98 protein-coding genes, 3 tRNA genes and 1 pseudogene (1 of these 102 running past the window's edge) are annotated in these 115,343 nt (G+C 63.0%); 63 read left to right on the top strand and 39 right to left on the bottom strand.

Features of this window, described 5'->3' with window-relative positions:
* Positions 1 to 727: the 3' portion of a glycoside hydrolase family 32 protein gene (locus AC6CH8_RS14515; protein WP_498191275.1), read on the top strand. Its footprint begins 692 nt before the window's first position; the window shows 727 of its 1,419 coding nt (coding positions 693-1,419); its start codon lies beyond the left edge, outside the window; it ends in the stop codon at positions 725 to 727.
* 254 nt (positions 728 to 981) lie between these two features.
* Here the strand turns inward: AC6CH8_RS14515 and AC6CH8_RS14510 are convergent, their stop codons facing one another.
* On the bottom strand, positions 982 to 2,031 hold the full coding sequence (locus AC6CH8_RS14510; RefSeq protein ID WP_498191274.1) for a LacI family DNA-binding transcriptional regulator: 1,050 nt from the start codon (positions 2,029 to 2,031) through the stop codon (positions 982 to 984).
* A 66-nt stretch (positions 2,032 to 2,097) separates the two neighbouring features.
* Positions 2,098 to 2,739 (bottom strand): DUF2510 domain-containing protein, encoded by a 642-nt coding sequence (locus tag AC6CH8_RS14505; protein WP_498191273.1) that lies wholly within the window; start codon positions 2,737 to 2,739, stop codon positions 2,098 to 2,100.
* Between the two features lie 103 nt (positions 2,740 to 2,842).
* Here AC6CH8_RS14505 and AC6CH8_RS14500 point away from each other — a divergent pair, with 103 nt between their 5' ends.
* The 5 genes from AC6CH8_RS14500 (at position 2,843) to AC6CH8_RS14480 (ending at position 9,907) form a co-directional block, all read left to right on the top strand.
* Positions 2,843 to 3,451, top strand: coding sequence for a hypothetical protein (locus AC6CH8_RS14500; RefSeq protein ID WP_420178710.1), 609 nt, complete (start codon positions 2,843 to 2,845; stop codon positions 3,449 to 3,451).
* Between the two features lie 61 nt (positions 3,452 to 3,512).
* Entirely contained in the window at positions 3,513 to 4,529 is a 1,017-nt protein-coding gene (locus AC6CH8_RS14495) for an o-succinylbenzoate synthase (RefSeq protein ID WP_498191272.1), read from the top strand.
* A gap of 78 nt (positions 4,530 to 4,607) precedes the next feature.
* Positions 4,608 to 6,695, top strand: a complete 2,088-nt coding sequence (locus tag AC6CH8_RS14490) for a PhoX family protein (RefSeq protein WP_498191271.1) — start codon at positions 4,608 to 4,610, stop codon at positions 6,693 to 6,695.
* Between the two features lie 295 nt (positions 6,696 to 6,990).
* Positions 6,991 to 8,700, top strand: a complete 1,710-nt coding sequence (menD, locus tag AC6CH8_RS14485; protein ID WP_091469268.1) for a 2-succinyl-5-enolpyruvyl-6-hydroxy-3-cyclohexene-1-carboxylic-acid synthase — start codon at positions 6,991 to 6,993, stop codon at positions 8,698 to 8,700.
* Positions 8,701 to 8,953: 253 nt separating this feature from the next.
* Positions 8,954 to 9,907: a hypothetical protein gene (locus AC6CH8_RS14480; RefSeq protein ID WP_498191270.1), complete on the top strand. Its 954-nt coding sequence runs from the start codon at positions 8,954 to 8,956 to the stop codon at positions 9,905 to 9,907.
* An 80-nt stretch (positions 9,908 to 9,987) separates the two neighbouring features.
* Here AC6CH8_RS14480 and AC6CH8_RS14475 read toward each other — a convergent pair whose 3' ends face one another.
* The 4 genes from AC6CH8_RS14475 to AC6CH8_RS14460 form a co-directional block, all read right to left on the bottom strand.
* Positions 9,988 to 10,782: an amino acid ABC transporter ATP-binding protein gene (locus tag AC6CH8_RS14475; RefSeq protein ID WP_179019556.1), complete on the bottom strand. Its 795-nt coding sequence runs from the start codon at positions 10,780 to 10,782 to the stop codon at positions 9,988 to 9,990.
* Between the two features lie 11 nt (positions 10,783 to 10,793).
* Positions 10,794 to 11,585 (bottom strand): amino acid ABC transporter permease, encoded by a 792-nt coding sequence (locus AC6CH8_RS14470; RefSeq protein WP_017197162.1) that lies wholly within the window; start codon positions 11,583 to 11,585, stop codon positions 10,794 to 10,796.
* A 101-nt stretch (positions 11,586 to 11,686) separates the two neighbouring features.
* Entirely contained in the window at positions 11,687 to 12,484 is a 798-nt protein-coding gene (locus AC6CH8_RS14465) for an ABC transporter substrate-binding protein (protein WP_017197161.1), read from the bottom strand.
* A gap of 158 nt (positions 12,485 to 12,642) precedes the next feature.
* On the bottom strand, positions 12,643 to 13,998 hold the full coding sequence (locus AC6CH8_RS14460) for an isochorismate synthase (RefSeq protein WP_498191269.1): 1,356 nt from the start codon (positions 13,996 to 13,998) through the stop codon (positions 12,643 to 12,645).
* Between the two features lie 91 nt (positions 13,999 to 14,089).
* Here AC6CH8_RS14460 and AC6CH8_RS14455 point away from each other — a divergent pair, with 91 nt between their 5' ends.
* The 4 genes from AC6CH8_RS14455 to AC6CH8_RS14440 all read left to right on the top strand — a co-directional run bounded on the left by AC6CH8_RS14455 (position 14,090) and on the right by AC6CH8_RS14440 (position 18,785).
* Entirely contained in the window at positions 14,090 to 14,851 is a 762-nt protein-coding gene (locus tag AC6CH8_RS14455) for a demethylmenaquinone methyltransferase (protein WP_498191268.1), read from the top strand.
* A 28-nt stretch (positions 14,852 to 14,879) separates the two neighbouring features.
* Entirely contained in the window at positions 14,880 to 16,223 is a 1,344-nt protein-coding gene (locus tag AC6CH8_RS14450) for a geranylgeranyl reductase family protein (RefSeq protein WP_091469258.1), read from the top strand.
* A gap of 9 nt (positions 16,224 to 16,232) precedes the next feature.
* Positions 16,233 to 17,336: a polyprenyl synthetase family protein gene (locus tag AC6CH8_RS14445; RefSeq protein WP_091469256.1), complete on the top strand. Its 1,104-nt coding sequence runs from the start codon at positions 16,233 to 16,235 to the stop codon at positions 17,334 to 17,336.
* Positions 17,337 to 17,915: 579 nt separating this feature from the next.
* Positions 17,916 to 18,785, top strand: a complete 870-nt coding sequence (locus AC6CH8_RS14440) for a type IV toxin-antitoxin system AbiEi family antitoxin domain-containing protein (RefSeq protein WP_498191267.1) — start codon at positions 17,916 to 17,918, stop codon at positions 18,783 to 18,785.
* 183 nt (positions 18,786 to 18,968) lie between these two features.
* Here AC6CH8_RS14440 and AC6CH8_RS14435 read toward each other — a convergent pair whose 3' ends face one another.
* Both AC6CH8_RS14435 and AC6CH8_RS14430 read right to left on the bottom strand, forming a co-directional pair.
* Positions 18,969 to 19,394, bottom strand: coding sequence for a hypothetical protein (locus AC6CH8_RS14435; RefSeq protein ID WP_178997390.1), 426 nt, complete (start codon positions 19,392 to 19,394; stop codon positions 18,969 to 18,971).
* Positions 19,395 to 19,407: 13 nt separating this feature from the next.
* Positions 19,408 to 20,079 (bottom strand): trimeric intracellular cation channel family protein, encoded by a 672-nt coding sequence (locus AC6CH8_RS14430; protein ID WP_498191266.1) that lies wholly within the window; start codon positions 20,077 to 20,079, stop codon positions 19,408 to 19,410.
* On the opposite strand from AC6CH8_RS14430, the gene AC6CH8_RS14425 reads away from it, so the two are divergent.
* From AC6CH8_RS14425 to AC6CH8_RS14380, 10 genes are all read left to right on the top strand, one after another.
* Positions 20,080 to 20,847, top strand: coding sequence for a sirohydrochlorin chelatase (locus AC6CH8_RS14425; RefSeq protein WP_498191265.1), 768 nt, complete (start codon positions 20,080 to 20,082; stop codon positions 20,845 to 20,847).
* A 153-nt stretch (positions 20,848 to 21,000) separates the two neighbouring features.
* The gene (locus AC6CH8_RS14420) at positions 21,001 to 22,743 is read left to right on the top strand and encodes a nitrite/sulfite reductase (RefSeq protein ID WP_091469240.1); all 1,743 of its coding nucleotides are present in this window, start codon (positions 21,001 to 21,003) and stop codon (positions 22,741 to 22,743) included.
* A complete protein-coding gene (locus AC6CH8_RS14415; RefSeq protein ID WP_498191264.1) occupies positions 22,740 to 23,492 on the top strand; it encodes a phosphoadenylyl-sulfate reductase in 753 nt (250 codons plus the stop codon). The genes AC6CH8_RS14420 and AC6CH8_RS14415 overlap by 4 nt, the downstream gene beginning before the upstream one ends.
* Positions 23,489 to 24,520, top strand: a complete 1,032-nt coding sequence (gene cysD, locus AC6CH8_RS14410; protein WP_498191263.1) for a sulfate adenylyltransferase subunit CysD — start codon at positions 23,489 to 23,491, stop codon at positions 24,518 to 24,520. Before AC6CH8_RS14415 ends, cysD begins: the two co-directional genes overlap by 4 nt.
* Complete coding sequence (locus AC6CH8_RS14405; protein WP_091469234.1) at positions 24,521 to 25,924, top strand: sulfate adenylyltransferase subunit 1; 1,404 nt, start codon at positions 24,521 to 24,523, stop codon at positions 25,922 to 25,924.
* Between the two features lie 99 nt (positions 25,925 to 26,023).
* On the top strand, positions 26,024 to 26,977 hold the full coding sequence (gene mmuM, locus AC6CH8_RS14400) for a homocysteine S-methyltransferase (protein ID WP_498191262.1): 954 nt from the start codon (positions 26,024 to 26,026) through the stop codon (positions 26,975 to 26,977).
* A 154-nt stretch (positions 26,978 to 27,131) separates the two neighbouring features.
* Complete coding sequence (locus tag AC6CH8_RS14395) at positions 27,132 to 28,277, top strand: ABC transporter substrate-binding protein (protein WP_498191261.1); 1,146 nt, start codon at positions 27,132 to 27,134, stop codon at positions 28,275 to 28,277.
* A gap of 96 nt (positions 28,278 to 28,373) precedes the next feature.
* On the top strand, positions 28,374 to 29,105 hold the full coding sequence (locus AC6CH8_RS14390) for an ABC transporter ATP-binding protein (protein WP_089595922.1): 732 nt from the start codon (positions 28,374 to 28,376) through the stop codon (positions 29,103 to 29,105).
* Positions 29,095 to 30,039 carry an ABC transporter permease gene (locus AC6CH8_RS14385; RefSeq protein WP_017197146.1) on the top strand — a complete coding sequence of 315 codons (945 nt, stop codon included), beginning with the start codon at positions 29,095 to 29,097 and terminating at the stop codon, positions 30,037 to 30,039. The genes AC6CH8_RS14390 and AC6CH8_RS14385 overlap by 11 nt, the downstream gene beginning before the upstream one ends.
* Before the next feature lie 246 nt (positions 30,040 to 30,285).
* Complete coding sequence (locus AC6CH8_RS14380) at positions 30,286 to 30,825, top strand: hypothetical protein (RefSeq protein WP_498191260.1); 540 nt, start codon at positions 30,286 to 30,288, stop codon at positions 30,823 to 30,825.
* A gap of 92 nt (positions 30,826 to 30,917) precedes the next feature.
* Here the strand turns inward: AC6CH8_RS14380 and AC6CH8_RS14375 are convergent, their stop codons facing one another.
* On the bottom strand, positions 30,918 to 31,526 hold the full coding sequence (locus AC6CH8_RS14375; RefSeq protein ID WP_498191259.1) for a DUF305 domain-containing protein: 609 nt from the start codon (positions 31,524 to 31,526) through the stop codon (positions 30,918 to 30,920).
* Positions 31,527 to 32,210: 684 nt separating this feature from the next.
* Here AC6CH8_RS14375 and AC6CH8_RS14370 point away from each other — a divergent pair.
* On the top strand, positions 32,211 to 32,768 hold the full coding sequence (locus AC6CH8_RS14370) for a dihydrofolate reductase family protein (RefSeq protein ID WP_498191258.1): 558 nt from the start codon (positions 32,211 to 32,213) through the stop codon (positions 32,766 to 32,768).
* Between the two features lie 35 nt (positions 32,769 to 32,803).
* Positions 32,804 to 33,841 (top strand): LLM class flavin-dependent oxidoreductase, encoded by a 1,038-nt coding sequence (locus AC6CH8_RS14365; protein ID WP_429330273.1) that lies wholly within the window; start codon positions 32,804 to 32,806, stop codon positions 33,839 to 33,841.
* Here AC6CH8_RS14365 and AC6CH8_RS14360 read toward each other — a convergent pair.
* Complete coding sequence (locus AC6CH8_RS14360) at positions 33,838 to 36,564, bottom strand: aminotransferase class I/II-fold pyridoxal phosphate-dependent enzyme (protein WP_498191257.1); 2,727 nt, start codon at positions 36,562 to 36,564, stop codon at positions 33,838 to 33,840. The two genes, AC6CH8_RS14365 and AC6CH8_RS14360, sit on opposite strands and share 4 nt — an antisense overlap.
* Positions 36,565 to 36,592: 28 nt before the next feature.
* Positions 36,593 to 38,071 (bottom strand): amino acid permease, encoded by a 1,479-nt coding sequence (locus tag AC6CH8_RS14355; protein ID WP_498191256.1) that lies wholly within the window; start codon positions 38,069 to 38,071, stop codon positions 36,593 to 36,595.
* Between the two features lie 342 nt (positions 38,072 to 38,413).
* Between AC6CH8_RS14355 and AC6CH8_RS14350 the strand changes: the two genes are divergently transcribed.
* From AC6CH8_RS14350 to AC6CH8_RS14325, 6 genes are all read left to right on the top strand, one after another.
* Entirely contained in the window at positions 38,414 to 40,060 is a 1,647-nt protein-coding gene (locus AC6CH8_RS14350; protein WP_498191255.1) for a PucR family transcriptional regulator, read from the top strand.
* Between the two features lie 4 nt (positions 40,061 to 40,064).
* A complete protein-coding gene (locus AC6CH8_RS14345; RefSeq protein WP_091469207.1) occupies positions 40,065 to 40,976 on the top strand; it encodes a glutaminase in 912 nt (303 codons plus the stop codon).
* Positions 40,977 to 40,991: 15 nt separating this feature from the next.
* Positions 40,992 to 41,771, top strand: coding sequence for a DNA alkylation repair protein (locus AC6CH8_RS14340; protein WP_429330271.1), 780 nt, complete (start codon positions 40,992 to 40,994; stop codon positions 41,769 to 41,771).
* A 90-nt stretch (positions 41,772 to 41,861) separates the two neighbouring features.
* Positions 41,862 to 43,133 (top strand): uroporphyrinogen-III C-methyltransferase, encoded by a 1,272-nt coding sequence (cobA, locus tag AC6CH8_RS14335; RefSeq protein ID WP_474658958.1) that lies wholly within the window; start codon positions 41,862 to 41,864, stop codon positions 43,131 to 43,133.
* A gap of 102 nt (positions 43,134 to 43,235) precedes the next feature.
* On the top strand, positions 43,236 to 44,702 hold the full coding sequence (locus tag AC6CH8_RS14330) for an FAD-dependent oxidoreductase (protein ID WP_498191254.1): 1,467 nt from the start codon (positions 43,236 to 43,238) through the stop codon (positions 44,700 to 44,702).
* 93 nt (positions 44,703 to 44,795) lie between these two features.
* Positions 44,796 to 46,178 (top strand): rhodanese-like domain-containing protein, encoded by a 1,383-nt coding sequence (locus AC6CH8_RS14325; protein ID WP_498191253.1) that lies wholly within the window; start codon positions 44,796 to 44,798, stop codon positions 46,176 to 46,178.
* Positions 46,179 to 46,188: 10 nt separating this feature from the next.
* Here AC6CH8_RS14325 and AC6CH8_RS14320 read toward each other — a convergent pair whose 3' ends face one another.
* The 3 genes from AC6CH8_RS14320 to AC6CH8_RS14310 all read right to left on the bottom strand — a co-directional run bounded on the left by AC6CH8_RS14320 (position 46,189) and on the right by AC6CH8_RS14310 (position 49,668).
* A complete protein-coding gene (locus AC6CH8_RS14320; protein ID WP_091469195.1) occupies positions 46,189 to 46,869 on the bottom strand; it encodes a FadR/GntR family transcriptional regulator in 681 nt (226 codons plus the stop codon).
* Positions 46,866 to 48,152, bottom strand: coding sequence for an MFS transporter (locus AC6CH8_RS14315; protein WP_091469192.1), 1,287 nt, complete (start codon positions 48,150 to 48,152; stop codon positions 46,866 to 46,868). Before AC6CH8_RS14315 ends, AC6CH8_RS14320 begins: the two co-directional genes overlap by 4 nt.
* Positions 48,153 to 48,225: 73 nt before the next feature.
* Positions 48,226 to 49,668 (bottom strand): PucR family transcriptional regulator, encoded by a 1,443-nt coding sequence (locus tag AC6CH8_RS14310; protein WP_026005258.1) that lies wholly within the window; start codon positions 49,666 to 49,668, stop codon positions 48,226 to 48,228.
* Between the two features lie 144 nt (positions 49,669 to 49,812).
* On the opposite strand from AC6CH8_RS14310, the gene AC6CH8_RS14305 reads away from it, so the two are divergent.
* The gene (locus AC6CH8_RS14305) at positions 49,813 to 51,243 is read left to right on the top strand and encodes a gamma-aminobutyraldehyde dehydrogenase (protein ID WP_091469655.1); all 1,431 of its coding nucleotides are present in this window, start codon (positions 49,813 to 49,815) and stop codon (positions 51,241 to 51,243) included.
* Positions 51,244 to 51,284: 41 nt separating this feature from the next.
* Complete coding sequence (gene gabT / locus AC6CH8_RS14300) at positions 51,285 to 52,640, top strand: 4-aminobutyrate--2-oxoglutarate transaminase (RefSeq protein WP_420178685.1); 1,356 nt, start codon at positions 51,285 to 51,287, stop codon at positions 52,638 to 52,640.
* A gap of 356 nt (positions 52,641 to 52,996) precedes the next feature.
* Here gabT and rarD read toward each other — a convergent pair whose 3' ends face one another.
* Complete coding sequence (rarD, locus tag AC6CH8_RS14295) at positions 52,997 to 54,082, bottom strand: EamA family transporter RarD (RefSeq protein ID WP_498191252.1); 1,086 nt, start codon at positions 54,080 to 54,082, stop codon at positions 52,997 to 52,999.
* Positions 54,083 to 54,198: 116 nt separating this feature from the next.
* On the opposite strand from rarD, the gene AC6CH8_RS14290 reads away from it, so the two are divergent.
* The 6 genes from AC6CH8_RS14290 (at position 54,199) to AC6CH8_RS14265 (ending at position 61,878) form a co-directional block, all read left to right on the top strand.
* Positions 54,199 to 55,632, top strand: coding sequence for an FAD-dependent oxidoreductase (locus AC6CH8_RS14290; RefSeq protein ID WP_178997350.1), 1,434 nt, complete (start codon positions 54,199 to 54,201; stop codon positions 55,630 to 55,632).
* A gap of 89 nt (positions 55,633 to 55,721) precedes the next feature.
* On the top strand, positions 55,722 to 57,065 hold the full coding sequence (locus tag AC6CH8_RS14285) for a GAF domain-containing protein (RefSeq protein WP_498191251.1): 1,344 nt from the start codon (positions 55,722 to 55,724) through the stop codon (positions 57,063 to 57,065).
* Positions 57,066 to 57,161: 96 nt separating this feature from the next.
* Entirely contained in the window at positions 57,162 to 58,685 is a 1,524-nt protein-coding gene (gene exaC / locus AC6CH8_RS14280; RefSeq protein WP_011775700.1) for an acetaldehyde dehydrogenase ExaC, read from the top strand.
* 33 nt (positions 58,686 to 58,718) lie between these two features.
* Positions 58,719 to 59,741 (top strand): alcohol dehydrogenase AdhP, encoded by a 1,023-nt coding sequence (gene adhP, locus AC6CH8_RS14275; protein WP_420178681.1) that lies wholly within the window; start codon positions 58,719 to 58,721, stop codon positions 59,739 to 59,741.
* Complete coding sequence (locus AC6CH8_RS14270; RefSeq protein ID WP_420178680.1) at positions 59,741 to 60,157, top strand: DUF779 domain-containing protein; 417 nt, start codon at positions 59,741 to 59,743, stop codon at positions 60,155 to 60,157. The genes adhP and AC6CH8_RS14270 overlap by 1 nt, the downstream gene beginning before the upstream one ends.
* A 167-nt stretch (positions 60,158 to 60,324) precedes the next feature.
* A complete protein-coding gene (locus tag AC6CH8_RS14265) occupies positions 60,325 to 61,878 on the top strand; it encodes an amino acid permease (protein ID WP_476114569.1) in 1,554 nt (517 codons plus the stop codon).
* A gap of 84 nt (positions 61,879 to 61,962) precedes the next feature.
* On the opposite strand, the gene AC6CH8_RS14260 is transcribed toward AC6CH8_RS14265, so the two are convergent.
* The 4 genes from AC6CH8_RS14260 to AC6CH8_RS14245 form a co-directional block, all read right to left on the bottom strand.
* Entirely contained in the window at positions 61,963 to 62,598 is a 636-nt protein-coding gene (locus AC6CH8_RS14260; RefSeq protein WP_498191250.1) for a DUF2461 domain-containing protein, read from the bottom strand.
* Between the two features lie 132 nt (positions 62,599 to 62,730).
* Positions 62,731 to 64,212 (bottom strand): catalase, encoded by a 1,482-nt coding sequence (locus AC6CH8_RS14255; protein ID WP_309074041.1) that lies wholly within the window; start codon positions 64,210 to 64,212, stop codon positions 62,731 to 62,733.
* A 15-nt stretch (positions 64,213 to 64,227) separates the two neighbouring features.
* Entirely contained in the window at positions 64,228 to 64,704 is a 477-nt protein-coding gene (locus tag AC6CH8_RS14250; RefSeq protein ID WP_420178679.1) for a Fur family transcriptional regulator, read from the bottom strand.
* Positions 64,705 to 64,734: 30 nt separating this feature from the next.
* Entirely contained in the window at positions 64,735 to 65,529 is a 795-nt protein-coding gene (locus tag AC6CH8_RS14245) for a hypothetical protein (RefSeq protein WP_498191249.1), read from the bottom strand.
* A gap of 92 nt (positions 65,530 to 65,621) precedes the next feature.
* Here AC6CH8_RS14245 and AC6CH8_RS14240 point away from each other — a divergent pair, with 92 nt between their 5' ends.
* The gene (locus tag AC6CH8_RS14240) at positions 65,622 to 66,893 is read left to right on the top strand and encodes an MFS transporter (protein WP_420178677.1); all 1,272 of its coding nucleotides are present in this window, start codon (positions 65,622 to 65,624) and stop codon (positions 66,891 to 66,893) included.
* A gap of 103 nt (positions 66,894 to 66,996) precedes the next feature.
* Entirely contained in the window at positions 66,997 to 67,866 is an 870-nt protein-coding gene (gene htpX / locus AC6CH8_RS14235) for a zinc metalloprotease HtpX (RefSeq protein ID WP_498191248.1), read from the top strand.
* Positions 67,867 to 67,947: 81 nt separating this feature from the next.
* Here htpX and AC6CH8_RS14230 read toward each other — a convergent pair whose 3' ends face one another.
* The gene (locus AC6CH8_RS14230) at positions 67,948 to 68,439 is read right to left on the bottom strand and encodes a YajQ family cyclic di-GMP-binding protein (protein WP_017200185.1); all 492 of its coding nucleotides are present in this window, start codon (positions 68,437 to 68,439) and stop codon (positions 67,948 to 67,950) included.
* 182 nt (positions 68,440 to 68,621) lie between these two features.
* Here AC6CH8_RS14230 and AC6CH8_RS14225 point away from each other — a divergent pair, with 182 nt between their 5' ends.
* Both AC6CH8_RS14225 and AC6CH8_RS14220 read left to right on the top strand, forming a co-directional pair.
* A complete protein-coding gene (locus AC6CH8_RS14225) occupies positions 68,622 to 68,888 on the top strand; it encodes a hypothetical protein (RefSeq protein WP_144648679.1) in 267 nt (88 codons plus the stop codon).
* A 128-nt stretch (positions 68,889 to 69,016) separates the two neighbouring features.
* A tRNA-Tyr gene (locus AC6CH8_RS14220) sits at positions 69,017 to 69,098 on the top strand.
* Between the two features lie 400 nt (positions 69,099 to 69,498).
* Here the strand turns inward: AC6CH8_RS14220 and AC6CH8_RS14215 are convergent.
* Together AC6CH8_RS14215 and AC6CH8_RS14210 are read right to left on the bottom strand one after the other, a co-directional pair.
* Positions 69,499 to 70,257 carry a potassium channel family protein gene (locus AC6CH8_RS14215; RefSeq protein ID WP_179019616.1) on the bottom strand — a complete coding sequence of 253 codons (759 nt, stop codon included), beginning with the start codon at positions 70,255 to 70,257 and terminating at the stop codon, positions 69,499 to 69,501.
* Between the two features lie 37 nt (positions 70,258 to 70,294).
* Positions 70,295 to 70,516 carry a hypothetical protein gene (locus AC6CH8_RS14210; RefSeq protein ID WP_054808616.1) on the bottom strand — a complete coding sequence of 74 codons (222 nt, stop codon included), beginning with the start codon at positions 70,514 to 70,516 and terminating at the stop codon, positions 70,295 to 70,297.
* Between the two features lie 175 nt (positions 70,517 to 70,691).
* On the opposite strand from AC6CH8_RS14210, the gene AC6CH8_RS14205 reads away from it, so the two are divergent.
* Entirely contained in the window at positions 70,692 to 71,237 is a 546-nt protein-coding gene (locus tag AC6CH8_RS14205; RefSeq protein WP_498191247.1) for an acyl-CoA thioesterase, read from the top strand.
* Here AC6CH8_RS14205 and AC6CH8_RS14200 read toward each other — a convergent pair.
* From AC6CH8_RS14200 to AC6CH8_RS14190, 3 genes are read right to left on the bottom strand one after another with little or no spacing between them, the layout of a single operon-like run.
* Positions 71,234 to 72,034, bottom strand: coding sequence for an ABC transporter permease subunit (locus tag AC6CH8_RS14200; RefSeq protein ID WP_091469159.1), 801 nt, complete (start codon positions 72,032 to 72,034; stop codon positions 71,234 to 71,236). The two genes, AC6CH8_RS14205 and AC6CH8_RS14200, sit on opposite strands and share 4 nt — an antisense overlap.
* The gene (locus AC6CH8_RS14195; protein ID WP_498191246.1) at positions 71,994 to 73,025 is read right to left on the bottom strand and encodes an ABC transporter ATP-binding protein; all 1,032 of its coding nucleotides are present in this window, start codon (positions 73,023 to 73,025) and stop codon (positions 71,994 to 71,996) included. The genes AC6CH8_RS14200 and AC6CH8_RS14195 overlap by 41 nt, the downstream gene beginning before the upstream one ends.
* Positions 73,022 to 73,699: a TetR/AcrR family transcriptional regulator gene (locus tag AC6CH8_RS14190; protein WP_498191245.1), complete on the bottom strand. Its 678-nt coding sequence runs from the start codon at positions 73,697 to 73,699 to the stop codon at positions 73,022 to 73,024. The genes AC6CH8_RS14195 and AC6CH8_RS14190 overlap by 4 nt, the downstream gene beginning before the upstream one ends.
* A gap of 142 nt (positions 73,700 to 73,841) precedes the next feature.
* Between AC6CH8_RS14190 and AC6CH8_RS14185 the strand changes: the two genes are divergently transcribed.
* Positions 73,842 to 74,219, top strand: coding sequence for a thioredoxin family protein (locus tag AC6CH8_RS14185; protein ID WP_091469153.1), 378 nt, complete (start codon positions 73,842 to 73,844; stop codon positions 74,217 to 74,219).
* A gap of 132 nt (positions 74,220 to 74,351) precedes the next feature.
* On the opposite strand, the gene AC6CH8_RS14180 is transcribed toward AC6CH8_RS14185, so the two are convergent.
* Entirely contained in the window at positions 74,352 to 74,630 is a 279-nt protein-coding gene (locus AC6CH8_RS14180; RefSeq protein ID WP_024817673.1) for a putative quinol monooxygenase, read from the bottom strand.
* 83 nt (positions 74,631 to 74,713) lie between these two features.
* Here AC6CH8_RS14180 and AC6CH8_RS14175 point away from each other — a divergent pair, with 83 nt between their 5' ends.
* Positions 74,714 to 76,390: an AMP-binding protein gene (locus AC6CH8_RS14175; protein ID WP_498191244.1), complete on the top strand. Its 1,677-nt coding sequence runs from the start codon at positions 74,714 to 74,716 to the stop codon at positions 76,388 to 76,390.
* A 13-nt stretch (positions 76,391 to 76,403) separates the two neighbouring features.
* On the opposite strand, the gene AC6CH8_RS14170 is transcribed toward AC6CH8_RS14175, so the two are convergent.
* The 3 genes from AC6CH8_RS14170 to AC6CH8_RS14160 form a co-directional block, all read right to left on the bottom strand.
* Positions 76,404 to 77,216 (bottom strand): ABC transporter permease, encoded by an 813-nt coding sequence (locus AC6CH8_RS14170; RefSeq protein WP_498191243.1) that lies wholly within the window; start codon positions 77,214 to 77,216, stop codon positions 76,404 to 76,406.
* Positions 77,216 to 78,184, bottom strand: coding sequence for an ATP-binding cassette domain-containing protein (locus AC6CH8_RS14165; protein WP_429330254.1), 969 nt, complete (start codon positions 78,182 to 78,184; stop codon positions 77,216 to 77,218). Before AC6CH8_RS14165 ends, AC6CH8_RS14170 begins: the two co-directional genes overlap by 1 nt.
* 103 nt (positions 78,185 to 78,287) lie before the next feature.
* Positions 78,288 to 79,259: a DNA-3-methyladenine glycosylase family protein gene (locus tag AC6CH8_RS14160; protein ID WP_498191242.1), complete on the bottom strand. Its 972-nt coding sequence runs from the start codon at positions 79,257 to 79,259 to the stop codon at positions 78,288 to 78,290.
* A 144-nt stretch (positions 79,260 to 79,403) separates the two neighbouring features.
* On the opposite strand from AC6CH8_RS14160, the gene AC6CH8_RS14155 reads away from it, so the two are divergent.
* From AC6CH8_RS14155 to AC6CH8_RS14145, 3 genes are read left to right on the top strand one after another with little or no spacing between them, the layout of a single operon-like run.
* Positions 79,404 to 79,796 (top strand): VOC family protein, encoded by a 393-nt coding sequence (locus AC6CH8_RS14155; RefSeq protein WP_498191241.1) that lies wholly within the window; start codon positions 79,404 to 79,406, stop codon positions 79,794 to 79,796.
* 50 nt (positions 79,797 to 79,846) lie between these two features.
* Positions 79,847 to 81,232, top strand: a complete 1,386-nt coding sequence (locus AC6CH8_RS14150; protein ID WP_364306838.1) for a cystathionine beta-synthase — start codon at positions 79,847 to 79,849, stop codon at positions 81,230 to 81,232.
* Between the two features lie 44 nt (positions 81,233 to 81,276).
* The gene (locus AC6CH8_RS14145) at positions 81,277 to 82,440 is read left to right on the top strand and encodes a cystathionine gamma-synthase (protein WP_498191240.1); all 1,164 of its coding nucleotides are present in this window, start codon (positions 81,277 to 81,279) and stop codon (positions 82,438 to 82,440) included.
* 89 nt (positions 82,441 to 82,529) lie between these two features.
* On the opposite strand, the gene AC6CH8_RS14140 is transcribed toward AC6CH8_RS14145, so the two are convergent.
* Positions 82,530 to 84,671 carry a phosphocholine-specific phospholipase C gene (locus AC6CH8_RS14140; protein ID WP_498191239.1) on the bottom strand — a complete coding sequence of 714 codons (2,142 nt, stop codon included), beginning with the start codon at positions 84,669 to 84,671 and terminating at the stop codon, positions 82,530 to 82,532.
* A gap of 165 nt (positions 84,672 to 84,836) precedes the next feature.
* On the opposite strand from AC6CH8_RS14140, the gene AC6CH8_RS14135 reads away from it, so the two are divergent.
* Together AC6CH8_RS14135 and AC6CH8_RS14130 are read left to right on the top strand one after the other, a co-directional pair.
* On the top strand, positions 84,837 to 85,358 hold the full coding sequence (locus AC6CH8_RS14135; protein ID WP_474659000.1) for a winged helix-turn-helix transcriptional regulator: 522 nt from the start codon (positions 84,837 to 84,839) through the stop codon (positions 85,356 to 85,358).
* Positions 85,355 to 86,797 carry an MFS transporter gene (locus AC6CH8_RS14130; RefSeq protein WP_498191238.1) on the top strand — a complete coding sequence of 481 codons (1,443 nt, stop codon included), beginning with the start codon at positions 85,355 to 85,357 and terminating at the stop codon, positions 86,795 to 86,797. Before AC6CH8_RS14135 ends, AC6CH8_RS14130 begins: the two co-directional genes overlap by 4 nt.
* A gap of 146 nt (positions 86,798 to 86,943) precedes the next feature.
* Here AC6CH8_RS14130 and AC6CH8_RS14125 read toward each other — a convergent pair whose 3' ends face one another.
* Genes AC6CH8_RS14125 through AC6CH8_RS14110 form a run of 4 tightly spaced genes read right to left on the bottom strand, consistent with a single transcriptional unit; the run spans position 86,944 to position 93,225 of the window.
* Positions 86,944 to 90,024 (bottom strand): glycoside hydrolase family 2 TIM barrel-domain containing protein, encoded by a 3,081-nt coding sequence (locus tag AC6CH8_RS14125; RefSeq protein ID WP_498191237.1) that lies wholly within the window; start codon positions 90,022 to 90,024, stop codon positions 86,944 to 86,946.
* Positions 90,024 to 90,938 carry a carbohydrate ABC transporter permease gene (locus AC6CH8_RS14120; RefSeq protein WP_498191236.1) on the bottom strand — a complete coding sequence of 305 codons (915 nt, stop codon included), beginning with the start codon at positions 90,936 to 90,938 and terminating at the stop codon, positions 90,024 to 90,026. The genes AC6CH8_RS14125 and AC6CH8_RS14120 overlap by 1 nt, the downstream gene beginning before the upstream one ends.
* Complete coding sequence (locus tag AC6CH8_RS14115) at positions 90,935 to 91,894, bottom strand: carbohydrate ABC transporter permease (protein WP_091469123.1); 960 nt, start codon at positions 91,892 to 91,894, stop codon at positions 90,935 to 90,937. The genes AC6CH8_RS14120 and AC6CH8_RS14115 overlap by 4 nt, the downstream gene beginning before the upstream one ends.
* Positions 91,891 to 93,225, bottom strand: a complete 1,335-nt coding sequence (locus AC6CH8_RS14110; RefSeq protein WP_498191235.1) for an ABC transporter substrate-binding protein — start codon at positions 93,223 to 93,225, stop codon at positions 91,891 to 91,893. Before AC6CH8_RS14110 ends, AC6CH8_RS14115 begins: the two co-directional genes overlap by 4 nt.
* A gap of 149 nt (positions 93,226 to 93,374) precedes the next feature.
* On the opposite strand from AC6CH8_RS14110, the gene AC6CH8_RS14105 reads away from it, so the two are divergent.
* A complete protein-coding gene (locus AC6CH8_RS14105) occupies positions 93,375 to 93,995 on the top strand; it encodes a TetR/AcrR family transcriptional regulator (protein ID WP_498191234.1) in 621 nt (206 codons plus the stop codon).
* 61 nt (positions 93,996 to 94,056) lie between these two features.
* Here the strand turns inward: AC6CH8_RS14105 and AC6CH8_RS14100 are convergent.
* The 4 genes and pseudogenes from AC6CH8_RS14100 to AC6CH8_RS14085 all read right to left on the bottom strand — a co-directional run bounded on the left by AC6CH8_RS14100 (position 94,057) and on the right by AC6CH8_RS14085 (position 98,744).
* Positions 94,057 to 95,233, bottom strand: a pseudogene (locus AC6CH8_RS14100) (acyl-CoA dehydrogenase family protein).
* Between the two features lie 42 nt (positions 95,234 to 95,275).
* Positions 95,276 to 96,802 carry an APC family permease gene (locus AC6CH8_RS14095; protein ID WP_091469113.1) on the bottom strand — a complete coding sequence of 509 codons (1,527 nt, stop codon included), beginning with the start codon at positions 96,800 to 96,802 and terminating at the stop codon, positions 95,276 to 95,278.
* A complete protein-coding gene (locus AC6CH8_RS14090) occupies positions 96,799 to 98,004 on the bottom strand; it encodes a glutathionylspermidine synthase family protein (protein WP_498191233.1) in 1,206 nt (401 codons plus the stop codon). The genes AC6CH8_RS14095 and AC6CH8_RS14090 overlap by 4 nt, the downstream gene beginning before the upstream one ends.
* Before the next feature lie 2 nt (positions 98,005 to 98,006).
* Positions 98,007 to 98,744 (bottom strand): Tat pathway signal protein, encoded by a 738-nt coding sequence (locus tag AC6CH8_RS14085; protein WP_498191232.1) that lies wholly within the window; start codon positions 98,742 to 98,744, stop codon positions 98,007 to 98,009.
* A 152-nt stretch (positions 98,745 to 98,896) separates the two neighbouring features.
* Between AC6CH8_RS14085 and AC6CH8_RS14080 the strand changes: the two genes are divergently transcribed.
* The 9 genes from AC6CH8_RS14080 to AC6CH8_RS14040 all read left to right on the top strand — a co-directional run bounded on the left by AC6CH8_RS14080 (position 98,897) and on the right by AC6CH8_RS14040 (position 107,836).
* Complete coding sequence (locus AC6CH8_RS14080; RefSeq protein WP_498191231.1) at positions 98,897 to 100,450, top strand: sensor histidine kinase; 1,554 nt, start codon at positions 98,897 to 98,899, stop codon at positions 100,448 to 100,450.
* Positions 100,447 to 101,121 (top strand): response regulator, encoded by a 675-nt coding sequence (locus AC6CH8_RS14075; RefSeq protein ID WP_091469103.1) that lies wholly within the window; start codon positions 100,447 to 100,449, stop codon positions 101,119 to 101,121. Before AC6CH8_RS14080 ends, AC6CH8_RS14075 begins: the two co-directional genes overlap by 4 nt.
* Before the next feature lie 32 nt (positions 101,122 to 101,153).
* Positions 101,154 to 101,810, top strand: coding sequence for an MOSC domain-containing protein (locus tag AC6CH8_RS14070; protein ID WP_179019652.1), 657 nt, complete (start codon positions 101,154 to 101,156; stop codon positions 101,808 to 101,810).
* A gap of 394 nt (positions 101,811 to 102,204) precedes the next feature.
* Positions 102,205 to 104,370, top strand: a complete 2,166-nt coding sequence (locus AC6CH8_RS14065) for a DEAD/DEAH box helicase (protein WP_420178652.1) — start codon at positions 102,205 to 102,207, stop codon at positions 104,368 to 104,370.
* 213 nt (positions 104,371 to 104,583) lie between these two features.
* Positions 104,584 to 105,090, top strand: coding sequence for a LysM peptidoglycan-binding domain-containing protein (locus AC6CH8_RS14060; RefSeq protein WP_498191229.1), 507 nt, complete (start codon positions 104,584 to 104,586; stop codon positions 105,088 to 105,090).
* A gap of 152 nt (positions 105,091 to 105,242) precedes the next feature.
* Positions 105,243 to 105,314 (top strand) — tRNA-Thr (locus tag AC6CH8_RS14055).
* A gap of 61 nt (positions 105,315 to 105,375) precedes the next feature.
* Positions 105,376 to 105,449 (top strand) — tRNA-Met (locus AC6CH8_RS14050).
* A gap of 65 nt (positions 105,450 to 105,514) precedes the next feature.
* On the top strand, positions 105,515 to 106,171 hold the full coding sequence (locus tag AC6CH8_RS14045; protein WP_498191227.1) for an SDR family oxidoreductase: 657 nt from the start codon (positions 105,515 to 105,517) through the stop codon (positions 106,169 to 106,171).
* A gap of 93 nt (positions 106,172 to 106,264) precedes the next feature.
* Entirely contained in the window at positions 106,265 to 107,836 is a 1,572-nt protein-coding gene (locus AC6CH8_RS14040; protein ID WP_420178649.1) for a Na+/H+ antiporter, read from the top strand.
* 11 nt (positions 107,837 to 107,847) lie between these two features.
* Here the strand turns inward: AC6CH8_RS14040 and AC6CH8_RS14035 are convergent, their stop codons facing one another.
* Complete coding sequence (locus AC6CH8_RS14035) at positions 107,848 to 109,071, bottom strand: ROK family protein (protein WP_498191225.1); 1,224 nt, start codon at positions 109,069 to 109,071, stop codon at positions 107,848 to 107,850.
* A gap of 239 nt (positions 109,072 to 109,310) precedes the next feature.
* On the opposite strand from AC6CH8_RS14035, the gene AC6CH8_RS14030 reads away from it, so the two are divergent.
* The 5 genes from AC6CH8_RS14030 (at position 109,311) to AC6CH8_RS14010 (ending at position 115,219) form a co-directional block, all read left to right on the top strand.
* Positions 109,311 to 110,591 (top strand): ABC transporter substrate-binding protein, encoded by a 1,281-nt coding sequence (locus AC6CH8_RS14030; RefSeq protein WP_498191223.1) that lies wholly within the window; start codon positions 109,311 to 109,313, stop codon positions 110,589 to 110,591.
* A 24-nt stretch (positions 110,592 to 110,615) separates the two neighbouring features.
* Positions 110,616 to 111,545, top strand: a complete 930-nt coding sequence (locus tag AC6CH8_RS14025; protein WP_498191221.1) for a carbohydrate ABC transporter permease — start codon at positions 110,616 to 110,618, stop codon at positions 111,543 to 111,545.
* Positions 111,545 to 112,405, top strand: a complete 861-nt coding sequence (locus AC6CH8_RS14020; protein ID WP_091469086.1) for a carbohydrate ABC transporter permease — start codon at positions 111,545 to 111,547, stop codon at positions 112,403 to 112,405. The genes AC6CH8_RS14025 and AC6CH8_RS14020 overlap by 1 nt, the downstream gene beginning before the upstream one ends.
* A 77-nt stretch (positions 112,406 to 112,482) precedes the next feature.
* Positions 112,483 to 114,237, top strand: a complete 1,755-nt coding sequence (locus AC6CH8_RS14015) for a glycoside hydrolase family 13 protein (protein WP_498191220.1) — start codon at positions 112,483 to 112,485, stop codon at positions 114,235 to 114,237.
* A 22-nt stretch (positions 114,238 to 114,259) separates the two neighbouring features.
* Positions 114,260 to 115,219 carry an aldo/keto reductase gene (locus tag AC6CH8_RS14010; RefSeq protein WP_498191218.1) on the top strand — a complete coding sequence of 320 codons (960 nt, stop codon included), beginning with the start codon at positions 114,260 to 114,262 and terminating at the stop codon, positions 115,217 to 115,219.
* The last annotated feature ends 124 nt before the right edge of the window (positions 115,220 to 115,343 follow it).

The raw sequence follows: 115,343 nt of genomic DNA, 5'->3' as shown, positions 1-115,343 counted from the left end.
GGTCATGATGTTCTCCCTGTGGCTCTCGGGCGACGACCACGAACACGCCAACGGGGTGGGGCACCTGATCGGGTCCCTCACCGCGGACCCCTTGTCCGGATTGCCGGCGTTTACTCCTTCCTCCGGGGGGAAGTCCGATCTTGGCCGCGACTTCTACGCGCCGCAGATCGTGCAGCTCTCTTATGGTTCAGCTGATACTTCTCCTGCGGCGCTGCTGTGGGGGTGGGCCAACGAAGGTCCCGGACGTGACGGTCGCCGTGGCCGCACTCAGGAAGAAATCGACGACGCCGGGTGGTCGGGTGTGTTGACGCATCCCCGCGTTTTGTCGGTGGTTGAGGGGGCGCTGGTGGTATCTCCAGTGCCTGAGGTTGAGGCGTATCGGGGTGCTTCCGTGGCTACGCGTGCTGCTGGTTCCGTTGTGGTTCCGGGGTTCGCAGAGGTTCTGGTTCGGGGTGCTTCCGGTGCTTCTGGTGCTGGTGCTGGTTCCGGTTCCGGTTCCGTGGAGCTGGTACTCGGTTCGGGAGCCGATGCTCAGGTGGTCTACTCAGGTTCCCTGGCAGCGGGCGAAGAGTTGCGGATCTTCGTCGATGCATCCCTTGTTGAGGTGTACCGTTCTGGTTCCGTCGCCACCACCCTTCGGGCCTACCCGGCTCCGGGGGAGGAATGGCAGCTCACCTTGCCCAGTGGCGCGACTGCCGACGTCTGGGAGTTGACCCTTCCGGCGTAGGCGGCAAGCCGGCGTCGTCCCTGTGTTGTGAGGCCCGTTGTGCATGCTTGGAGTGTGTTTTGGCGTGCAGAGTGGGCCTCGCAACGGGGGGGGTGTCGTGTGTTGTGGGGCCTGTTGTGCAGGCTTGGGGTGTGTTTTGGCGTGCAGAGTGGGCCTCGCAACGGGGGGTGTGGTGTGTTGTGGGGCCTGTTGTGCAGGCTTGGGGTGTGTTTTGGGGTGCAGAGTGGGCCTCGCAACGGGGGGTGTCGTGTGTCTTAGCGGGTGGGCGCGGGGCCGGTTGATTCGCGAGTGACCAGGCGGCAGGGGACCATCGTTTCGGCCGCGGTTCCCTTTCCTGCATCTGTGCCCTCGATCGCGTCCAACAACTTGGTCATAGCTGCCCGGCCGATCTCCCGGAGGGGCAGTGCCATGGTGGTGAGAGAAGGAACCATGGTGTCGGCAATCCGGTTTTCGTCGTCGTAGCCCATGATGGACAGGTCCTCGGGAACGCTGAGTCCCAGGCGCGCTGCGGCGAGGGCGACGCCGACTGCCAAGCGGTCGTTCGCGCACATGATGGCCGTGGGCCGATCAGCCGGGGACACGCCGTCGAGCAGTTTCATGGTGCCGCGGTATCCGGCGTCGATGTCCCAACCGGCCATGAAGATCCGATCTTCAAGGATCGGGGCGTCGGCCGCGGCGTGCGCGTCGCGGTAACCCTGAACGCGCAAGCGGGCTGCGGGCGAATCCTCTGACCCGCCCAGCAGCGCGATGTCCCGGTGGCCAAGCGCTAAAAGGTGCTCCGTGGCCTCCCTGCCGCCAGTGAGTTCGTCCGGAATGACGTGATGCAACTGAGGCTGGGCGTGGTTGTCGTAGCAGTTGGCCAGGACCGATGGGACGCGGAGCATCCCGTGCGGGACGTCGATGGGTTTCAGGCCAACGGTCACGTACATGAGCCCATCAACCTGTCGGTCCAGGAGGGTTTCAATGGCGCTCGCATCCCTGGCGGTGTCTCGCTCAGTGTCCATGACGACGGTAACGAACCCGCGGCTTCGGGCAACATCATCTGCACCGCCGATGATGTTGCCATCGAAGGGGCTGACCACTACTTCATCGGCCAGGATGCCGATCACCCGCGACCGTTGATTCCGCAGGCTCAGGGCGATGGCGTTAGGGGAGTAGTTGAGCTCCTCAGCCGCTTGCCGAATTCGATCTTGGCTTTCCTTGGCCACGTTCCCATCGCCGCGCCCGTTCAGAACCAGCGACACCGCGCTTCTGGAGACGCCCGCCCTTTTGGCGACGTCCAGTGCGGTGGCCTTGCGGTTCATAGGAAAGTCCTTCCGTACTCTATTGTCAGCAGTCTACCTAACGCGTGTGAGGGTTCACCTTGGGCGTTATGTCGAGACCGAGTACCCAAGTTGGGAGTACACCGACTGCATGAAGTTGGACATCCAGATTCCGGTGACCACCATACTGATAACAAACACGGCGACTGTGGCCCACACAGGCCACAGCCCCCGCTTGGGCACCACTTTGTTGACGATCACAGAGCGGCCGATCACGTACACAAGCGCGCTAAGGAAGGCCCAAGCCCAGTGGAAAGGACGTACGACGCCGGACTTGAGCAGGCGTTGACGGTCCAGGAAAGCGAAAAACACCGAGAGTCCGTAGAACACGAAGCTTGAACCCATCAGCAGGAAATAAGCGGGGGTGTACATGGAGAACGGGTCCATGGTGGTAACCCCCTGCCGGGTGGTGATCATCTTGAACTCCGGCTGCCAAGTCAAAAGGAACAGGATGGAGACCAGTGGCATCAAGGTGATTGCCCAGATGAACGGGTTGTACACCGGCGTCTCCGGGCGGAGCTCAGGACGTGGCACCGGGACCGGTGCCTGAAACTGACCGGGCGCCTGGAATTGAGCGGGCGCTTGGTGCGCTGTCCAGGCGCGTCCATCCCACCACCGGACGAAGCGCGGGTCCGAAGGATCCGGGTACCAGCCGGCAGGCGTAGTCGAACCGGGCATTGATTGAGTCATTCTTCCCCCACTTTGAGTCGTGGTTCTGAGAATATCGCGATTGCCGGCTCTCGCTTGCCAGGAGCCTCTCCCCAGTCACCATGTGGCGGTGTAAGGATGGAGCATGAGCTTCTTCGACGACCTACCCGAGCAGCCCGCGCGGCCGCGCCAGCCGCAGCCCGTCCAGCCCGGTTGGTACGGGCCGCCGTCGGACGAACTGCCCGGAATTGCGCGCGTTGGCGGGTTCGTCCACAAGAGCGCGCGGATGGTGGTGGTGCTGAAACTCGTGGAGGTTTACTCCACCGGTTGCCTGTTGGACCTGGTGTGGTCGGTGCGGCGGGGGAACGAATCGGACCAGGAATGGCGGGAAATCGTAGAGGAGAGCTACAACCACCCTCGATCCAGCCTGGACACCAGGATGGGGCTCGAATTGGGAGTCGCTTTTCCGGACGGACGCAAGGCTGTCGCTGCCATCCACGGGCCGTCATCCTTCCAAGAGCCCGACGACGTCACTGGCCCTGTTCTGACAACCTTGGGCGGCGGTGGGGGGAGCAACAACGACGAGTATGTCCAGTTCACCGGTCGTTATTGGTTGTGGCCCTTGCCGGTGGAGGAGGACACGACCCTGGTGGTGCGCTGGCAGGCGTTGGGGATACCAGAGAGTTCGTTTGTCCTGCCCGGCGAGCAGTTGGCTGAAGCGCAGGGACGCCTGCTGAACTATTGGAACGAGTAGCTTTTCCACATAGCCGAATTGGCCTGCAGAGGGGGCGGGAGGCCGCCGGTACAGTGGCAATATGCCTGAACTTCCCTCCCTCGAAGAACTCCTCGATTCCGCCCACGTAGTCTCGCTGCCCATGCGCGTGAAGTTCCGGGGCATCATGGAGCGCGAGACACTCCTCTTGCGAGGACCGCACGGTTGGGGTGAGTTCTGTCCCTTCCCCGAATACGACGACGACGAATCCTCCCGCTGGCTCGCAGCCGCCTTGGAAGCGGGCTGGCTAGGTTTCCCCACGCCCCTCAGGGACAAGATTCCGGTCAATGCCACGGTTCCAGCCGTTTCGGCGGAGCGCGTCCCGGAAGTGCTGGCGCGCTTTGGAAGGGTGGATGCGGTCAAGATCAAAGTTGCTGAGCGGGGACAGAGCCTGGGGGACGACATCGCCCGGGTTAACGCGGTGCGTGAGGCCCTTCCCAACGCAGCCATCCGCGTGGACGCCAATGGGGGATGGGACATTGACCAGGCCGTGGAAGCCCTGGGCAAGCTTTCCGCCGTTGAACTCGAGTATGCCGAACAACCTGTTCCCACCATTGAGGGTTTGGCCGAGGTCCGTCGTCGCCTCGCTGCCGCCGGTACGCCAGTCCTTATCGCTGCGGACGAGAGCGTTCGGAAGGAAGACGATCCCCTGCGTGTCGCCCGGGCTGGGGCAGCTGACCTCATCGTGGTAAAGGTCGCGCCACTTGGGGGAGTAGCGCGGGCACTGGACATCGTGGAGCAGGCCGGGCTGCCCGCCGTCGTGAGTTCCGCGTTGGACACCTCGGTGGGCATACGTGCCGGGCTTGCGCTCGCAGCCGCCCTGCCGTCCCTTCCCTATGCCTGCGGCCTTGGCACCGTTTCGCTGTTCACCTCAGACATCACGTTGGACCCACTGGTGGCCGACGACGGCGCCATCCAGTTACGCGAAACGGTGGCCGATCCCGGGCTGCTTGAGCAGTATGCGGCACCCGCGGAGCGCCAGGACTGGTGGCGGGACCGACTCAGCCGGGTGCACTCGGTACTGGCGCGAAACAAGCACGGTTTGTTCACCGGGTCTTAACCAGAGCGACCTCTCAATTTCGGTTTCCGCTGAAAAGCTCAGCGGGAACCTCGTACATCCTCTGGAAGGTCTTCCCCCATGTCTGAAACCACCGGACGCACGTTTCCGCTGCTCCCCATGCTCGGCCACACCAAAGGCAAGCGCAGCGCTGTCACCTGCGCGTTGAAGTGCGACAACGCCTGCTCGGGCGATGTCTGCAACACAAGCGCCAACGGATACTTCCGCGATATCGCTTCAACGGCCATGTCCCGCCGCGCAGCCCTGGGGCTCGGCGCAGCAGGAGCGCTCGCCATCGTCCTTGGTGGCGCCGTGACTGGTGGTGACGCCGCCGTGGCCGACTCCGGCAATGGACTTTCTGATGCCGCCAAGAAGGGCTTCGACAAGTCCAAGCTCAAGTTCACTGCCATCAAGCCGGTGGACGCTGCAGTAGACGCCTTCACCGTGCCCGAGGGGTTCGACTGGAAGCCGATCATCCGCTGGGGCGACCCCCTCTTCGCCGACTCGCCGGCCTTTGACCTCAACGCGCAGACTGCAGCAGCCCAAGCACGCCAGTTCGGTTACAACAACGACTACACGGATATCCTGCCGATCCCCGGATCCAAGGATCGCCGTGCCGTGCTCTTCAGCAACCACGAGTACACCAACGAGAACATCATGCTCCCCGCAGGCTTCGACCCGGCCGAGGCGCGGGCAATTGGCCGCGCCGGACACGGGCTGGCCGTGGTGGAACTCGAGCGGAAGAACAAGAACAAGCCGTGGAGTTACGTCCAGGGCGCACCCCTGAACCGACGTTTCCTTACCGACACTGTCTACGAGCTGACCGGACCGGCAGCCGCCACCAACCTGGTCAAGACCATTGACGACCCCGCCGGCCGCTGGATCAAGGGCACGCTGGGCAACTGCGCCGGCGGAACAACCCCGTGGGGAACCATCCTCTCCGGTGAGGAGAACTTCAACGGCTACTTCGCTGCCCCTGGCACCAGCGACGGTGACAAGCGCTACGGAATTTCCTCGAAGGCAACCACTCGTCAGTGGGAACTTGATGAGCCGCGCTTCGATACCCGCAACTCGGGCTACGCCAACGAAACCAACCGCTTCGGCTGGATCGTGGAAGTGGACCCCTTCGACCCCACCTCCACCCCCAAGAAGCACTCCGCCATGGGCCGCTTCAAGCACGAGGGCGCCAACGTCATCGTCGCCCCTTCCGGTCACGTAGTTGCTTACATGGGCGACGACGAGCGCTTTGACTACCTCTACAAGTTCGTTTCCAAGGGCAAGTACCAGGCCGGTGACTCCAAGGAAGCACGCAAGAACAACATGGGCCTGCTCTCCGAGGGCGACCTTTACGTGGCTCGCTTCACGGGTGACTCTCCTGCGGACATTGACGGTACCGGCAAGCTTCCCGCAGACGGTGCCTTCGACGGCACCGGCGAATGGCTGCCGCTGGTGGTCAACGGCACCTCGGCTGTGCCGGGCATGACCGTGCCTGAGGTCCTTGTCTACACCCGTATCGCCGCTGACAAGGTTGGGCCCACCAAGATGGACCGTTGCGAAGATGTTGAGCCCAACCCGCGCACGGGTAAGGTCTACGTTGCCTGCACCAACAACACCGATCGCGGCAAGGCCGGCAAGGAAGGCGCCACCGAGGTCAACCCACGCAACCTGAACCGCGATGGCCACGTCGTGGAAATCACCGAAGGACGCGAGCAGACGGGCACCAAATTCAACTGGAACCTCCTGTTGGTGGCCGGCGATCCCGCCAAGAACACCTCCACGTATTTCTCCGGATTCCCGGCCGACAAGGTTTCGCCCATCTCCTGCCCCGATAACGTGGCCTTCGACTCTGTGGGCAACCTCTGGATCTCCACCGACGGCGCTCCCGGCACCATCGGCTACGCGGACGGCCTGTTCAAGGTCACCCTCGAAGGTCCTGAGCGCGGCAAGGTGGAGCAGTTCCTCGCCGTTCCCCGCGACGCCGAAACCTGTGGTCCGATCATCCACGACGAAGAGCGCACCGTGTTCGTCGCCGTGCAGCACCCCGGTGAGGACGGCTCGTTCGCAGCACAGAACTCCTTCTTCCCGGACTACGTGCCTGCCGGGGCTACACCCGCAGCGGGCGCGGCGAGGGCTCCGCGTCCCTCCGTGGTGCAGGTCTTCCGCAAGTAACGACTATCCTTTCGGATTCTGACGAATGCTCCCCCTCCCGGTTCCCCGGGTGGGGGAGCATTTTGTCGCCCTGAACCTTCTCTCACATCCCCCGTGTTTGGACCCGTCGCTCTCGCGCGTCCCGCCTGTTTGGACCCGTCGCTCTCGCACATCCCTGGTGTTTGGCCTGGTCGCTCTTTCACTTCCCGCGGCTCCCTGTCGCCCAAGCCCGCCAGCACCAGTGAGAGAGGCCTGCCGGTTTGGGGCCGGGATGTGAGCGAGCGTTTGGGGCCGGGAGCGCCAATAGACTGGAACGGTGACTTCCCAGGACTCTCTAACATCCATCGGCGCCGCCCGGATCGCCGTTACAGCGCTGCTCGACGGCGGTGTGCGGCACGTGGTGGTGGCGCCGGGTTCGCGTTCAGCGCCCATGGCCTACGCCCTTGCGGAAGCGGAAGCTGCAGGCCGCGTGCGGCTCCACGTGCGCATCGACGAACGGGACGCCGGGTTCACAGCCTTGGGCCTGGCGCTTTCCACCGAGGCGCCGGTGGCTGTGGTCACTACCTCCGGTACAGCGGTGGGCAATCTCCTGCCTGCGGTCATGGAAGCCAACCATTCAGCTGTCCCCGTGATCGTCATCTCGGCAGACCGGCCCGAAGAACTTCACGGAACCGGGGCGAACCAGACCACCATCCAACTGGACCTCTTCGGCGAGCACGTGCGATTCGCCGTCGACGTCCCGGCCGGTGACCACCCACAGAAGGCTGTTGCCACCGCACTCTACGCAGCCACCGGGGCCCTCGAAGACACCCCTCCGGGCCCCGCCCAAGTGAACCTTGCCTTCCGCGATCCATTGGTACCGGCAGACGGCGACGCCCTTCCGGTCGCCGCAGGACACGGGGTGTTCCATTACGACGCCGGTCCCCAAGCGCTGGATCTTCCGGCAGCATCCACCCACCTCGTCGAGCGACGCACCGTGGTCCTCGCGGGCCACGACGCAGGCCCTGTCGCGGAGGCTTTTGCCCGCGCCCATGGCCTGCCGCTGCTGGCGGAACCTTCATCGAACGCACGCTTCGGGCCGAACGCGGTGGGGCCATACCGGGTACTGTTGGCACATTTCGGACCTGATTCGCCGACGCCGATCGAGCGCGTGGTCCTGTTTGGCCGGGCCACTCTCTCCCGCCCGGTGGCCGCCCTCCTGGCGCGTGAGTCTGTTGAGTCCGCCATTTACCAGCCCGTCCCGGTTGCCTGGTACGAGGCCGGCCGGCGGCGTGAAACCCCTATCGAAACGCTGCCCGAGCTAGCCGAATTTGCCGGGCGTGGCTCCGCCGAATGGCTCGATTCCTGGCTTCTCGCGGGCGCTGCCGCCCAGCATGGCCTCGATGGCGTGTTGTCGGGGGAGAGCCTCGCCAACGGACCATCAGTCGGGGCCACCGTCTGGGAGCATTCCCGCGGACAGCTGGTGCTCGGTTCCTCCAACGGCATCCGCGACGTCGACCTCGCTGGACAACCTCACACTGAACCCATCGCTACGGTGTACGCCAACCGTGGCCTCGCCGGCATCGACGGCACCATCGCCACGGCCACCGGAATCGCCTTGGGCAGCGGACGCGAAACCACGGTCCTCCTGGGCGACGTCACCTTCCTCCATGACGCCGGCGGGCTGCTCCTCGGCCATGGCGAACCTGTGCCGGACCTCCGCATCGTGGTGCTCAACGACTCCGGCGGCGCCATCTTCAGTCTCCTCGAACACGGGGCGGTTGAGGACTCAGGCGCGTACGGCACCGCCGTCGAGCGCCTCTTTGGCACCCCGCACTCAGTGGACATCGCGGCACTCGCCGCGGCGTACGGCGTCGGACACCAAGCGGTGAGCACGACGGCGGAACTCGCCGCGGCCCTGAAGTCGCCGCTGAAGGGTCGCACCATTGTGGAGGTGCGCGTGGACCGGGCGGGCCTCCGCGAGCTCCATGCCCGGATCAAGGACGCCATCTCGGCCGCAGTGGGCCAAGTCCTGACAGCTGGCTAGTCCCCGGCGACACCCAAATACGCCTGCGACTCCAAAATCCGCGAACGCTGCGCATGCAGATCCACGCTGCGCGGATTCGGGTATCCCCCGTGAATTTGGGTGTCAGCTAAGACTTTGAGCGTCGTGAACCGGATTGCGCGGCGTCCGAATCTGGGTGTCATTGGTCCGTGTCAGCAGCGGCGGTGGGTCGGGAGTTTCCACATACGGCGGATAGAGCCTACTCAAGGCACCGGCAAAGCCGAAGGCTGGTGCTATGCGGAGCCTACCCAAATTGATCCTCGCCAAGGACCTGTCACTCATCGGCGGGGATTCCCGGAAACTGTCAGAGGCAGCCAAGGCGGGAAGGCTCGTGAGAATCAGGCATGGGGTGTATGTCGACGCACAGAAGTGGGCGCTGTTGGAGAGTTGGGATCGCTACGCCCTGAGGGTCGAGGCGGCGGCGGAGACATTCACGTCCGCCACCGTGTTCTCACACCATTCCGCGGCCAGCATTCATGGCATTCCGACCATCCTCGGACGACAACCCATTCACGCGCTCAGTTCCTACGCCGGCGGAGGGAGGTCCAGGGCAGGTGTTCGACGGCACTATGTCAGCGACGGTCACCAGGAAGCTGCGGAAACGAACGGATTCCTGGTGACCAGCCGGATCAGGACGGCATTGGACATCGCAGCCTCCGTGCCATTTGCCGAGGCCGTTGTTCCCATGGATTTCCTTTTATCCCCTGGACGTCGTCGCAAACCAGTAACGAAGGATGAACTGTTGAATGCTATTGATGCCCGGTATTCGAAGGCTGCCGCCAAACGCGTGGCAGCGGTTGTTCAGTTCGCTGTTAAAAATTCAGGTTCGCCGGGGGAATCCTACTGCAGGGGACTCATGCACCTCGCCGGTTTCGCTGCTCCCGAGTTGCAGTATGAAGTTCGAACGAAAGTAGGGGTCGTCTACACGGACTACTACTGGAAGGACGTCAGGTTGGTGGGAGAATTCGATGGCCGCGAAAAGTACATGAAGGCGGAGTACTTGAAGGGACGTACGCCTTCCCAAGCAGTGATCGAAGAAAAGGACCGCGAGAATGCCATCCGCGCCACCGGCCGAAGTGTGTTCCGGTTGGTGTGGAGTGACTTGACAGTTGGCAGGCTGGAACGCGAGCTTGTGGCAGCCGGGGTTCCCCGCCGCCGTCGTGCTTCATTAGGACACCCAAATTCGTAGGCGAGACGGGAACGGGAGGGTGACGCCCAAATATGGGTGTCGCCCTCCCGTTTCAGTGGCGCGAACGAAGATGCGTGAGGTTAGGCCTCCTCGACGCCAATGTGCGTGGGGTCGAGGACGCGGCGCAGGAATTCCTTGGTTCGGGGCTGGGTGGGGGCGCTGATGACGTTCTCCGCCGGCCCTTCTTCCACCACAACGCCGGCGTCCATGAAGACCACACGGTCGGCAACTTCGCGGGCGAAGCCCATCTCGTGCGTGACCACCAACATGGTCATGCCCTCCTGGGCCAGTTTGCGCATGACGGCAAGGACGTCGCCTACGGTCTCGGGGTCCAGGGCAGACGTGGGCTCATCGAAGAGCATGAGCTGCGGGTCCATGGAAAGTGCACGTGCGATGGCGACGCGCTGCTGCTGGCCACCGGAGAGCTGGTCCGGGAAGCGATCGGCGAGGTGTCCCAGGCCAACGCGTTCCAGGTTGCGGCGCGCCACATCCGAAGCCTCGGACTTGGACCGCTTGAGGACCTTGGTCTGGGAGATGGTGCAGTTGTCCAGGACGCTGAGGTGCGGGAAGAGGTTGAAGTGCTGGAACACCATTCCCACGCTTCGGCGCATCTTGTTGAGGTCTACATCGGGGTCGGTGGCTTCAAACGAACCCACGTTGATGGTGCCCGCGTTCGGCTGCTCAAGCAGGTTGACGCAGCGAAGGAGAGTGGACTTGCCGGAACCCGAAGGTCCGATCAGGCAAACAACCTGGCCCGGTTCAACCGTCAACGAGATGCCTTTGAGGACCTCGTTGCTGCCGTAGGACTTGCGCAGATCCTTGATATTTACGCCGGCGGCGCGAACGGTGGCCGTGCTCCCAGTGGAGTTATTCATGACTGTCCTGCCTATCGCTTGGTCCGCGCGGAGCGGCTTTCGAACTTCCGTGCCAGGAGGCTCAAGGGGATGGTGATGACCAGGTAGAAGGCTCCCGCCACGAGCAGCGGCGTGAGGCCGGCACCGAGGCTGGAGATTCCGTCGCGGCCAAACTTGGTGAGCTCGTACTGGGAAGCGGTAAGGCCCAGGACGTAGATCAGCGAGGAGTCCTTGGTAAGCAGGATGATCTCGTTGGTCAGCGGCGGCAGGACGATCTTGAACGCCTGGGGGATGACGATGGAAACCATGGCCCGCCAGTGCGGCATACCCAGCGAACGGGCGGCTTCCATCTGGCCCTTGGGCACAGCCTGAAGGCCGGCGCGCAGTGTTTCAGCGATGTATGCGGCAGCGACCATACCCAGCGACACCATCACGATGATGTTGACGTCCCACTGGATTCCGAAGGCCAGGGGAACGCCGTAGCCGAACGCGATGAACACCAGCAGGGCCGGAACGCCGCGGAAGAACTCGATGTAGCCGGTGGCAAGCCAGCGGTACAGGGGGAACGAGGAGAGCTTCATCAAGGCGAGCAGGAGGCCGCCGGACAGGCCCACAATAAAGCCGAGGGCCGTGTAGATGAGGGTGTTCTTGAGGCCCACCAGGAAGATATCCGGGAACATCGGGCCGATCTTGGCGAAGTTGAAGACGCTGGTGCCTACCGTCTTCCAGTCCACGGCAATAATTACGGCGGCCACGGCCACAACAAAGATTCCGGCCTGGACGTACAAACTGACTTTGGCTCGTTGACGTGCAGTCATTGCCATGGGGGTTCTCGCATTCATGTTGCGCAGGTGGGGCCCCGAAAGGACCTGAACAGATCGTTTCGGGGCCCGCCTGCGTGGATCTCGGGGAGCCGGGGCTCGGACTACTTGGTGGCTTCGCCGAACCAGGTGGTCTCGAACTTCTTCAGGGTGCCGTCGTCGGTGATGCGCTTCAGCGTGGCGTTCACGGCATCCGTCATGGCGGTGTTGCCCTTCTTGATGGAGATGCCCAGCTTCTCGCCCGTTGCGTAGTCTTCAACGCGCTTGAGGTTGGAATCGTCCTTGATGGCGTAGCCGAGGACGGACTGGTTGCCGACGGCGGCGTCGATGGTGCCGGCCTTGAGGGCCTGGACCAGGAGGCCGGAGTCTTCGAACTGCTGGGCGTCAATTCCCTTGTCCTTGGCGTACTGGGCGCCGGTGGTGGCCTGCTGGACGCCCACCTTCTTGCCCTTTGCGCCATCGAGGTTCTCGATGCCGGAAGCCGACGTGGCCACGAGGGTCAGGTCGTCGTCCAGGTAAGGAGTGGAGAAGTCCATGACGTTCTTGCGGACGTCAGTGATGGAGATCGAGGAGATGGAGACGTCGCAACCGGTCAGTGCGGTGCCGGTCTCGATGGCTTCGAAGGAGCTGTCCACCACGTTGAGCTCGGCCTTGACGTCTTTGGCGAGCTCGGCGGCGATGTCCATGTCGAAGCCGACGATCTTGCCGTCCTTCTGGAATTCGAAGGGCTCGTAAGGAACGTCCGAGCAAACCGTGAGCTTGCCGGCGTTGATGAGCTTGAGGCCCGACTCGGAGGAGGCGGCGGGAGTGGAGGAACCACCACAGGCGGTCAGGGCCAGGGCGCCGGCTGCCAGGACGGCGGCAATCTTGGTGCCGGACAGAACCGAACGGGAGATCTGCATGTTGTTTACCTTTTGTTGCGGTGGATGCTGAACTGAGTCGGTTTTAGTGTAGCGCCGAACGTGAGATGTGCATCACAGGAAACGAAGTTTCACTATTGGATAACAAGTTTACCCAGTTATCAACCTCCCCAGCAGCAGCCTAGTCTGGGATCCCAGATTCAGCGCTTGATGCCCAGCGCTTCAAGCATTGGCCGGAACTTGGCCCACGTCTCGGCCAATTCGGCCTCCGGCTGGGAGCCCTCAACGATCCCGCAACCTGCGTACAGGCGCACCGTGTTGGCATCCTCAATGACAGCGCCACGGAGTGCGATGCCCCATTCACCATTGCCCGCCGCGTCCAGCCAACCCACCGGTCCGGCGTACGGGCCGCGGTCCAGATGTTCGAGTTTGCGGATCAGCGCACCAGCTATCAGCGTGGGCGTTCCGCAGACCGCCGCCGTGGGATGCAAAGCGTTGATCAGGGCCAGGCAAGTGGGAACGTGTCCCTCGATATCCGCCAGCTCAGCCTTCACGTCCGAGGCCAAATGCCACACATTGGGCAGCTCCAGAATGAACGGTTCGCTATGGGAATTCATCGCCTCCGAGAAAGGAGCCAACTGCCGCGTGAGCGAATCGATGGCGATCTCGTGTTCGTGCCGCTGCTTTTCCGAACCGGCCAACACCCGTTCCGCATATTCCATGGGGGAGCCGTCCAGGCCGTCGGCATCCCGGCGATCCAAGGTTCCTGCCAGCACGCGGGCCTGTGCAGTGCGGCCCTCCACCTGAATCAGCATCTCCGGCGTAGCACCCACGAGCCCATCCACACCATACGTCCAGCATTCCCGGTACCTTGCGGCGAGCTGACGAAGCACCTCCGCAGCGTTCACGCCCTCGGGGAGGTTGGCCACGACGTCGCGCGCCAGCACAAGCTTCTCCAGCATCCCGGCGCGGATCTCCTCCACGCCGTTGGAGACTGCCTGCATCCAGGCAGCCTCGCTCAGGGAACCACGGCTAAGGTGACCCGCGGAACCGTCCGCAGCAACCGCCTCCGGTGAGAGCCCGACGTCGGACCCTCCTGCCGCTGTACCGTCACCGTTGGGCTCCGGCTCAGTGAGCCAGCGGTCCACCGAGGCGAGGACGCCCGCCTCGGTGAGGGGGCCGTCGTCGAACGTTAACTGGGTGGCCCAGGCGCGGCCGTCGCGGATGCCAACCACCAGCTCGGGAAGAATCAGGCGGGAAACGTGCGGAGAGGTTTTGGAGAAGGCGAACGAGCCGAAAGCCACAGGGCCCGTGCCCGGGACCTCAACGTGGTCCGTGATTTCCGCCTCAAGAATGAGGTGCCGCCACCAGATATCGGCCTCAAGGAATCTCTCGGGGCCGGTGGCATTGAAGCGCGTTAGCTCGCCGTAGCCCACCAGGCCGGCCTCGCGGCGGGACCAGCAAAGGACGTCGTCCCGCACCAGAAACGACGGCAGCCCCCCGGAGGATGATTCAACATCGAGGGGGACTGTCAAGGTACGGAGCGTGCTCGTCATGATGGAACAACAGTACTCCCGCGCGCAGCCAGAATCTGAGCCGACTTCTACAGCGCAGCAAAGTCGGCTGAATGTCTGAGACAATTACAGGGTGAACCGAGCATCCTTGGAAAAGCGTCCGGACGAAGTTGCGACGATGTTTGATGATGTCGCCCCAAAATACGACGTCGTCAATGATGTCCTGTCCATGGGGCAGACGCGGCGTTGGCGGCGGATCGTGGTTGACGCCATGGATGTGAAGGTAGGCCAGAAGGTCCTTGACCTGGCTGCCGGCACAGGAACTTCCAGCGAACCCTACGCTGATGCCGGCGTGGACGTAGTGGCCTGCGACTTCTCCCTGGGCATGCTCAAAGTGGGCAAGCGCCGCCGCCCGGACATTGACTTCATCGCCGGCGACGCCACCAACCTGCCGTTCTCTGACAACAGCTTCGACGCTTCCACCATTTCCTTCGGCCTCCGCAACGTGGTGGAACCCCGCAAGGCCCTCGAGGAAATGCTGCGCGTCACCAAGCCCGGCGGCCGCCTGGTCATCGCTGAGTTCTCCCACCCCGTGGTTCCGCTGTGGCGCAACCTCTACACCGAATACCTGATGCGCGCGCTCCCGGCCATCGCCACCAAGGTCTCCTCCAACCCGGACGCCTACGTGTACCTCGCCGAGTCCATTCGTGCCTGGCCGGACCAGGACCACTTGGCCCAGTGGCTCAGTGACGCCGGCTGGACGGACATCACGTACCGCAACCTCAGCGGCGGCATCGTTGCTGTCCACCGTGCACAGAAGCCCGGCGAGCACCGCGAAAGTGTTCCCGTGGCAAAGCTCCGCCGCCAGATAAAGCCGCGCCACCAAGCCGGCTAACCAGCACTGCCTGTTGAATTAGGACGTTGTGAAAGTACTGATTGTTGGCGCGGGCCCGGCCGGGTCCACCGCTGCGTATTACCTCGCCCAGCAGGGCATCGATGTCACGGTGCTGGAAAAGACTTCCTTTCCTCGTGAAAAGGTATGCGGCGATGGCCTGACTCCGCGCGCCGTCCGCGAGATCCAGAAGCTCGGGCTGCCCCACGCGGTCTCCGAAGGGTGGAGGCGCAACAAGGGCCTCCGCCTCATTGCCGGCGGCCGCACTATTGAACTTCCTTGGCCCGAGGTAGCTGACTTTCCCACGTACGGCCTGATCCGGACGCGCCTCGGTTTTGACGAGGACCTGGCCCGTCACGCTCAGTCCGCGGGCGCCGTCGTGCTTGAACGTCACAGCGTCACCTCCGCGTTGACGGCTGAAGATGGCCGGGTGATCGGTGCCCGGGCTTCCATCCTGGACGAGTCCGGACGCAAGACCGGCGAAACGCGCGACTTCCACGCCGACGTCGTACTAGCCGCGGACGGAAACTCGACGCGAACCGCCGTGTCGCTGGGTATGCACAAACGTGACGACCGTCCGCTGGGCGTCGCGGTGCGCACGTACTTCACCTCGCCCAGGCACGACGACGACTGGATGGAAGGCTGGCTGGAACTTCCCGGCAAGTCCGGCAAGCCGCTGCCCGGCTACGGCTGGGTGTTTGGTGTTGGCGACGGGACGTCCAACGTGGGCCTCGGCATCCTGAACTCGTCCAAGGAATTCGGCAAGCTCGACTACAAGCAGGTTCTCCGCGAATGGACCGCCGGCATGCCCTCCGATTGGGGCTTCACGCCTGAAAACCAGGTGGGGGAGATCCGCGGCGCGGCGCTGCCCATGGGCTTCAACCGCACGCCGCACTACTCACCCGGGCTGCTCCTGCTGGGCGACGCCGGGGGAATGGTGTCCCCGTTCAACGGAGAGGGCATTTCCTACGCGATGGAGTCGGCCCGGTTCGCGGCCGAGTTCTTGATTGACGCTTCTTCGCGGTCGGCTTCGGCCGGTTGGTCCACGCACGACGCCGATGCCCACCTTTCGCGGTACGCGGACTATGTGCGGGACCAGTGGGGATCGCACTTCACGCTTGGCCGGATGTTTGCTTCCTTGATCGGGAAGCCTGCCGTGATGAAACTTGCACTGCGCACGGGCATGCCAATTCCGGTGCTCATGCGCTTTGTGGTTCGAATGCTCGCGAATCTCACGGATCCGTCCGCCAAGGGCTTCGAAGACCGCGTAATCCGGGTCCTCGAGATGCTGGTTCCGGCTACGTCCAACACTTCCCCTGCCAGCGCCCTTACGCCGGCAGGCACCGACTCCGCGGTTTCCGCAACAACTAGTTAGGGTTAACCCGTGACGAACTCTGCCGAACACAGCTGGACGCATGCCGGGCACGGCTTGCCACAGGCTGTCGAGCCTGCTCCCAACACCACTGCAATCGCAACGGGACTCCAGCTGCCCGCCGGATTCGCTGCCATTGCGGGCGATCCCGAGCTCGGCCCTGCCATCACCACCAACCTTGCCCGGGTGGAGAAGAAGCTCCGCGAAGCCATCTCCAACTCGGACCCATTGGCTGACGCGACGTCGCGCCACCTGGTGGAAGCCGGCGGAAAGCGCATCCGTCCGCTGCTTACTCTGCTGTGTGCCCACCTCGGCGATGCTTCACGTCCGGAGGTTGTCCAGGCCGCTGTTGTGGTGGAACTGACGCACCTTGCCACGCTCTACCACGACGACGTGATGGACTCAGCTCCGTTCCGCCGCGGTGCTCCCACTGCCCACGAGGTGTGGGGCAACTCGGTGGCCATCCTTACTGGCGACCTCATCTTCGCTCGCGCTTCCATCCTGGTGTCCGAGCTCGGTTCGCGTGCCCTTGGTATCCAGGCCCGCACGTTTGAGCGCTTGTGCCTCGGCCAGCTCCACGAAACCGTGGGCCCTCGCGAAGACGAAGATCCCGTAGAGCACTACCTGTCCGTCATTGCTGACAAGACCGGCTCACTGGTTGCAGCGTCCGGCCAGCTCGGCGCGATCTTCGCCGGTGCAGACGAGTCCTTCGAGGACCTGCTGGTGGAGTACGGCGAGAAGGTCGGCGTCGCCTTCCAGCTCGCCGACGACGTCATCGATGTCACCGGTGTGAAGGTCAAGTCCGGCAAGTCCCCGGGCACCGACCTTCGCGAAGGTGTTCCCACCCTGCCTGTCCTGCTGCTTCGCCGTGATGCTGCCGCGGGCGATGCCTCGGCCAGTGCACTTCTGGAACTGGTGGACGGCGACTTGTCCTCCGACTCGGCTCTGGCTGAGGTTGTTGCCGGTCTGCGCGAGCACCCCGTCACCGAGGAGTCCTGGAAGATTGCCCGCCAGTGGTCCGCCGAGGCAGTTGCCGCCCTGGACCCGCTGCCGGAGGGCGTAGTGAAGGCCTCACTGACCAACTTTGCCCACGCAGTGGTGGACCGCAGCAGCTAGTCTTCTTTGGGTTGGCGGGCGTCCGGACTTTTCATAGGCCGGGCGCCTGCTTTTTGTTTCCCCACATTTTGGGCCACAGCCGTGGTGGACCCCGTACCGTCACCACCCACTCTGAGCCTGCGAGGGTGGTGACACGCCGGTGGTTGCGGTGTGTTGTGCCCTCGGTGGAATCAAAGTGGGTGCTGGCCGTACGCGCCAAAATTTTTTAGTCTCCCGGAAAAACGGAATGGCCCCGGCTCGCTGCAACGTTACGAGTCATACGCTGCACCGAACCGGGACCACAATCTCCGTTCGCATCAGACCCACCGGAGGCATTTAGTGGATCCGTGAAAAGCTTATGACAATCCTGTCACATATGCAACTCCCTGCGTCAATGGTTTTCCCGTTCCCGCAGCGCGATTTACAGCCAAGCGCCGATCCTCCACCACCAACTTTGAATTTCGGAGGTGGGGGACACGCCGGAGTTAGGGTGTGTCATAACCTCAGGGCCGCCAAACCAAGTGGTGGAGGTACACGGAGTTATCCACATAGGGGACTTTGCGGCCATCTCAGGGTTCCGGCCGAACTCAGCATGGCTACATGGACATCGACAATTTCCTCCGAAGCCGGCGCGGAGCAGCAACTACGTCCACCCTGATGACCGCGGGCTTCAGTCGCCGCATGCTCGCAAACGCGGTGAGGGACGGAGTAGTCAACCGCCTTCATCGCGGCGTCTACACGTCCCGGGCATCAGACCCCGACGTCGTTGCCGCCTTTCGAGCCGACGGCTTACTTACCTGCGTCTCGGCGGCGCGCTTCTATGGTCTCTGGACCCTGGGAGGGGTAGACGCTCTCCATCTCAGCTGCAGTACTGGACTAGCAAGGCGGGGTGTAGTCCACCACGGAGGCTGCCTACACCCGGCTCATCCATATCTACCAGTCGCCGGGGTAGCGGATGTCCTAATCCACGCCCTCCGATGTTCGCCTGAACTGGAAGCACTCGTCATGGTGCAGAGTGCCGTCAGCCAAGCACTGCTGTCCATAGATTTCCTGAAATCAAAGCTTCCGGGCAACAGGAATGGCAAGGTTCGCGAAATCCTGGACTCGGTTTTACCTCGGGCCGACTCGCTCCTGGAAGTACTCGCGCACACCCACTTCACCAGGGCAGGTCTTAAAGTCCAGATGCACGTGGACCTCCCGGGCGTAGGGGAGGTGGACTGTCTGGTCAATGAATGCCTGATTGTAGAACTCGACGGCGGCACGCACCTTGAGGGAAAACAGGTCAAGAAGGATCAATATAGGAACAACGCAGCCATGCGCAGAGGCCTATTGACCCTCCATTACTACTACGTCGACGTCGTTCATCACCCAGAGCTGATGGTCGCCGAAGTCATGGCAGTTCTGCGCAACAGGGAAGTTGGCCGCTACGCGCCGGCGAGGTACGCGCCTGGGTGGGTGCCGCCGTCGTGAGTTCCCTCTGGGCCTGTACCGCCACCACCTACTTTGACCCCAACTTTCGGGCAACACGCCCCGCGAGCGGCGTGTCGGGGCAGGTCCATAATCAAAGTAGGTGGTGGCCGCACAGGCCCTCAAAGCAAAACAGCCCCTTCCCAACCCGGAATGGGTGGGAAGGGGCTGCTCCAAAACGGGAAGTTAGTCTTCGTCGTCGTTGAATGCCCACTCGAACATGTCGAACACGAACTCGGAGAACGTGCCCTCCTCGCTCTTCCACTGGCCGCGGGCGTTGTTGCGGCGCCAGACGATGGGGTCCGGGATGCTGAGGTCGGCGGTGCGGAAGCCCCAGGTGAACTGTTCGTCCTCGTCCTCCAGGAACATGAGGAAGCCTTCGTCGTCCACCTCGAGTTCCTCGGGATCCCAGAAGTAGTGGTAGGCCTCCATGAGGTCCTCGCAACCGCCGATTGCAAGGTAGAACTCGCGCAGAACCAGCGGGATGGTGAAGGAGTGATCGGAGAGGGCGTCGTCCAGTTCGTCGGGCGTGAGGCCGTCTTCTTCCTGCCATTCATCCTCGAGATACTTTGGGACCAGCGCGCGGAACTTCTCGAGGAACATGTCAGTCATGCTCTTATCCTAGCTAATCCCGGGCACCGGAAATTGCGCCCCCACCGGTGCCTGCGCGATGCCAACCACGCACAGCCAGGGGCACGTACCAGCCGCGGCGCCAGGCGGTCACCCGGAAAGCGAAAACAACGCCGGCAATGACACAAGCCGTAAGCCCGCTGAACAGGCCAAGGTGCCACATCAACGTGGTCAAACCGGCGCCCGCAAAGGCGGGCAGTGCATAGAGATCGCGGTTGTTGAACAGGGTGGGGACTTCGTTGGCGGTGATGTCACGGAGCAGGCCGCCGCCCACTCCCGTGGTGACGCCCAACAGGATCGCAGCCACCGGGTTCATGCCCGCGCTGATGGCTTTCAGGGTGCCGGTGATGCAGAACAACGCCAATCCGCCGGCGTCGAACAGCGTTAAGAGGGACGTGAAACGCTGCACCGACGAGAAAAGGTAGTAGACCAGCAGGGCAGCCAGCACGGGCGGTGCCAGATAGGCAGGATTCGTGAAGGCGATCGGGGGGCCGGCATTGATCACGATGTCGCGGATTACCCCACCGCCCAGCGCCGCGATGGAAGCGAGGAGCACCGAACCAACAAAGTCGAACTGCTTCCGGGCGGCCAACAACGAGCCCGACACAGCAAAAAAGAACACGCCGATGAGGTCAAGCCAAAGAAGAACAATGTCAAAGGAAATCAAGTGGACTGGTTCTTTCTTAACGTGCTTCACAACAGGTGCTGGCTCAACGTTACGCTAGCTCCCATGAACAGCCCCGTTTTGATCGCTTGCGCCCACGGAACCCGCAACGCCGAAGGCCAGGCTGCCATCCGACGCGTGATGGCTGAAATTGAAACTCTCCGCCCCGGTTTGCGCGTTGTTGAAGCGTACGTTGACGTCCAGGAACCCGAGTTGGGCGGTGCGGTGGAGGGCCTGCCCGAGGGGACTGCCGCCGTCGTCGTACCGCTTTTGCTCTCAACGGGCTTCCACATCAAGGTGGACGTTCCCAAAGCCATCAAGAGCCGCCCCGAGGTAGTGGCTGCCAAGCCGCTGGGACCGGATCCCCGTCTGGCTGAGCTGTTGACCATGCACCTGCGTGCGGCTGGACTGCAGGAGAACGACGGCGTGCTGCTGGCTGCCGCGGGATCGTCCCTTCCGGACGGCTCGGTGGACTCGGAAGAGCAGGCGCGACTCCTCGGTGAGCTGCTGCCCAACAAGGTCCGGGTCGCCTATGGCGCCAGCGCCCAGCCAACAGTGCCCGACGGCGTTGCGTCCTTGCGTGCCGAACTCGCCGCCGACGGTGGGACCGGAAGGGTCTTCATTGCCTCCTACCTGCTGGCGACCGGTTATTTCCACGACCAACTGGCAAAGGCCGGCGCGGACATTGTGTCGGCTCCTTTGCTTCCGTCGACGGTGCTGGCAGAGATCGCGCTGGAACGTTACGACGCAGTGTTGGAAAGCCTCTCCTAACCTTTATTCACGCGGGAAAAGGGCCAAATGGACCTGCACAAAACAGGTCCTTCGGACAAGGCCGCTGGCGTGTTCGTGACGAAATGTTTCCCTAGGTGACTTCGCGTTTCCGGACCTTTGCTGGCGAAAACTAGCCAGACCTACAGTCGATGTATGACAGATACAGCTGTAGCCGGTGCGTCCTCGGACACCGCAGTCCCCTCGCGTCCGGCACGCACCCGCCCTGCCGCCAAGCCCCACGGCCAGTGGAAGGTTGACGGCACCGCTCCACTGAACGCCAACGAAACCTGGAAGCAGGAAGACAACGGGCTTAACGTCCGTGAGCGCATTGAGTCTGTCTACTCCAAAGAGGGCTTTGATTCGATCGACGGCACGGACCTTCACGGCCGCTTCCGTTGGTGGGGCCTGTACACGCAGCGCAAGCCCGGGATCGACGGCGGCAAGACCGCAACGCTTGAACCGCACGAGCTCGAAGACAAGTACTTCATGCTGCGCGTGCGCATCGACGGCGGTGCGCTGACCACCGAGCAGCTTCGCGTCATCGGCCAGATTTCCGTGGACTTCGCCCGCGGATCGGCCGACCTTACGGACCGCCAGAACATCCAGCTGCACTGGATCCGCGTTGAGGATGTGCCGGAAATCTGGCGCCGCCTTGAAGGCATTGGCCTGTCCACCACCGAGGCTTGCGGCGACGTTCCCCGTGTCATCCTCGGCTCCCCGGTTGCGGGCATCGCCAAGGATGAGATCATCGATCCCACCCCGCTGATCCACGAGCTCGCCGAACGTTTCATCGGCGACCCTGAGCTGGCCAACCTGCCCCGCAAATACAAGACCGCCATCACGGGCCACCCGTCCCAGGACGTGGTGCACGAGATCAACGACTTCGCCTTGGTGGGCGTTGTCCACCCTGAACTCGGTGCCGGCTACGACCTCTGGGTAGGCGGCGGCCTGTCCACCAACCCGCGCCTGGCCGAACGCCTTGGTGTATTCGTCTCCGCTGACGTTGCCGCCGAAGTATGGCTCGGCGTCACCAGCATCTTCCGCGACTACGGCTACCGCCGCATGCGCACCAAGGCACGCCTGAAGTTCCTCATGAACGACTGGGGACCGGCCAAGTTCCGCCAGATCCTGGAGGACGAATACCTCGGTTTCAAGCTTCCCGACGGCCCTGCTGCTCCCAAGCCCACGGCCCCCGGCGATCACATCGGCGTTCACGAGCAGAAGGACGGCAAGTTCTTCATCGGCGTGACCCCTACTGTGGGCCGCACATCCGGCGAGGCACTTGTCACGCTGGCGGACACCCTGGAGAAGCACGGCAGCTACCGCTTGCGCACTACCCCTCACCAGAAGCTCGTCATCCTGGATGTGGCCAAGGATCAGGTTGAACCGCTCATCGCAGAGCTGGACACTTTGGGCCTCTCCGCCCGTCCGTCCGTGTTCCGTCGCGGCACCATCGCCTGCACCGGCATCGAATACTGCAAGCTGGCCATCGTGGAAACCAAGGTCACGGCGGCCACGGCCATCGCTGAGCTGGAGCGCCGCTTGGTGGACCTCGTAGAGACCAAGCAACTGCCGTCGGCACTGTCCCTCCACATCAACGGCTGCCCGAACTCCTGCGCACGTATCCAGACGGCCGATATCGGCCTGAAGGGCATGATGTTGCCAACGCCCGACGGCGACCCCACCCCGGGTTTCCAGGTCCACCTCGGTGGCGGGCTGGCCAACAACGAGCGCGAGGAAGCCGGTTTGGGACGTACCGTCCGCGGCCTCAAGGTCACGGTGGAAGACCTGCCCGATTACGTGGAGCGCGTGGTCCGTAAATTCGTCGCCGTGGGCGCCGAGGGCCAGACCTTCGCGGAGTGGGCACACTCGGCAGATGAAGGAGATCTCCAATGACAGATCCCGTCACGATTACCAACCTCGCCAGCGCAGCAGCCCGTCCGGCACTGCGTTCCCATGAAGAGCTGAAGGCCCTGGCCGAACAAGGCGCCGCTGAGCTGGGCTGGAACGCCCCCGCCCGGGACGTCATCGCCTGGGTGGCCCGCAACTTCGAGCTGCCCACGGTGACGGTCGCCTGCTCCATGGCAGACGCCGTCCTGCCGGCTTTGGTCGCGGACCAGCTTCCCGGCGTCGACGTCTTGTTCCTGGAGACCGGCTACCACTTCAAGGAAACGTACGAGACCCGCGACGAAGTTGCAGCGAACCTGCGCGTCAACGTAGTGGACGTTCTTCCGGAGAACACCGTGGAACAACAGGATCGCCTGCTCGGCAAGGACCTGTTCGCCCGCGACCCCGCCCAGTGCTGCGCGCTGCGCAAGGTCCAGCCGCTGCGCCGTTCGCTGGCCGGCTACGAGGTGTGGTTCACCGGTGTCCGACGCGACGAGGGCCCCACCCGCACCAACACCCCGGTGATCACCTGGGACGAGGGCTTCGGCCTGGTCAAGGTGAACCCGATGGTCGACTGGACCTTCGATCAGCTGATCGAGTACTCCGAGGACAACATCCTTCCCGTCAACCCCCTCCTGAGCCAAGGCTACCCGTCCATCGGCTGCCAGCCCTGCACCCGCAAAGTGGCCCCGGGTGGAGACCCCCGAGCCGGCCGCTGGGCAGGATCCGACAAGACAGAATGCGGACTACACACATGAGCACCCAAATCACAACGGACGCCTACGCAGCAGATGCCGCCCCCGCCCCTTCGCTGGACGGCAATGCTGCAAGCAGCATTGCGTCCAGCTTCGACAGGCCCGATGCCACTCCCGGGGCGGCATCTGCTGCTGCGACTCGCCTTTCGTCTTTGGACACCCTCGAGTCCGAGGCGATTCACATCATTCGTGAAGTTGTTGCCGAGTTCGAGAAGCCTGCACTGCTGTTCTCCGGCGGCAAGGATTCCGTGGTCATGCTGCATCTGGCCACCAAGGCGTTCTGGCCGGGCAAGGTTCCCTTCCCCGTCCTGCACGTGGACACGGGCCACAACTTCCCGGAGGTCATCGACTTCCGGGACCGCACGGTTGAGCGCCTCGGCCTGAAGCTGGTTGTCGGCTCGGTGCAGGAGTTCATCGACCGCGGTGAGCTGGCCGAGCGCGCCGACGGCACCCGCAACCCGCTGCAGACTGTTCCGTTGCTTGATGCCATCCAGCGCAACAAGTTCGACGCCGTATTTGGCGGCGGCCGTCGTGACGAGGACAAGGCCCGCGCCAAGGAGCGCATCCTGAGCCTGCGTGACGAGTTCGGCCAGTGGGATCCGCGCAACCAGCGCCCCGAGTTGTGGAACCTGTACAACGGCCGCCACACGGTGGGCCAGCACGTCCGCGCGTTCCCCATCAGCAACTGGACCGAGCTGGACATCTGGCGCTATATCGAACGCGAGAACATTGAGCTCCCCGGCCTGTACTACGCCCACGAGCGTGAGGTTTTCGCCCGCGACGGCATGTGGCGCGCGGTAGGCGAGGTTTCCGAACCGTTGCCGCACGAGGAAGTCATCACCAAGCTGGTGCGCTACCGCACGGTTGGCGACATGTCCTGCACCGGTGCTGTGGAATCTGATGCCCGCACCGTGGCCGACGTCGTAGTTGAAGTCGCTGCCTCCACCCTGACCGAACGTGGCGCCACCCGAGCAGATGACCGCATCTCCGAGGCAGCCATGGAAGACCGCAAGAAGGACGGCTACTTCTAAATGAGCACCGAAACACTGGCTGCCGGGCTGGAAACAGCCCTGCCCACAACCCTGTTCCGCTTCGCTACCGCCGGGTCGGTGGACGACGGTAAATCCACTTTGGTGGGCCGCCTCCTTCACGATTCCAAGGCGATTCTTGCTGACACGCTCGACGCCGTTGCCCGCACCTCCGCGGACCGCGGCTTCGGCGGAGAAAAGGGCGGGATTGACCTCGCCCTCCTTACTGACGGACTGCGCGCCGAGCGCGAGCAGGGCATCACCATCGACGTCGCTTACCGCTACTTCGCCACGGACCGCCGCAGCTTCATCCTGGCGGACTGCCCCGGCCACGTTCAGTACACCAAGAACACGGTGACCGGCGCGTCCACTGCGGATGCCGTCGTCGTACTTATCGACGCCCGTAAGGGTGTGCTGGAGCAGACCCGCCGTCACCTGTCCGTGTTGCAGCTGCTGCGCGTTGCCCACGTGATTGTTGCCGTGAACAAGATCGACCTTGTTGATTTCAGCGAGCAGGTATTCCGCGACATCGAAGCCGACGTGCAGAAGGTTGCGCGTGAGCTTGGTCTGGGTTCCGATGGCGTTGCTGATCTGTTGGTGGTCCCTGTTTCGGCCCTTGATGGCGACAACGTGGTGGACCGCTCCGAGCGCACCCCCTGGTACACCGGTCCTGCACTGTTGGAGGTCCTCGAAACCCTCCCGGCTGCTGACGAACTCGAGGCCGAACTGGAGAGCTTCCGCTTCCCGGTCCAGCTGGTGATCCGTCCGCAGGGTGCCCTGGCTCCGGACGCTGTTGCCGCCGGGCTCGATGTGGAGGCGTACCGCGATTACCGCGCCTACGCTGGCCAGATCACCGAGGGCTCCGTCAAGGTTGGCGACGAAGTATCCGTCATCAGCCCGGGCCACGAGCCGCGCACCACCACGGTGATCGGCATCGACTTCGCCGGCCAGTCTCTGGAGGAGGCCGCGGCGCCGCAGTCGGTGGCTGTCCGCCTGGCTGACGAGATCGACATCGCCCGCGGTGACACCATCGCTGCTGCCGGGACTGTCCGTGAGAGCACAGCTGACCTGTACGCGTCGTTGGCATGGCTCTCACCCAAGCCGCTCCGCGAAGGCCAGAAGGTCCTGGTGAAGCACGGGACACGCACGGTCCAGGCCCTGGTCCGGAACGTCACGGGCAAGCTGGACCTGGCCACGTTCAACGTAGAGCCCGCGTCCAACCTGGAGCTCAACGACATCGGACACGCACAGCTCCGGTTGTCCGCTGCGCTGCCGCTGGAGAACTACCTGCACCACCGCCGCACCGGCGCTTTCCTGGTGATCGACCCCATCGACGGCAACACCCTTGCCGCCGGTTTGGTCAAGGACCACCCGGGCGACCACGAAGACGAACGTTACGTCATCTAGGGTCATACGTAGTCACAAAACCGCAGCTTGTTCGCGACTCCTCACGTTGTACGGCGGGAATTTCGAACAGGCTGCGGTTTTCTTTTTTGGGAAGGGCCCATGCCACAGAACACAACGCTCAGCACGCTCCTCAACGCCGGCAGGGACCTGGTCCTGGACGGTGCGTTGGCCACGGAATTGGAGGCTCACGGCTGCGATCTGGAAGACGCGTTGTGGTCCGCCAAGGTCCTGCTCGAGCAGCCGCACTTGATCAAGCAGGTCCACCGCGACTATTTCGACGCCGGAGCCTCCGTGGCCATCACCGCCAGCTACCAGGCGACTCCGCAGGGTTTTGCGCGGCGCGGGTTGTCAGTTGATGAGTCTTTGGAGCTGGTGGCGTTGAGCGTCCAGTTGGCCGATGAAGCCCGCCAGGAAGCCTTGGCTAATGGTTCTGCCCGTGGGCCGCTTTTGGTAGCCGGATCCGTGGGTCCCTACGGCGCCTACCTGGCTGATGGCTCTGAGTATCGGGGCGATTACACGCTTTCCGCCGCGGAATTCCGGGACTTCCACCGGCCCCGCATTGCCGCTCTCGTTGAAGCCGGCGCGGATTTCCTGGCGTGCGAGACGCTGCCGTCGTTCGCCGAAGCGGAGGCGCTGTTGGCGCTCGTGGCGGAGTTCGACGTCGAATCCTGGTTTACGTTCACGCTGCGGGACAGCGGCCACATCAGTGACGGCACGCCGATTGCGGACGTGGCAGCGCTGCTCGGCGCGGAACCGCGGGTGGCCGCCGTCGGCGTAAATTGCGTGCCGCTGGAACTGGTGACGGAAGCTCTCGGCACCCTGCAGCGGTCCTCGAACAAGCCACTGGTCGCGTATCCGAATTCGGGGGAGAGCTACGATGCCGTGACCAAGACGTGGGGTCCGTCAGAGGGTCTTCAGGGCAAAGGAACCTTGGCTGGAAAGGCCACGGAATGGCAGCGCAAGGGCGCCCATCTCATAGGTGGCTGCTGCCGCACAACTCCGCGCGACATTGAAGCCCTGGCGGCGAATATGACGCCACGTGAACCTGCGTGAACCTTGGTTTCTGTGGGATTGAAGCGGAAATATGACAGTCCCTACTGTGAAGGCATGACCTCTCCGGAATGGTCCTTGCTTGCCCTCGACGGGCGATGTCACGGGGCCTGATCTTCGCCCCGCTCGCATCCCACCTCCCTAAGGACCCACCCCCATGGCTAACACCCCCGAGTCGCCCAACACCGGCACCACCCGCATCGTCGCCGGTGAGTCCGCATCCAAGCCCAAGCGCCGCCGCACAGTAGAGATCGCCCTGGCCGTCGGCTTGGTGCTCCTCATCGGTGCGGGCGCCGCAGTCGCTTCCGCTGTTTCGCAGAACAACCAGGCCGCCCCGGCGCCCACCGCGACGCCTGCCGCTGAGTTGAAGCTCGGTTACTTCAGCAACGTGACCCACGGCCCCGCGCTGGTAGGAACCAGCAAGGGCCTGATCGCCAAGGAACTGGGCGATACCAAGCTCAGCACCCAGGTCTTCAACGCCGGCCCCGCCGCGATCGAAGCCCTGAACGCCGGCGCTATCGATGCCACGTACATCGGCCCGAACCCTGCCATCAACTCGTATGTCAAGAGCAAGGGCGAGTCCATCAGCATCATCGCCGGTGCAGCCTCGGGCGGTGCGCAGTTGGTGGTCAAGCCGGAGATCAACTCCGCTGCCGACCTCAAAGGCAAGATCCTCAGCTCCCCGCAGCTCGGCGGAACCCAGGACGTGGCCCTCCGCGCCTGGCTCGGTGACCAAGGCTTCAAGACCAACACCGATGGCAGCGGCGACGTGAACATCAACCCCACCGAGAATGCCCAGTCGCTGAAGCTCTTCACCGACGGAAAGCTCGACGGCGCGTGGTTGCCGGAGCCGTGGGCCTCCCGCCTGGTGCTCGAAGCCGGTGCGAAGGTCCTGGTTGACGAGAAGGACCTGTGGGAGAACGGTGACTTCACCACCACCATCCTGATCGTGAACAAGAAGTTCGCCGCAGAGCACCCCGAAACCGTGAAAGCACTTCTGAAGGGCCATGTGGAATCCGTGAACTGGCTGAACTCGGCTTCCGCTTCCGAGAAGGCGACCACCATCAACGCGGTCCTCAAGGACACCGCGGGCAAGCCGCTTCCGGCGAACGTGATTGAACGGGCGCTGCAGAACATCAAGTTCACCACCGACCCGCTGGCCGGAACGTACAACAAGCTCCTCGAAGACGGCGTCAAGGCCGGCACCACCAAGCAGGCCGACATCAACGGCATCTTCGACCTCCGCACGCTGAACGAGGTTGAAGGCAAGAAAACCTCGGCTGCAGGTCTTGGCCAGGACTAAGCAGTAACAGGCTGGTCCGCTTCCCTCTGAATTACGGGGGAAGCGGGCCGGCCTTTGGCCACATCAGCTCTACCAATCAACATGAAGGACGGGACCATGCCAGTCGTACTCGAGAACCTGGGCAAGCGCTTCGGCGACGGCGCCCCGGTGCTGGACGACGTCAACGCCACCATCGCTCAAGGCGAGTTCGTCGCCCTCCTCGGTGCGTCCGGCTGCGGAAAGTCCACCCTCCTGAACATCATGGCGGGACTGGAACCGCCGACGTCGGGCGCTCTTGAAGTCCCCAGCGACGGCGCTGCCTTCATGTTCCAGGACGCAGCCCTGTTCCCGTGGCTGACGGCGAGGGGCAACATCGAGTTGGCTTTGCAGTTGGCGGACAAGTCCAGCACGAAGGCGAGCCGGCGTGCCCGTGCCACCGAGCTGTTGGAACTGGTGCACCTGGGCGGCGCCGGGGACAAGCGTCCCCACGAGCTGTCCGGTGGCATGAGGCAGCGCGTTGCGTTGGCCCGTTCCTTGGCTCAAGACCGGCAGTTGCTGCTGATGGATGAGCCGTTTGCTGCCCTCGATGCGATCACCCGCGACCTCCTCCACGACGAACTCGAGCGGATCTGGAAGGAAACGGGCCGGACCATCGTGTTCGTCACCCACAACGTGCGCGAGGCCGTCCGTCTGGGTCAGCGCGTACTGCTCTTGTCCTCGCGTCCCGGCCGTGTGGTGGCTGAATGGGATGTCACCGAGGAGCACCGTACCGATGCCGGCCGGGCTGGGGAGCTGACCGGAGTTATTACCCGCCGTCTTCGCGAGGAGATCCGCCGCCATGCCAAGTAACCCCATTACCACCGAAGAGCGGACCCTTCCCGTGACTGAATCCAAAGAGCACATCACTTCGCCGTCGCTGAAGGGCAATGCCTCCGAGCTCCGGGACCTTGAAGCCGGTCTGGACAACCTCCAATCGGACAGCCGACGCAAGACCGGTATCGACTGGAAGCGGGTGCTGCTGCCCGTTGCCGCGCTGGTGGTCCTGATCCTCGCGTGGCAGTTCTACGTTTCGCTTGAGTTCAAGCGCCGCGACCTCGTTCCCGGGCCGCTGGATGTCCTCACCCAATTCGTGACGATGTGGGGTGAAGGCAAGGTCCAGGAAGCAGTGTGGACATCTCTCCAACGCGGTGTGGTCGGCTTCCTGATTTCGGTGGTTATCGCTACTCCCGTGGGGTTGATCCTGGCCCAGGTAGCTCCCTTGCGGCGTGCGTTCGGGCCGCTGATTTCCGGGTTGCAGGTGCTCCCTTCCGTGGCCTGGGTTCCCGCAGCGATCATCTGGTTCGGCCTGACCGACGCCACCGTGTACTTTGTGGTGTTCATGGGCGCCATCCCGTCCATCATCAACGGGCTCATTTCCGGTGTGGACCAGATCCCGCCGCAGTACCGCAGTGTGGGCACAGTCCTCGGCGCGAACCGGCTCCAGATGGCGCTGCAGATCGTCCTGCCCGCCGCACTTCCCGGTTACATCGGCGGTTTGAAGCAGGGCTGGGCCTTCTCCTGGCGTTCACTCATGGCCGCCGAAATCATCGCGGTGGGTGGCACGATTGGTTTCGGGCTGGGCTCCTTGCTGGATCAGGGCCGATTGCTCTCCGATATGACCATCGTGATGTCCGCCATCCTGCTGATCCTGTTCGTGGGCATTCTGATCGAGATCCTGGTGTTCGGGCCCATCGAGAAGCGTCTGCTGCAACGCCGGGGTTTGCTGGCGGGCAGCAGCCGCTAAGTCCTGGCGGGCGGGCGCACCACTTTGCGCCGCGCGCACCACTTCTTCGCCGAGCCCGCACCCTTTCGCGCCGTTTGCACCAGCGGTTACGGGGGCGATCGGCGGTAAGTGGTGCGGACACCGAACCCACTACACGCAGCCCCTACGCGGCCGGATCTGGTCTCCCAGCGGGCAAACTGCTAGGTTTCCACCAGCCTTGCAAATGGGGGAGGCGGACCCCGGGAGTCGTGTGAAAGGTGGCAACTTATGATCATGCAGCGAAGAGTGATGGTATCTGCTGCGGTAGTTGCTCTACTGGCCGTGTCCTCGTGTGCAGCACCAACCCCGCAGCTGGATGCCAAAGAGAAAGCCGCCATTCAGACCCTCATCGAGCGGGCAATCGACCGCAGGAATCATCAGGTGGTTGTTGGGTTCTCGTCCACCACGGAAGAAATCAGTCAGGATTTCGTGCCGGACGCCGTTGAGCGCACTGAGTTGGAGTATGGAAAACTCCGTCAACGCAGGGACGCGCTAGCACCCCATAATGTTTTCTTGACGGCCAGCGGATCCGAGATCACCCTCAAGGAACTCACTGCCACCAAGAGCGGCGCCAAGGTAGAGCTTTCTGAGAAGACGCATCTGGAACACTCGCCGGTCAGCGGTGTGCAGGGTCCTGACGAGGGCTACGTCTACGGCCAGAAAGTTGACCTTGCCAAGACCGAAGACGGTTGGAAGATCATCAGTATCGCCCCTCTAAATCCGGTCAAGCCGTTCCCGACAACAGTCATTGATCCGAGCACACTTTAGGGCTTGCGTACTTTGCCCGCCAACAGAGCGAACAGGCAAAGGCCCGACGGCGACCTTCCGCCGTCGGGCCTCTGCATCACCACACCGTGGGGCTAGAGTCCGGCCAAGAGGTCCTGCATTTCCCGAATCTCAGCTTCCTGGGCAGCGATGATGTCCTTGCCGAGCTGAACGGCCTCGGGATTCTTGCCTTGGCTGGTCTCGGTTTTGGCCATGCTGACGGCGCCTTCATGATGCGCGATCATCTGGGTAAGGAAGAGTTTGGCCGCTTCCATGCCTTGCGCATCCTTGAGTTTCTGGAGGTCGGCGTCGCTCAGCATGCCGTCCATGCCGTGACCGCCATGGCCGTCCGCAGGCATGGTGGCATTCTCGTTCCAGCTCTTGAGCCAAGCCGTCATCTTCTCGATCTCGGGTGCCTGGGCTTCTTTGATCTTGACGGCCAAGGCGGTAACTGCGGGCGGGATGTCAGTCTTCGCGAGCATAGCGTCGGACATCTCCACTGCTTGGGCGTGGTGGGGAATCATCATCCGGGCGAACATCGTGTCTGCGGCGTTGCTGCTGTTCGCTGAAGGGCTGGCGGAAGTGCTGGAACTTCCGTGGTCCATGCCCGGCATGGAATCGGATCCGGAGTTGCTGGCACAACCGGCCAGCGCAATCAGGCTTGCGACAGCGGCTCCGGTAAAAGTGAAGTGTGTCCTGTTCATCAGAAAGTGTCCTTTGCCAATTAAGGCGGCCGTCTGTCAGCCGCCAGGGGGTAAGCAGATGGTGAAGGGTCAACCGGCCCACCAGTCGCGGGCCGCGCCAGTGCTTACGTACGGCTGATACAGAGCTGCACGGGTGTAGGACCGAGGGGTTGGTAGGACCAGGAGCGGGGGAGATTGTGAAGTTCCCACGAGACGGGGATTGCTCCGACAGCAACGGCTGGAGGCGGAGCGGCCAAGGAACCTGTTTGTAGCGAAGGGATGCAGTTGGTGGTGGTCGCCTGGGTGCAGGAGCAGCTTCCAGACGTGCACTTGTCCGCATCAGCAGGCGGGCTTCCGTGGAGCTGCGCGGTGTCGTGAACGTGGAGCGCGGATTCGGCAGCTATGACAGGTGACGCAGAGCTCGCAGAATGGGCGCCATGAGATCCGCTGACCACGTGCATTCCGAACATGCCCGCCATGACGCCTGCCACCAGAAGCAGGAGCGGGACCCGCCCGAGGAAGGTAAGAGGCCCGAGGACGGCTACAGGAGTTTGAGGAGGGATCGGCTTTTTCACGATGCTCCACTACCTCCTTCGCTGTCCTGCTTCCACCATATACAGACAGTACGAGCATACCCCCGGTGGGTATACATTTCGACAAATTTCTACTCTATGCTCATTTGCCGTCGAAGCCTAGAATCGTCGGATGGGCCTTCTTACGTTCAGCATCAACGTCACGCTCGATGGTTGCGTCGATCATAGGGAGGGCATCGCCGATGACGAGACGCACGCCCACTTCACCCACCTCCTGGACCAGAGTGGGGCAATGCTCTGGGGCCGTACTACCTACGAAATGATGGAGGACTACTGGCCGTTGGTTGCCCGCGGCGAGGTGGACGCACCACCAGCCCTACGCGAGTGGGCGCTTAGTCTGGAGACCAAGCCCAAGTACGTCGTATCGGCAACGCGGAGCGACTTCCCCTGGACCAACAGCCATCACCTGGTTGGTGAGTTGCGAACGGCGGTGCAGGAACTCAAGGATAAGACTCCAGACGGGGTGCTCGTGGGCAGCGGCAAACTTGCCACAGAACTGGACCGACTGGATCTGATCGACGAGTACAAATTCCTCGTCCACCCCATGATCACCGGCCACGGCCCCACCCTGTATCAGGGCGGACTGCCAGGCACCCGGCGCCTGGAGCTGATCTCGGCCGATCCGCTCAGCAACGGTGCGGTGGCCATGCACTATCGACGGGCTGATTGAGGAATTACCACACCGCTCAAAGTGTTGTCCCGAACATGCACAACAAACGGATCGGCTTCCTTTCCTTCGGACACTGGGCACGTGTCCCGGGCTCCCTCGTACCAACGGCCGGAGAAGCACTTAAGCAGGGAATCGAACTGGCGGTGGCCGCCGAGGAGCTGGGCATAGACGGCGCGTTCTTCCGAGTCCACCACTTCGCCCGGCAGCAGGCCTCGCCCTTCCCGTTGCTTGCAGCCATCGCAGCCCGAACCACGCGCCTTGAAATGGGCACCGGCGTGATCGACATGCGCTACGAGAACCCGCTGTACATGGCCGAGGAAGCCGCGGCCACGGACCTCATCAGCGACGGCCGTCTGCAGCTCGGCGTGAGCCGTGGTTCACCCGAACCCGCACGGAACGGGGCCGCGAACTTCGGGTACGTCCCTGAAGACGGCGAAGACGGCGGCGACATGGCCCGGCGCCACACAGCACTGTTCCGCAAAGCGATCGCCGGGCACGGCGTTGCCGAAGCGGATCCCCATTACGCCGGCGGAGCCACAGGTTTGCTGCCCATCCAGCCCCAGTCGCCCGGCCTCCCGCAAAGAATCTGGTGGGGTGCCGGAACACGGAAAACAGCCGTTTGGGCAGCCGAGCAAGGCATGAACCTCATGAGCTCCACCCTCCTCACCGAGGACACAGGGGTGCCCTTCGACGAGCTGCAGGCAGAGCAGATCCAGATGTTCCGCGAGGCGTGGGCCGCAGCCGGACACGACTTTGAACCAAGGATTTCCGTGAGCCGCAGCGTGATACCGATTGTGGACGACGTCGACAACCACTACTTCGGCCTCCGCGCCCAAGCGGACAGCCAGGACCAGGTAGGAATTCTCGACGGCGCGTTGTCCCGTTTTGGGAAGAGCTACATCGGCGAGCCGGACGCCCTGGCTGAAGAGCTGGCCAGGGACGCCGCAGTCCAAGCGGCAGACACTGTCCTGCTCACGGTACCCAACCAGTTGGGCGTGGATTACAACGCCAAGCTTTTGGGCAACGTCGCGAAGCACATCGCCCCGACGATCGGGTGGAACGCGAAGGCCTAGGAAGCCACCGCTGCCACCGCCGCCACCCCTGCAGCCGAAAACGATACCGGCTCAACGAAGACCCGATACCCGCGGTCGTGATCGAATCCGTGAATTTCGCGGGTGTCCAGGGCATCCATAAATTCGAGCGTCTGCCGTGTAATCACTTGGCCCGGGACAAGGATGGGGAAGCCCGGGGGATATGGCGTGACGAAACCTGCCGAGACCACTTCCTGTCCCGTGGCAACCGCTGCAGCTACTTCAGCTGCAGACAGGTACACAGTGGAATCGGGCTTGTAGCTCTCAAAGTAGGCTGCCCGGATGTCCCCGTCCTCGCAGGCATCGTCAACGCGGAAGCGCGCGGCGAACGTGCTGAAGTCGGGGAGCGGGGGAGTCGGGCGGGGCGCATCGGATGACGCGGGAAGGGTCCGCTGCCGCGCCGCAGGATGTGGATTCTCAAAACTCTCGGCGAGCTTCACCAGGACCTCAATCAGGTAGGCCACGGAGCTGCGCGAGGTGCCGATGTTGGTCATGAACAACACAGTGTTCCGGGACGTTTTGTTCACCTGGATACCGTGATCGTCCATGAGGTAGCTGTGGCGGAAAGTATCGCCGTCGATCCCGGTCTTGCTGATGTCCAGTGTGAGGCGGCTGGGATCGATGACGAACTCGTCCCGCTGCCAGGCATCCTCCAGTTCGGCCAGCCCGTCCCGCAGCGGCATGCTGGAGCCGGTTTCCCGATAAATCGAACCGATGAGGTCCCGCGACGTCAGCACCCGGAAGTACTTCTTCAGCAGCGGATGCCTGGCAACGGCCTGGGCCACGGATACCGCAAGGTCGGATTGCCGTTGAACCAGGCCGAACCCTTCCAGCTCAACCTGTCGCCTTCCGATATCCAGGGACGCCAGAATCTGGTAATTGGGTGAGGTGGACGTGTGGGTCATGTAAGCCTCGCGGAACGACTCCTGGTTTGAGCCGGCGAAATCTTGATCAAAGACGTGGATCATGGAACCCTGCCGCAAGGACGTGAGGGTCTTGTGGGTGGACTGCGTGGCGTAGACCCGGATCCGTGCCTTCGCGGGATCGGGAATCAGCCGGGTGTTGAGCCAGGCGTCGTCATCCACGGGTTCACCGGTGACCGGGTGGTGCAGGGCGGCCGCCTGTTCGGCGTACCGGGCAGCGTAGGCAGGGCTGTGGAACGAGGCCTCCAAAGCAGCAGCAGCTGCCATGCCGGTTCGACGGCGGTACACGGGATGGGAGCGGGCGAAGGCAAACCACGCCTCGTCCCAGAGGAAAACCAAGTCGGGTTTGATGGCAAGGCATTCCTCCATGACCCTTTCGACGTCGTAGACAACGCCGTCAAAAGTGCAGTTGGTGAGGGTCACCATCTTCACCTCATGGAGCCTGCCTGCCCGCCGGTACTCCAGGAGCCTGCGTTTCAGGCTCGCCAGTGGAACAGCGCCGTAGAAGGCGTACTTGTCCAAGGGGTAGGCGTCCAAGTAGGAAACCCGGGCACCGGCGAGCACGAAGGCGTAGTGGTGCGACTTGTGGCAGTTTCGGTCCACCAAGACAACGTCGCCGGGAGCAAGCAGCGATTGATGCACGATCTTGTTGGCTGTGGACGTGCCGTTGGTGACGAAGTAGGTTCGCTGCGCCCCGAACGCGCGGGCAGCCAGCTCCTGTGCCCGCTTGATGGATCCGTGGGGATCGAGCAGTGAGTCCAGCCCGCCGGAGGTGGCAGAGGTTTCGGCCAACAGCAGGTTCGTCCCATAGAAATCGGCCATGTCCCGGATCCACGGCGAACTCCCTACGGAAGCTCCCCTGGAAATTGGCAGCGCGTGGAAGACGCTGGCGGGGCGACGGCTGTATTCCTGGAGGGCGGTGAAGAACGGTGTTTCGTACCGTTCCGCCACTCCGGACAAAAGCGACAGATGCAGGTCCAAATGATCCTGCCTCCGGAAGATCCGCCTGAACTTCCTGGTGAGCGATCCCGCCAGCGATTCGATGGAAACCCCTGCCACCAGGTAGACGTCCAGCTCGGGCCGAAGACCTGAGATCGCGTCGGCCAATCCAAGAATCCGTCTGATGGGCCGCGAGTCCTGCAGGTCCGCCGGGGTATGCCGGGCCAGGAAGCGTCGGAGGTCGCTGCCCAGCAGATGTGAGCTGCGGAGTGCGAAGCCCGGCCGAAGGACAACAGACTGGATAGCGGGGTTGAGCATGACGGCAACCAAGGCATCTTCATAGCTGGGAACCACGTTGACGGTGTAAGTGAAAGCATCAGACGGCCGCCTCTGGGCAGCCATGGTGTTCTTCAGTGCTTCGGCTTCGTCGGGGTCAACGGTGTCAACCACCACTACCTCAAAGCGCGGCCGCTCAGCCGGCTCGGGCTGGTCAACAACTTCCTCGTCCACCACCTCTCCGCGCGGCACCGCAACCGTTTCCCCCGCAGAAGCGAGCGGAAGGTTGGACAAGCCGCCCAGAAGCTGGAGCGCGGCCTGGGGTTCGCCGTCGTCGATCAACTGGCGCAACTGGACCACGGCGCCGACTCCCGGTTCAGCCCAGTACGGTTCCACCGACATCAGCAGGGCAAGGGTCCGGTCGATCTGGGACAGCAGCCCGGACTCCCGGTGTCGGGCTGAGGCCAGCTGCCTGAGTGCGTATCCCAAAAACTCCCACGCATCGGCACGGGACCGCCAAGCCCGGCTGGGTGTGCCGATTTTCAGGGACGGGGAAGGGTTGCTCATGTGTTTCACTTTCGAACTGAAGATGTGTCTAGGACGTCTGGGCAGTGCGGATGCGGCCGCGGTACGCATACCAGCCAGCTATCAGCAGCGGCGCCAGCACCAGCAACGAGGCCAGCACCCAGCGGCCGGTCTCCGAGAACCCCATGGTGACCAGGACAAAGGCCAGGAACGCGAGCGTGATGTAGGAGGTGAAAGGCGCTCCGAACAGCCGGAACGCCGGCCGGACAACTTTGCCGGTGCGGACCCATGATTGGAGCTTGATGTGGCAGAGCATGATGGTGGCCCAACCGCCGATGATGCCCACCGCCGAGATTTCCAGCACGATCTCAAAGACCTGTGACGGGACGACGGCGTTCAATCCAACGCCCACCAGGGTAATGACGGCCGTGAGCAGGATGCCGCCGTAGGGCACGCCGGACGCGCTGATCCGTCCCGTGAATTGCGGAGCCGAGCCGTTCACGGCCATGGAACGGAGGATGCGGCCTGTGGAGTAGAGGCCGGCGTTGAGGCTGGAAAGCGCCGCCGTGAGGACCACGAAGTTCATCACAGAGGCGGAAATAGCTCCAGCCTGCGGATCTCCGAGGTGCGAGAAGAACGTGACAAACGGCGATTCGCCGGATTTGTAGGACGTGAAGGGAAGCAGAAGCGAGAGCAGCAGGACGGAGCCCACATAGAAGACTCCGATGCGGATGACCACGGTGTTCACCGCTTTGGGCATCACCTTGTGGGGGTTGGCCGTTTCTCCTGCGGCGGTGCCTACGAGTTCCACCGCAGCATAGGCAAACACCACGCCGCTGATCGCCAGGAGCGGTGCCACAGCCCCCATGGGGAACATGCCGCCGTTCTCTGCAATGACGTTGAAGCCCGGAACGCCTACATCCGTCCGGCCGCCAAAGACGATAAAGCAGATCCCCACGACGAGGAAGGTCACCAAGGCACCCACCTTGATCATGGCGAACCAGAACTCCATCTCGCCGAAGATCTTCACGGACACCAGATTCAGGGCGAGCACCACCACTAAGGCGATGAGCGCGATCAACCATTGCGGGATGTCGTTGATGGGTGCCCAGTATTGGCCCCAGAACTTCACATAAAGGGCAACGGCAGTGACGTCCACAATGGAGGTCATGGCCCAGTTCAGGAAGTAGAGCCAGCCGGCGGTGTATGCCATTTTCTCGCCGTAGAACTCCCGGGCGTAGGAAACGAATGAACCGGACGTGGGGCGATACAGCACCAACTCGCCCAGTGCCCGGAGGATCAGGAAGGCAAAGAATCCGCACACGGCGTAGACCAGGATCAGAGCGGGCCCGGAACCGTTGAGGCGGCCGCCGGCACCCATGAAGAGCCCGGTACCGATCGCACCGCCGATGGCGATCATCTGGATTTGCCGGGGCTTGAGGGTTTTCCGGTAACCGGATTCCTCTTGGGCGAAAGCGCCCGACGACGTTTCGGCGGCTAAGTCTGCCGGGGAGGGAAGGGTCTGCGTAGACGCAGGGGCGGGTATCACTTCGGGGGTCTCCTTTGACTCCGGTGCCACCTCAGGTGGCTCAATACTCCAAAACGTGGGGCCTGCCTGTTGGAAAAGTGCGGCCGAAATTGGCCGCGCTGCAGGCAGTCTTCGTGGTGTTTGGGACAGTCGTTAACTCTAGGTGGCCTCCGCCGTCGACAAATTGGCTGGCGAACCAAATTCAGGGCCCGGCTCTTGTGCCGGGGGGACAACACTGGTGTTCTGGAGGGCCGGTAATGTTTCTCGCTGTGCGTGTCTGCGTACATGTACCGGCGGAGCCCCTCAATGGCGAGGGAGCGTCCTGCTGAAGTGAACTGATGAGGAGAGGAAGCGATAGCTTCGTTGAAAGCCCTGGAAATTGACGACGACGGTGTCGTCACCTTATTGAGCGATGTCCTTGAAGACCTGGGCGTCCACAACGCACGGTTGCTGCTGGCCCCGGCAGAGGACAACAGAAACGTCCGCGAAACTGTCATTGTTGACGCTGAAGACGACGATGCGATCCGCCCGGGGGCATTGGTCATGCTCATCGGCGCACGGGGACGCGCGGCGCTCCCCGCCCTTCGCAGGATCGTTGCCGACCGTCCTACGGCAGTAGCGGTGAAGGGTAACGAACGCGAGTTGGAAGCCGCAGCAGAGTTACTACGACCCACGGGCATCGGACTGGTGGCGGTGGCTCCGGGCTTGCGGTGGGACAAATTCGAAAGCATTGCCCTGGACAGGGTCCGCGAAAACGATGTCCTCGAAAACGACGGCCGCTTCAGCGATGTGCCCGGCGAAAGCGCCACGTCAGTGCATCGGGACCTGTTCGCGATCGCCCAAACAACCGCCACGCTGACCAACGGCCATGTGGTCATCGAAGATCCAGGCAATAAGGTGCTTGCCTACTCGCCGGCGTCCAATGATGTTGATGAGCTCCGCAGGCTGTCCATCCTGGCACGGCGGGGGCCTGAAAAATACCAAAAGCTGCTCAAGGAATCAGGGGTTTACAAGCACCTGCAGGCTACTGAAGCGCCTGTGCATGTGGAAGCCAACCCCGATGCGGGTCTTCGGGAGCGCGTAGCAATCGGTATTCATGCCGGCAGCCGTGTGATGGGGTACATCTGGTTGCAGGAAGGTGCGGAACCCTTGGCGGCCAACACGGATCGCATCATGGTGGGAGCCGCCCGCCATGCAGCGATCGAACTGGTCCGGCACCGCAACGAACAGTCCCAATCCATGCGCGAGGACCGGGTCTCGAGCCTCCTGAGCGGCACGGCTCAGGTGCATTCGCAGGCCCAGTCCGCAGGGATTGATCCGTCAAAACCAGCAGCGTTGGTCCTGATCTCCGCGGGCGGGTTGAGCCAGAGCGCCGCCGGCCTCCAGCTACGCAGGGGAGAACTCTCCAAAGTGGCATCAATTCACGCCGCCGCATACAGGCCGGGCGCGGTGGTGGGGGCACTCGGGATGGAAACGGCCATCATCCTTCCCGATCTGGACCCGCTCAAATCCCTTCCTGCCATCAACAGGCTGGTCAACACGATCGTTCGTGACGCCACCACCCACCTTCACTTCCAAGTGCAGGCAGCCGCGGGTCCCATCGTTCCGCGCTTGGACGCCTTGCACGCCACCCTTGATCACGTGCGCAGCGTCCTCAAAGTCATGGAGGCAACTCCCGAAGTCCGCGTGGCCTCCTACAGCGACGTGGAAACCACAGTCCTCACCAGGGAGCTGCTGGAGCTGCTGGAATCACGCACCACCTTGCGTCATGCAGGAATCACCCGGCTGTGCAGCCGCTACCCGGAATTCGCCCTGACCCTCCTGACGTACCTGGAGTTCTTTGGCGACGTGAACCGGTGCGCCGAGGAACTGGCCGTCCACCGCAACACAGTCCACTACAGGCTCCGCCGCGCCTGCGAAGTGGCGGGACTGGACCTGCAATCCGCAGATGAACGCCTCCTGGCGCACCTTCAGATCAGGCTCTGGACCTACGCAGGGACCAAGGGCTAGAACCGTGGACATCCAGAATCTCCTCGACGACATCGTCGGGGCTGTGCAGCCGCATGTCGGCCAGGGCAACGTTGCTGACTACATTCCCCAGCTCGGAGCCGTGGATCCCCAACAATTTGGGATTTCCGTGGCAACCCGGGAGGGCGAGGTCTATTCAGCCGGAGACGCCCACGTGGATTTCTCCATCCAAAGCATCTCCAAGGTTTTCGCGCTCGCCCTGGTGTTGGCCTTTGACGGCGACGGAATCTGGAAACGCGTCTTTCGGGAGCCTTCGGGTAACCCGTTCAACTCGCTGATCCAGCTGGAAAGCGAGGAAGGGATTCCCCGGAACCCCTTCATCAACGCCGGTGCAATCGTGGTGACGGACAGGCTCCTCAGCATCACAGGCAATGCCGCGCACGCAGTGAGGGATCTGATGCGGCAGGAGACCACCAAGGTAAGCATCGATACCGATCACCACGTTGCCGGGTCCGAACTGGCCAATAGCCACCGAAATGCCTCCTTGGCCCATTTCCTGGCGAGCTGCGGCAACCTGGAGAACCCGGTGGACGAAGTCCTGGACTCCTACGCGAAGCAGTGCGCCCTGGCCATGACGTGTGAAGACCTGGCGCTCGCAACCCGCTTCCTGGCGGCCAACGGTTTGGGAACGGACGGCACCCTTTTGCTGTCGCCGGCGCAGACCAAGAGGATCAATGCCGTCATGCTTACCTGCGGAACGTACGACGCCGCAGGCGAATTCGCGTACCGCGTGGGCCTTCCCGGGAAGAGCGGCGTGGGCGGAGGGATCGTGGCCGTGGTTCCCAACAAGTGCTCCATCAGCGTGTGGAGCCCTGGCCTGGGACGGTCCGGGAATTCCGTGGCAGGCGTGGCCGCGCTGGACGAATTCACTACGCGTACTGGCTGGTCGGTCTTTTAGGCGCATTATTGATGGATGACCCCTCAACCGGGAAAGTCCGCAAAAGCCGCACTGGCGCCGGGAACCGAGCCAACCGCCGTCGAGTTCCTGGCACGGCTCAACGCGAGGCAATCCGACGTCGAGCAGGCCAAGTACCAGCGGTATTTCAAGACCGGCGAGGGTGACTACGGCGAGGGTGATTTCTTCATGGGTGTCCGAATGGGCGAGGTCTTCACGCTTGCCAAGGAATTCGCGGCCATGCCCCCGGCTGAGATCGAGAAGCTCTTGGAAGAGGATATCCACGAGGCCCGCGCCGGAGCTGTGAAGATCATGGCGCTGCAAACGCAGAAAAAGAAGACCACGGAAGAGCGGCGCAAGGAACTGTACGAGCTGTACCTGCGCAGGCATGACCGCATTAACAACTGGGACCTGGTGGACTTGGGCGCCGGGCGGGTGGTGGGCGGTTGGCTCATGGATAAGCCGCGGGATCCGCTGTATGACCTGGCCCGTTCGGAGAATATGTGGGAGCGCCGGACGGCTATCGTCGCCACGTCGGCGTTCATCCGCGAAGGCCAGTTGGATGACACATTCGCCATCGCTGGGATCCTCCTTCATGACAAGGAAGACCTCCTCCACAAGGCGGTGGGCGGTTGGGTCCGCGATGCCGGGCGCAGCAGCCGCGAGCGTCTGCTGGCCTTCCTCGACGAACACGCAGCCACCATGCCGCGGACGGCGCTTCGTTACGCGATCGAGCACTTGGGCAAGGAACAGCGCGCCTATTACCTGACGCTAAAAGACAGTGTTTCCCCGAACTAAGCAGGGAACTATGTGACGTTGGATTACCCAGCGTTACCGGGTGTTTCCGAGCCTTTGAAGCATGTTACGGCGCAGCCCTACAGTTTTTTCATGGCAATACAGGACATTTACCCCACCGCGCTGCGGCTGCTCGGCCGCCCGGTGCTGGTGGTTGGCGGCGGCCCCGTTGCGGAGCGCCGCGCCAAGGGACTGCTCGACGCCGGTGCTAAAGTCACCGTGGTCGCTCCCGTTGCCACCGACACACTTCGCGGTCTCGCCACTGCCGGTCTCCTCACCTGGGAGCAGCGCGAGTACCGCACCTCAGACCTCGACGGCGTCTGGTTCGCTCAAACCGCCACTGGCACAGCCGCTGTGGACACCCAGGTAGCTGCCGACGCTGAGGCGCAGCGCATCTGGTGCGTCAACGCCTCGGACCACGAAGCATCAGCCGCCTGGACACCCGCCGTTGCCGTGGTGGACGACGTCAAGATCGCCATCAACGCCGGGGGAGACCCGCGCCGTGCCATGGCCCTCCGCAACGCTGTAGCCACTGCCCTCGAAACCGGTGACCTGCCGCTACGCCGTCATCGCAAGCCGGGAACCGATGGCTCGCTCGGCTCTGTCGCTTTGGTAGGTGGCGGTCCGGGCGACTCGGGACTCATCACAGTCCGCGGCCGTCGACTGCTGGGCCAGGCCGACGTCGTAGTTGCTGACCGTCTTGGCCCGCGCGAGCTGCTCAAGGAACTTGCCCCGGATGTTCGGGTGATCGAGGTAGGCAAGACCCCCGGCCATCATCCCGTGCCGCAGCTCGAGATCAACAGGATCCTCGTGGAGGAAGCCCTCAAGGGCAACCGGGTGGTCCGCCTCAAAGGCGGCGACCCCTACGTCCTGGGCCGCGGCGGTGAAGAAGCGGAGTTCTGCCGCCAGAACGGCGTCGAGGTTGAAGTGGTGTCCGGCGTAACGTCTGCGATTTCCGTTCCGGCGGCCGCGGGTATCCCCGTGACGCACCGCGGCCTGGCCAAGGGCTTCAGCGTGGTGACCGGCCACGAAGAGCTGTCCGAAGTCCCGGCACGCCCCGATCACACTGTGGTGTTGCTCATGGGAGTGGCGCAATTGCGCGATTCCGCGGCTGAGCTGGCGGGCTCGGGTCTGCCTTTGGACACACCAGTAGGTATCGTAGAGAACGGGTATTTGCCGGACCAGCGCGTCACTATCGGCACTCTGGGTACCATCGCGGACCAGGCGGAAGCCGTCGGCGTGGCCAACCCGGCGGTCATTGTGATCGGCGATGTGGTCCGTGTCAGCCCCTTTGCACCGCAGCACTTCAAGACCGCTGACTACAGCACTATTACCCCAAATCGTCCCCGCGTCCGCAGTAACTAGCCCCCCGGCCCAACTAGGTAGCAGATAAGCGCGTTTTGAGCCCTCAAAACGCGCACAACTGCGACCTAGTTGGGATGACTGAACAGAAGAAGGAACACAGCCGTGTCAATTAGCACCCCCGTAGGTTCTGCGGACCGTCCGCTTCGCGTCGCCGTCATCGGCTCCGGCCCGGCCGGCGTTTACGCAGCTGACATCCTGACCAAGAGCGAGGCCGTCAAGAGCGGCGAACTCAACGTCAGCATCGACCTTTTCGACCGCTACCCGGCACCGTACGGCCTGATCCGCTACGGCGTCGCGCCGGACCACCCCCGCATCAAGGGCATCGTCAACGCCCTGCACAAGGTCCTGGACCGCGGCGACATCCGCTTCTTCGGCAACGTTGACTACGGCACTGACATCTCCATCGAGGACCTTCGCAAGCATTACGACGCCGTCATCTTCGCCACCGGCGCCATCAAGGACGCCGACCTGAATATCCCGGGCATCGAACTCGAGGGTTCCTTCGGCGGCGCCGACTTCGTCTCCTGGTACGACGGTCACCCGGACGTTCCCCGCGAATGGCCGCTTGAGGCCAAGGAAATCGCTGTCCTCGGCAACGGCAACGTGGCCCTTGACGTGGCCCGTGTTCTCTCCAAGCACGCCGATGACCTCCTGGTCACCGAAATCCCGGACAACGTATACGCCGGCCTGAAGAACTCCCCGGTCACCGACGTTCACGTCTTCGGCCGTCGCGGCCCGGCACAGGTGAAGTTCACCCCGCTGGAACTCCGCGAACTTTCGCACTCCAAGGACGTGGACATCATCCTCTACGCCGAGGACTTCGAATTCGACGAAGAGTCCGATCGCCAGGTCCAGACGAACAACCAGACCAAGACCATGGTGGGCACGCTCACCAACTGGATCGCCGAGCAGCCCGAGGATCTTTCCGAGCTCACGGCTTCCCGCCGCCTGCACCTGCACTTCCTGCACAGCCCGGTGGAAATCGTCGACTCCCCGGAAACCCCGGGCAAGGTTGCCGGCATCAAGTTCGAGCGCACCGAGCTTGACGGCACGGGCAACGCCCGCGGCACCGGCGAATTCATCGACTACCCGGTCCAGGCCGTGTACCGCTCCATCGGCTACTTCGGTTCGGCCCTGCCGGACGTCGAGTTCGACCACAAGAAGGGCGTCGTCACCAACGACGGCGGCCGTGTCCTGGACGCCGACGGCCAGCATGTACCCGGCCTCTACGCAACGGGCTGGATCAAGCGCGGGCCGGTTGGCCTCATCGGCCACACCAAGGGCGATGCCCTCGAAACCGTCACCTACTTGTTGGAGGACCGCGAAAACCTGCCGGTCGCCGAGGTTCCCGCGGCAGACGCCGTCGTGGATCTGCTCGATGCCCGCGGCGTGAAGTTCACCAGCTGGGAAGGCTGGCTGGCCCTTGATGCACACGAGCTCGCCCTCGGCGCAGCAGCCACCGAGGCCGGCACCTCCCATGGCGTTGAGGTCAAGCGTGAGCGCATCAAGGTTGTCCCGCGCGAGGACATGGTCGACATCTCCCGTGATGGCGTAGCCGCTCAGGTCTAGTTATTCCAGTTCTTTGCTGGCGGGGTCACTCAGTTCGAGTGGCCCCGCCCTGCTTTTAAGCTCGCTCTGTCCCGCCCGGCGGTACCCTGAGTCATGGACGTCGTCGTCATTGAAACTCCGCAGCTGGGCGACCGCAGCTACTTGGTGCATGACGGCTCAGTTGCGTTGGTGATCGACCCCCAGCGGGACATTGACCGGGTGGAAGCTGCGGCTCGTGACGCTGGCGTCCGGATCACCCATGTAGCCGAGACGCACCTGCACAACGACTACGTCACGGGCGGCCTCGTTCTGGCGGAGAAGCATGGCGCTGACTATTTGGTGAACGCCGCTGATGAGGTCTCCTTCACGCGCGTCCCTGTCACGGACGGCCAGGTTCTTCGCGTTGGCCGGCTTTCCGTTTCGGTAGTTGCGACGCCTGGCCACACCCACACACACCTTTCCTATGTGGTGCGGGATGACACGCACGACGGCGGCACGGAGGCCGTGTTTTCCGGCGGCAGCTTGCTTTACGGTTCCGTTGGGAGAACGGACCTGGTCTCTCCGGGGGACACCGCGAAGCTGGCCCATGACCAGTACTCCTCGGTCCGGCGCCTGGTGGATTCGGCGACGCCCGAAGCGGCGCTCTACCCGACGCATGGCTTCGGCTCGTTCTGTTCCATCGGCCCGGCGAGCCATCAAGAGACCTCGACGATCAGTGAGCAAGCCGCGTCAAACCACGCCCTGACAGATCGGGACGAGGACCACTTTGTCTCGCAGTTGCTGCAGAACATCACGGCCTACCCCGCGTACTACGCCCACATGAATCCTCTGAATGCCGCTGGTCCGCACCCTGCAATCCTTGACGTCCCGGACTCCGTGGACGCAAAGGAACTGGGCCGGCGTTTGAGGGCAGGGGAGTGGGTGGTGGACCTCCGGCATCGCGTGGCCTTCGCGGAAAGCCACTTTCAGGGCAGCGTGAGTTTTGAGTACGGCCGTGGGGACAATTTCACCAGTTACCTCGGCTGGGTGATCCCGTGGAACCAGCCACTCACGCTACTGGGCCCACTCAGCGAGGTCGAGAAGGCGATCCGTGACCTGGCGAGGATCGGTATCGACAGCCCGGATGCCGTCGTCGGGCCTGACGCCGCGGTTCTGAACGTTGGTGCGTTGGCGCCCGGGTCCCCACAGGCGAGCTACCTGCACGGGGACTGGAGCTTGTTGCTCAGGGAACGGGAACCGGCAGACGTGGTGCTGGATGTTCGCCGACCGGACGAATTTGGGGCCTCCCATGTCAAGGGTGCCTTGAACGTTCCCGTCTACGAGCTTCTCGGGAAGATTACTGAGCTGCCGGACGCGAGGATCTGGGTGCACTGTGCCACGGGATATCGGGCGAGTGTCGCGGCCAGCCTGCTGGACCGGGCCGGGCGCGAGGTGGTGCTGATCAATGCGAGATTCAGGGATGCGGCCGGGATCGGGATTGAAACCACTCAGCCGTGAAGGAGCCTGGCTAACGCGGGGCCTGGTCTGCGCAGAAATCCAGGTTCCGGTACACGCTCTGGACGGCGGCATCGGGGTCGTGTGCCTCCAAGGCGTCCACCAGTTCGTCGTGGCCTTCGCGCGGGATACCGTTGAAGCCTTCCTTGCGTTGCTGCCGGAGGAGGTCGTTGTGGAACACTCCGCCGAACGAAACGTACAGCTGATGGAGCAATGGATTCCCTGAAGCCAAGGCAACGCGTTCGTGGAATTCCCAGTCGGCACTGGCCCACGTGGGGTAGTCCTCGGCTTGCCAGGCATCGTGGCGGAGCGCGAGGAGGCGGCGCATCTCGGCCAGGTCCTCGGCGGTAGCGTGCTTGGTGGCCAATCGGGCAGCCTGGGTGTCCAGGCCGAGCCGGACCTCCACGATGTGTTCCTGAGTGTGCTCCAGGTACATGCGCTGCGCCGCGCCGGACATCTCACTATTGGCCCGCACGTAGGTGCCATCCCCGCGCCGGACTTCCAGCATGCCGGAGTGGGCCAGCGCCTTGATGGCCTCGCGCAGGGTTCCCCGCGAAACACCTAAGGTGGACATGAGCTCTGGCTCGGCTGGGATTCGCTCCTGGAGCGGCCATTCACCGGACTTGATCATGTCCCGCAGCTTGGCGGTGATCTCCTCGGCAAGGGCCGGGCGATGCGAAGGGGTCAGGGTCATGCTGTCCTCGGTCCGGTCTTGGTGGCAGTGCGCTTGCTCGTGAGCAGGTGGCAGGTAACCATGAGCGCCACGGCCACGATGGACAGCAGGCTCAGCGGCAGCACCCAGCCGCCGGTGGCGCTGTGGAGCAGCCCCATGCCAAAGGGGCCTATTGCCGCAATCAAGTATCCCAGCGATTGGGCGATGGTGGAGAGCGCGGTGGTTTCCGCCGTCGAACGTCCGCTGCGGCTAATGATCACCAGGACCAGCGGGAAGATGCCCAAGCCGAAGCCGAAGAGCACTGCGGGTACAACCGCCAGCGACGTCGGCAACCAGACCATCGCGGCGATGGCCAGCAAGGTGGAGCTGCTGGCGAGATACAGTGCGGGGCGGAGCATGCGGGGGCGGGAGCCGAAGGCGAGCAGGATCATGCCGGCAGCGACGGAGACCAACTGCATCACGCCGAACTGCAGGCCGCTTTCGGAGGCGCTGAGGCCTTGCGACGTCAGGATGTAGGCGAACCAGCTCATTACTGCGTAGGCAAGGAACGCCTGGAAGGTGAAGATCGCGGTTATCAGGATGCCGAGGCGGGTACGCAGCAACGGCCACATGGACACCCGCGGACGGTCCGTTTTGGTGGAGTTGCGGTGGGTGTGGAGGACAACCGGCAGGAAGCCCAGCAGGGCCGCGACGCCAAGGATTCCCCAAGCGGCCAGGCCCATGGACGGCGAGCCGAGTTCCTGAGCCAAAGGCACGCTTACGGCTGCAGCGAAGGTAGCGCCCCCGGACATGGTGAAAGTGTAGAGACCCGTCATCATGGAGGTGCGCTCTGAGTAGTGCTCACGGATGAACGACGGCATGGCCACGTTGCACACGGCCAGGCCGGACATCGCCAGGACGGTGCCTCCAAGGAGCGCGCCCGTTACCGGAACGCCACGCACCAGCAAACCGCCGGCCAGCAGGGCCAAGGCGATGGCGATGGCTTTCTCGACACCCACACGCCGGGTCAGCCAGGACGTTCCCATGCCCGCAACCGCAAAGCACAGCAGCGGGATGGAAGGCAGAATGGACGCCACCAGGGCGCCGTAACCCAACACCTGCTGCAGGTCGTGGAACAGGGCAGCGGCGCTGGTGATGCCCGCGCGCAGGTTCAGGCCGATGAGCACCACCGCAATAATGCCGACGACGGCGACGACGCGCGTCTTGGGGACTGCGGAACTAGCCGAAAGCGCAGGGGCAGCCTGAGCGGGGCTCACAGTAGGGATGTTTCCGGTGCTGGGGGTAAGAGGAGTCGTCGCGGCCATATCTAAAGGTTAGACGTTTGACGTCTAATGTCTACGGTTTTGTGGCGAAGCTCTCCGCGCGAGCTTGAGGGGCCTAGCGAGGGTTGCGCGAGCCCAAGCGCTGGACCGCCAAGGCCAGCCACAGCTGCACACGGTCCTGCGTCTGGGAGGGGTCGTAGCCCGTCAATTCGGTGATCTGTGCCAGGCGGTAGCGCACAGTGTTTCGGTGCAGGGTGAGGGCTTCGGCCACAGCTGCTACTGAGCCGTTGTGGTTGAGGTAGCTCTCCAGTGTGGCCACCAGTTCGGCCCCGTGGGCGGCGTCGAACTTCCGCAGCGGCGTGAGGGACTCGCTGGCCATATCCGCCAACGGAACATCCTCGCTGGCAAGCAGCAGGGATGTCAGGCTCAGGCGCTCCGGCTCGTTGACCGGCAAGCCGTGCGCCACGGCGTCGCGCGCTTCAAAGTAGCTCCAACGCAGGCCGTTCGGCTTCGTGTAGGCGCCGCCGATACCTATGACGGCGTGGATGCCGGCTTCCTGCAGGTGATCGCTAAGGCTCTTGGCCAAAGCGGTGGCCGAACTGCCGTCGTCGCTGATGACAGTGACAAGGTCCTTCCCGACGACGGCGCTGACGCCGGCTTCCAGCGCCTGGGGCAGGGAGATGCTGATCAGTTGTTTGTGGTGTGCCGTGGACTCTGCCACGAGCACAACGTTCTTCCGGGTGCTGTTGATGCCGACGCCTGCCAGGCGCCGGGCGGCCTCGATGCTCTCAAGGGTGCCGTGGATGACGTCGTCCAAGACCTGACCGGCCATGGCGCGCTGGGCCTGGCGCTGCTTGACCATGTTGTTGAGCTCCACGCTGATCAGGTTTTGCGCGTAGCTGACGATGCCGGAGTCGACGAACGGCTGCCGCAACCAAAGCGTGCAGGCATCCCTGCGGCCGGTGGGAATCGGATACGAAGCCCAGCCATCCGCCGTCGGGGCCGGCTTCCCCGCCACGCTGTTGTAGAGCTGCGCGCTGAACTGGGTGAGCACCACATCAGTGCGGAGCATGCTGCCCAGTTGCTTGAGAAGTTCGTTCAGGCCTCCGCCGGTGAGGAGGGAGCGTGCCAGGATCTGGTGTCCGGCGAGGAGTCGTTCCAAGTTGGAATAATGGTCGGCAGAGTGCGATTCCGCCACGAGTTTGCCGATCGCGATGAAGGGGATCTCGTAGGGGACTTCCACCAGGGGCAAGCCCCAGCGGTTGGCTTCCGCAATGAGTGCTTCCGGGACGGACTCGTGGGTGAGGCCGATGCCAAAACCGATCCCGACGGCACCAGCGCGTTGGGCCTGGCGGACGAATCGTCGCTGGTCGGCGGCGCTCTTGAGGCGCAGGCCGGTGGTGAGGACCAGCTCTCCGCCGCTGAGGAAACGCTGGGGGTCTTCCAATTCCGTCACCGCAACCCAACTGATGTCCTGGTTCCACGTGGTTTCGGCAAGGCCGGCTTGGCGGAGTTTCAGGGAGGGGACAGCGACGAGCGAAGCGAGGGACATTGCCATGCTTTCAAGCGTAACCCGGCACTGGGCAAGCGCACTAAGCGGGGGGTCCTTGTGTGTGCAGCTGGCTATTCCTTGGACCCCCTCCCTGGCATAGGCTCTGATCAGCTAAACCCATGCCCAGACTCCGAAAGAGGGTTGCACACCGTGGTTCAAACCTTGCAGAACTTCATCAACGGCGAATTCGTTACGCCGGCAGGTACGGGTCTCCTGGACATCGTGAACCCCGCCACCGGGGAAATCGTTGCCAAGTCGCCCATTTCGGTTCAGGCCGATGTGGACGCCGCCATGACCGCGGCCAACCAGGCTTTCAAGTCGTGGAAGAAGGCCACTCCCGGCCAGCGCCAGCTGATGCTCCTCAAGCTCGCAGACGCCGTCGAGGCCAATAGCGATGAACTCGTGGAAGCCCAGCACCGCAACACCGGTCAGGTCCGTTCCCTGATCGCCTCCGAGGAAGTTGCCGCAGGTGCTGACCAGCTCCGCTTCTTCGCCGGTGCCGCGCGCATCATCGAAGGCAAGTCCGCAGGCGAATACTTCGAGGGCCACACCTCCTACGTACGTCGCGAACCGATCGGCGTCGTAGCCCAGGTTGCTCCGTGGAACTACCCGTTCCTCATGGCCATCTGGAAGATCGGCCCCGCCCTGGCCGCAGGCAACACAATTGTCCTGAAGCCTTCCGACACCACCCCTGAGTCCACCTTGGTGCTGGCACGCCTGGCCGGCGAGATCTTCCCGGCCGGTGTCCTCAACGTTGTCCTGGGCACCGGCGAAACCGGCGCCATGATGGTTGACCACAAGGTCCCCGGCCTGGTGTCCATCACGGGCTCCGTCCGCGCCGGCATTGCTGTGGCAAGCGGCGCAGCCAAGGGCCTCAAGCGGGCCCACCTGGAACTTGGCGGCAAGGCTCCGGCCATCGTCTTCAAGGATGCCGACATCAAGAAGAGTGCCGCGGCCATCGCCGAGTTCGCGTTCTTCAACGCAGGCCAGGACTGCACGGCCATCACCCGCGTGTTGGTGGAGGACTCCGTCCACGACGACGTCGTGGCAGCGATGGTGGAGCACACCAAGACCCTTCACACGGGTTCGCAGAACGACGAAGACAACTACTTCGGCCCGCTCAACAACGTGAACCACTTCAACGCCGTGACCTCCGTGGTGGAGAACCTCCCGGCGAACTGCAAGATCGAAACCGGTGGCCACCGCGCAGGCGAGAAGGGTTTCTTCTTCGAGCCCACCATCATCTCCGGCGCCAAGCAGACTGACGACATCGTGCAGAAGGAAACCTTCGGCCCGGTCATCACCGTCCAGAAGTTCAGCACCGAAGAAGAAGCGCTCGAACTGGCCAACGACGTCGAATACGCCTTGGCTTCCAGCGTCTGGACCACCGACCACGGCACGGCCATGCGCATGAGCCGCGACCTGGACTTCGGTGCGGTCTGGATCAACACCCACATCCTCCTGACGGCAGAGATGCCGCACGGCGGCTTCAAGCAGTCCGGCTACGGCAAGGACCTCTCCATGTACGGCGTTGAGGACTACACGCGCATCAAGCACGTGATGTCTGCGCTCGACGCGTAACCCGTACCTTCACCAGAGCTTCCCAGAAAGGCAACCACCTCATGACCACCACCGCGAACGAACTCTCGTACCGCATCGAGCAGAAGCGCAACATCAACGGCGCCTTCCCCGGCCCCAAGTCGCAGGCACTGGCCGAGCGTCGCGCCGCCGTCGTTGCTGCAGGCGTCGCCTCGGGCGTCCCCGTTTACGTTGAAGACGCCGACGGCGGCATCATCCGCGACGTCGACGGCAACTCCTTCATCGACCTCGGTTCCGGCATCGCCGTGACCAGCGTCGGCGCGTCCGACCCCGCCGTCGTCGCCGCTGTCCAGGAAGCTGCTGCGCACTTCACGCACACCTGCTTCATGGTCACCCCGTACGAGGGCTACGTTGCAGTTGCCGAGCAGCTCAACCGCCTCACCCCGGGTGACCACGCCAAGCGCACCGTGCTGTTCAACTCCGGCGCTGAAGCCGTAGAGAACGCCGTCAAGGTTGCACGCCTGGCCACCGGCCGCGATGCGGTCGTAGCTTTCGACCACGCTTACCACGGCCGCACCAACCTGACCATGGCACTGACCGCCAAGGCCATGCCGTACAAGACCAACTTCGGCCCGTTCGCGCCCGAGGTCTACCGCATGCCCATGAGCTACCCGTTCCGTGAAGAGAACCCGGAAATCACCGGTGCCGAGGCCGCCAAGCGCGCCATCACCATGATCGAGAAGCAGATCGGTGGCGACCAGGTTGCCGCGATCATCATCGAGCCCATCCAGGGTGAAGGCGGCTTCATCGTTCCGGCCGAAGGCTTCCTCCCGGCACTGTCCGCATGGGCCAAGGAAAAGGGCATCGTCTTCATCGCTGACGAGGTCCAGTCCGGTTTCTGCCGCACGGGCGAATGGTTCGCTGTTGACCACGAAGGTGTTGTCCCGGACATCATCACCATGGCCAAGGGCATTGCCGGCGGCCTCCCGCTGTCCGCTATCACCGGCCGCGCAGACCTGCTCGACGCCGTCCACCCGGGCGGCTTGGGCGGCACCTACGGTGGCAACCCGGTTGCTTGCGCCGCAGCACTCGCAGCCATCGACACCATGGAACAGCACAACCTCAACGGCCGTGCACGCCACATCGAAGAGCTCGCCCTGGGCAAGCTCCGCGAACTGGCAGCCGAAGTTTCCGTGGTTGGCGACATCCGTGGCCGCGGGGCCATGCTGGCCATCGAGCTCGTCCAGCCCGGTTCCAAGGAGCCGAATGCTGAGCTCACCAAGGCTGTTGCTGCCGCTTGCCTCAAGGAAGGCGTCGTCATCCTGACCTGTGGCACGTACGGCAACGTGATCCGCCTGCTCCCGCCGCTGGTCATCAGCGACGAACTGCTCATCGACGGCCTCGAGGTCCTCGCAGCAGCCATCAAGGCTCACGCGTAAGACTTCACGCTTGTTTTTGGAGGAGGGCCGGGGACACCCCGGCCCTCCTCCTGCGTTTAAGCGGATTCTGTTTAGCTGGCTCCACCGCCGAGTTCGTGGGAATGCGCCGAGTTCGCTGGAGCGTTCCCGCGTTCTGGCACCGTTCCCGCGATCTCGGGGCACTTGGGCTTGTTGCAGGGGAGGATGGCACGCCGAGTTCGCGGGAAGGCGGCGAGTTCGCTGGAGCTAACCCGCGTTCTGGCACCGTTCCCGCGATCTCGCTGTTCCCGCCCGTGTTACGGCTCGCCTCGCGGTTGTCCGCCAGCCCCGGCCTACAACGCAGGGAGTACCGAACAAGGGCGGGAATGAGGGGCTTACTAGCCAGCAGCCGCCAGCCGGGCCCTCTTTTTCAGCACCGAGTTCTTCCGTGTGGTGCGAAGCATGTCGATGGTCAGCAGCACCAGCGCCAACCACACCACGCAGAAACCGATCCAGCGGGCAGTGGTCATGGTCTCGTTGAACACGGTCAGCGCCACCACGAATTGGAGGACCGGCGCGAAGTACTGCAGCAGGCCGATGGTGGTCATCGGAAGACGGCGGGCTGAGGCGCCGAAGAACAGGAGGGGTACGGCCGTGATGACACCGGAAGCCACCAGCAGCCAGAAGTGGCCCGCGCCCAGCGTGGTAAGGGTTTCGACGCCGGTTACCGAGAGGACAACCATGGTGATGGCTGCAAAGGGAGCCAGCACCACCGTTTCCACGCTGAGGCTCGTGAGTGCGTCCACCTTGGGCCCGACACGCTTTTTCACGAAGCCATAGAGCCCAAAGCTGAAGGCCAGGATCAGGGCAATCCACGGGAGCTGTCCGTAGGAGAATGTCAGGACGCCCACGGCCACGAAGCCGATGCCTACAGCTGCCCACTGCAGGGGACGCAGCTTTTCTTTGAGGACGAAAACGCCGAGCAAAACCGAGACCAACGGGTTGATGAAGTAGCCCAGGGACGTCTCAACGGCGTGGCCCGTGGTGACCCCGAAAGTGTAGGTGAGCCAGTTGATGGCAATCAGAATTGCCGCCAGGGCCAAAGGACCGAACACGCTGCTGTCCTTCACCGCCGCCCAGAATGTTTTCCAAGCGCGCGTGATGGTGATGAGCAGTGCACAGAAGAGCAAGGACCAAACGATCCGGTTGGCCACGATCTCGATAGCGCTGGCCGGCATGAGGACGAAGAAGTACAGCGGAAGCAGGCCCCATAGACCGTAAGCGCCAATGCCGAACAGGATTCCCGCCGTCGACTCGCTCCGCACAGGCTTGCTGTCGGTTTTAGCGGAACCGCCGGTACCTCCACCGCCGCCCCCGACTGTCGTCGTCGTCGTTGGCTGGTTTGAAGAGGGAGAGCTGGCAGCTATCTGATCCGGAGTCGACACATTGTCGCCAACACCGCCTGCACGCGCAATATTCCGCAATCTTTATCAATTTCTGTGACTCCTGCCATATAGGCGGTCCGGCGTAGGGTCGACATCTAGAATTGGAATCTGCGCGCCCCAACAACGGCGTGGCTCACTGCTTCGGAAGGGTAACGGTGTCCAACTCAGCCGCAACAACCCCCAATCGTCCGCTTCGCGTTGCGATCGTTGGTGCAGGACCCGCGGGCGTGTACGCCGCGGACATCCTGACGAAATCGAACGAGGTCAAAGACGGGCATGTGGAGGTCAGCATCGATCTCTTCGAGGCATATCCGGCACCATACGGCCTGATCCGCTACGGAGTGGCGCCGGATCACCCGCGGATCAAGGGCATCGTGAACGCGCTCCACAAGGTATTGGACCGCGGCGATATTCGCTTCCTCGGCAACGTGACCTACGGCAAGGACCTTACTCTCCACGATTTCCGTGCGTTCTACGACGCCGTGATCTTCTCCACGGGTGCCATCAAAGACGCCGACTTGAGGATCCCCGGCGTCGAACTGGAGGGATCCTTCGGCGGAGCCGACTTCGTGTCGTGGTACGACGGCCACCCGGACGTTCCCCGGGACTGGCCCCTGGATGCCAAGGAAATCGCCGTGATCGGCAACGGCAACGTGGCCTTGGATGTGGCCCGCATGCTGGCCAAGCATCCCGAGGAACTCCTGGTTACGGAGATCCCGGACAACGTCTACGCGGGGCTCAAGCAGTCGCCGGTCACCGACGTTCACGTCTTCGGCCGCCGTGGCCCGGCCCAGGTGAAGTTCACGCCGTTGGAGCTGCGCGAGTTGTCCCACTGCAAGGACGTGGACATCGTCCTGTACCCGGAGGACTTCGAGTTCGACGAAGCCTCGGATGAAGCCATCAGGACAAACAACCAGATCAAGACCATGGTCAACACCATGACCAACTGGCTGGTGGAGGAGCACGCGGAATCGGAACAGCCGTCATCGCGGCGCCTGCACCTGCACTTCCTGCACAGTCCCGTGGAGATCCTCGACTCGCCTGAGACGCCCGGCAAGGTCTCGGGCATCAAATTCGAGCGCATGCAATTGGATGGAACCGGCAACGTCAAAGGCACCGGCGAGTTCATTGAATACCCGGTCCAATCCGTCTACCGCGCCATCGGCTACCACGGTTCCCCGTTGGAGGAACTTGAGTACGACGCCCGCCGGGGCGTCATACCGAACGACGGCGGTCGCGTCCTGGACGCCGACGGCAAGCCCGTGCCGGGAATTTACGCCACCGGCTGGATCAAGCGCGGACCGGTCGGGCTGATCGGCCACACCAAGGGTGATGCCCTGGAGACCATCGGCTTCCTCCTCGAGGACAGGCTCAATCTGCCCCCGGCGGAAAACCCGGATCCGCAGGCCATCATCGACCTCCTTGAGGAACGCGGCGTCGAATACACCACGTGGGAAGGCTGGAACAGGCTTGACGCCCACGAAGCCGCCCTTGGTGCTGAGTGGACCGCCGGCGAAGGTAACGGTGTGGTCCGCGAGCGCATCAAGGTTGTGCCACGCGAGGAAATGATCCGGATCTCCCGAGGCTGACATTCATCTCCACCCGAACTAGACTTCTCGGTACCGTCCCGCCCACCACATGTGCAGCGCACTGTAATTGCGGATTACCAGGGAGTTCGATGAGGAATCCAGTCCATCCGCCGGTTCCGGGCAGCGATGCCGCGGAGCTGTTGCAGAAGCGTGCCCTCACGGGCCACGAGCGTTTGGACTCCTTGCGCCTCGGGATGCCTGAAGACATCGTCGGATTGCGCCGCTTGGTACGAGAATCCTGGCAACGCTCGGCAACTCTGCAGGCCAACCCGGACGTGGCCGAGGCGCCGCTCGCAATGGACCGCGATGAGCTTGAGGAGTACCGCAGGCAGCACCCGTTGGCGACGATCATGCCGGTGATCAAGAAGCTTTTGGTTCAGCCCAGCCATGACAGCGGGCTGCTGGTGGCAGTGGGTGACGACGTCGGCCGGCTCCTGTGGGTGGATGGCGATCCTGTGATGCAGCGCCGGGCTGAAGGCATGATGTTCGTCGCCGGTGCCGACTGGTCCGAGGCTTCCGTAGGGACCAGCGCACCTGGGACTGCACTGGCCCTGGACCGCAGCATCCAGATTTCAGGGGCGGAACACTTCAAGCGCTCCGTCCATCCTTGGAGCTGCACGGCGGTTCCTTTTCACGACCCCGACTCCGGTGCCGTCCTGGGCGTTGTGGATATCACGGGCACGGAAACTGCCGTCGCCGCGCACACCCTTTCGTTGGTGGAGGCTACCGTTGCCGCCGCCCAGGCGCAGCTCCGCATTGAACGACTGACGCTCGCCGCCGCCGTCAAGGACAAACCCCGACGCCGGAGCGCGGTCGCTGCCTCTGGTCACGCGCTCTACCGGAACAGCCTCCAGTTGTTGGGCCGTGACCAAGCCCTGCTCAGTATCAACGGACGGACGGTTTCCCTGTCTGCCCGGCACAGCGAAATCCTTGCCATCCTGAGCAACCACCCTGCCGGGCTCAGCGCTGAAGACCTGTGCACGCAGCTGTATCCGGGCGACGGCTCCAACGTGACCCTGCGGGCGGAAATGGTGCGGCTCCGCAAAGTCATCCAGGAACTCAGCCCGGAGGCGGTCCCCGGATCCCGTCCTTACCGCCTGCCGGTTGAGCTGTTGCCTGACTCCGGCCAGGTCCTCAGCTGCCTCCAGCGCGGCGCCCACCGCATTGCCCTGGAAATCTACAAAGGCGGGCTCTTACCACGCTCGGAGGCGCCCGGCGTCGTGCAGTTGCGCGAACGGGTCTCGCACCTGCTGCGCGAGGCGCTGCTCAGCGACGGCAGCGTCGATTCGCTCCTCAAGTACGCTGAACTGCCTGAGGCGAAGTACGACGTCGACCTCCGCCTTGCCGTCCTGAAGCTGCTGCCGCCGCGCTCACCCAAGCGGGCCGCCGTCGTGGCCGACCTTGAACGGATCGAAACGGAAATGACAGCGTGAGCTGACTCACATGGTTGCAACGTAGCTGCAACCTCCCTGCTCCTAGGCTCGGATCAATGGCGACAGCCACCGTGATTCGCAGCAAAGGAGCTAGCAATGACTGTTTATGCACAGCCGGGTGCCGAGGGTTCGAAGGTCACCTTCAAGGACCGCTACGAGAACTGGATCGGCGGCGAATGGGTTGCCCCGGTCAAGGGCGCCTACTTCGAGAACATCACCCCCGTCACGGGCAAAGCCTTCTGCGAAGTTGCCCGTGGTACCTCGGAGGACATCGAGCTGGCGCTGGACGCCGCCCATAAGGTTGCACCCTCCTGGGGCAAGACGTCGGCCACCGAACGCGCGGCCATCCTGAACAAGATCGCAGACCGCATCGACGAGAATGTGGAGCTTCTCGCGGTGGCGGAAACGTGGGACAACGGCAAGCCCGTCCGCGAAACCCTGAACGCTGATATCCCGTTGGCTGCCGACCACTTCCGTTATTTCGCCTCCGCAGTCCGCGCGCAGGAAGGTCATCTCTCGCAGCTGGACGAGGACACCACGGCCTACCACTTCAAGGAACCGTTGGGCGTCGTTGGCCAGATCATCCCGTGGAACTTCCCCATCCTCATGGCCGTGTGGAAGCTGGCACCGGCGCTCGCAGCCGGCAACGCTGTGGTTCTCAAGCCCGCCGAGCAGACGCCCACGTCCATCCTGGTCCTCATGGAACTCATCGGAGACCTCCTGCCGGCAGGTGTGGTGAACGTCGTCAACGGTTTCGGCGTGGAGGCTGGAAAGCCTCTCGCTTCAAGCTCCCGGATCCGTAAGATCGCCTTCACGGGTGAAACCACCACGGGCCGCCTCATCAGCCAGTACGCGTCCAACAACCTCATTCCCGTCACCTTGGAACTGGGTGGCAAGAGCCCGAACATCTTCTTCGATGACGTCGCCGCCCAGAACGATGCTTTCTACGACAAGGCGCAGGAAGGCTTCACACTCTTTGCCTTCAACCAGGGCGAGGTCTGCACCTGCCCGTCCCGTGCACTGGTCCAGGAAGGCATCTACGACTCCTTCATGACGGATGTCGTGGCCCGGACCAACAAGATCATCCAGGGAAACCCGCTGGACACCGACACCCAGGTAGGTGCCCAGGCCTCGAATGACCAGTTGGAGAAGATCCTGTCCTACATCGACATCGGAAAGCAGGAAGGCGCCAAGGTCCTCACCGGTGGTGCCCGGGCCGAGCTGTCCGGTGACCTGGCGGGTGGCTACTACGTCCAGCCCACCATTTTCGAAGGCCACAACCGGATGCGCATCTTCCAGGAGGAGATCTTCGGTCCGGTGGTGTCCGTGACCAAGTTCAGTGACTACAACGACGCCATCGGAATCGCCAACGACACCCTCTATGGGCTGGGTGCCGGAGTCTGGTCGCGTAACGGAAATGTCGCCTACCGCGCGGGCCGGGAAATCCAGGCCGGCCGTGTGTGGGTCAACAACTACCACGCCTACCCGGCAGGTGCCGCCTTCGGTGGCTACAAGTCCTCAGGTATTGGCCGTGAGAACCACGCCATGATGCTGGACCACTACCAGCAGACCAAGAACCTCCTGGTCAGCTACAACGAGAACAAGCTCGGCTTCTTCTAAACCGTCCTGTTTATCGATCAAAGGAGATCGTCAATGACCAGCACCATGCAAGCTGCAGTAGTAACAGAGTTCGGAACCGACCTTAAGGTCATGGAGGTGGAACGCCCGACGCCGGGTCCCGGCCAGGCGCTGGTCCGCCTCATCACCTCCGGGGTATGTCATACCGACCTCCATGCCGCCGAAGGCGACTGGCCGGTCAAGCCCACACCGCCCTTCATTCCCGGACACGAAGGTGTCGGTGAAGTGGTGGCTCTGGGCGAGGGTGTCACGGACGTTGCCGTGGGCGATCTTGTGGGGAACGCCTGGCTGTGGTCCGCCTGCGGAGACTGCCAGTACTGTCGCACCGGTTGGGAAACCCTGTGCGAGTCTCAGCAGAACGGTGGTTACAGCGTTGACGGCTCGTTCGGCGAGTACATGCTGGTTGACACGCGCTTTGCTGCCCGCATCCCGGAAGGCTCGGACCCGGTGGAAGTCGCGCCGGTTCTGTGTGCCGGGGTCACGGTCTACAAGGGCCTGAAGATGACCGAGGCCAGGCCTGGTCAGTGGGTCACCATCTCCGGCATCGGGGGACTGGGGCACATCGCCGTGCAGTATGCGGTGGCCATGGGGCTCCGGGTCGCGGCGGTGGACATTGCCGATGACAAGTTGGCACTGGCCCGCGAACACGGCGCCGAGTTGACCGTCAACGCCCTGCATGAGGATCCGGCAGAGGTCATCCAACGTGAAACGGGTGGCTGCCATGGTGTCCTGGTGACAGCGGTTCACCCTTCGGCGTTCGGCCAGGCGATCGGTATGGCGCGCCGTGGTGGAACGATCGTTTTCAATGGGTTGCCTCCGGGAGACTTCCCTGCGCCGATCTTCGAGATCGTCCTCAAGGGCCTTACGGTCCGCGGCTCGATCGTGGGAACACGGCAGGACCTGGAGGAAGCACTGGAGTTCTACGCCCAGGGAAAGATCAAGCCAACGGTCTCCACCCGGGAACTCTCCGAAGTCAACGCGGTCTTTGACGAGATGAAGCACGCCAAGATCGACGGCCGAGTGGTCCTGAAGTTCTGATGGACAACACCAGCTTGGAAGCTGCGGTGACGCTGCCCGGGGAGGATTTCTCCCGGGTGGCGCTCACCGCGGTGTCCCTGGAACTCCTCCGCAAACTTTGGGACCAGCACGGGCCACTCATGTTCCATCAGTCGGGTGGTTGCTGCGACGGCTCTGCACCTATGTGCTATCCCGCGGGGGAGTTCCTCACCGGCGACTCTGATGTCCTTCTGGGCCGCTTCGATATCGGAGCCGGAGGAGAGCGGCAGCCCTTGGAGTTTTGGATGTCCAAGGAGCAGTTCAACTACTGGTCCCACACCCATCTGACCGTGGATGTCGTGAACGGCCGCGGCAGTGGATTCTCGGTGGAGTCACCCGAGGGCAAACGTTTCCTGATCCGTTCCACCCTCATGGACTGGGACGTTCCAAGCGTTTAAGGGCCCATGGCTGGTGTGACGGGGACAACGCGTCCCTGTCACACCAGCCACAGCAGTCACGCTGATTTGGGGGTCGTCTCACTATCTGGGATAAATATGGCCGTCCATTGGCCGGACACTATTCTTGATGAGTCCTATACCACTCCCATCCAGAATGTGGCATTTTTATGAACATTTTCAGGACCAAGTCAATCGAGCAGTCGATCGCCGATGCCGACGAACCCGGTCGCAAGCTTAAGCGCAGCCTGAGCACCTGGGACCTCATGATCATGGGCGTCGCCGTTGCTGTCGGCGCCGGGATCTTCTCAGTGGGCGCCAAGGCTGCCGCGAACTTTGCCGGCCCTGCCGTCACCATCTCCTTCGCCATCGCCGCTGTCACGTGTGCTTTGGCCATCATGTGCTACGCGGAATTCGCTACAGCGATCCCCGTGGCAGGCTCCGCCTACGTATTCACGTACGCCACCATGGGCGAGGTCCTCGCGTGGATCATCGGCTGGAACCTCATCCTTGAACTTTTCACCGCCGCAGCCGTGATCGCAAAGTACTGGGGCATTTACCTTAGTACGGTCTTCGGCCTGATGGGCGTGGAAATGCCGCCGTCAATCCAGGTGGCTGGTGTTGATCTCTACTGGGGTGCCTTCCTCATCGTCGCGATCTTCACCGTCCTGCTGGTGCTGGGGACAAAGCTGTCCGCCCGCGTTGGCAACGTCTTCACGCTGATCAAGATCGCCGTGGTGCTGTTCGTGATCGTTGTTGGCTTCAGCTACGTGAAGTTCTCCAACTACACCCCCTTCATTCCTGCCTCCGAGCCCACCGACTCCGGCGCCGCCGACGTCATGAAGCAGTCCTTCTTCGGCTTCCTCACGGGTGCTGCTCCGGCCCAGTACGGAACACTCGGCGTCTTTGCCGGCGCAGCTTTGGTGTTCTTCGCCTTCATCGGCTTTGACGTGGTGGCAACCTCCGCGGAAGAGGTCAAAAACCCGCAGAAGACCCTTCCCCGCGGTATTTTCGGTGGCCTTGCAGTGGTTACGCTGCTCTACATCCTGGTGTCCCTCGCACTGACCGGCATGGTGTCCTACACGCAGTTGGCCGAGGTGAAGAACCCCACCCTGACCACGGCTTTCGAGGCCGTGGGCAACACCGACGCTGCCAAGATCATCGCGTTCGGTTCCCTGGTGGGCCTGACCACGGTGATCATGGTGCTGCTCATGGGCCTGTCCCGCGTGGTCCTGGCCATGAGCCGCGACGGCCTCCTGCCCCGCTCGCTGTCCAAGACCAGCGAAAAGCGCTCGACGCCGGCCCGGTTGCAGATCATTTGTGGTGCGGCCGTGGCCCTGGTGGCTGGCGTTACCAAGGTGGACCTGCTAGAGGAAATGATCAACATCGGAACGCTGTCCGCGTTTGTGATGGTCAGCCTGGGCATCCTGGTATTGCGCAAGAAGCGGCCTGACCTCAAGCCAGCCTTCCGGGTCCCGTTCGGGAAGGTTCTGCCGTGGGTCTCCGCAGTCCTCTGCTTCTATCTCATGACCAACCTGGCCGTGGAAACCTGGATCTTCTTCGCGATCTGGCTGGTCATCGGCATGGCCATCTACTTCGCCTACGGCCAGCGCCACTCGCGGTTGAATGAGAAATTCGCCGCAGCCAAGGCCTCCGTCAATGGTGCCGCCGAAAGCCGCCAGGCCAAGGGCGACGAGGACGAGGACAGCTACACCAAGGTTTAGACCAATGTGAGCAGCTTGTCGGACAGCTGAGCGATATTGAAGTACGGGACGCCCGGAGACCATAGGTTTCCGGGCGTTCCCGCGTTACGGCGCCGCATGCTCACCGACCCATTCCACCAGCGGCCTCAGCTCTTCCCAACGGGCAGCAATCTCGTCACGGGCTGCGGGAGTAGACAACCAGTCCGGCTGACCCACCTCAACGCTGGCGGACAAGGACTTGTGCTTGAGCAGCTCTGCGCGTGGATGTTCTTTGTCGAAACCCCGTGGAACGGTCTTGAGGGTCTCACCCTCAACGGCGAAGCCGGCCGCTGCCACCGCATCGACGATTCCCTGCAGCGCCAATCCACTATCAGGAGCATCCACTGCGGCCCGGAAACGTGCCAGTTGGGCAGGCGTGTGGGAGTGGTAGCCGCCGCCGATCAGCAGACCGTCGGCACTGATCTGGAGATAGAAGCCGACGCCTTCCTGGCTGGCAGCGAAGGCGCCTTGCGCTGTCTTGTACGGTGACTTGTCCTGGGAGAACCTGATGTCCCGGTTGGGCCGGAAGATCTTTGCCGGCCCGAACTTCGGCTCCAGCTCCGAAAGGAGGGCTGTCAGCGGTCCCTTCACCTCGGCGTCGTACGTTGTTTTATGCTCCAGCCACCACTCGCGGTTGTTGTTCTCTTCAAGCTCGGCGTAGAAACGGAATGCGGCAGTAGGGATGCCTTCGAATGTACTCATAGAAGGATCCTAGGGACGGCATGACCCGCCCAGCCATAGCCAACGAATGCTATGTGGAAAACAAAAGGAACACCCCGCCGCGGAGAAGATCCGCAACGGGGTGTTCCTTGAAATGCAGTAGAACGGCGACGCTTAGAGCTTGTTGGCTGCTTCGGCGTCGGACTCGGTCTGGCCTGCACCGAGGTTGGCGCGGAGCTTGGCGCCGAGCTCGGAGTCAACGTTGGTCCAGTACTGGATGGCGCGTTCCTTGATGTCGGCGTGCTTCACGCCGCCGACGGCACCGGTGATGGTGTCCAGGAGGCGGGCCTTGGCAGCGTCATCGTAGACCTCGCGGTACAAGGTGCCGGCCTGGCCGAAGTCGTCGTCCTCAGCGTGCAGGGTGTGGGCGGAGAGGGTGAGCTCACCGTCGTTCTCCCAGCCACCGGCAGGTGAAGTCGGCTCAACAGCAGCCGGGCCACCCACCGAGTTCGGTGCGTATACCGGGGTGGAGGGGGAGTTGAACAGGAAACGACCCTGGCCGTCCTGGCTGTAGTTGTTGACCTGGTTCTTGGGCTGGTTCACCGGGATCTGTGCGTGGTTGGTGCCCACGCGGTAGCGGTGTGCGTCTGCGTAGGAGAAGATGCGGGCCTGCAGCATCTTGTCCGGGGAAGCGGCGATGCCCGGTACGAAGTTCGACGGCGCGAAGGTGGCCTGCTCGATCTGCGCGAAGTAGTTCTCCGGGTTCTTGTTCAGCTCCATGGTGCCCACGTGGATCAGCGGGTAGTCGGAGTGCGGCCAAACCTTGGTGAGGTCGAACGGGTTGAAGCGGTACGTCTTGGCGTCCTCGTACGGCATGACCTGGACGTGCAGTTCCCAGGAGGGGAAGTTGCCATCGGCAATGTTCTCCTGGAGGTCGCGGATGTAGAAGTCTGCATCCGAACCGGCAAGCTGTTCAGCCTGGTCGCCCGTGATGGTCTTGACGCCCTGGTTGGACTTGAAGTGGTACTTGACCCAGAAACGCTCGCCGGCGGCGTTGATCCACTGGTAGGTGTGCGAGCCGTAGCCCTGCATTTCACGCCAGGAAGCCGGGAGGCCGCGGTCGCCCATGAGCCAGGTGACCTGGTGTGCGGACTCGGGGGAGAGGGTCCAGAAGTCCCACTGCATGTCAGCGTCGCGCAGGTGGCTGCCCGGGAGGCGCTTCTGGGAGTGGATGAAGTCCGGGAACTTGATGCCGTCGCGGATGAAGAAGACGGGGGTGTTGTTGCCAACGAGGTCGTAGTTGCCCTCGGAGGTGTAGAACTTCACAGCGAAACCGCGGGGGTCGCGCCAGGTGTCGGGAGAACCGTTCTCGCCTGCAACGGAGGAGAAGCGGATCAGCATGTCCGTCTCAACGCCCGGCTGCAGGAAGGCTGCCTTGGTGTAAGCCGAAACGTCCGAGGTGGTCTTGAACGTACCGAATGCGCCGCCACCCTTGGCGTGCACTACACGCTCCGGGACCCGCTCGCGGTTGAACTGAGCGAGCTTTTCCACCAGGTAGTGGTCGGTGAGGATGATGGCACCGTCGGCGCCGACGGACTTCGAGTGCGCGTCGGAGGTAACGGGGGCACCTGACTGGGTTGTTGAAATGGCAGTCATTGTTCTCCTTTTTCTTTATTTCTGAGTTACGGAAGTTACGGGAAGCTGTTGTTTGGACTGGCAGTCCTGGCAGATGCCTTGGTAAAGGACGTCTGCGATCTGGATGGTCATGGGCTTGGAATTTTCATCCCAGTGCGGGGTGAGGCACGGTGCGTGTCCCACGGCGCAATCCACGTCCTCCACCTTGCCGCAACTGATACACACGGCGTGATGGTGGTTGTCACCCACCCGCGTTTCGTACAGCGCCGGGGAGTGTGGGGGTTCGAAGCGGCGCAGCATCTGCAGGTCCGTGAGGTCGCTGAGCACTACGTAAACGGACTGCGCCGTCAGTTCAGGAAGCTCTTTGCGGGCAGCGGCAAGAATGCCTTCTGCCGGAGAATGCGGATGGTGCTGGACTGCGGCAAGCACGGCCAGCCGCTGTTTGGTCACACGCCGGCCGTGGGCATGCAGGGCGGCGGCCCATTCTGCTTGCTCGACTGTGTGATCTGTCATGCATTCATTGAAACACTTATTTTGATCAGTTCACAATAAGGCAAGGCTAACTTCTGGTGAACGGAACAGATCCTCCATGGGATTCGCGTCCTCAGCTGCGGATCGACCCAGCGCATGCACCCGTAGAGGCGCGCCCGCTGTCTCTGATTCCAATGCCAGGCAACTGAAACCACTGAGACCTCCGGTGAGGGGAAGAGCGGCCAAGGCCCCCGCCATGGCCAGCAGTTCCGCCGGCAGGATGTCACGAACGTTCGCCACAGCCCGGACAGGTTCGATCACCGTATGGCGGGGCCCCGTTTCCATGGTCCGCACCAGTGGACCAGCGTCAGAAGCGGGCACGACTTCAGAAGAGCGCTCGACGGCGGCGCCCGCCCCAGGTTCGGAACTTACGGAGGTCTCAGGTCGGCTCAGCCGCAGCGCCTCACGGACCGCCGTGTCGGTGGCTTCCAATGTGTGCTCAGGCTCCCCGACACGACGGTGGGCCGGCAAGGAAAGCTGAGCGCCCGGCGTCGTGGTTTCTCCGTCCCATCGCCCGAACAGGTGGAACGTGGGGGTTGAAGACTCGGCCACGGGCTCGCCTATGGCGGAACCGAGCGGGTGCCAGCGGTGGGCGAACATCACGGAGAAGCGTGTTGCCCCCAGTACGTCCTGGAGTGCGGCGCGTACCAGGTTGTGGCAGAAGAGCCAATCGGACGCTGAAGCCTGCGCGAATTCGGTGGACGGATCGGACAGCCTGATCAAGATGTGCCCGGCCGTGAGCGGATGGCGCGGCCGGGCGATTTCCCAAAACCCCGAACGGTACAGCAAACGTCGCTCCAAGCCCATGTCAACTCCCTCCCCGGGGTGAGCCTACCAAGCACCTACCGCAGCCAGGGAGAGTTGCGGGAGGTTGCTGTAATGCTCGTTAAGGTAGGACGGTGGCGAAACTACTGGCAGACATCACTCCCCTGAAGGAGAGTCCCGCTTTTCGGCGGCTCTGGCTGGGGGCTTCAGTAGCTGCCATCGGAACCCAGTTGACCTTGGTGGCTGTCAGCCTGGAGGTCTATCGGCTCACGCAGGAGAGTTTCTATGTGGGCCTCCTGGGAATCTTTGCGCTGGTTCCGTTGGTGATCGCCGGGCTCTACGGGGGTTCCGTTTCGGACGCCTACGATCGCCGCAAAGTAGCCCTCATTGCCTCCCTTGTCCTCTGGGTAACGACGGCCGGATTGGCCTTGCAGGCGTGGCTGGAGATCGGCAACATCTGGCTCCTTTACGCACTGGTGGCCATCCAAAGTGGTGCCCAAGGCATCAACGGCCCCGCCCGGAGCGCCATCATCCCGCTCCTGGTCCGCAAGGACCTCCTTCCCGCTGCCAATGCCCTGAGCATGCTGACGTTCGGCTTGTCCATGACCGCTGGACCACTCCTGGCGGGCGTGCTCGTGGCCACCATCGGCTTTGGCTGGACCTATACCATCGACGTCATCAGCTTCACTTTCGCACTGTGGGGGCTCTTCAAACTCCCGCCCCTTCCGCCGTCCAAGGATGCCGTGCGACCAGGGCTTCGCTCCGTGGTGGAAGGCTTTAGGTTCCTCGGGACACGGCCCAACGTCCGCATGACCTTCATCATCGACCTCATCGCCATGATCTGCGCCCAGCCCCGCGCGCTGATGCCGGCCATCGGTGCGGTAATGATCGGCGGGGGCGAGACCACTGTTGGAGTGCTGCTCGCGTCAACGGCCGTGGGCGCATTCCTGGCCGGTCTGTTTTCCGGGCCCTTGGGGCGGGTCCGCAAGCAGGGCAGTGCCGTGGTGTGGTCCGTGATTGGTTGGGGCGCGTCCATTGCGGGCTTCGGATTGGTGGTGCTGCTGGCAGGGGATGCCGGCCGCGACGGTGTCACGCCGTGGCTGATCCCGGCAGCATTCTGTTGCGCCCTTGCCGGAATCTCGGACTCCGTCAGCGCCGTTTTCCGCACCACCATCCTGCAAGCAGCCACACCGGACCACTTGCGGGGGCGACTCCAGGGCGTGTTCATCGTGGTGGTGGCCGGAGGGCCCCGGGTAGGGGACATGCTGGCTGGCGGTGTCACCCAGTTCCTGAGCGAAGGCGGAGTGTTGCTGCTGGGCGGGCTACTCTGCATCCTTGTTGCATGGTTCGCTTCGCGCATGCAGCCCGGATTCGTCGCGTACGACGCCAAACACCCCGTGCCCTGACGCTGAGCCGTGCGCCCACGTAGGCTGACAGCGGAACACGAGGGGCGGCGTCGGCGTTAATCCGTACAGAACCCTTGCGACAACGAAAGCGACAAGAACAACCGTGCATAAACACAACAATGGACTCAAGACCGCGGCGCTCTTCGGTGTGCTGTGGGCGGTGTTGTTGGGTTTGGGCGCCATCATCGCGGCAGGGACGCGCAGCACCACGCCCATCTGGATCATGGCACTGATCGGTGTGGCCACCACGGCCTATGGTTACTGGAACAGCGACAAGATCGCCATCCGTTCCATGGCCGCCTACCCCGTCACCGAGGCTCAGGCACCGCAGCTGTACCAGATTGTTCGAGAGCTGTCCGTGCGTGCCAACAAACCCATGCCGCGGATCTACCTCTCGCCCACCATGACGCCCAACGCCTTCGCCACCGGACGCAATCCCAAGAACGCTGCCGTGTGCTGCACCGAGGGGATACTCCACCTGCTCGACGCCCGCGAACTCAGGGGAGTACTGGGGCATGAGCTGATGCACGTGTACAACCGCGACATCCTTACCTCATCGGTTGCTGCTGCCGTGGCCGGCGTCATCACTTCAGTGGGTCAGATGCTGCTGATCTTTGGTAGTGGGGACCGGCGCAACGCCAACCCGCTGGCTACTATCGCGATGGCCCTGCTCGCGCCTTTCGCGGCGTCACTGATTCAGATGGCTATCTCCCGTACACGTGAGTTCGACGCCGATGAGGACGGTGCGGAGCTGACCGGCGATCCACTGGCGCTCGCCTCAGCCCTGCGCAAGATCGAATCCGGTGTCACCCAGTTGCCGCTCCCGCAGGACCAGCGGCTGGTCAATGCCTCACACCTCATGATCGCCAACCCGTTCCGTGGCGGCGGCATGCGGCGCATGTTCTCCACGCACCCGCCCATGAAGGAACGGATCAGCCGACTGGAACGGATGGCCGGGCGCCCGCTTTCCTGAATCCAGCCAAACATGTCGCTGGCCCGCTGTTCCGTTGTTGGCCAACAACGGAACAGCGGGCCATCGACGTGTCAGCGGAAGCTAGCTGCGGAAGTTCACGAACTGCAGGTCGGCCTCTTCGAATTTCTTGAGGATGTTCATGGTCTCCTGCAAGTCATCTCGGGACTTGGAGGTGACGCGGAGTTCGTCGCCCTGGATCTGGGACTTGACGGACTTCGGGGCTTCGTCGCGGATGATCTTGTTGATCTTCTTGGCGATGTCCTGGGCAATGCCTTCCTTGATGGTGCACTCCAGGCGGAATTCCTTGCCGGAGGGGAAAGGCTCACCCTGGTCCAGGGACTTCAGGGAAATGCCGCGCTTGATGAGCTTGGACTGGAAGACGTCCAGGACAGCGAGGACGCGGTCCTCGGAATTGGCCTTCATGAGGATCTTTTCGCCACTGAAATCAATCTCAGCGCCGACGCCCTTGAAGTCGTATCGCTGCGCGATTTCCTTCTGGGACTGGTTGAGCGCGTTGGCGACCTCTTGCTTGTCTACCTTGCTTACGACGTCGAATGTGGATTCGCCTGCCATGACTCTCCTTAGGTTGGGGGCCCTGTGAGGGCGGGTTGGTCTGGCATCCAGCCTAGTACGGAAGGCGTGGGTTAGGGCCGTGGACTTCTTTCACAGTTCGCTCACAGCACATGCAGGGTTGGAACAGAGGCTGCTGGTTGAGAGTTGAACCAGTTGGAAGAACGCATCCACGGAGGATCAGCATGAGCAGCAAGGCCGTCCAGTCCATCAGCAAATCCGCATCCGCAGCAGCAGGCTCCATTGGCACAGCCGCGGTCGCCGCGGCCAGTGCCGTAGCCGCCGCGGCCGTGGCGGCATCGATTGTCCTGAGCCCGGTGCCCGACGCTACGTCCCGGATGGACGGAGTGCACGCGGACTTGTTGCGCGCAGTGCAGCTCAACCAGATCACCGCCGAGCAAGCCGAAAAGTTCGAAGCGAAACTGGCCGGCCGGATCCTCGGGGAAGCCTGAAATAGCGCGAATTCCCGGGTGTCTGCGGCCGATTAGATTCTTCGCAGAAAGTTCTGTAAGGTTGTCTCTGCCTTCGGTTACCGGATCTAAAAGAAACGGTCTCCGGAAGTGATCTTCTTTTGAAGTTCGGCAGATTACCCGAGCGGCCAAAGGGGGCTGACTGTAAATCAGCTGGCAACGCCTACGGGGGTTCGAATCCCTCATCTGCCACCCAAGAAGAATCCCCGGAACCAGTGGTTCCGGGGATTTTTTCGTGTGCCCTCGCGCCGCCTGAGGACACTCATATCCGTTCGTGCCGCGCAAATGTGGCGGCGACACTCGATTCCGCGTGTCGTCAGGAGGGACCCGGGTCCTCGGGGCACGTGAGTGGCGCTAGTCGGGATCCGGGTCCCTGGCGAATGTGGGTGGCGCCAGCGGGTCAGGACGAACGCAGGGGTGTGCGGCTACCACCCACTTTGGACCTGCAACCCGGGTGACACACCGCAAGCCACGGCGCGTCACGTGACATTAGTGTTCAGAGTTGGTGATGAACGCACGGCCCGCCCAATCCCGGGGTTGTCCGCCTGACAGTGCGTTGACCGGCGGGGTATCCGAAGAACCTCGGGGTCGGTCAGCGGCGCTCCGTCGCTTGTCGGAGCTCCGCGATCTCCATCCGCAGGGCCGCGATCTCCGTCACCAGATCGGCCATCTCGGCGCGGACCGGTTCCTCGGCCGCGGCGGCCTTGATTTCCGCAGCCGCTGCTACGCCCTCGGCGTTCTCCTCGATTCGTTGAAGCAGCCAGGAAGCGATGGAGGCTGTCACGATACCAAGGACCGCAATCCCGCTCATCATGAGGGCCGCAGCGACGATCCTGCCGATGGGGGTTACCGGGTAGAGGTCGCCGTAGCCCACAGTGGTGATGGTGGTGATGGCCCACCACGCGGCGTCGCCGAAAGTGACGATCTTCGCGTCGGGTGCGTTCTGTTCGACATCCAGCACGGCCAGTGCTCCGATGAGGATGAGCATCGCGGCTGCTCCTGCTACGTACGTGGCGACGCGTCCGCGCAGGGTTTCACCTACGGTGCGTTGCAGGACGGAGAGCAACGTGACCAGCCGCAGCAACCGGAGTGGCCGGAAGAACGGGAGTACCACGATCAGGAGTTCGTGCAGATTCCACAGGAACCAGCGCATCCGGTCTTCGGCAAGCCAGAGATTGACGAAGTAGTCCAAGGCGAAAATTCCCCAAGTGATCCAGAGAACAACCTCGAAAGGTATTGCCTCGGCTCCGGTGACGCGACCGATGACCTGCCACGCGTAAGCCGTGAGAAAAATCAGTGCCGTGGCCATGAGGGGCCATTCAACGAGGTCCCTGTATCGCGCTTGAGTCATACGGGAATACTAGCCACCGCGGAAGTACTCAACAGCTTCAGGCGGCCGGTGTCTCCAGCCAGTAGCCGTCCAAGTGGTGAATCAGTTGGCGGCCCAGGCCGCCCTTCAGTTGGATCCACAGCGTGCTGCGATCATTGGTCATGCCATCGATGGTTCCCTCGATGCGGTTGCCGCGGGCATCCTGGAGGACCACGTTCTGGTGGCGGGAGAGTTCCGGCCAAACGTCGCCTTGCGGCCTGGCGGTTTGCAGCGTGCTCAAAGGGTCCCCCTTATATGTTCGATCAATATGAGTTTCAGATATTGTGCACGTCTTTCATGAACCGGCGGTAAACGTTAGTGCAATCGTTGTACATAAACGTTCTTTGGACTATGAGCCGGGTCCGCGATGTGGTCTGCATATTCCCCACGAAGTTACCGACGGGTAACATTGAGCCATGCACTTGCTTCTTCGTACCCTCATGCTGCTGTTCACGTCATCCAAGCGTTCGCCCCTGGGTGTCTGGGAAGAATCCTCGCTGCCTTTGCGGGTTCTGCCCACTGACATCGACATCGCGATGCACGTCAACAACGGTATGTATTTCTCGCTCATGGACCTCGGCCGTTTCGACCTCATGGTCCGCAGCGGCATCTGGACAAGAATGCGCAAGCGGGGTTGGAGCCCGGTGGCAGCCGGTGAGACCATCGCTTTCCGCAAATCGCTGCAGCTCTGGCAGCAATACACCATCGAGACCCGCATCATTGGCTTGGACAGCAAAGCCATCTACTTCGAACAACGCATGGTGGTGGACGGTGAAATCTATGCACGGGCACACATCGCCACCCGCTTGGTGCACAAGGGCAAGCCTGTCACTCAGGAAGAAATCATCGCCGAGTTCGGCGCGCCGCCGGCTGACCTGGAACTGCCCGACTGGATCCACGAGTGGCGCGAAAACAATGCACTTCCCGGAGCGCGTCGTCCCGCCCCGCACGTGTGGAGCTAAACGCCTACGTCGCGTTGCTGCAGTGCCACCGCCCCGAGCACGATCAGGGCTGCGGAGATGCCATACAGTCCCGCGGCAGCTCCCCAATCGGCCCCGTTGGCCACAGGGGAGTTGCCGTACGCCCAGTGATAGGGCGAAAGGTTCAGCAACCATTCGACGTCGGGACTTTGCCGCCCCACTGCGTTGAACACATATCCGAGGACGGCCACGGCGGCGCCCGCCGCGATCCCATACACTTTCCGGCCGCTCAGCGCTCCGGCGCAAAGCGCAGCTGTCCCGCTGAGCAGCGCAAGGGCGGCGAACAGCAGCACCGCTCCGGCGAGATGCCCGACGTCGATGCTCAGTTGCGAGGGCCCGTTCAGTCCCAGCACCAGCAGAAAAACGAGAACGGAAAGCAGCGCGACACGAACCACGATGGCCAATGCACGCTCGAGGACTACCTGCACCCGGGTGACACTGTGGGCGAGCGTCAGTTCAAGTAATCCGGATTCCTCGTCGCCACCCACGGCCGCGGCGCCCCAGCCGACTGAGGCCATGGACATCAGCAGGAAGCCGATCAGCCCGAACATGGTGGCTTGGGTGTAGCCGGGGCCTGACGCGATTTGATCGTAGTTCAGGGCTTTGGTCATTTCGGGGGGAAGCGCGTTGATCAGATCCTGCATTTGCGCACTGCCCCCGATCGAGGGATACAGCGGCAGGTAGAGCATGCACGCCGCCGACAAGCCCAGTGCCCATGCCACCGTTGAACGCCACGAGTCAGTCAGAGCCTTGGTGAACAATGGGAGAACCCTCGGCACGGTGTGCTCCTTCCGCGCGGCGTCCCGAACCATGAAGCTTCCCGGAAGCGTGGTCATTCCCCACGGATTGTGCCGTGTAGAGAGTCAATACGGCTTCCTCCAGATCGGGTTCTTCAAGGACCAGATCCGTCACGTTCAGCTTGGACAACTCCTGGATCAAGGGCTGGACGACGCCGGAGAGCGTTGCCGTAGCTTCAACTGTTCCGGCGGCGTGACCGTCGGCCTTGAGCTCCCGTACTGCCACGTTGGCGACGCCGGGCACCCTGGCCAGCAGTGCGCCGACGTCGTGCGGTTCCGTTCCGGTGCTACTGAACCGAAGCTGCCGGACTGCTGCCGTCCTGAGCGTCTCCACGGTGGAAACGGTGACGATTTCGCCGTCGCGGAGGATGGCGACGGCGTCGGCGGCCTGCTGTACTTCGCTGAGGACGTGCGAGCTGAGGAATACCGTGGCGCCGTCATCCAGGGCTTCGCGAACCAACGCATGGAATACCTGCTGAACCAAGGGATCCAGGCCGCTGGTGGGTTCGTCGAGGACCAGAAGTTCCGGCTTGTGCATAAAGGCCTGCAACAGTCCGAGCTTCTGTTTGTTGCCTTTGGAGAGCTTCCGGGTTTGGCGATCGAGGTCAAGGTTCAGCCGCTCGGCGAGTTCGTTGACGTGCCGTTGCTCAACGGGTCCGCTGATGGCTGCGAAGTGCTCCAGCATGCGCCGGCCCGTGGTCCTGTTTTCCAAGTGCAGTTCACCGGGTAGGTAGCCGATCCTGCGGCGAAGGGCAGTGCCTGCCTGTCGCGGGTCCTGTCCCAGCACCGAGATGGACCCCGCGCTGGGCCTGATGATGTCCAGAAGGCAGCGCATGGTGGTGGTCTTGCCCGCTCCGTTCGGCCCGATGACGCCGAACACCGTCCCGCGTTCCACTGCGAAGTCGAGCCCATGGAGGACTTCCCGGGCTCCGAATCTCTTGCGCAAACCCTCGACGGCGATTGCCTGGGTCACAGTGCATGCTCCCTTCCGGCGCTGGTGCTGTCTTGCTGCAAGGCGTCGCGGGCCGCATCCAGGAACCGCGAATCGGTGTAAAAGCCGTGTGTGTAAATCTCCAGGGCGGGCAGGGTGAGTTGCCGGAGAAGGTCGGGGCCGATGCCTTGGGGCTCCGGAGCGACTTTCCCCAACGTCCGTGAGAGGTGCCTGCCCAGCATGAGGATCGACAGGCTGTTCGCGGCGATGACGGCGGCCGTGGACCGGGCGTCGTCGAACTTCCGGATGGTGCCGGCTTCGATTCCGGCATGGATGATGTCCTGGGTCTGCCTGACCACGGCATCAAAGAAGGCGTCACCTGCCTCGGACTCATCGCTGAGGACACGACGGATGTAGGCGATCTCGTCCAAGTATTGGTCGGGGTGGTTGAGGTAATCCTGGATGAGTTGCCGCGTGGACTCCGGGTGGGTTTTCTCGCGACCCTGCGTTGCTGTTTGGGCCAGGACGTGCTGGTCGCAGGCGTCGCGGAGCCCGTCTTTGCTACCGAAATGGTGGATGACCAGGCCTGGGCTGACTCCCGCAGCAGCGGCTACCGCCCTGACGGTGGCGCGGGCAAATCCTTCCCGGCCGAAGAGGCCGATGGCGGCGTCGCGGATGCGCGCCCGGGTGGTGAGATCTTCTGCGCTTGAACGCATGTTTCATACACTAAACAGCTGTTCAATCTGGATCAAGGGGTTGCTGTGATATGTGGTTCGTCCCTTTATTCCCGGTGACGCGGGAAGCGAACAGGGCCCGCCTCAACGGGACTTAGCGGGCCGGGTCGCGTACCGTGGAAGCATGGCTACAGTTGACATCACTGGAGAACAGTTCGCATCGACCATCGAGGACAACGACATTGTCCTGGTGGATTTCTGGGCGGCCTGGTGCGCCCCGTGCCGTCAGTTCGCCCCCACGTACGGGGCAGCTTCAGAAAAGCACACTGACGTCGTGTTTGCGAAGGTAGACACCGAGGCTGAGCAACAGCTCGCCGCCGAAGCCGGGATCACATCCATCCCGACGCTCATGGCATTCCGCGAAAAGGTCCTTGTCTTCTCGCAGCCGGGAGCCCTCAACGGTCCGCAGTTGGAGCAGGTCATCGAGGCTGTGAAGGGCCTGGACATGGAAGAGGTCCACGCCCACGTTGCCAAGGCGCGTGCCGAGGCTCAGGAAAACTAAGACTAAGCGGCGGCTCGAAACATCGAGGGCGCCGGAACGCTTCGAGGTCGCCGGAAAATTCCGGCGACCTCGATGCGTTTAAGGCTTTCTCGGAGTCTTGCAGCGATTTCGCCGGCCTGAAGCAGGCAGAGCCTAGAGCCGTTCCAGTTTGACCGGCTCGGCGAGCAGTGCGCTGAGGGACTCGTTCAGGTCCTGGACGGCGATGCCCTTGGAGTGCTTCTCCAGAAGCTCCTCGGATTCCCATCGCTCAGTCAGGACCAGCTTCTCTTCTGTGGCCTCGGTCAGTTCATAGCGGATGCAGCCAGGCTCGTTGACGACCTCGTCGATCGCGATTTCCAGGGCGAGCTTCACGCGGAAAAATTCGCCTTCGTTGGGGATGAACGTGGCCTGCAGGTCAATGGGTTCACTCATGGCTCCAACCCTACCGGCAGGACACGGCGCTGCTGGAGGCGGTTACGGTTCTGTTGCGCGCCGTCCCTTGGTAGCGTTCCGTCATGTTGTCCTACACTGCCGGAGACACTGACGTCCCGCTGCTCGAAGAGACCATTGGCGCCAATTTTGAGCGCATCGCGGCCCGGTTTCCCCTGCGGGACGCGCTTATCGAAGCGGCTGTGGTGCCGGGCGGTGACGCCCGCCGCTGGAGCTACCAAAAGCTGAACGACGACGTCGATCGCCTCGCCCGCGCCCTGCTCGCCATGGGCGTGGCCAAGGGCGAGCGGATCGGTATCTGGAGTCCCAACTGTGCCGAGTGGACCATTCTTCAGTACGCCACAGCCAAGATCGGTGCGGTGCTGGTCAACGTGAACCCGGCCTACCGGAGCCATGAGCTGGAGTTCGTGGTGAAGCAGAATGGCATGCGAATGCTGGTGGCATCGCCATCGGACAAGAACAGTGACTACGTGGGCATGGCCAGGGATGCGGCCCGTAACTGTCCCGACCTCCGGGAGATCGTCTTCCTCCCGGGAGAGCCGGAATTGGGACTCACTGTGGGCGTCCCGGAAGCCAACCACGAACTCACTTACGGTGAACTCCTGACCCGGGCAGACGGCGTCGGGCTTTCAGCGCTTCGGGACCGCATGGCCGACCTTGACCCACACGACCCCATCAACCTGCAATACACCTCCGGCACCACGGGGTTCCCCAAGGGCGCCACCTTGACGCACCACAACATTCTCAACAACGGGCACTCGATCGGCCGGCTCCTGAACTACACCGAGCACGATCGTGTGGTGATCCCCGTGCCGTTCTACCACTGCTTCGGCATGGTGATCGGGAACTTGAATGCGCTGAGCTTTGGGGCGGCGACCATCATTCCGGGCCGCGGTTTCAACCCGTCGGCGGCGTTGGAGGCAGTTCAGGACTTCGGCGGGACTTCCCTGTATGGCGTGCCCGCCATGTTCATTGCCGAGCTCGCACTGGAAGATTTCAACTCCTATGATCTCTCCACGCTGCGTACCGGAGTCATGGCCGGTTCGTTATGTCCCATGGAGGTAATGCGCCGGGTCATCGATGAGATGCACATGGTTGACGTCGCCATTTGCTACGGCATGACCGAGACCTCGCCGGTGTCCACCATGACCCGTGCGGGGGACACCCTGGAGCAGCGGACCAACACGGTGGGCAGGACAATGCCGCACCTTGAGAGCCGCATTGTCGATCCAGGATCGGGTGAAGTGGTGGAGCGCGGCGTCATCGGTGAGCTGTGCACGCGGGGTTACTCGGTGATGCAGGGCTACTGGGGCCAACCGGACAAAACGGCGGAGGCAATCGACGCTGAGGGGTGGATGCACACCGGCGACCTCGCCCGCATGGATGAGGAAGGCTATGTGGTGATTGAGGGCCGGATCAAGGACATGGTGATCCGCGGTGGAGAGAACATCTACCCACGCGAGATCGAGGAATTCCTGTATCTCCACCCGTCCATCCAGGATGTACAGGTGATCGGTGTTCCCGACGAGAAGTATGGAGAAGAGCTGATGGCGTGCATCATCCTCAAGCCCGGTACTGAGACGCTGACTGCCGGGGACCTGGCCGATTACTGTCGCGGAAAGCTGGCCCACTACAAAATCCCGCGTTACATCGACGTCCGTGAGTCCTTCCCCATGACAGTGTCCGGAAAGGTGCGGAAGGTGGACATGCGCCAGGAGGCGGTGTCCCGGCTGCACCTGTAGCTGAAACAGGCCGTCAGTTGGTATTCCGGCTGATGGTCCGGATTCCCACGACAAGTCCGACGGCGGCCGTCACCACGGCGGCCACGAGACCCCACATCGTGTCCATGCCAATGCGTCCGGCAAACAACTCCCGTTCGGCGTTTACCAGGTAGGTCAGGGGATTGAAGAGGCTTGCCACCTTCATCCACCCCGGACCGGCTTCGATGGGCAACATGATGCCGGAAAGGATCATCAGCGGGAACAGCAGTGTTTGCTGCACGCCCCAGAAGATCCATTCCTTGTTTTGCGAGACCAGGGCAAGGGCATAGGACAGCGCGCCGAGCCCGATGCCGAAGATGCCCAGAATGACCAAGCCCAGCACCACATGCAAAGGGTAGAAAACGAAACCAAAGGGAATGCAGACCACGGAGATCAGCAGACCCTGCAACACCAGGGGAGCCCACTCCTTCAATGCCCGGCCAATCATGAGCGAAGACCGGGAGAGCGGCGTGGCCAGGATCCGTTCGTAGGAACCGGTCATGAGTTCGTACTGCAGGTTGGAGCCGGTCATGGAGGTGCCGAACAGTGCGATCATCACCACCACTCCAGGAAGGAACCATTGCAGCGTGGACTGGTCACCGAAGGCCGGGGCACCAACAGCTGAGCCGAGCAGCGGACCGAACAACCCCAGGAAAACCAGCGGTTGGATCAGGGAGAAAATCAGCGAGAAAGGATCCCGCAGCGGCAGCAGCATCTCGCGCCAGAAAACGAACCACGTGTCAGTGACTACGCTGCGTGGTCCCCGCCTTTGGAGGGCAACACCCGGGGCAACGGCTTGTTCAATCATCAGACTTCAGCTCCTTCCCGCAGGCTGCGGCCGGTCAATTCCAGGAAAACGTCGTCCAGCGTGGGTGGTTTCAGTTCGAGCGACTGGGCGGGAGCGCCGGCGTCGTGCATTTCCTTCAGCAACCCCGGTGCAAGTCGGGCACCCTGCGCCAACCGAAGTCGGAAGCGGACCACGCCGTCGTACGCGTTTTCCTCCATGTCGCCTTCCGCGGCGGCGCGGCCCAGCAGCCCCCGCACCTCGGACGCGGAACCGGCGGCAACTTCCACAGCGAGGAGGTCCCCGGCGAGGTTCGCCTTGAGCCGTGACGCGGTGTCGTCGGCAATGATGGTCCCGTGGTCGATCACAATGACGCGCTCGGACATGGAATCGGCCTCGTCCATGTAATGGGTGGTCAGCACAATGGTGGTCCCGTGCTCCTCGCGCATCCGCATGATGTGCTCCCAGAGGTTGGCGCGGTTCTGGGGGTCCATTCCGGTGGACGGCTCATCGAGGAAAAGCAGGCCGGGGGAGTGCATCAACCCGAGGGCCACATCCATGCGGCGCCGTTGCCCGCCGGAAAGTTTGATCACCGTGCGCTTTGCGAGCTCGCTGAGGTCCAAGGATGCCATGAGTGTCTCGGCACGGGCTTTCGCATCTGTGGTGTTCATTCCGTAGAAGCGGCCTTGCATGATCAGTTCATCGATCACGCGGTAGCTGTGCCCGCCGCCATTGCCTTGGCCGATGTAGCCGATCCGCGCGCGCACCCCCGCCGGGTCCTTGGCCACATCAACGCCCGCCACCGTGGCCGACCCGGAGGTGGGTTTCAACAGAGTGGTGAGCATCCGCAGGGTCGTGGACTTGCCGGCGCCGTTCGGGCCAAGGAAGGCGACAAGTTCGCCGGGCGCGACGTCGATGTCCACGCCCTTCACGGCCTCGACGGTTTCCTTCTTCACGGTGAAGGTCTTGGTGAGCTTGTTGGTGTGGATCACGGTCACTCCAGGGATGGCAGGTGATGGCTCCTAGGCGCCACGCTATACCCGTGGATGAAGGCCGTCCATGCTCCTGCGGACAGGTCCCGTCCGCAATCAAGACTTAGTGGCCGCGGTGATCCTGGACCGTCATCCGCGGCCCGAAAGTGGGTTTCCGGAAGCCGCTCAAATACATCATCCGCACCAGTCGCTGCCGTTGTCCGCGCCATGGTTCCAGCAGCTCGAGCATGCCGGAGTCGTCGGTCTTTTGACCTGTCAGGGCGTATCCCACGTAAGCGGCCAGATGGTAGTCGCCCACGGAAATCGAGTCCGGGCAGCCGTGGGTGCGTTGGACCACTTCGGCTGCGGTCCAGATGCCGATGCCCGGAATGGTCTGCAGCTTGGCACCGGCCTGCGTTGAGTTCAGGTCCGCCAACCGTTCAAGCGCGACGGCGGACTGCAGCGCCCGCATCACCGTGGCCGATCGCTGTGGTCCGACGCCGGCTTTGTGCCACTCCCACGAAGGGACGGCCAACCACTGCCTGGCGGTAGGAGGAACAAGGAGTCCCGCAGGGGCCTTGCCCGGCGCCGGCGTTCCGTAGCGATACATCAGGTACCGGTAGCCTCGCCTTGCCTCCAGGGTGGTGACCTTTTGCTCCAAAATGGTGGGCACAAGGGAGTCAACCATCCGCCCGGTGGAGGGCAACCGCAGGGCCAGGTTCCGGCGTCGTGATTCTGTCACCAGCCGCGGAAGGGTGGCATGGAAGGCGGGCTCATCGAAGGCCGACCAATCGTCATCGGCGCCGAGCAACCGCGGAACTCCCGCGATGGCGTCGTCCGCACCGGGTCCCCAGGCTTGGGCATCCACGAAGGAATCGACTCCCACGCCGCCTCCCGAGAGGCGGAGCGTCACCGGGCCGGACGGTGCAGTGAAGGCCATCCAAAAACCGCTGGAGTGCGCTGCGAAGGACGGATCCGCGTTGCCGCGCATGAGCGGAAACATGGTCTGGTCCAAGCGGAAGGAACCGCCCGGATGCCACCGGACGGCCGCATCTGCCGCTGCCGCAACAACGGGCGGGGCGTCTGCGATGGTCATGTTTTCATGGTCCCACGCCCGGCTGACAATCTGCAGCCGGCGACCCCTTACGGCAACAACCGCACGCAGCTAGACTCCCTGATGTGGCGTGGGTGGGCCGCGCCATATCTGAGGAAAAACTTCCAGGAACGAGGAGCGCAGACCATGGCCGCCATAGTGCATTTCGAGATTCCGACCGATAACAGAGACAGAGCCAACACCTTCTACGAGAGTGCCTTCGGCTGGAACCTGAGCCCCATGCAGGGGATGGACTACACGATCGCAATCACAGCGCCTTCCGACGAGCAAACCGGCACGCCCAAGGAGCCTGGAGCCATCAACGGCGCCCTGTTTCCACGGACGGACGCACTGAAGACCCCTATCCTCACCATCGATGTGGAAGATATTGACGCCGCCCTGGGACAGATCGAGTCTGCAGGCGGCAGTGTGGTCCAGGCCAAGGACGCCGTACCCACCATGGGCTGGTACGCCTACTTCAAGGACACGGAGGGCAACGTCCTGGGCGTGTGGCAGACCGACACCTCTGCCGGCACCTAGCGAAGGGGTCGGGTCAATCCCCCTGGCGACCAGGCGGTAACTTTGTACCTATGAAGTACGCCCAGTCCGTGTTGGACCTCATCGGCAATACGCCCCTCATCAAGCTCAACCACGTCACCGAGGGCATCAAAGCCACCGTCCTGGTGAAGCTCGAATACATCAATCCCGGCGGATCCATCAAGGACCGGATCGCCGTGAAGATGATCGAAGATGCGGAAAAGGACGGCCGGCTCAAGCCGGGTGGAACCATCGTTGAACCGACGTCGGGCAACACCGGAGTGGGACTGGCGCTCGTAGCCCAGCAAAAGGGCTACAAGTGCATTTTCGTGGTGCCGGACAAAGTAGGCGAAGACAAGCGCGCCGTGCTTCAGGCGTACGGTGCCGAAGTTGTGGTGACGCCCACCGCCGTCGCGCCCGACAGCCCGCAGAGCTATTACGGCGTCTCCGACCGCCTGGTCAAGGAGATCCCGGGCGCCTTCAAGCCGGACCAGTTCTCCAACCCCGCCGCTCCCGGCAGCCACTTCGAGTCCACGGGCCCGGAAATCTGGCAGGACACAGACGGGCGGGTCACGCACGTAGTCATCGGCGCCGGAACCGGCGGCACCATCACTGGAACCGGCCGCTACCTCAAGCAGGTCTCGGCGGACCGTTCGGAGTCCGACGGCGGCCCGGTCAAGGTCATCGGCGCGGACCCGGAAGGCTCGGTCTACTCAGGCGGAACCGGCCGGCCCTACTTCGTGGAGGGCGTGGGCGAGGACATGTGGCCCGGCAACTACGATCCCGCTGTTCCGGATGACGTGATCGCTGTCTCCGACGCCGACTCCTTCTCCATGACCCGCCGGCTGGCCCGGGAAGAGGGCCTCTTGGTGGGCGGTTCCTCCGGCATGGCCGTGGTAGCGGCGCTCCAGGCTGCCAAGGACCTGGACGAGTCCGCCGTGGTAGTGGTGATCCTCCCGGATTCCGGCCGCGGCTACCTTGCCAAGATTTTCAACGACCAATGGATGCGTTCCTACGGCTTCCTCTCCGGCGGCGAAGAAGCTTCCGTGGGCGAGGTGCTCAAGTCCAAGACGGGCGAGATGCCGGACCTGGTCCACATCCACCCGAATGAGACGGTGCGCGACGTCATCAACATCATGAACGAGTTCGGCGTCTCCCACATCCCGGTGCTCTCGCAGGAACCACCGGTGGTGATGGGCGAGGTCTTGGGTGCCGTGGACGAGCGCAGCCTCACCAGCAAGTTGTTCCGTGGGGAAGCGAAGCTGACGGACATGATCTCCGAACATATGGGGGACAGGCTCCCGGTCATCGGATCACTGGAGACCATTTCCGCCGCGCGTGAGCTGCTGTCCGACGTCGATACCGTCATGGTGACTTTCGTCGGCGCGCCGGTGGGCATCCTGACGCGCCACGACCTTTTGGCGTACCTGAGCAATTAGGCGCCCCGCGCTGATCCAATCAATTCAAACCCAGAGGAGCTTCCATGTCTGCCAGCAACAACGCCGGGTTCAACACACGCGCCGTCCACGCCGGACAAGCCTTCGAACCGGTCACTGGTGCCGTGGTGCCCCCGCTGCACTTCAGCACCACGTACGCCCAAGACGGCATCGGCAACCTGCGCTCAGGTTATGAATACGGCCGCGGCGGCAACCCCACCCGAGACGCACTCCAGGAGCAGCTTGCCGCGCTTGAAGGTGGCACCGCTGCGTTTTCCTTCGGCTCCGGCCTTGCAGCCGAGGACTCCCTGATCCGCGCGCTCGCCCGGCCAGGCGATCACATTGTTCTGGGCAACGACGCCTACGGCGGGACCTACCGCTTGATCAACCGCGTGCTGGGTGATTGGGGCATCGGCAACACGCCCGTGGACATGTCCGACCTCGACGCCGTGGCTGCTGCTGTTGCAGCGAACAAGACACGCCTGGTGTGGGTAGAGACGCCGTCCAACCCGATGATGAAGATCACCGACATCGAGGCACTCGCCGCCGTAGCGCACGACGCCGGTGCCCTCCTGGTGGTGGACAACACCTTCGCGTCTCCCTACTTGCAGACCCCGCTCGCCTTGGGCGCCGATGTGGTGGTCCACTCCACCACCAAGTACATCGGCGGCCACTCCGACGTTGTGGGTGGCGCGATCGTGGTCAAGGACGATGAGCTGGCAGAGAAGATCGGTTTCATCCAGTTCGCCGTCGGTGCCGTCTCGGGGCCCATGGATGCCTTCCTGACAACCCGTGGCTTGAAGACCCTGGGTGTCCGCATGGACCGCCACAGCGAGAACGGCCAGGCCGTGGCCGAATGGTTGCTGCAGCGTCCCGAGGTTGAAGCGGTGCTCTACCCGGGCCTCCCGGACCACCCAGGACACGAGCTCGCGGCCAAGCAGATGAAGAAGTTCGGCGGCATGGTCTCCGTACAGTTCAAGGGTGGCGAAGCGGCTGCCCGCACGGTTGCCGAATCCACGTCGGTGTTCACTCTTGCCGAATCCCTGGGTGGCATCGAGTCCCTCATGAACTACCCCTCGGAGATGACCCACGCTTCCGTGAAGGGTACTGAACTGGCTGTCCCGGTCAACCTCCTCCGCCTTTCCTGCGGAATCGAAGAAGCCGAGGACCTGATCGCAGACCTTGAGCAGGCCTTCGCCAAAATCGGCTAAGCCCACGAATCCGGCTCTTGTTCGCACTCCTCACCGTTCAACGGCGGGGGTGACGAACAAGAGCCGGATTTCTTGTTGGTGCTCTTCGGCTAGCCGGAGATTCCCTCGCGGCCGTCTTCTTCACGGCCCGTCAGGCGACGACGGAACGTGGTGTCTTCGGCAGAGGTGATTTCCAGGTCGTACCAGCCGTTCAGGGTCTCCCAACCGATCTTCCTGGTGTGTCCCGGCTTGAGCTTCACGGTTTCGACCTCGTCCGCATACTGCAGCGACTTCAGCCCCAGGCTTACCGTTGCGGTGCCGTTGTTGCGCAGCTCCAGTTCAACGTCCTTCCTGCCGCGGCGGCCGTTGACAGTGACGTCGACGCCGAACGCCGCGCCCGCCGTCGTGCCTTTCAGTTCGTACTGGTACCGGTTGGGGCCGGTGACGACGACGTCGAAGGCGCCGGACGCGACTGGGAGGTCCACGTTTTGCCGGCCGAGGACGTCCACGTGCCGGGGTTCGCTAACTTCGCCTGCGTACCCGTACACGGTGAAGTGGGTTGAACTGGTGCCTGCGTTAGCTAGCGTCAGGGCGATCTTTCCGGCTTGCACAGAAGCCGAAACCCGAGGCCTGTAGGGGAGCGGGCGGGCCGGCCGGCTGCCCGGTTCCTGGATGGGCGCTACCTGGACAGCCGGGGGATTCGGGCGCCAGCGGCTGATCTTGGCGGGGACAGCGTCGGGGTGCTCAAGAGTTGGCGGTGTGCCGGGGGATGCGAAGTTGAAGACACCTGTCAGGTCACCGCAGACTTCGCGGCGCCACGGGGAGATGTTCGGTTCCTCTACGCCGGTCCAGCGCTCCAGGAAACGGAGAACCGACGTGTGGTCGAAGACTTCGGAGCTGACGTAACCGCCCACGGTCCACGGTGAAACCACGGTCATGGGCACTCGAGGTCCCAGGCCGATGGGCCGTGCCGTGGTCCACTCAGTGGATTCGCCTGACGCTGGTCGTGGCTGGACAGGCGGCGGGACGTGGTCGAAGTAGCCATCGTTCTCGTCAAAGTTGAGGAAGATGGCAGTGCTGTCCCACGTGTCAGGGTTGCTGGCCACAGTGTCCAGGAGGCGGTAGACGAAGTTGGCGCTGCCCACCGGTGTGGAAGCGCCGGGGTGTTCGGAGTCAGCTGCGGACGGTACCAGCCAGCTGACCTTCGGGAGGGTGCCGCCTGTGATGTCTGCGCCAAGGCGTTCCAGGAGTGTGTCGGGACGTCCGCGCCACATGGCTTTGTCGAACAGGGACCTCTCGGCTTCGGTGAGGGCGGCGCGGCCTTGCTCCAGCTGGGCGAGGAGGCGGTCCTGCTCGGCTGTGGACTTCCCGGCGAGGTGGTCGTAGAACTCTTCGGTGGTGCGGAGGTTTCCCTCCACTGATGCCAGCATTTTGCGGCCGATCGCCTTGAACGTTTGGAAGTACTCCACGGCGTTGTCGGTGAAGTTGTCCCAGTCCTGGTAGATCTTCCATGACACCCCGGAGTTCTCCAGGCGCTCAGGGTAGGTGGTCCAGTCGTAACCGCCGTGATCGTAGCCGTAGGCCGCGTTGGTCACGGCACGCTTGGTGCTGCCGGGCTCATTGCCTGTGGTGCCGCTCCAGAGGTAGTTGCGGTTGGGGTTCGTGGAGCCGTTGACCGAGCAGTGGTAGGCATCGCAGATGGTGAAAGTGTCCGCGAGTTCGTACTGCAGCGGGATGTCCTGGCGCTCGTAGAAAGTCATGGTGGAGGCACTCTTCGCGGGAATCCACTTGTCACACCAGCCGTTGTTCCACGCCGTCGTGGTCCCGTTGAACGAGTGGTCCAGATCGCCCAGGTACTGGATGTCGGAACCGGGCCTGCCAGCTAGTTCCGCGGCCTTGCGGAGGGAGAACGGCAGGACAGTTTCGCCGGTGGCCCGGGGCTGCTCGAACATGGACTTGCCATTGGGCAAGCGGGTCACGGACTTGTCACCGTATCCTCGGACGCCCCGCAGCGAGCCGAAGTAGTGATCGAAAGATCGGTTCTCCTGCATCAGGACAATCACGTGCTTGATGGACTGCAAGTTTCCGGGCGGGACCGGCCTGGCCATGGCAGCCTGCACTGACGGAGGCAGTAGGGAGCCCGCAGCAGCAAGCGCCGTCGCTGCAGCTGCCGTGCCGAGGAAGCTGCGACGGGAGAGTCCGCCGGTTCCATCGGTTGAACGATTCACCATATCAGGGGTATTCGAGGACATTCAGGGGTGCCTTTCGTGGTCGGAGTCGACTGGGCCAGCGTAGGCCTGGAGAGTGAACCGATGATGAAACTGCGGCAAACCGGCGGGGTGTGTTTTGCCGTAGCGGCTCGTATCCGGTGCAGCAGCACCTAGCTTTCTTTAGGGAAGTCAGCTAGTTTTATGCGCATGCCTCTTCGTTCCGACTGGTCTGCCCGCACGTGCAGCCTTGCCCGTGGCCTGGATGTCCTCGGCGACCCTTGGGGGAGCCTGGTCCTCCGCGAAATCTTCTTCGGCAACGGACGCTTCGACGCCATCAAACAACGCCTCGAGGTAGCGGACAACGTGCTCAGCAAACGCCTGGGATGGCTCCTCGACGCCGGACTGCTCGCCCAACGCCCATACCAGGACGGCTCCCGCACACGGCAGGAATATGTCCTCACGAGCAAAGGCGAGGACACGCTTCCAGTGCTCAACGCCATCATCATCTGGGCCGAGAAGCACCTGGACGCTCCCAACGAGGTGTCCCATATGAAGGTCATCCACACCGACTGCGGGCAAGCCACGTTGTCAGCGGACACGTGCACCAACTGCGGGGCCCGGCTGACCGCCGCCAACACCAGCTGGCATAGCCTCAAACGCAGCGACCACCCACTCCCGCTCGCCATTGCACCCACCACAGCTTCCCCTGAAACGGAGATCCTCGCATGACCGCTTCCGACGTCACCGGGGCTCCGCCCGAAAACCCCGGGACACGTGCCGGCAAAACAAGCAACGGCAAAACTCCTGCCGGCAAGAACCGCCGTCTCCACCCCGCCTGGATCGTGGCCGCAGTTGCCTTCCTGGCGCTGGTTGGAGCCGCAGGCTTCCGTGCGGCGCCCGGGGTGCTCATGGTCCCGTTGCAGGAGGAGTTCGGCTGGTCCACCACGGTGCTGTCACTGGCCGTGAGCATCAACCTGGTCCTGTTCGGCTTGACGGCCCCGTTCGCAGCCGCCCTCATGGAACGCTTCGGCATCCGGAAGGTCACCTCGCTGGCTCTGTGCCTCATCGGGCTCGGCTCAGCATTGACCGTCTTCGTGAACCAGTCCTGGCAGATCCTGCTCACCTGGGGGCTGCTGATCGGCCTGGGCACTGGTTCCATGGCCCTGGTTTTCGCTGCGACCATCGCCAACACATGGTTCGCTAAGAGCCGTGGCCTGGTCATTGGCATCCTGACCGCAGGAAGTGCAGCCGGACAGTTGGTGTTCCTGCCCTTCATCGCCGCGCTTGCCCAGAATCCGGGCTGGCGAGGCGCTTCCTTGCTCATCGCTGCCGGTGCGCTCGCAGTCGTCCCGCTGGTCCTGCGCTGGCTGCGGAACTCGCCCGCTGACGTCGGGGTCTTACCGTACGGTGCGGAGAAGCCTGACGGCGGGCAGGCGGGTGCCGAAGAACCTGACGCTAAAGACGCCGACGCCGGGACAAACGCGACGACGCAAAGCCGGCCCGCCGCTGTGGTTGCGTCGCCCGGATCCGGGGATTCCCCCAATGCAGCGATCCGTGCCCTGCAGGTCCTCAAACGCGCAGCTAAAGTCCGCACGTTCTGGGCCTTGGCTGCCGGTTTCGCAATTTGTGGAGCCACCACCAACGGACTGATCGGCACGCACTTCATACCGTCGGCGCACGATCACGGTATGCCCGAAACCACGGCGGCAGGCTTGTTGGCCGTCGTCGGAATCTTCGACATCGTGGGGACCATCGCGTCCGGCTGGTTGACCGACCGCTTCAACCCCAAGGTCCTGCTGGCGGTCTACTACCAGTTCAGGGGGATCGGCCTGCTGGTGCTGCCGCTGCTGCTGGGCTCATCCGTGGAGCCGAGCATGATCATCTTCGTCGTGGTGTACGGGCTCGACTGGGTTGCCACCGTGCCTCCCACTGCAGCTATCTGCCGCTCGGTGTTCGGTGCCGATGGTTCCGTGGTGTTCGGCTGGGTGTTCGCGGCCCACCAGCTCGGCGCTGCAGTGGCCGCCCTCCTGGCCGGGTTCATCCGCGATGCCACCGGGCACTACAACTACGCCTGGCTGGGTGCTGCTGCCATGTGCACGGTGGCCGCGGTCATCAGTGCCACCATCCGCAAGGACGCCGTGAAGAAGGAACCCGTGCCGGTTGCCTGAGGCTGGTTGCGAGGCCCGCTCTGCGCGGTATTCGTCCCCGAAAGCAAGCAGAGCAGGCCCCGCAACGGGGTTCTGGGGGGTTGCGAGGCCCGCTCTGCGCGGTATTCGTCGCCGAAAGCGAGCAGAGCAGGCCCCGCAACGCACGATTAGCGCGCTTCTGTGATCCGGAAAGTCAGAGTCCGCGCTTCCGGGCGCAACGCGTACTCCGGCCAAACATCCGGTCCGCATGCCCTGGATCCGAGCCCGTGCTGGGCGGCATCGAGGTACAAGTAGCTGCCCTTGCTTGCCGGCAACTCGTGCGGATGTGCTGCGGACGAGATCTCCTGCGCTGTGTGCCGGGAGAGCGTGAAGCCGGGCAGACGGCCGCGTGAGTCCGGGACGGCATCGAGTTGCAGCCAGGAAGCGCCATGGTTCTGGAGATCCAGCGTCCGGACAGCACTGCGGTGGCCCGTTTCCTGCGGCTTGGCGTAATTTACCGAAAGCTCGTCAATGCCCGCCGAGTAGCTGCCCACAAGCGTCGCGTGCATGCTGTCCGGGTAGGACTCTCGAGGTCCCGCGCCGAACCACGACACACCGTCCACCGATCCGGGCAGATCAAAGCGCACCCCCACCCGCGGCCAGATGATGTCCCAAGCCGCGCTCGGAACAACGTCCAAGCGGAGCCACAGCTCGCCGTCGGACAGTTGCCAAGTCTCCTCCACAGACACCCAATGCGCGGCGTCGGCTGCGGCGTACCGGGTGCGGGTCACTACGCTGCTTTCGCTGGTTGAGACCTTCTCTACCCGGGCCGTGAGCCTGTCCAAACCGGCATGGCGCCACACTTTTTCCATCGAAGGTGCAGCAACGCCGTTACCGTTGTTGAGCCAAGGATCGGCGAGGTCGTAGCTGCCGCGGCCGGCACCGGCATCGTTATCCGTGGGAGCACGCCACAACTCCAGCCGCGGCCCGGACACCGGCAGCCCCGCGAGCGAGACCAAGCGACCATCCTCAAAGACACCAGGACCCAGCGAGGCGGTCCCGGAAACCTGCGAAGCTACCCGGCCGGCTGATGCCAAGGGGCGAGGGGCGGCCAGTCGCGGACGTGCTGTGGCCAATTCCAGCTGCGCGGCGGAGATGACATGCCCGGCTTCGGCCCAGGCCGTGTCCTTGCGAAGCGCCACCTCCACGGTCAGCCACTGCTCGCCGACTTCCACAACATCAACATCAGGCAACCCGATAAGCGCCGAATCCCCGGCGGCGAGGGGCGCACCCGATGCAGTGACGACGTCGAGCTCGCCGGAAGTGGTCACCACGCCGTCCACCTCCGTGCGCCAGCGCAGTACGACGTCGGACGCGTCCGCCGTGTGCCGCAGGTTGGCGACCGAGACGAATCGGCGTGTGCCGCCGTCGTGGGTTTTCGTGCTGAAGCCCAAGCGCAGGGGAGCGACGATCTGCTTGTACTCATAGAGCCCGGGGCTGGGAGTGGAGTCGGAGAGGACCATGCCGTCCATGACGAAGTTGCCGTCGTGGACAACCTCGCCGAAGTCGCCGCCGTAGGCGAAGAATTCAGTGCCGCTGGCCGTGGTGGTGCGGATTCCGTGATCCCGCCACTCCCAGACGAATCCGCCGTGCAGCCGCGGGTAGCGGTCCACCAGGTCCTCGTACTGGTCGATCGCGCCGGGACCGTTGCCCATGGCGTGGACGTACTCGCACAGGATGAACGGTTTGGTGCGTTGGCGTGCGGACTCCGCCGCGGAGCAGCCCAGCAACAGCGAACCGGAATCGTCGCGGCCGATCGCCTCAGTCTCAGGAACCGAGGAATACATGCGTGAGTAAACGTCTGTGTAAGCACCGCTGTAGTCGCCCTCGTAGTGGACGGGCCGGCTGGCATCGCGGGCATGCGTCCAGGCAGACATTGCGGCGAGGTTTGAGCCCGTTCCGGACTCGTTGCCCAGGGACCACATGACGATTGAAGGGTGGTTCTTGTCCCGCTCCACCGTCCGCTCCATGCGGTCCACGTACGCCTCCCGCCAGGCGGGGTCGTCACTGGGGTTGCCTACCCAGCCGTGCCGTTCAAAGCCGTGGGTCTCAAGGTCGCATTCCAGGATCACCCAGAAGCCCATCTCGTCGGCGATGTCCAGCAAACGAGGATGCGGCGGGTAATGGCTGGTGCGGATCGCGTTGACGTTGAACTGCTTCATCAAGGCAAGGTCGGCGCGGGCAAAATCTTCGTCGAACACGCGGCCGCGGTCAGGATGCGTTTCATGCCGGTTCACGCCGTGGAACACCACACGGCGGCCGTTCACCAGGAACTGATCGCCCTTGATCTCCACCGTACGGAAACCGATGCGCAGCGAAATGGTCTCGCCTCCGCTTGCCACCGTTACGTTGTAGAGGCGCGGAACCTCTGCGGACCAAGGTTCGACGCCGGTGATCGCCACCGGGGCGACGTCGGCAGGGGAGTTCCAGACGACGTCGACGTCCAGTTCCGGGACTGCCAGCCGAATCGGGTAGGCGGCCCGGTCCGCGGTGATTTCGGGATCGATGACGCCCGAGCCGACGGTGTAGGACGTCCGCAACCAGACGTCGTCGATGCCCTTTCCGGGGCGGGCCTGGAGGGTGACGTCGCGGAAGATGCCCGGCATCCACCACTGATCCTGGTCCTCCACGTAGCTCGAAGCCGACCATTGATGGACCCGGACAGCCAGCACGTTGTGCCCGGGACGCGCGACGTCGGTGACGTCGAATTCCTGGGCCAGCCGGCTGCCTGTCCCTACGCCGATTTCGCTGCCGTTGAGCCACACCTTGTAACGGGATTCGACGCCGTCGAACCTCAGCACGATGCGCTCGGATTCGCTCCAATCCGCCGGCAGATCGAAGGTTCGACGGTAATCACCGGTGGGGTTCTCATCCGGGACGTGGGGTGCGTCCGTGGGGAAGGGGAACTGGACGTTGGTGTAAATGGGGTTACCGTAGCTGCCCCCGCCCTCCAAAACCCAGTGCGCCGGGACCGGGATCTGGTCCCATGTGGAGTCATCCAAACCTTCCTCGGCCAAGCCTTCGATTGCCTCGCCCGCGGGAAGGACACCCCGTCCGCCGGGGGTTCCGGGTGCTCCGGGGAGAAGCCGGAAACGCCACTGGCCGTTCAGGGAAAGTGTTGGCGCGTCAGAGTGCAGCCAGGAGCGGGCGGGGAGTCTCTTGCCGGTGCCGGGACCGGTATCAGTGATGTAGTTGGCGGTGTCAGTCATTACTTAACGGCTCCTTCTGTCAGCCCGCCGCGCCAGAAACGCTGCAGGACAACCATGGCGATGCTGAGCGGAATGATGGAAAGGAGCACCCCGCCCGTGGTCAGTTCATAGAATTCGGGCAGACGGTCAACCTGGCTCAGCCAGTTATTCAGGCCGAGCGTGATGGGGTACAGCTCGGAGTCGGACAGCATGACCAGCGGCAGGAAGTAGTTGTTCCAGATGCCCACCAGCTGGAACAGGAATACGGTGACCAGGGCCGGGGTGAGTACCTTCAACCCGATGGTGTGGAAGATGCGGAGCTCGCCGGCGCCGTCGATCCTGGCGGCCTCGATCAGCGAGGTATCAACAGTGGCCTGGGCGTAGATGCGGCAGAGGAACAGCCCGAAAGGGGAGACCAGTGATGGCAGCAGGACACTCCAGTAGGTGTTCGCCAGGCCCATCTGGCTAAACAGCAGGAAGAGCGGCAAGGCAGTGGCCGTACCGGGGACCAGCACGCCGCCCAGGATGGTGCCGAACACCAGGTTCCGGCCCCGGAACTGGTACTTGGCCAGCGCGTAGCCTCCGGCCGCAGCGAAGTACGTGGCCAGGAGTGCGCCGATGCCGGCGTAGATCGCCGAGTTCAGGAACCAGCGGCCAAAGATGCCGTTGTCATAGCTGACCACGCGAGCGATGTTTTCCCACAAAGAGAATGTGGGCGCGAACCAGAAACCGTTGGTGGAAAAGAGATCGGCGGTGGACTTCGTGGAGGCGACGAACACCCAATACACGGGAATCAGGAAGTACAAGGCCACCACCACCAAAAGTGCGGTGACGACGATGGTGGATGACCGCCGTCGTCCTGCTGAGCGGTCCGGGCCTGCCGAAGCCTTGCTGCGGACGGCGGTGGTGGTGGGCTTCGTGGCGGTGGCGGTCATGAGGACTTCCTGTTCGTCAGTGCGAGGAAGGCGAAGGAAAGGGCAAAAGCGGCCACGGCGATGATGACCGACTGGGCTGCTGCGACGTTGTAGTCGTTATAGGCAAAGGCCGTTGTGTAGGCACTGAGGTTCGGCGTGTATTGGCTGTCGATTGCCGGAGCCACCGTCTTGAGGACTTGCGCCTCAGCGAAGAGCTGCAGGGTTCCGATGATGGAAAACACGGTGGTGAGCATAAGGGCCGGACGAATCAGGGGGAGCTGGATGCTCCGGGCAACGCGCCACGTGGAGGCACCATCCACCTTTGCGGCCTCGTAAAGTTCCACCGGAATGGCTTTCAGCTGCGCCACGATGATCAGCATGTTGTAGCCCGTGTAGCTCCACGTGACGATATTCGCGATGGACCACAGCACGCTGTTCGCGCCGAGGAAATCCGGGGTCAGGCCAACAATCTTGGCCACGTCAAACAACGGGCTGAGCCCGGGCACGTACAGGAAGGACCACAGGATGGTGGCGATCACGCCCGGCACGCCGTAAGGGAGGAAGTAGGCGGCACGGAAGAAGCCCGGCCATTTTGCCGAGGCCGATTCCAGCATGAGGGCCAACGCCGTGCACAAGACGATCATGACGGGCACCTGGACTACGCCGAACAGCAGCATTCGACCGATGGACGCGACGAAGCTGCCGTCGGCAAGGGCTTGAGCGTAGTTGCTGAAGCCGGCGAACTCGCTGGTCACGCCTGCCTCGCCGAAGAGTCCGCTGCGGGTCACTTTGGTGAAGCTGGAAATGATGGCCACAACAATGGGCAGCAGGAACGTGAGGACGAAGAGTCCCAGGAACGGTGCCAGCAGGAGCCAGGGAGCGCGGGAGGCAGCGCCGGCCCGATTGCCGGCCCGCTTGCCGGAACGGCTTGGTGCTGCGGGGCGCTGTGCCGTGGGTGCGGTGCGGGTGGTGGTCATGCCGTTTCCTTCCGGATGCTGAGGCCCTTGTTCTTGAAAACGGTCATGATCTGCTGCTCCGAGGCGGCAATGGAATCCACCAATGAGGTGCCGAAGGCTTTCTTGCGGAAACCGTCGCTGAGGATGTTGAAGGACTGCTGGGTTACCGGCCACCATGACCAGTCAGGGTTCTGCTGTTGGGTGGCGGGGACGAAGACTTCCTCGTTGTAGCGCTGGCCGCCGAAGAACGCCGACGGTTGTTGCCGATCCGTGCCGATGAAGTCGGGGTTGGGTGACCAGCCGATTCCGCTGTTCTTGATTTGGGCGTCGATTCCCTCGGTGGACGTAGTCATCCACACCGCGAACTCGAGTGCTTCCCTGGGGTGCTTACTATTGGCCAGGACTGCTGCCGTGGAACCGCCGAGGTAGCTTGAGCCGAAGCCTGTATCGCCCCAGGTGGGCATCGGTGCTGCGCGCCACTTTCCTTCGGAACCGCTGACACCCTGAACCAAAGCATCACCCCAGCTGCCGGTTATGGTCGAGGCAATCCCGCCCTTGGCGGCAGCGGCAAACCAGCCCGGGGAGAAGGCTCCATACGCGGTGGTGACGAGGTCGTCGTCGATCGCTTTGTCGAAGAAACGCGCGGTGTTGAGCGTGGCGTCGTCGGTCATGTTGATGACCCAGCCATCCTCCTCCGGGCGAAGCCACTGCGCGCCGGCCTGTCCCGCGAAAGAGGCAAAAGGAGAGGCATCACTGATGGGGAAGCAGTCCAGGTAGCTGTCCACGGAGCGAAGTTCGGCGGCGAGCGCGGCCCATTCGTCCCAGGTCGTCGGAGTGCTGCCGCCTACTTTGTCCAGGATGGCCGGCTGGTAGAACATGCCCATGGGGCCCGCGTCCTGGGGGATGCCATAGACGCCCCCGGTGTAGCTGACTTGCTTCCATAGGGTGGGGTCGTACAAGTGGGCGTGATCGTTGGCGCCGTAGCGGGACACATCAACCAGGCCATTTACCAGCATGAACTCCGGGATGGAGCGGAACTCGACCTGGGCCAGGTCCGGTCCGCCTCCTGCTGCCAAGGCCGAGTAAAGCTTCTGATATCCGCCGTTGTTGCCGCCCGGGATCCACACCACGTCCACTTGGATGTTCGGGTTGGCTGCATTCCAGACGTCGGCCACTTTCTGGAAATCCTTGAGCCAGGCCCAATAGGTCAGTCGCACGGGTGCGCCTGCGGCGGGGATGGTTGGCACAGCGTTGACGGACTGTGTTCCTGGTGTAGCGCACCCGGTCAGCAGGCCCATGGCAGCTGTTCCCAGGCCTGCGCCCAGGAGTTGTCTTCGCGTGAATCGGGTCATTAGCCTTCACCTCTTCGTGTCAGGTTGACGATGACGCGGGCTTGGATTCGTGGGTCCCGCCGCGGCAAGTGTGACCACGGTAACAGAAAATTCGAGTGGGTACTCGAATTTCATAGTGAAGCCGTAACACGCATGTACACTGGCTAGCCATGACCACTAAGGACGTGGGTCGCGCAGCGCGGCGGGGCCCCTACGCGAAATCCGAAGAACGGCGCCGGACCATCCTGGATGCTGCCCATGAGGTGTTTGCTGCCCACGGCTATCGTGGTGGATCCCTCCAGGATGTTGCCGACAAGGTGGGACTGAGCCAAACCAGCCTGCTGCACTATTTCCCGTCCAAACGCGATCTCCTGATGGCAGTCCTGGAGCGCCGAGACGAAATCACCGGCGATGCCTTCCCGGACGACATGGAAGATGGCTTGGTTGACTCAGTGATCCGGACGGCGCTGTTCAACGAGAACATTCCGGGCGTGGTTGAGCTGTACAGCGTTCTGTGCGCGGAGTCGGTCACCGATTCGCACCCGGGGAGGGTTTACTTCACCGAACGGTTCGAACGCCTCCGCACGAGCTATGCCCGGCGGTTCGCCGAACTGGCTGCCCAGGGCAGGCTCCGCCCCGGCGTCGATCCTGAATTGGCGGCCATGTCCCTGGTTGCCTTGTGGGACGGGCTGCAGACGCAATGGTTGTTGGCCCCCGATGAGGTGGACGTGGTGAAGGGCCTGCGTGGCTACTTTGATCTGGTGGTCCTCCCCGAACCCTCACCCAGCTAGGTCGCAGCTGAGCGCGTTTTGAGCCCTCTAAACGCGCTCAACTGCGACTTAGTTGGGGGGGCTAGCCGCGGAAGGCGCCGATGCCCGTGATGTGCTGACCCAGGATCAGCGTGTGAACCTCATCTGTGCCCTCGTAAGTCCGCACGGATTCCAGGTTGTTGGCGTGGCGCAGCGGTGAGTAGTCCAGTGTGACTCCGTTACCGCCCAGGATGGTGCGGGCCTCGCGGGCGATTTTGATGGCCTCGCGGACGTTGTTCAGCTTGCCTAAGGAAATCTGCTGGGGCTGGAGGTGGCCGGCGTCCTTCAAGCGGCCCAGGTGAAGGGCCAGCAGGGTGCCTTTCTGGATCTCCACCAACATGTTCACCAGTTTCTCCTGCGTCAACTGGTAGCCGGCCAGCGGGCGGCCGAACTGGAGTCGGCTTCCGGCGTACTCCAAAGCAGCTTCGTACGAGTCCCGGGCAGCGCCCATGGCGCCCCACGCGATACCGTAGCGCGCCTCGTTCAAGCAGGAGAACGGTCCTCGAAGTCCAAGCGCACCCGGGAGGATGGCCTCGGCACCCAGCCTCACGCCGTCGAACTTCACATCGCATTGAATGGACGCGCGCATGGAGAGTTTCGGCTCAATGGGCGTCGCGGTTACACCCGGCGTTCCGGCGGGAACAAGGAACCCGCGGATTCCGTCCTCAGTGTTTGCCCACACCACCATGACGTCCGCGATCGAGGCGAGGCCGATCCACCGCTTGGCACCGTCCAGGACCCAACCATCGGCGGTTTCACGGGCGAACGTTGTCATGGACGCCGGGTCCGACCCCGCCGTCGGCTCCGTCAGTGCGAAAGCAGCCGATCAGCTCGCCGGCAGCCATCCGCGGCAGCCACTGCTCTTTCTGCGCCTCCGAACCCCACTTGTGGATCGCCGTCATGGCAAGGGAGCCCTGCACCGAGACGAACGTGCGGATCCCCGAATCGCCGGCCTCCAGTTCCATTGCCGCAAGGCCATACTCGACGGCGGTCCGCCCGGGACAGCCGTAGCCTTCCAAATGCATGCCCAGGACACCGAGCTCGCCCAACTCCGGGGCGAGCTCGCGCGGGAAGTGAGCGTCCTCGTACCAGCGTGCGATGTTCGGACGGATCCGTTGCGCTGTGTAGTCGCGGACCCGGTCGCGGAGGGCCAGCTCGTCCACAGCCAGCAGGGCATCGAGGGCAAGGACGTCGGAGGTGTTCGTCGTTGAATCGCTCATTCCAGCATCCTAGGTGGCTAACCCGCCGCCCGGCAGCACAGCCTACTCGCCGCGGACCGCCCCGACGTCTGCGCGTTCGCCCGTGAAGTAGCCCTTGGTGGAGGGCGCGAAGCGGCACACGATGGCCAAAACGACGCCCAGAGCGAGCAGCAGCACGCCGCTCACGAACGCCCCGCCAATGCCGAAGATCTGCGTGTCACCATAGGCCGGATCCCACATCTGGACTGCGGAGATGAAGAACGCCACGGTGAGGGACAGCGCACCGAGGAACGGCAGGATGCCCCGGAACCACAGGTTCCGTGCCGAGTCCCGGAGCGTAGAGCGGAAGAACCATACGCAGGAGAAGCCGGTCAGTGCATAGTAGAACGCGATGAACAGGCTGATGGCGCTGATGGAGTCCGAGAGCAGGTTTTCGCTCAGGAAGCTCATGGCCACGTAGTACACCACGGCCACCGCACCCATCACCTGTGTGGAGAAGCCCGGCGTCATGAAGCGCTCGTGTACCTTGCCGAAACGGGGAGGAAGCGCGCCGTGGACACCCATGGACAGGGTTCCGCGGGCAGTCGGAAGGATGGTGGTCTGCGTGGAGGACAGGACGGACGCCAGCACGGCCACGATGATCAGCCAGCCCCAAGGACCCAATACGACGTCCTTCATGGCCAGGAAGACGTCGTCCTGGTTGGCTTCGTTGCCCAGCCCGATACCGTCGGTACCGATCGTGGCGTACATCATCACCAGGAGGGCCACGGAAACGTAGATCGCCACCAGGACCGAGGCCGAGATCACGGCGCCGCGGCCGGGGGTCTTGGCCGGATTTTCGGTCTCCTCGTTGAGCGCCAGGCACGTGTCCCAGCCCCAGTAGATGAACAGGGCAAGCAGGACACCATGGACCACGGCACCGGGATCGGCAAAGGCGCCGGCCGGGTTGAACCACTCGAAGTCGAAGGCCTGCCCTTCAGGCGCTCCACCGGCGATCCGGAAGACGATGGCCACCGCGAAGATGCCCAACGAGATGTACTGGATGTAGGTCAGGGTGCGCTGGACATGCTCGCCCAGCCGGATTCCGCGATGGTTCACGTACGTCATGAACACGATGAACAGCACGCCGGTGGCGGTCACGAGCCACGTGTTATCGGCCAGGGAACCGTCGCCGATCAACAGCCACAGGTACTTGCCCGCGATTTGCGCCAGGTTGGCAAGGACCACCACTCCCGCGAGTGCCACGCCCCAGCCGCCCAGCCAACCGGCCCACGGCCCGAAGGCCTTCCGGGCCCAGAAGAACGTAGTGCCGCAGTCGGGCATGGCGCTGTTGAGCTCACGGAACGCGTAGGCGATGAACAGCACCGGGATGAAGCCGAGGATCAGGATCAGGGGAGTGTAATTGCCGTTGACGGCAACAATGAGGCCCAGCGTTGCCGCCAGCGAGTAGACGGGCGCGGTGGATGCAAGGCCCAGCATGACGGAGTCGCCAAGGTCCAGGATCCCGGCGTGGAGGCCTTTGGAAGGTACGACGGCGGTACGGTCGCCGCCCGCTGAGCCGCCACCCGGCGTCGAGGTTTCAGTGCTCATAGTGCAGCTCCGTAGGAAGTAGCAGGGGGCGCGATGGGCGCCGGGGAGTCGATGGTGTTGGGGACAAAGCGGCAGAAATAGTCCGTGATGGGTCCGTCGGATTCCCGGATGCCACACCCCACGGATTCGCCATCCACTACCCAGAGACCCAGTACCGGGTGGTTCCCGTCGAAGTCGGGGAGGGAATGGTACTGCTGGAAGCACCAGCCTTCGCGCCCGTAACCACCGGGCTGCCGGATCTCGATGCCCGGGGCGTGGATGCGGATGTTGTCGCCCTCACGTCCGTGCAGCGGTTTGGCTACCCATTCTTTGAGGGGACCAGGATCGCCCAGGTAGGCGGGAAGCAGATTCTCGTGGTTGGGGTACAGATGCCACAGCGCAGCCAGCAAGGCTTTGTTGGACAGCAGCATCTTCCACGCCGGTTCAACCCAGCGGGGGTTGTGGGCGCGCTGGAAGAGACGCTGTCCGAAGGGCTCCTTCATCATCAGTTCCCACGGGTACAGCTTGAACATGGTGCTGATCATGAAGTTGTCCAGGTCCACGAACCGGTTCAGGTTGGGGTCCCAGCCAATATCGGACATGTTGATGCCAATGGTGGTCCACCCGCCTTGGCTTGCAACGTCGCGCATGTAGGCCGCAGTCATCCAGTCCTCGCCGGATTCCTCCGCCTCCGAGTGGGCAACGTGCAGGGTGCTCATGCCGGTGCGGAACTGGAGCTTCTTCCACTGGCGGATCAGGGCCTCATGGATTCCGTTCCACTGGTCCTTCTCCGGGAAGACATCCTGCAGCCAGAACCACTGGGCCACGGACGCTTCGATCAGGCCGGTGGGGGTATCGGCGTTGTACTCCAGCATCTTTGCCGGGCCGCCCTTGCCGTCATATATGAAGTCGAAGCGACCGTAAATGTCCATGTCGGCGGCCAGCAGTGATTCGCCGGCGAGTTCCAACGCCTGCTGCCCGATGCCGATATCGCCCATGGCCCCGGTGGCGAGGTACTTTGCGGCCTCCAAGCACATGATGTGCATGTCCTCGGCCGTCTTTTCGAGGGTTTCCACCTCGTCCATGGTGAATTCGTAGTAAGCCGATTCGTTCCAGTATTCGATTTTCCGGCCATCGGGCATGGTGGTTGTGGAAAATACCAAGCCCTGTTCCTCGATCTTTTGCTTCCAGTCCGGCCTGGGCTCGGAGAGCAGTCGACGCACGCCTAGCCTCCCGAGCTTCCGCCGCTTTTGGAGCTGCTGCCGAAGCCGCCGCGGCTCACCGTGCCGCCCTTGGTGCTGTAACCCTTGGAAGTCTTGGCGTCCGTAGGCACGTTCTTGGTATAGCTCGGGTAGGAACTGCGGTTCTGGCCCACGGCGGGCACGCTGGCTCCGCGTGAGTAGAAGTACCAGGCGTAGACGCCTGAGCTGCGGCCCGCCGAGCTGCTGTTGTCGCACTGGTTGTCGTCGACGCGCTCGCCGGTTTCCTCATTGAAACAGACCTGCGCGTAGTCAGCTTCCTTCTCGTTGCTGGCCACGATCGCGGTGATGGTTCCGGCCAGGAGGGCAGTTACACCCAGACCCACGACGACGGTGCGGCGCTGCGAGCGCTTTTTCTTCTTTGCTGCCTCGGCTTCACCGCGTTCACGTTCTTTGGCGAAAGGGTCGACCACGGGGAGGGGCTGGCCGGGCTGGGGCGTCCCGGCCGGGAATGCCCCGCCCTGCGGTGCCCCGGCAGGATTATTCTTCCTCTTGCCTGTGCCCCCGTTGCCTGTTCCCCCGTTGCCGGAGCCGCCTTGCTCCGGGTCGTTTTTCACGGGCGTGAACAGCTCAGGATGCAGCTCGGGTTTGGGTACCTGCCATGGAGGAGGCTTGGGCTGGTTGTTGCCCGCTCCGAAGTCGCCGTTGTTGTCCCTGCCGCCGCCGTTGTTGCCGGCTGCGTCAGGGCTGTCTTTCGGGCCCATGTGTATCCCCCTGGATAGACCGTTGAAGTGTCCGGCGCCACGCCGGACCAGAATGCTCAGAGCAAGCCTAGTCCTTGTGCGCGGTGCAGGCACGGGTGACAGCCGTAAATGGGAAGAAGTCCCCATCTACGGAACCGTGTAAGGATGTAGCCATGCCGGGACCAGAAGCACACAGCAACGTCGACGACGGCGTGCTGCTGCGGCTTCCGCCGGTCCGCGGCATTGGCTCCGCCCGGGTCATCACTGGCCTGGTGTTGGCTGTCCTGTTACCGCCCGGCATTGAACTCATGGTCACTGTCCTCGGGTTCCGCAACTTCGCCATGATCATGCTGTTGCAACTGGCAGTAGCTGTTGCGGTGGCGGCCATCGGTGGTTTGTGGCCGGCAGTGGTCGCCGCGGTGCTGGGCAGCTTCCTCCTTAACTACTTCTCCGCCGACCCCGTTGGTTCCCTGTCCATCGCCGATCCCACGACGTTGTTCACGCTGGTGGTTTTCCTTGCGGTGGCCTGTGGGGTGGCGCTCGCCGTGGGCCTCGCAAGCCGCCGTGCCCAGGAGGCAGCTCGCTCCGGAGCCGAGGCAACGGCGCTCAGTGGGCTCGCCCTGCAAATCCTTAGCTCGGATGGAAGCTTGGAAGCGTTTCTTGAAAAAGTACGCAGCAACCTGGGCATGGAGGCGGTAACGCTCCTGGGTTCGTGGGGCCAAGGTTCATCAGGTCAGACGCCCGGAGCCTCGGGTACGGCGTCAGCCGGTACCCAACCCGAGTTGCGTGTCCTGGCGAGTGCCGGCCCAAATCCGCCGTTGACCCATGCCGCCGCCGACCACACCGCCGTCGTCGATCCCCATTACACCCTGCTGTTGCGCGGCGGACCGTTATCAGCGCAACGCCAACGGATGTTGGCTGCGTTCGGGGCTTTCGTGGTGGCTGTCCGGGAGAGGCAGCAGCTGGTGAAGAGCCGGCGGGATAACGTGCGGTTGGCCGAGGGCAACAAGATGCGGACGTCCATCCTGCGCGCTGTGTCGCATGACCTTCGGACTCCCTTGGCCGGAATCAAGCTCGCTGTCAGCAGCTTGCGCCAGGAGGATGTGCATTTTCCGCCGGATGTTGAGCGCGAGTTGCTGGAGACCATCGAGGATTATGCGGACCGACTGGACCATTTGGTGGACAACCTCTTGGACATGTCGCGGATCACGGCGGACGCGGTGAATCCGCTCTTGAGCGGGATTGTGTGGGCGGAGGTGCTGCCGCAGGCGCTGAGGGGGATTCCCCGGGAGCGGCTGCGCAACGAGCTCCCGCCCAACCTTCCTCCGGTGCAGGCCGACGCCGGAATGCTTGAGAGGGTGGTGGCCAACATCGTGGAGAATGCCGTGAAGTACGCGCCCGACTCCGACGTCGTCCTCACCGCCCGTGCGGGTGCGGGCATCACGCTGGGGGACCGGCCCGCCAGCGAACTGAGAATCATCGATCACGGCAGCGGAGTAGGCCAGAAGGAAGTGGTGGATATTTTCCAACCTTTCCAGCGCTTTGGTGATTCGCCGTCGCCTGCGATCGGAGGCGGAACCAACGCCGGCGGCGGGATTGGACTGGGCCTGGCCGTGGCGAAGGGTTTCAGCGAGGCCATGGGCGGCAGGCTCGCAGCGGAGCCGACGCCGGGTGGCGGGCTGACCATGGTGGTCACCTTGCCGCTGTGGACCGGGGGCCCGCAATGACGCTGGTGCTGATCGTCGAGGACGAAGCCCGCATCGCCAGGGCCATGCAGATCACCCTTCAAGCCCATGGCTACCAGGCCCTGACGGTGGGAAATGGCGCCGACGCCCTGCAAGCCGCTGCCAAGCAGCCCGTGGAGATCGTGGTGCTGGACCTTGGCCTGCCGGACATGGACGGGGTGGAGATCATCAGACGCATCCGTGGCTGGAGCAGTATGCCCATCATTGTGCTGTCCGCCCGGCATGCCTCGGAGGACAAGGTTGAAGCGCTCGACGCCGGTGCGGACGACTACGTGACCAAGCCTTTCGGTTTGGATGAGCTGCTTGCGCGGCTTAGGGTCGCTTCGCGCCGGGTGGTGACCGAACATGAGGAACCAACGCTGGCCACCACGGACTTCATGGTTGACCTGGCGGGCAAGAAGATTCTGAAGGATGGCTCGGAAGTGCGCCTGACGCCCACGGAATGGAACATCCTGGAGTTGCTGGTCCGTAATAAGGGCAAGCTCGTGAGCCAGCAGCAGATCCTCACCCAGGTATGGGGACAGGCGTATGCGAAGGAAACACAGTACCTGCGCGTATATATAGCCCAGCTCAGGCGAAAGCTGGAGCGGGATCCTGCCGAGCCCCGGCATCTGCACACGGAAGCCGGTATGGGCTACCGATTCGATCCTTAATCTTGGAGCTGCCCGTCCGTACACTGGTGATCATGAACACCGCATCCCTCCTTGCCGTCTGCCGGGTCCACCAGTTGCTGCCCGATCCCGAGGGGAGCGTGGGAGTCACCGGCATGGACAAGCGTCCGGTAGAAGGGCAAGTCAAGGTTCACAAACTTGGGCTTCACGGGGACGTGCAGGCGAATCGGGTGGACCACGGCGGTGAAGACCAAGCCCTGTACGCATATTCGCAGGCGGATGCGGACTACTGGGCGGGCGAGTTGCAGCGGGAATTGCCTGCCGGCGTCTTCGGAGAGAACCTTCGCGTGGCTGGAATCGAAACCACCGGCGCGGTCATCGGGGAACGCTGGAAGATTGGCCTGGATGTGGAGCTGGAAGTCACGTCCCCGCGCGTACCGTGCGCCACCTTCCAACGGGTGATCGGCGAAGCCCAATGGGTGAAGCGCTTCACCCAGGCCGGCCGGGTTGGAACGTACCTCCGGGTGATCAAGACAGGCACGATTTCCGCAGGGGACCACATTCACCGCACCTTCATCCCCCAACACGGCATCACGGTGGGTCAGTGGTTCAGTGAGCCCACTCCTGAACTGGTACAGATCCTGCTGGATGCGGACGCCGATGGGGAGATCCGTTTGCAGGAGGATTACCACCCGGTCTTCGAAAAGGTGCTCCGGAGAAACGGGCTCTAGAACCTTGGCGGGGGAGCCTTCCAAACCGGTGTGAACAAGCTCACTCGGCCTTCGAGGACTCTCAGCTCGCGGTGATGGGCCTCTGTGCCCTACACTTGAAATATCCCCCACTCCGGAAATCCCTTTATCCTGCCCAATTCTTGAGGCAGGACTGGTAAGTGTTGGGGCCCGCAAATGTGTGCGGGCATTTTCATAGGGAGAGCCGGCTAAAGAAAACGCTGTACAGACTGCTGGGATAGCAGCCAAGAGATGCAGCGGGAAGTCCTGCCATGGGATTGCGATAGCGCCGGACTTCTTGCGAAAGCAGGGCACCTTTTCCTGTTTCTCGCGACGAGTAATGCGGCCAGCCCAACCGGGCCGCGCCGACTGCCCTATGGATGAGGAATTTCCCCCTATGACCGAAAATCTCAACGAAAACTTCGACGCCAACACTGCTGAGTCCGCTGATGTAGCAGAGACCTCCGCACCCGCCGAAGCTGAAGCACCGGCTGCTGCCGCTGCCCCCGTCGAGACCGCTGCAGCCGAGACTGCAGCCCCCACCTTCACTGAAGCTCCTGCCCCCAAGGCAGAAGAAGAGGAAGAAGAAGGCGTCCGCTTCGTCGATCTTGGCATCGACGGTCGCGTTCTGGCCGCCCTGCAGGACGTCGGCTACGAGAAGCCGTCTCCCATCCAGGCCGCCACCATCCCGCTGCTCCTCGAAGGCCGCGACGTAGTTGGCCTCGCCCAGACCGGTACCGGCAAGACCGCAGCTTTCGCTGTTCCTGCCCTGTCCCGCCTGGCCGAACTTCATGACCTCAACGGCCCGTCCCGCAAGACCCAGGCCCTGGTCCTGGCTCCGACGCGTGAACTGGCTCTCCAGGTTGCCGAGGCTTTCACCTCCTACGCCAAGCACATTGATGATTTCACCGTGCTCCCGGTTTACGGTGGCTCGGCTTACGGTCCCCAGCTCGCGGGCCTTCGCCGAGGCGCACAGGTTGTTGTCGGTACCCCCGGCCGCGTGATCGACCACATCGCCAAGGGTTCCCTGGACCTTTCCGAACTCCAGTACCTGGTACTGGACGAAGCTGACGAAATGCTGCGCATGGGCTTTGCCGATGACGTAGAGCAGATCTTCCAGCAGACTCCGGAAACCCGCCAGGTTGCGCTGTTCTCTGCCACCATGCCGGGCCAGATCCGCCGCATGTCCAAGCAGTACCTGAACAACCCGGCCGAGATCTCGGTGAAGTCCAAGACCACCACCGGCGCCAACACCAAGCAGCGCTACCTTCAGGTCATGGGCCCGCACAAGCTGGACGCCCTGACCCGCATCCTCGAGGTTGAAGAATTCGACGGCGTTATCGCCTTCGTGCGCACCAAGATGGCTACCGAGGACCTGGCTGACAAGCTCAAGGCCCGCGGTTTCCAGGCTGCCGCCATCAACGGCGACATCCCGCAGCAGCAGCGCGAACGCACTGTGGACGCGCTGAAGGAAGGCCGCATCGACATCCTGGTTGCTACCGACGTCGCGGCCCGTGGCCTTGACGTTGAGCGCATCAGCCACGTGATCAACTACGACATCCCCCACGACACCGAGTCCTACGTGCACCGCATTGGCCGTACGGGCCGTGCAGGCCGTTCCGGCGATGCCATCCTGTTCATGACGCCGCGTGAAAAGTACCTGCTGCGTTCCATCGAAAAGGCCACGCGTCAGCCGGTGGAGCAGATGCACCTGCCTACCGCCGAGACCGTCAACACCCTTCGCCTGGGCAAGTTCGCCGAGCGCATCACCGAGACCCTCGAGTCCGAGGATGTTGCAGCGTTCCGCGACCTCATCTCCTCCTACGAAGAAGAGCACAACGTTCCGGCGTCGGAAATCGCTGCAGCCCTGGCCGTCATGGCCCAGGGTGGACAGCCGCTGCTGGTCAAGGAACTGCCTGCCGCTCCTGAGTACCAGAAGCGCGAGCGCTCCAAGGACGGCTTCGGCTCACGTGGCCCGACCCGTGCACTGACCGAGGGCAACGCCACCTACCGGATCTCCGTGGGACGCCGCCAGCGCGTCATGCCGGGTTCGATCGTTGGCGCCATTGCCAACGAAGGCGGCATCTCCTCTGCACAGATCGGCGGCATCGACATCCGCTCGGACCACTCCCTGGTGGAGCTCCCGGCAGACCTGAGCCCCGAGCAGCTGCGCGCACTGTCCCGCACCCGCATCGGTGGCGAACTGATCAACCTCGAGCTGGATAACGGCCGCAGGCCCAGCGGCGACCGTGGCAGCTACCAAGGTGGCGGCTCCGGTGGACGTGGTGGCTATGGCGACCGCGAAAACCGTGGTGGCGGAAACTTCAAGGGTGCCGGTGGCTTCAAGAAGGACTTCCGCAAGTCCGACGGCGAGCGTACCTCCGCTGACCGTGGCGGCCGCTCCTACAGCGACCGTTCCGAGCGCACCGCAGGCAGCTACGGCGACCGCGATCGCGGCCAGGCCAGCGGTTCACGCTTCGGCGGTCACGGTGACGGCGCCCGCAAGCCCCGCACCGGTGGAGAAGGCGCAAACCGCGACTTCAACCGCAAGGGCAAGTGGTAAACGCTCTCTTGGTGATCATCACTGAGTAGTTCCCGTGAGGGGGTCGGCTTTCGAGCCGGCCCCCTCACGCGTTTAACGCTTCACTCCGGTTCTTGTTCGCTGTGCACGCCCTTGTGCGGCTCGGATTTCGAACAGGACCGGGTTCCATGGGGCCGGGCTCGGCCGTACGATCGAGGCACGGCTGAACGCAAGCAGAAATCAGGAGGGTGCTCCATGGGATTGCTGGACAACGTGAAGAAGAACCTGGGCTTCGGCGGCAAGGACGCTGGTGAAAGCGACGCAGCTCGGGTAGGCCAGGGTGCGGCGAACCCGGTGCCAGTAGACCAGAGTGCGGCGAGCCAGGCAGCAGAGGATGCTGCCGCCGTCGAGGTTTCCGCTGCGGACAAGGCCGCTGCGGAGGCTGCCGCCGCGCAGGCAGCCCGGCAACAGGCGGCTGCGGACGCCGCAGCAGCGCAGGAGGCCGAGCAGGAGGGCTTGGAGCCCGAGGCGCCGGAAGTCCAGCTGCGGGCGCAGGAGGCCGCCTCAGAGGCCGCCGCAGGGACCGGTCAGCCGGGTCCGGTGGCGCCGCGGGTCACGGAGGTCGTGGTGGAGCAGGGGGACACCATGGACGGAATCGCTGCGCAGTACGGCGTGGACCTTGGAGCCCTCATCGCCACCAACGCAGATACGGTGCCCAATCCGGACAGGATCTACCCTGGGCAGGTGCTCCGGCTGCCCTGATTCGATCCGCCAAAAACGCCGACGGCGGTTGCCGGCGTCGCGAAAAATGGATCAGGAAATCCGCGTCTTCGCAAATTGTGTCGGCGCCGGTTTTCCGCGTTTTTTCGCCGATTTGTAGCTTCCGAAAACGTCCGGTAGAGTATTTACTCGTTGCCCCCCTAGCTCAGTGGTAGAGCGCGTTCTTGGTAAGAACGAGGTCACCGGATCGATTCCGGTGGGGGGCTCTGGATGAGGGCCTGTGTCAAGGCGGTTTTGACCGGCTTGACACAGGTTTTTCTCATTCGTGGCGGTGTAGCTCAGTTGGTTAGAGCGCACGACTCATAATCGTGAGGTCGGGAGATCGAGCCTCCCCACCGCTACAGAGCAAGACCCCGCAGCATTCGCCTGCGGGGTCTTTTTTCGTTCCGTGGGACAGAATGGGTTCATGAGCCGAATCGCAATCATTGGCGGCCACGGGAAAGTGGCCCTGCATCTGTCCCGCATTCTTAGTGGCGAAGGTCACGACGTCACGTCCATCATCCGAAATCCCGATCATGTGGCAGATGTCACGGAGACCGGCGCAACTGCTGAGGTGCTGGACGTGGAAAATTCGACGACGGCGGAACTCGCCCAGGCGTTCAAGGGCCACGACGCCGTGGTCTGGTCGGCCGGGGCCGGCGGAGGCAATCCTGCCAGGACCTACGCCGTTGATCGTGACGCAGCCATCCGCTCCATGGACGCGGCGGCCGAAGCCGGCGTCAAGCGGTATGTGATGGTGTCCTACATCGGAGCCTCCACGGATCATGGCGTCCCGGAAGACCACCCGTTCTTCGCCTATGCCGAGGCCAAAGCGGCGGCGGACGACTACTTGCGCAGCACGGACCTCGACTGGACTGTCCTGGGCCCGGGAACTTTGACGGACGAACCTGCCACCGGTCTGATCGAAACGGATCCAGCCAACCCCGGCAATGGCACGGAGACTTCCAGGGCCAATGTTGCCTTGGTGGCAGCGGCCGTCCTGGAACTCCCGGGGACCATCCGCCGGACCATCACGTTCAAGGATGGTACCGACGATGTTGTAGACGCCCTCACGGAGGACTGACTCAGCGCTGCCTGTTCCGCCGGGATATGTTGGTAGGGAACTTTTTCGGCTTGGCCTGGGGAAGTGCCGTACAACCGCTGGGGAAGCAGGAAAATGGATCAGTTGGCGCTCATTGTCGGGTTGCTGCTTGCAACGGTGGTGGCAGTGGGCCTGGGGGATAGGCTCCGGCTTCCCTACCCTGTCCTGATGCTGCTTCTGGCCGTTGCCCTCACCTTCATTCCGGGTTTTCCCGAGTTTGAGATCTCGCCTGAACTGATCCTGCCGATCTTCCTTCCGCCTTTGCTGTTCGCAACGGCGCAGAAGAGTTCCTGGGCTGTTTTCCGGGTGCGTTGGCGGACACTTCTGCTGATGGCTGTGGCCCTGGTGGTCGTGTCCACAGCAGTGGTGGCTGGCGCTGCGTGGCTCATGATTCCGGGCATCGGCATCCCGGCTGCCATCGCCTTGGGTGCCATGGTGGCCCCGCCGGACCCCGTTGCCGTGGAGTCCGTGGCCGGCCGAGTGCACATGCCGCGCCGGCTCATCACGGTCCTTCAGAGCGAAGGACTCTTCAATGACGCCGCGGCAATCGTGATCTTCCAGGCAGCGGTGGCAGCAACAATGTCGGGCAAGGAAGTAGGCCCGGAAGTTATTCCGCAGTTCGTCATTGGCGCAGCGCTGGCTGTTCTGATTGGCATCGCGATGGGATGGCTGACCAAGTTCATCACCAAGCTGGTCACCTCCATGGTTGCCCGCAGCGCCGTGACCTTGGTGGTTCCTTTTGCCGCCTACATCCTCGCGGAAGAGCTCCACGCCTCAGGTGTGGTGGCCGTCGTCGTCACTGCCTTGGAACTGCAGCGTCATACGCGGCCGCAGGACGCCGCTGAACGCATTACGCGCACCGCCTTCTGGGACGTGGTGGAGCTGCTGGCCACAGGGCTGGCCTTTGGGCTGGTGGGGCTGGAGATCCGTCATGTCATCCGGGATGAAGGCACCGCCATATTCGGGATGATCGGTATGGCCGTGGTGATCTGCATCCTGGTGTTCGTGGTGCGTTTCCTCTGGCTTGGCCTCCTCGCCCTCACCGCACGTAAACGCAGAAACCTGTTGCAACCAACGTCGCCCAAGGAAGTGCTGATCCTGACCTGGTGCGGCATGCGCGGCTTGGCCACACTGGCCCTCGCTTTGGCCCTCCCCATGACCTTGCCGGATGGCAGCGACTTCCCGGCCCGTCACGAGATCCTGGTGATTGCCTGCGCGGTGCTCCTGGCCACCTTGGTCCTCCCCGGCCTGACTCTGCCGTGGCTCATGCGCGTCCTGGATGCGACGGAGGACGGATCACATGAGCAGGACGCAGCAAAGGTCCTTGCCAAGCGGGCACAGTCGGCGGCGGTGGCTGCTTTGAAAGACCATGACCTCATGAAGGAACTTCCCGCCGAGAAGGTGACCCTGGTCAAGGAAAAGATGCGCCGCCTCCATGCCGAGCTGTTGGATGGCACGCTGCAGAACGAATCCGTTGCTGAGAAGCGCAAGCGTGGACGGGAACTGTCCATCGCAGTGCAGACCATCGCCCTCGATGCCGCCCGCCAGGAAGTGGTGGCAGCCCGCAACGAGCCAGGCACCGACCCGGAAGTGGCTGACAGGGTCCTCCGGCAACTTGACCTGCGGACGATGTCAATGCCGGACTAGGTCGAGCCGGATCAGCCCGCGGCAACCTGCTTTGACAGTGAAGCCGGGTAGAGATCCAGTGCATTCTCTTCTACGTAGTCCAACGCGTGGCGGATCGCGCCGAGGGACACAATGCCATCTCCCAAAGCTGATGTTGCCAGGCGTGGGGGAGTGAAGGTGAAGTCGGGCACCTGCTTTTCCATGGCTGGGATCAAGGTCTGGGCAGAGGCCGCGACGGCTCCGGCGATAACCACCAGCTCGGGATTGACCAACGTACTGATGGAGCCAATCACACGGGCCATGCGGTGCGCCATACGATCCATGACCTTGCGCGCTGCGTGGTCGCCTTCCTTTGCCGCCCTGAAAACCATCTCTGCCGTCAGGGCTTCGGGATCACCACCGCACAGTGCCCGCAGGTTGGTTTCCGTGCCGGAATCGAGGGCTTCCCGGCCCCATAGGGTGGCGTAGTGGGCAATGCCGTAGGTGTCGCCCACACCGTCCACGTTGTCCAGGTATCCCAGCTCGCCAAAACCACCAACCTGCCCGTGGAGCAAGCGGCCGGATTCGAGGATTCCGGACCCCAAACGGTCGCCGGCGAGCATGACTACCAGGTTGTCGACTCCCTGTGCGCTGCCCTGCCAGCGTTCGGCGAGGGCTGCGAGGTTGGCGTCGTTTTCCAAAAGTACGTGCCAACCGTGGCGCTCGGATACGATCTTGCGGACATCGAATGATTTCCAGAATTCCTGTGCCCTGAGGACTTCGCCCGCGCGGCTGACCGGTGCGGCCACGCCAACAGACACGGCTAGGACAGAGTCGGCAAATACGCCAGCCTTCTCCAAGGCCTCTGCCGCTATGCTGTCCAGCACGTCTGCGCGTTCATTGGCCGGAACGTTGTAGGCACGGAAAGGCATCGTGACCTGGGACAAGGGCCTACCGGCCATGTCGGCCACAATTGCTGTGATCTTGTTGGCACCTATGTCAATGCCGATCACGCTGGCCGCACTGTCATCAAATGCGAAGCGCCGCGCAGGCCTGCCCTTGACGTAGTCACCGGCGCCTCGCTGGTTCTCCAATTCCTGAAGCCAGCCGAGCCGGACCAGTTCGTCGCAGATCGAAATGACGGTGGCCCGTGAGAGTCCCGTGGCGGCCATCAGCTCGGTGCCGGTGACGATGCCGGCGCCGCGCATGGCTTTGAGCATGGCGCTGGCGTTGACCCTGCGTACCAGTTGCGTTGACGGTGCGGTCCCGGCCTGCATTCGGAGCTCCCACTTCTCAGCCGCCCTATCGGAGTGATAGAGCGGTCTCTCTAAATTTAGTACATAAATTTAGATGACGACGCATTTCGGCAAACTCTTGACCCTGTGGCGGGCATCACTCACCATAGTTAGCGATAGGGCATAAATTTAGCTCCTATCTAAACTTCGGGTGGCGATGCGCATGGTCCGCCGCACGATGGAGATGCGGCCACTGAGGTCCGCAAGACGAAAGGGCTACGGTGTCTGTGAAATCGACACGCAGGAAACGCTTTGCAGCAATGGGCCTGGGCTTGGCACTGCTCGCCGGCCTACTCTCCGGCTGCGCCGGAGACCCAGGGGATTCGGACAAGGAGACAATCCGCTTCACGTTCAGCAAACGGGAAGCCATCGGCTTCATGACCAAACTTGTTGCCGACTACAACGCGTCCCAGGACGAAACCGAGGTGGTACTCGATACTTCCGGCGTCGACGTCGTGTCTGCGAGTTTCGTTCGCGGCAATCCGCCGGACATCGCCCTTGCCAACTACAACATGGAGACGTCCCGGTTCGTCCAGCGCGGAGCGTTGAGCGACTTGTCAGGGACGGAGGCGGCATCCCGCATCCGCGAGGACCTCCGGCCGCTCATGGAACAGTACGGTTCGTATCCCGGACGGACCAGTGCCCTGCCGTATTCGGTCATGGCGTCGTCCGTGATCTACAACAAGGAAATCTTCGCTGCCAACAACATTGCCGTGCCCACCACCTGGAGCGAATTGATCGCAGCCTGTGAAGCTTTGAAAGCCGCTGGAGTAACGCCGTTCTATGCCACTTGGAAGGATGACTGGACGATCGCCCAGGGGTGGTTTGACTACTCGGTAGGCGGGCAGGTGGACACCCTTGACTTCTTCAAGAAGCTTGAAGCTGAAGGCGTGGACGTCGGGCCGGAGTCTTCGGTGTCATTCCAGAAGGATTTTGAGCAGCCCGTCCAGAAGATGTTGACGCTGGCAAAGAGCTACGTAAACAAGGACGCTGCGAGTCGGGCGTACGGCGACGGCAACCTGGCGTTCTCGCAGGGCAAGGCTGCTATGTATTTGCAAGGCCCGTGGGCCTTCAGCGAGATCGCCAAGACCGCCCCCGACCTGAAGCTCGGAACCTTTCCGCTGCCGATGACTGAGGACCCCAAGGACTTGCGCGTCCGCGTCAATGTGGACCTCGCGGCCTGGATTCCGGAGGCATCCAAGCACAAGGACGCTGCCCGAGGCTTCCTCGAGTATTTGTACCGGCCCGAGGTGATTGATGCCTACAACAAATCGCAGCTGGGTTTCACGCCCACCAAGGAGACCGCAAACGTCCCGGACCCTCGGATCGAGGGAATGGTGGAGTACTACGACAACGGCAAGGTCTATCAAGGTCCCTCGGTGCTCGTTCCCCGCACCATCCCCATCATGAACTACACGCAGGCAATCGTGTTCGGCGCACCCCCTGCATCCACCCTCCGCACCCTCGACGCAGATTGGGCGCGCCTGGCGTTCCGCCAGTAGTGCAGACCATAGGGAGTCAGCTACATGTCCACCATCACCACCCCAACCACGTCCAAGCAAGGTCTTCAAAAGGACGGTCACCCGGCCCCACGCAGCAGGCGGCGCGTTGAACCGATCTTCTACCTTTTCCTGGTCCCCAGCCTCATCCTGTTCACGCTGGCCATCACGATTCCCGGCATCATGGGCATCTTCTTCAGTTTCACGAACTCCATTGGAATCGGTGACTGGGAGTTCATCGGCCTCACCAACTACATCGCGATCTTCAGCGACCCGGCGATCCTGCAGAGTTACCTCTTCACTTTCGGGTTCTCCATCGTCACCGTGATCGCGGTCAACGTGGTCGCTTTCCTCCTTGCCGTCGGGCTCACGTCGCGCATCCGGATGAAGTCGGCGCTCCGGACCATCTTTGTCATCCCCATGGTGGTTTCCGGCATCATCATCGCCTATGTCTTCAACTTCCTGTTTTCGAACTCCCTGCCGTCGCTTGGAGCTGCGACAGGAATTCCTTGGCTGGAAAGCAGTCTGCTCGCCAACCCGGACCTGGCATGGATTGCGATCGTGATGGTTACGGCCTGGCAGGCCGTTCCCGGCGCACTGCTCATCTATATTGCAGGCCTTGTGGCCGTCCCTGGAGATGTCTATGAGGCCGCCGATATCGACGGCGCGAGCAAATTCCAGCAGCTTCTGAAGATCACGCTTCCGCTGGTGGCCGGTTACGTGGTTATCAACATCATTCTCGGGTTCAAGGGCTTCCTCAACGCCTACGACATCATCGTCGGGCTGACGAACGGAGGCCCGGGAACCTCCACCAGGAGCATCGCGATGACTGTCATTTCCGGCTTCAACGGCGGCGATTACGCCTATCAGATGGCCAACGCAACGATCTTCTTCGTGGTCGCCATCCTCATCTCTCTCGTACAGCTCTCGCTGACTCGCGGACGGAATGCACTGTAATGACCAACCAACTGATGACCAAAAAATCCAGCTCCAAAGTTGAACGCGTCAACTGGCCGGCAACCACCGTCCTGGTTCTTTGTGCAGTGACTGTGCTTCTTCCCCTGTATGTCACGGTCTCCATGGCTTTCAAGACCCAGGGACAGGCGGTGGATGGCAATGCCTTCTCCTTCCCCGCACCCTTTAGCCTCGAGGGCTTCGTCCAGGCCTGGACCCTGACGAACTTCCCGGTGGGAGCCGCGATGTCGCTGCTGGTGACAGCGGGGACCGTCTTTGCCACGATCATCCTGGCCGCCTTCGCCTCCTACGCGATCGTGCGCAACTGGGAACGGCGGCTTTTCAGGTATTCGTTCTTCTATCTTCTGGGCGCAATGTTCATTCCCTTCCCCGTGGTTGCGCTGCCGCAGATTCAGCTCACGGGCCGGCTCGGCCTGGACAACCCGTTCGGCGTGATCCTGCTGGCCACCATGTTCCAACTGAGCTTCAGCGTCCTGCTCTTCACCGCGTTCCTCCGGTCGATCCCGATGGAACTGGAAGAGAGCGCCAGGATAGATGGCGCAACCACGTGGCAGACCTTCTGGAAACTGATTTTCCCGTTGCTGGCGCCAATGAGTGCCACCGTGGGGATCTTCGCGTTCCTTTATGCATGGAACGACTTCATGATGCCGTCGCTGATTATTTCCGATCCGGCAATGCAGACGCTGCCCGTGCGGCAGAACCTTTTCCAAACGCAGTTCAGCAACAACTATCACGTGTCCTTCGCGTCCTACCTGATGGCGATGGCACCGGCCATTGTTGCCTACCTTTTTACGCAACGCTGGGTCATGGCCGGCGTGACACAAGGTGCCGTAAAGGGCTAGCCGTTGTTGACCTTCCCGGACCGGGCATTCCATACTGGTCCGGAAGATAAATTTAGATTCTAAATCAAAGGAGTTTCGTGAGCACTTCCGCCACTCAGGCACACCGTACCGACGTCCACCGCATGTCTGATCCGAACTGGTGGCGCCAAGCGGCCGTCTACCAGATCTACCCGCGCAGCTTCTACGATGCCAACGGTGACGGCCTCGGAGACATCAAGGGCATCACGGCCAAAGTTCCGTACCTGAAGGAGCTGGGGATCGACGCCGTCTGGCTGAGTCCGTTCTACCCGTCGGCGCTCGCGGACGGCGGCTATGACGTGGACGACTACCGCAACGTGGACCCGAAGTTGGGGACCCTTGAGGACTTCGACGAAATGGCAGCAGCCCTGCACGCCGCAGGCATCAAGATCGTGGTGGACATCGTTCCCAACCACTCCTCCGACCGCCACGAGTGGTTCAAGGAAGCGCTGGCATCACCCAAGGGTTCTGCGGCTCGCGACCGCTACATCTTCCGCGACGGCCGGGGCGAAAACGGCGAGTTGCCGCCGTCGGACTGGGACTCCGTCTTCGGCGGACCTATCTGGGACCGCATCACCGAACCCGACGGCACGCCGGGACAGTGGTACCTGCACATTTTTGCCAAGGAGCAGCCGGACTTCAACTGGGAGAACCCGGAGATCCGGGAGGACTTCCTCAAGACACTGCGCTTCTGGTCCGACCGTGGCGTGGACGGCTTCCGCATCGACGTGGCCCACGGCATGGCCAAGGATCTTTCCGAGCCGCTGCCCATGAAGGCCGATTTGGAAGCCAAAGCCCACGGCACCGATGGTTTCACTGATGGTTCGCACCCTTTCTGGGACCGCGACGAAGTCCACGAGGTCTACGCCGAGTGGCGGAAGCTCTTCAACGAGTACAACCCGCCCCGCACCGCCGTTGCCGAGGCTTGGGTGCACGAGTCACGCCGTGCCCGCTACGCCAGCCCGGAAGGACTGGGCCAGGCGTTCAACTTCGACCTCCTGCAGTCCGATTTCGACGCCGGGTCGTTCAAGAAGATCATCACGGACAACCTGGTAGCGGCCAAGGAATCGGGAGCATCCTCCACGTGGGTCTTCTCCAACCACGACGTCGTCCGCCACGCCACCCGTTACGGCCTGCCCAAGGGCGGTTCCGTAGCGCAGGGAACCAACGCTGCGCAGGACATCACCGGCGGCAAGCCCAAGGGCCAGGACGGCAAGGGGTGGCTGCTGGCCGGCGCGCCGGCGGAAGAGCTCGACGTCGAACTTGGCTTGCGTCGTGCACGCGCCGCGACGCTCTTGCTGCTTGCGCTCCCTGGTTCTGCCTACCTCTACCAGGGTGAAGAGCTTGGGCTGCGTGAAGTCTCGGAAATTCCTGACACTGAACGCCAGGACCCGTCCTTCTTCCGGAACCCCGGCGTCGAGATTGGCCGTGACGGTTGCCGTGTGCCGCTGCCGTGGACCGCAGAAGGTGCTTCCTTCGGTTTCGGTGCGGGCAAAGCACACCTCCCGCAGCCGGAGTGGTTCAAGGACTACGCAGTCGCCAGGCAGGAGGGCGTGGAAGGTTCCACCCTTGAGCTCTACCGCAAGGCACTGGGCTTGCGCAGCGAACTCCAAACCGACGAGGAACTCGAGTGGGTGGAAACGGGCAACCAGGATGTGCTGCACTTCAGCCGCCCCGGAGGCTGGCACACGGTGACCAACTTCGGCAGCGAGCCTGTGGAGCTTCCGGAAGGAGACATCGTGGTGACAAGCGGTCCGTTGGAGGACGGTCAACTGCCGTCCGACACCACTGCCTGGGTTGTCCGCAAAGCCTAAGGGCCGCGGTGATACTGAAAGCATGACTGTTGCGAACGGGCGGGGACGCCTCATTTACGGCTGCATGGGACTCGGCGGCCCTTGGGACGGCACGTCCTACGGGGCTTCGGAGATCGATCAGGCAGCCGCGGTGATTGAAGCTGCGCAAGGGATTGGCATTGAGCTTTTCGACCATGCGGATATCTATCGCAGCGGAAAGTCCGAGGCCGTCTTTGGTGAAGTCCTCGCCCGTTCGCAGGGTCTGCGCGACAAGGTCCAGCTTCAGACCAAATGCGGGATCAGGCTGGGGGAGCGCGGACTGGAGACGCATTACGACCTCAGCCGTGACGCCATCCTTGAACGGGTCCATGAAAGCCTGAAGCGGCTCCAAACGGACTACGTGGACGTACTGCTCCTGCACCGGCCCGATCCGTTGATGGACCCGCGCGAGGTGGCGGACGCCGTCGGACAGCTCATGGCGGAAGGCAAGGTGCGGCAGTTGGGTGTGTCCAACATGTCCGGCGCTCAGATCGCCTTCCTGCAGGACAGGTTGGAGGCGCCCATCGTGGCGAACCAGCTGGAAATGAGCCTCCTTCGCCGGGGCTGGCTGGAGAGTACCGTGCTGGTCAACCATGCGGACAGTCTGGAATACAGCTTTCCGCACGGGACTCTTGAGCACTGCATGGCCAAGGGAATTGAACTGCAGGCATACGGGTCGTTGGCCCAGGGGCGCTATACAGGTGCGCCGTCCGCGGAGCATTCACCGGCCGAGTCGGCTACCGCGGATATGCTCGAAAAATTGGCGGGGGAGAAAAGCACCACGCCGGAGTCAGTACTGCTGGGTTGGCTCATGAAGCACCCGGCCAGGATCTCGCCGGTAGTGGGAACCACCAACCCTGCCCGGATCGCTGCCTGCGCCGATGCCGCTTCCGTGGCTGCCGGCATGACCCGTGCCGAGTGGTACGGACTGTGGGTGGCAGCGCGGGGAAACAACATCCCCTAACCCGATTTTAACCCAACTGAGTCGCAGTTGTGCGCGTTATGACGACTCAAAACGCGCTTAACTGCGACTCAGACTCTTCTATGTCTGTCAAGCCGCGGTTGTCAGTTCGGATGAGGCACTAAGC

It is taken from the genome of Paenarthrobacter sp. GQ52, from assembly GCF_059759005.1.
The sequence above is the reverse complement of the archived record's forward strand: the minus strand, read 5'-3'. Positions and strand labels throughout refer to the sequence as shown.

Bases quoted from the DNA above. Each gene is read 5' to 3' on its own strand.
- AC6CH8_RS14080 (WP_498191231.1), top strand. From the start codon at position 98,897: ATGCCGGGACCAGAAGCACACAGCAACGTCGACGACGGCGTGCTGCTG.
- AC6CH8_RS14105 (WP_498191234.1), top strand. From the start codon at position 93,375: ATGACCACTAAGGACGTGGGTCGCGCAGCGCGGCGGGGCCCCTACGCG.
- AC6CH8_RS14250 (WP_420178679.1), bottom strand. From the start codon at position 64,704: ATGACAGATCACACAGTCGAGCAAGCAGAATGGGCCGCCGCCCTGCAT.
- AC6CH8_RS14255 (WP_309074041.1), bottom strand. From the start codon at position 64,212: ATGACTGCCATTTCAACAACCCAGTCAGGTGCCCCCGTTACCTCCGAC.
- AC6CH8_RS14035 (WP_498191225.1), bottom strand. From the start codon at position 109,071: ATGCAGGCCGGGACCGCACCGTCAACGCAACTGGTACGCAGGGTCAAC.
- cobA (WP_474658958.1), top strand. From the start codon at position 41,862: ATGGCAATACAGGACATTTACCCCACCGCGCTGCGGCTGCTCGGCCGC.
- AC6CH8_RS14185 (WP_091469153.1), top strand. From the start codon at position 73,842: ATGGCTACAGTTGACATCACTGGAGAACAGTTCGCATCGACCATCGAG.
- AC6CH8_RS14490 (WP_498191271.1), top strand. From the start codon at position 4,608: ATGTCTGAAACCACCGGACGCACGTTTCCGCTGCTCCCCATGCTCGGC.
- AC6CH8_RS14025 (WP_498191221.1), top strand. From the start codon at position 110,616: ATGTCCACCATCACCACCCCAACCACGTCCAAGCAAGGTCTTCAAAAG.
- AC6CH8_RS14365 (WP_429330273.1), top strand. From the start codon at position 32,804: ATGCACAACAAACGGATCGGCTTCCTTTCCTTCGGACACTGGGCACGT.
- AC6CH8_RS14205 (WP_498191247.1), top strand. From the start codon at position 70,692: ATGCACTTGCTTCTTCGTACCCTCATGCTGCTGTTCACGTCATCCAAG.
- AC6CH8_RS14130 (WP_498191238.1), top strand. From the start codon at position 85,355: ATGACCGCTTCCGACGTCACCGGGGCTCCGCCCGAAAACCCCGGGACA.
- AC6CH8_RS14270 (WP_420178680.1), top strand. From the start codon at position 59,741: ATGGACAACACCAGCTTGGAAGCTGCGGTGACGCTGCCCGGGGAGGAT.
- AC6CH8_RS14370 (WP_498191258.1), top strand. From the start codon at position 32,211: ATGGGCCTTCTTACGTTCAGCATCAACGTCACGCTCGATGGTTGCGTC.
- AC6CH8_RS14360 (WP_498191257.1), bottom strand. From the start codon at position 36,564: ATGAGCAACCCTTCCCCGTCCCTGAAAATCGGCACACCCAGCCGGGCT.
- AC6CH8_RS14510 (WP_498191274.1), bottom strand. From the start codon at position 2,031: ATGAACCGCAAGGCCACCGCACTGGACGTCGCCAAAAGGGCGGGCGTC.
- AC6CH8_RS14405 (WP_091469234.1), top strand. From the start codon at position 24,521: ATGAGCACCGAAACACTGGCTGCCGGGCTGGAAACAGCCCTGCCCACA.
- AC6CH8_RS14060 (WP_498191229.1), top strand. From the start codon at position 104,584: ATGGGATTGCTGGACAACGTGAAGAAGAACCTGGGCTTCGGCGGCAAG.
- AC6CH8_RS14475 (WP_179019556.1), bottom strand. From the start codon at position 10,782: ATGAATAACTCCACTGGGAGCACGGCCACCGTTCGCGCCGCCGGCGTA.
- AC6CH8_RS14215 (WP_179019616.1), bottom strand. From the start codon at position 70,257: ATGACTCAAGCGCGATACAGGGACCTCGTTGAATGGCCCCTCATGGCC.
- AC6CH8_RS14495 (WP_498191272.1), top strand. From the start codon at position 3,513: ATGCCTGAACTTCCCTCCCTCGAAGAACTCCTCGATTCCGCCCACGTA.
- AC6CH8_RS14385 (WP_017197146.1), top strand. From the start codon at position 29,095: ATGCCAAGTAACCCCATTACCACCGAAGAGCGGACCCTTCCCGTGACT.
- AC6CH8_RS14145 (WP_498191240.1), top strand. From the start codon at position 81,277: ATGTCTGCCAGCAACAACGCCGGGTTCAACACACGCGCCGTCCACGCC.
- AC6CH8_RS14125 (WP_498191237.1), bottom strand. From the start codon at position 90,024: ATGACTGACACCGCCAACTACATCACTGATACCGGTCCCGGCACCGGC.
- AC6CH8_RS14175 (WP_498191244.1), top strand. From the start codon at position 74,714: ATGTTGTCCTACACTGCCGGAGACACTGACGTCCCGCTGCTCGAAGAG.
- AC6CH8_RS14310 (WP_026005258.1), bottom strand. From the start codon at position 49,668: ATGGCAATGTCCCTCGCTTCGCTCGTCGCTGTCCCCTCCCTGAAACTC.
- AC6CH8_RS14075 (WP_091469103.1), top strand. From the start codon at position 100,447: ATGACGCTGGTGCTGATCGTCGAGGACGAAGCCCGCATCGCCAGGGCC.
- AC6CH8_RS14040 (WP_420178649.1), top strand. From the start codon at position 106,265: ATGGATCAGTTGGCGCTCATTGTCGGGTTGCTGCTTGCAACGGTGGTG.
- AC6CH8_RS14190 (WP_498191245.1), bottom strand. From the start codon at position 73,699: ATGCGTTCAAGCGCAGAAGATCTCACCACCCGGGCGCGCATCCGCGAC.
- AC6CH8_RS14230 (WP_017200185.1), bottom strand. From the start codon at position 68,439: ATGGCAGGCGAATCCACATTCGACGTCGTAAGCAAGGTAGACAAGCAA.
- AC6CH8_RS14440 (WP_498191267.1), top strand. From the start codon at position 17,916: ATGGACATCGACAATTTCCTCCGAAGCCGGCGCGGAGCAGCAACTACG.
- AC6CH8_RS14470 (WP_017197162.1), bottom strand. From the start codon at position 11,585: ATGGCAATGACTGCACGTCAACGAGCCAAAGTCAGTTTGTACGTCCAG.
- AC6CH8_RS14340 (WP_429330271.1), top strand. From the start codon at position 40,992: ATGACCCCTCAACCGGGAAAGTCCGCAAAAGCCGCACTGGCGCCGGGA.
- AC6CH8_RS14260 (WP_498191250.1), bottom strand. From the start codon at position 62,598: ATGAGTACATTCGAAGGCATCCCTACTGCCGCATTCCGTTTCTACGCC.
- AC6CH8_RS14160 (WP_498191242.1), bottom strand. From the start codon at position 79,259: ATGACCATCGCAGACGCCCCGCCCGTTGTTGCGGCAGCGGCAGATGCG.
- AC6CH8_RS14070 (WP_179019652.1), top strand. From the start codon at position 101,154: ATGAACACCGCATCCCTCCTTGCCGTCTGCCGGGTCCACCAGTTGCTG.
- AC6CH8_RS14285 (WP_498191251.1), top strand. From the start codon at position 55,722: ATGAGGAATCCAGTCCATCCGCCGGTTCCGGGCAGCGATGCCGCGGAG.
- AC6CH8_RS14415 (WP_498191264.1), top strand. From the start codon at position 22,740: ATGACAGATCCCGTCACGATTACCAACCTCGCCAGCGCAGCAGCCCGT.
- AC6CH8_RS14170 (WP_498191243.1), bottom strand. From the start codon at position 77,216: ATGATTGAACAAGCCGTTGCCCCGGGTGTTGCCCTCCAAAGGCGGGGA.
- AC6CH8_RS14135 (WP_474659000.1), top strand. From the start codon at position 84,837: ATGCCTCTTCGTTCCGACTGGTCTGCCCGCACGTGCAGCCTTGCCCGT.
- AC6CH8_RS14460 (WP_498191269.1), bottom strand. From the start codon at position 13,998: ATGACGAGCACGCTCCGTACCTTGACAGTCCCCCTCGATGTTGAATCA.
- AC6CH8_RS14420 (WP_091469240.1), top strand. From the start codon at position 21,001: ATGACAGATACAGCTGTAGCCGGTGCGTCCTCGGACACCGCAGTCCCC.
- AC6CH8_RS14045 (WP_498191227.1), top strand. From the start codon at position 105,515: ATGAGCCGAATCGCAATCATTGGCGGCCACGGGAAAGTGGCCCTGCAT.
- AC6CH8_RS14095 (WP_091469113.1), bottom strand. From the start codon at position 96,802: ATGAGCACTGAAACCTCGACGCCGGGTGGCGGCTCAGCGGGCGGCGAC.
- AC6CH8_RS14315 (WP_091469192.1), bottom strand. From the start codon at position 48,152: ATGGCCGCGACGACTCCTCTTACCCCCAGCACCGGAAACATCCCTACT.
- AC6CH8_RS14480 (WP_498191270.1), top strand. From the start codon at position 8,954: ATGCGGAGCCTACCCAAATTGATCCTCGCCAAGGACCTGTCACTCATC.
- AC6CH8_RS14110 (WP_498191235.1), bottom strand. From the start codon at position 93,225: ATGACCCGATTCACGCGAAGACAACTCCTGGGCGCAGGCCTGGGAACA.
- AC6CH8_RS14120 (WP_498191236.1), bottom strand. From the start codon at position 90,938: ATGACCGCCACCGCCACGAAGCCCACCACCACCGCCGTCCGCAGCAAG.
- mmuM (WP_498191262.1), top strand. From the start codon at position 26,024: ATGCCACAGAACACAACGCTCAGCACGCTCCTCAACGCCGGCAGGGAC.
- gabT (WP_420178685.1), top strand. From the start codon at position 51,285: ATGACCACCACCGCGAACGAACTCTCGTACCGCATCGAGCAGAAGCGC.
- AC6CH8_RS14500 (WP_420178710.1), top strand. From the start codon at position 2,843: ATGAGCTTCTTCGACGACCTACCCGAGCAGCCCGCGCGGCCGCGCCAG.
- AC6CH8_RS14380 (WP_498191260.1), top strand. From the start codon at position 30,286: ATGATCATGCAGCGAAGAGTGATGGTATCTGCTGCGGTAGTTGCTCTA.
- AC6CH8_RS14465 (WP_017197161.1), bottom strand. From the start codon at position 12,484: ATGCAGATCTCCCGTTCGGTTCTGTCCGGCACCAAGATTGCCGCCGTC.
- AC6CH8_RS14085 (WP_498191232.1), bottom strand. From the start codon at position 98,744: ATGGGCCCGAAAGACAGCCCTGACGCAGCCGGCAACAACGGCGGCGGC.
- cysD (WP_498191263.1), top strand. From the start codon at position 23,489: ATGAGCACCCAAATCACAACGGACGCCTACGCAGCAGATGCCGCCCCC.
- AC6CH8_RS14505 (WP_498191273.1), bottom strand. From the start codon at position 2,739: ATGACTCAATCAATGCCCGGTTCGACTACGCCTGCCGGCTGGTACCCG.
- AC6CH8_RS14225 (WP_144648679.1), top strand. From the start codon at position 68,622: ATGAGCAGCAAGGCCGTCCAGTCCATCAGCAAATCCGCATCCGCAGCA.
- AC6CH8_RS14155 (WP_498191241.1), top strand. From the start codon at position 79,404: ATGGCCGCCATAGTGCATTTCGAGATTCCGACCGATAACAGAGACAGA.
- AC6CH8_RS14150 (WP_364306838.1), top strand. From the start codon at position 79,847: ATGAAGTACGCCCAGTCCGTGTTGGACCTCATCGGCAATACGCCCCTC.
- adhP (WP_420178681.1), top strand. From the start codon at position 58,719: ATGACCAGCACCATGCAAGCTGCAGTAGTAACAGAGTTCGGAACCGAC.
- AC6CH8_RS14020 (WP_091469086.1), top strand. From the start codon at position 111,545: ATGACCAACCAACTGATGACCAAAAAATCCAGCTCCAAAGTTGAACGC.
- AC6CH8_RS14375 (WP_498191259.1), bottom strand. From the start codon at position 31,526: ATGAACAGGACACACTTCACTTTTACCGGAGCCGCTGTCGCAAGCCTG.
- AC6CH8_RS14325 (WP_498191253.1), top strand. From the start codon at position 44,796: ATGGACGTCGTCGTCATTGAAACTCCGCAGCTGGGCGACCGCAGCTAC.
- AC6CH8_RS14010 (WP_498191218.1), top strand. From the start codon at position 114,260: ATGACTGTTGCGAACGGGCGGGGACGCCTCATTTACGGCTGCATGGGA.
- AC6CH8_RS14435 (WP_178997390.1), bottom strand. From the start codon at position 19,394: ATGACTGACATGTTCCTCGAGAAGTTCCGCGCGCTGGTCCCAAAGTAT.
- AC6CH8_RS14320 (WP_091469195.1), bottom strand. From the start codon at position 46,869: ATGACCCTGACCCCTTCGCATCGCCCGGCCCTTGCCGAGGAGATCACC.
- AC6CH8_RS14390 (WP_089595922.1), top strand. From the start codon at position 28,374: ATGCCAGTCGTACTCGAGAACCTGGGCAAGCGCTTCGGCGACGGCGCC.
- AC6CH8_RS14395 (WP_498191261.1), top strand. From the start codon at position 27,132: ATGGCTAACACCCCCGAGTCGCCCAACACCGGCACCACCCGCATCGTC.
- AC6CH8_RS14180 (WP_024817673.1), bottom strand. From the start codon at position 74,630: ATGAGTGAACCCATTGACCTGCAGGCCACGTTCATCCCCAACGAAGGC.
- AC6CH8_RS14065 (WP_420178652.1), top strand. From the start codon at position 102,205: ATGACCGAAAATCTCAACGAAAACTTCGACGCCAACACTGCTGAGTCC.
- AC6CH8_RS14245 (WP_498191249.1), bottom strand. From the start codon at position 65,529: ATGGGCTTGGAGCGACGTTTGCTGTACCGTTCGGGGTTTTGGGAAATC.
- AC6CH8_RS14265 (WP_476114569.1), top strand. From the start codon at position 60,325: ATGAACATTTTCAGGACCAAGTCAATCGAGCAGTCGATCGCCGATGCC.
- AC6CH8_RS14115 (WP_091469123.1), bottom strand. From the start codon at position 91,894: ATGACCACCACCCGCACCGCACCCACGGCACAGCGCCCCGCAGCACCA.
- exaC (WP_011775700.1), top strand. From the start codon at position 57,162: ATGACTGTTTATGCACAGCCGGGTGCCGAGGGTTCGAAGGTCACCTTC.
- AC6CH8_RS14140 (WP_498191239.1), bottom strand. From the start codon at position 84,671: ATGTCCTCGAATACCCCTGATATGGTGAATCGTTCAACCGATGGAACC.